General features: G+C 73.4%; 106 protein-coding genes and 1 riboswitch. Of the genes, 42 read left to right on the top strand and 64 right to left on the bottom strand.

Annotated elements, in window-relative coordinates; genetic code table 11:
* Positions 1–137 precede the first annotated feature (137 nt).
* A complete protein-coding gene (locus AB0N76_RS10520; RefSeq protein WP_363555333.1) occupies positions 138–455 on the top strand; it encodes a cupin in 318 nt (105 codons plus the stop codon).
* A 21-nt stretch (positions 456–476) separates the two neighbouring features.
* Here AB0N76_RS10520 and AB0N76_RS10525 read toward each other — a convergent pair whose 3' ends face one another.
* Complete coding sequence (locus AB0N76_RS10525) at positions 477–1,091, bottom strand: TetR/AcrR family transcriptional regulator (protein ID WP_363555335.1); 615 nt, start codon at positions 1,089–1,091, stop codon at positions 477–479.
* 109 nt (positions 1,092–1,200) lie between these two features.
* Here AB0N76_RS10525 and AB0N76_RS10530 point away from each other — a divergent pair, with 109 nt between their 5' ends.
* The 6 genes from AB0N76_RS10530 to AB0N76_RS10555 all read left to right on the top strand — a co-directional run bounded on the left by AB0N76_RS10530 (position 1,201) and on the right by AB0N76_RS10555 (position 7,399).
* Positions 1,201–2,757, top strand: coding sequence for an MFS transporter (locus AB0N76_RS10530; RefSeq protein WP_363555337.1), 1,557 nt, complete (start codon positions 1,201–1,203; stop codon positions 2,755–2,757).
* Positions 2,758–2,981: 224 nt separating this feature from the next.
* Positions 2,982–3,620, top strand: a complete 639-nt coding sequence (locus AB0N76_RS10535; RefSeq protein WP_363555339.1) for a methyltransferase domain-containing protein — start codon at positions 2,982–2,984, stop codon at positions 3,618–3,620.
* 276 nt (positions 3,621–3,896) lie between these two features.
* Complete coding sequence (gene tatA / locus AB0N76_RS10540; protein ID WP_363555341.1) at positions 3,897–4,208, top strand: Sec-independent protein translocase subunit TatA; 312 nt, start codon at positions 3,897–3,899, stop codon at positions 4,206–4,208.
* Positions 4,209–4,357: 149 nt separating this feature from the next.
* Positions 4,358–5,710 carry a hypothetical protein gene (locus tag AB0N76_RS10545; protein WP_363555342.1) on the top strand — a complete coding sequence of 451 codons (1,353 nt, stop codon included), beginning with the start codon at positions 4,358–4,360 and terminating at the stop codon, positions 5,708–5,710.
* Entirely contained in the window at positions 5,707–6,273 is a 567-nt protein-coding gene (locus AB0N76_RS10550; protein ID WP_363555343.1) for a potassium channel family protein, read from the top strand. The genes AB0N76_RS10545 and AB0N76_RS10550 overlap by 4 nt, the downstream gene beginning before the upstream one ends.
* Before the next feature lie 142 nt (positions 6,274–6,415).
* On the top strand, positions 6,416–7,399 hold the full coding sequence (locus tag AB0N76_RS10555) for a helix-turn-helix transcriptional regulator (protein ID WP_363555344.1): 984 nt from the start codon (positions 6,416–6,418) through the stop codon (positions 7,397–7,399).
* A gap of 30 nt (positions 7,400–7,429) precedes the next feature.
* Here AB0N76_RS10555 and AB0N76_RS10560 read toward each other — a convergent pair whose 3' ends face one another.
* Entirely contained in the window at positions 7,430–8,584 is a 1,155-nt protein-coding gene (locus tag AB0N76_RS10560; RefSeq protein ID WP_363555346.1) for an alpha/beta hydrolase, read from the bottom strand.
* A gap of 261 nt (positions 8,585–8,845) precedes the next feature.
* Between AB0N76_RS10560 and AB0N76_RS10565 the strand changes: the two genes are divergently transcribed.
* Positions 8,846–9,301, top strand: coding sequence for a MarR family transcriptional regulator (locus AB0N76_RS10565; protein ID WP_363555347.1), 456 nt, complete (start codon positions 8,846–8,848; stop codon positions 9,299–9,301).
* A gap of 39 nt (positions 9,302–9,340) precedes the next feature.
* On the opposite strand, the gene AB0N76_RS10570 is transcribed toward AB0N76_RS10565, so the two are convergent.
* Entirely contained in the window at positions 9,341–10,057 is a 717-nt protein-coding gene (locus AB0N76_RS10570; RefSeq protein ID WP_363555349.1) for a hypothetical protein, read from the bottom strand.
* 574 nt (positions 10,058–10,631) lie between these two features.
* Here AB0N76_RS10570 and AB0N76_RS10575 point away from each other — a divergent pair.
* On the top strand, positions 10,632–13,136 hold the full coding sequence (locus AB0N76_RS10575) for a helicase-associated domain-containing protein (protein ID WP_363555351.1): 2,505 nt from the start codon (positions 10,632–10,634) through the stop codon (positions 13,134–13,136).
* 30 nt (positions 13,137–13,166) lie between these two features.
* Here the strand turns inward: AB0N76_RS10575 and AB0N76_RS10580 are convergent, their stop codons facing one another.
* Positions 13,167–13,436, bottom strand: a complete 270-nt coding sequence (locus AB0N76_RS10580; RefSeq protein ID WP_363555352.1) for a hypothetical protein — start codon at positions 13,434–13,436, stop codon at positions 13,167–13,169.
* A gap of 113 nt (positions 13,437–13,549) precedes the next feature.
* Between AB0N76_RS10580 and AB0N76_RS10585 the strand changes: the two genes are divergently transcribed.
* Positions 13,550–13,954, top strand: a complete 405-nt coding sequence (locus AB0N76_RS10585; RefSeq protein WP_363555354.1) for a hypothetical protein — start codon at positions 13,550–13,552, stop codon at positions 13,952–13,954.
* Between the two features lie 93 nt (positions 13,955–14,047).
* Positions 14,048–15,685 carry a DNA repair helicase XPB gene (locus AB0N76_RS10590; protein WP_363555356.1) on the top strand — a complete coding sequence of 546 codons (1,638 nt, stop codon included), beginning with the start codon at positions 14,048–14,050 and terminating at the stop codon, positions 15,683–15,685.
* 6 nt (positions 15,686–15,691) lie between these two features.
* On the opposite strand, the gene AB0N76_RS10595 is transcribed toward AB0N76_RS10590, so the two are convergent.
* The gene (locus AB0N76_RS10595; RefSeq protein WP_363555358.1) at positions 15,692–15,856 is read right to left on the bottom strand and encodes a hypothetical protein; all 165 of its coding nucleotides are present in this window, start codon (positions 15,854–15,856) and stop codon (positions 15,692–15,694) included.
* A 291-nt stretch (positions 15,857–16,147) separates the two neighbouring features.
* Here AB0N76_RS10595 and AB0N76_RS10600 point away from each other — a divergent pair, with 291 nt between their 5' ends.
* Complete coding sequence (locus AB0N76_RS10600; RefSeq protein ID WP_363555360.1) at positions 16,148–18,199, top strand: AAA family ATPase; 2,052 nt, start codon at positions 16,148–16,150, stop codon at positions 18,197–18,199.
* Positions 18,200–18,246: 47 nt separating this feature from the next.
* Here AB0N76_RS10600 and AB0N76_RS10605 read toward each other — a convergent pair whose 3' ends face one another.
* The 3 genes from AB0N76_RS10605 to AB0N76_RS10615 form a co-directional block, all read right to left on the bottom strand.
* Positions 18,247–18,933 carry a copper homeostasis protein CutC gene (locus AB0N76_RS10605; RefSeq protein ID WP_363555362.1) on the bottom strand — a complete coding sequence of 229 codons (687 nt, stop codon included), beginning with the start codon at positions 18,931–18,933 and terminating at the stop codon, positions 18,247–18,249.
* A gap of 174 nt (positions 18,934–19,107) precedes the next feature.
* Positions 19,108–20,082, bottom strand: coding sequence for a hypothetical protein (locus AB0N76_RS10610; RefSeq protein WP_363555364.1), 975 nt, complete (start codon positions 20,080–20,082; stop codon positions 19,108–19,110).
* Entirely contained in the window at positions 20,079–20,471 is a 393-nt protein-coding gene (locus AB0N76_RS10615) for a PadR family transcriptional regulator (RefSeq protein WP_363555366.1), read from the bottom strand. Before AB0N76_RS10615 ends, AB0N76_RS10610 begins: the two co-directional genes overlap by 4 nt.
* An 81-nt stretch (positions 20,472–20,552) precedes the next feature.
* Between AB0N76_RS10615 and AB0N76_RS10620 the strand changes: the two genes are divergently transcribed.
* The gene (locus AB0N76_RS10620; protein ID WP_363555368.1) at positions 20,553–21,194 is read left to right on the top strand and encodes a hypothetical protein; all 642 of its coding nucleotides are present in this window, start codon (positions 20,553–20,555) and stop codon (positions 21,192–21,194) included.
* Positions 21,195–21,219: 25 nt separating this feature from the next.
* On the opposite strand, the gene AB0N76_RS10625 is transcribed toward AB0N76_RS10620, so the two are convergent.
* The 5 genes from AB0N76_RS10625 to thrC all read right to left on the bottom strand — a co-directional run bounded on the left by AB0N76_RS10625 (position 21,220) and on the right by thrC (position 26,096).
* Positions 21,220–21,579: a hypothetical protein gene (locus AB0N76_RS10625; RefSeq protein WP_363555370.1), complete on the bottom strand. Its 360-nt coding sequence runs from the start codon at positions 21,577–21,579 to the stop codon at positions 21,220–21,222.
* A 90-nt stretch (positions 21,580–21,669) separates the two neighbouring features.
* Positions 21,670–23,292 (bottom strand): chaperonin GroEL, encoded by a 1,623-nt coding sequence (groL, locus tag AB0N76_RS10630; RefSeq protein ID WP_363555372.1) that lies wholly within the window; start codon positions 23,290–23,292, stop codon positions 21,670–21,672.
* Between the two features lie 358 nt (positions 23,293–23,650).
* Positions 23,651–23,854 carry a cold-shock protein gene (locus AB0N76_RS10635; RefSeq protein WP_030289665.1) on the bottom strand — a complete coding sequence of 68 codons (204 nt, stop codon included), beginning with the start codon at positions 23,852–23,854 and terminating at the stop codon, positions 23,651–23,653.
* A 618-nt stretch (positions 23,855–24,472) separates the two neighbouring features.
* Positions 24,473–24,751: a MoaD/ThiS family protein gene (locus AB0N76_RS10640; RefSeq protein WP_363555374.1), complete on the bottom strand. Its 279-nt coding sequence runs from the start codon at positions 24,749–24,751 to the stop codon at positions 24,473–24,475.
* A gap of 64 nt (positions 24,752–24,815) precedes the next feature.
* Positions 24,816–26,096 carry a threonine synthase gene (thrC, locus tag AB0N76_RS10645; RefSeq protein WP_363555376.1) on the bottom strand — a complete coding sequence of 427 codons (1,281 nt, stop codon included), beginning with the start codon at positions 26,094–26,096 and terminating at the stop codon, positions 24,816–24,818.
* A gap of 18 nt (positions 26,097–26,114) precedes the next feature.
* Positions 26,115–26,250: riboswitch (SAM riboswitch) on the bottom strand.
* A 148-nt stretch (positions 26,251–26,398) separates the two neighbouring features.
* Here thrC and AB0N76_RS10650 point away from each other — a divergent pair.
* Entirely contained in the window at positions 26,399–27,406 is a 1,008-nt protein-coding gene (locus AB0N76_RS10650) for a glucosyl-3-phosphoglycerate synthase (protein WP_363555378.1), read from the top strand.
* 38 nt (positions 27,407–27,444) lie between these two features.
* Positions 27,445–28,914, top strand: a complete 1,470-nt coding sequence (locus tag AB0N76_RS10655; protein ID WP_363555380.1) for a trehalose-6-phosphate synthase — start codon at positions 27,445–27,447, stop codon at positions 28,912–28,914.
* Between the two features lie 20 nt (positions 28,915–28,934).
* On the opposite strand, the gene otsB is transcribed toward AB0N76_RS10655, so the two are convergent.
* A complete protein-coding gene (gene otsB / locus AB0N76_RS10660) occupies positions 28,935–29,789 on the bottom strand; it encodes a trehalose-phosphatase (protein ID WP_363555382.1) in 855 nt (284 codons plus the stop codon).
* Between the two features lie 37 nt (positions 29,790–29,826).
* Positions 29,827–30,114: a DUF3263 domain-containing protein gene (locus tag AB0N76_RS10665; protein ID WP_363555384.1), complete on the bottom strand. Its 288-nt coding sequence runs from the start codon at positions 30,112–30,114 to the stop codon at positions 29,827–29,829.
* Between the two features lie 103 nt (positions 30,115–30,217).
* Between AB0N76_RS10665 and AB0N76_RS10670 the strand changes: the two genes are divergently transcribed.
* Positions 30,218–30,556 carry a cupin domain-containing protein gene (locus tag AB0N76_RS10670; RefSeq protein WP_363555386.1) on the top strand — a complete coding sequence of 113 codons (339 nt, stop codon included), beginning with the start codon at positions 30,218–30,220 and terminating at the stop codon, positions 30,554–30,556.
* A 25-nt stretch (positions 30,557–30,581) separates the two neighbouring features.
* Here AB0N76_RS10670 and AB0N76_RS10675 read toward each other — a convergent pair whose 3' ends face one another.
* The gene (locus AB0N76_RS10675) at positions 30,582–31,910 is read right to left on the bottom strand and encodes an extracellular solute-binding protein (protein ID WP_363555388.1); all 1,329 of its coding nucleotides are present in this window, start codon (positions 31,908–31,910) and stop codon (positions 30,582–30,584) included.
* A gap of 293 nt (positions 31,911–32,203) precedes the next feature.
* Here AB0N76_RS10675 and AB0N76_RS10680 point away from each other — a divergent pair, with 293 nt between their 5' ends.
* Positions 32,204–33,151 carry an ROK family protein gene (locus AB0N76_RS10680; RefSeq protein WP_363555390.1) on the top strand — a complete coding sequence of 316 codons (948 nt, stop codon included), beginning with the start codon at positions 32,204–32,206 and terminating at the stop codon, positions 33,149–33,151.
* Complete coding sequence (gene nagA, locus AB0N76_RS10685; RefSeq protein ID WP_363555392.1) at positions 33,148–34,332, top strand: N-acetylglucosamine-6-phosphate deacetylase; 1,185 nt, start codon at positions 33,148–33,150, stop codon at positions 34,330–34,332. The genes AB0N76_RS10680 and nagA overlap by 4 nt, the downstream gene beginning before the upstream one ends.
* A 70-nt stretch (positions 34,333–34,402) precedes the next feature.
* On the opposite strand, the gene AB0N76_RS10690 is transcribed toward nagA, so the two are convergent.
* Complete coding sequence (locus AB0N76_RS10690; protein ID WP_363555516.1) at positions 34,403–35,377, bottom strand: putative Ig domain-containing protein; 975 nt, start codon at positions 35,375–35,377, stop codon at positions 34,403–34,405.
* Positions 35,378–35,633: 256 nt separating this feature from the next.
* Positions 35,634–37,583: a diguanylate cyclase gene (locus AB0N76_RS10695; protein ID WP_363555394.1), complete on the bottom strand. Its 1,950-nt coding sequence runs from the start codon at positions 37,581–37,583 to the stop codon at positions 35,634–35,636.
* Between the two features lie 304 nt (positions 37,584–37,887).
* Between AB0N76_RS10695 and AB0N76_RS10700 the strand changes: the two genes are divergently transcribed.
* Positions 37,888–38,415 carry a flavin reductase family protein gene (locus AB0N76_RS10700; RefSeq protein WP_363555396.1) on the top strand — a complete coding sequence of 176 codons (528 nt, stop codon included), beginning with the start codon at positions 37,888–37,890 and terminating at the stop codon, positions 38,413–38,415.
* Positions 38,416–38,443: 28 nt separating this feature from the next.
* Here the strand turns inward: AB0N76_RS10700 and arfB are convergent, their stop codons facing one another.
* Entirely contained in the window at positions 38,444–38,878 is a 435-nt protein-coding gene (arfB, locus tag AB0N76_RS10705; RefSeq protein WP_363555398.1) for an alternative ribosome rescue aminoacyl-tRNA hydrolase ArfB, read from the bottom strand.
* 99 nt (positions 38,879–38,977) lie between these two features.
* Between arfB and AB0N76_RS10710 the strand changes: the two genes are divergently transcribed.
* A complete protein-coding gene (locus AB0N76_RS10710; protein ID WP_363555400.1) occupies positions 38,978–39,466 on the top strand; it encodes a hypothetical protein in 489 nt (162 codons plus the stop codon).
* 97 nt (positions 39,467–39,563) lie between these two features.
* Entirely contained in the window at positions 39,564–40,139 is a 576-nt protein-coding gene (locus AB0N76_RS10715; RefSeq protein ID WP_363555402.1) for a TerD family protein, read from the top strand.
* Positions 40,140–40,236: 97 nt separating this feature from the next.
* Here the strand turns inward: AB0N76_RS10715 and AB0N76_RS10720 are convergent, their stop codons facing one another.
* The 7 genes from AB0N76_RS10720 to AB0N76_RS10750 all read right to left on the bottom strand — a co-directional run bounded on the left by AB0N76_RS10720 (position 40,237) and on the right by AB0N76_RS10750 (position 46,984).
* Complete coding sequence (locus AB0N76_RS10720) at positions 40,237–41,487, bottom strand: hypothetical protein (RefSeq protein ID WP_363555404.1); 1,251 nt, start codon at positions 41,485–41,487, stop codon at positions 40,237–40,239.
* A 205-nt stretch (positions 41,488–41,692) separates the two neighbouring features.
* The gene (locus AB0N76_RS10725; protein WP_363555406.1) at positions 41,693–42,187 is read right to left on the bottom strand and encodes a DUF3180 domain-containing protein; all 495 of its coding nucleotides are present in this window, start codon (positions 42,185–42,187) and stop codon (positions 41,693–41,695) included.
* Positions 42,188–42,401: 214 nt separating this feature from the next.
* The gene (gene folK, locus AB0N76_RS10730; RefSeq protein ID WP_363555408.1) at positions 42,402–43,001 is read right to left on the bottom strand and encodes a 2-amino-4-hydroxy-6-hydroxymethyldihydropteridine diphosphokinase; all 600 of its coding nucleotides are present in this window, start codon (positions 42,999–43,001) and stop codon (positions 42,402–42,404) included.
* A 40-nt stretch (positions 43,002–43,041) separates the two neighbouring features.
* Entirely contained in the window at positions 43,042–43,401 is a 360-nt protein-coding gene (gene folB, locus AB0N76_RS10735) for a dihydroneopterin aldolase (RefSeq protein ID WP_363555518.1), read from the bottom strand.
* 257 nt (positions 43,402–43,658) lie between these two features.
* A complete protein-coding gene (locus AB0N76_RS10740) occupies positions 43,659–44,141 on the bottom strand; it encodes a nuclear transport factor 2 family protein (RefSeq protein WP_363555410.1) in 483 nt (160 codons plus the stop codon).
* A gap of 42 nt (positions 44,142–44,183) precedes the next feature.
* The gene (gene folP, locus AB0N76_RS10745) at positions 44,184–45,056 is read right to left on the bottom strand and encodes a dihydropteroate synthase (protein ID WP_363555412.1); all 873 of its coding nucleotides are present in this window, start codon (positions 45,054–45,056) and stop codon (positions 44,184–44,186) included.
* Between the two features lie 89 nt (positions 45,057–45,145).
* Complete coding sequence (locus tag AB0N76_RS10750; RefSeq protein WP_363555414.1) at positions 45,146–46,984, bottom strand: phosphatidylglycerol lysyltransferase domain-containing protein; 1,839 nt, start codon at positions 46,982–46,984, stop codon at positions 45,146–45,148.
* 376 nt (positions 46,985–47,360) lie between these two features.
* On the opposite strand from AB0N76_RS10750, the gene AB0N76_RS10755 reads away from it, so the two are divergent.
* Positions 47,361–48,515: an alpha/beta hydrolase-fold protein gene (locus tag AB0N76_RS10755; protein ID WP_363555416.1), complete on the top strand. Its 1,155-nt coding sequence runs from the start codon at positions 47,361–47,363 to the stop codon at positions 48,513–48,515.
* 126 nt (positions 48,516–48,641) lie between these two features.
* Positions 48,642–49,430 carry a ferritin-like domain-containing protein gene (locus tag AB0N76_RS10760; RefSeq protein ID WP_363555418.1) on the top strand — a complete coding sequence of 263 codons (789 nt, stop codon included), beginning with the start codon at positions 48,642–48,644 and terminating at the stop codon, positions 49,428–49,430.
* Positions 49,431–49,434: 4 nt separating this feature from the next.
* On the opposite strand, the gene folE is transcribed toward AB0N76_RS10760, so the two are convergent.
* From folE to dacB, 6 genes are all read right to left on the bottom strand, one after another.
* Entirely contained in the window at positions 49,435–50,040 is a 606-nt protein-coding gene (gene folE / locus AB0N76_RS10765) for a GTP cyclohydrolase I FolE (protein WP_030309924.1), read from the bottom strand.
* Between the two features lie 113 nt (positions 50,041–50,153).
* The gene (gene ftsH / locus AB0N76_RS10770) at positions 50,154–52,205 is read right to left on the bottom strand and encodes an ATP-dependent zinc metalloprotease FtsH (protein ID WP_363555420.1); all 2,052 of its coding nucleotides are present in this window, start codon (positions 52,203–52,205) and stop codon (positions 50,154–50,156) included.
* 226 nt (positions 52,206–52,431) lie between these two features.
* On the bottom strand, positions 52,432–52,986 hold the full coding sequence (gene hpt / locus AB0N76_RS10775) for a hypoxanthine phosphoribosyltransferase (protein ID WP_363555422.1): 555 nt from the start codon (positions 52,984–52,986) through the stop codon (positions 52,432–52,434).
* A gap of 72 nt (positions 52,987–53,058) precedes the next feature.
* Positions 53,059–54,201: a tRNA lysidine(34) synthetase TilS gene (tilS, locus tag AB0N76_RS10780; protein ID WP_363555424.1), complete on the bottom strand. Its 1,143-nt coding sequence runs from the start codon at positions 54,199–54,201 to the stop codon at positions 53,059–53,061.
* A gap of 278 nt (positions 54,202–54,479) precedes the next feature.
* Positions 54,480–55,658, bottom strand: a complete 1,179-nt coding sequence (locus tag AB0N76_RS10785; protein WP_363555426.1) for a zinc-dependent metalloprotease — start codon at positions 55,656–55,658, stop codon at positions 54,480–54,482.
* 142 nt (positions 55,659–55,800) lie between these two features.
* Positions 55,801–57,465, bottom strand: coding sequence for a D-alanyl-D-alanine carboxypeptidase/D-alanyl-D-alanine-endopeptidase (gene dacB, locus AB0N76_RS10790; RefSeq protein WP_363555428.1), 1,665 nt, complete (start codon positions 57,463–57,465; stop codon positions 55,801–55,803).
* 77 nt (positions 57,466–57,542) lie between these two features.
* Here dacB and AB0N76_RS10795 point away from each other — a divergent pair, with 77 nt between their 5' ends.
* The 3 genes from AB0N76_RS10795 (at position 57,543) to AB0N76_RS10805 (ending at position 59,668) form a co-directional block, all read left to right on the top strand.
* Positions 57,543–58,034: an inorganic diphosphatase gene (locus AB0N76_RS10795; RefSeq protein WP_350553205.1), complete on the top strand. Its 492-nt coding sequence runs from the start codon at positions 57,543–57,545 to the stop codon at positions 58,032–58,034.
* A gap of 219 nt (positions 58,035–58,253) precedes the next feature.
* Positions 58,254–58,928, top strand: a complete 675-nt coding sequence (locus AB0N76_RS10800) for a biliverdin-producing heme oxygenase (protein ID WP_363555430.1) — start codon at positions 58,254–58,256, stop codon at positions 58,926–58,928.
* Between the two features lie 206 nt (positions 58,929–59,134).
* Complete coding sequence (locus AB0N76_RS10805) at positions 59,135–59,668, top strand: hypothetical protein (protein WP_363555432.1); 534 nt, start codon at positions 59,135–59,137, stop codon at positions 59,666–59,668.
* Positions 59,669–59,721: 53 nt separating this feature from the next.
* Here the strand turns inward: AB0N76_RS10805 and AB0N76_RS10810 are convergent, their stop codons facing one another.
* The 3 genes from AB0N76_RS10810 to AB0N76_RS10820 all read right to left on the bottom strand — a co-directional run bounded on the left by AB0N76_RS10810 (position 59,722) and on the right by AB0N76_RS10820 (position 64,186).
* Positions 59,722–60,660, bottom strand: coding sequence for a hypothetical protein (locus tag AB0N76_RS10810; RefSeq protein ID WP_363555434.1), 939 nt, complete (start codon positions 60,658–60,660; stop codon positions 59,722–59,724).
* A 289-nt stretch (positions 60,661–60,949) separates the two neighbouring features.
* Entirely contained in the window at positions 60,950–62,596 is a 1,647-nt protein-coding gene (locus AB0N76_RS10815; protein ID WP_363555436.1) for an HtaA domain-containing protein, read from the bottom strand.
* A 42-nt stretch (positions 62,597–62,638) separates the two neighbouring features.
* Complete coding sequence (locus tag AB0N76_RS10820) at positions 62,639–64,186, bottom strand: HtaA domain-containing protein (protein WP_363555438.1); 1,548 nt, start codon at positions 64,184–64,186, stop codon at positions 62,639–62,641.
* 274 nt (positions 64,187–64,460) lie between these two features.
* Here AB0N76_RS10820 and AB0N76_RS10825 point away from each other — a divergent pair, with 274 nt between their 5' ends.
* The 3 genes from AB0N76_RS10825 to AB0N76_RS10835 are packed head-to-tail and all read left to right on the top strand — an operon-like array spanning position 64,461 to position 67,332.
* Positions 64,461–65,414: an ABC transporter substrate-binding protein gene (locus AB0N76_RS10825; RefSeq protein ID WP_363555521.1), complete on the top strand. Its 954-nt coding sequence runs from the start codon at positions 64,461–64,463 to the stop codon at positions 65,412–65,414.
* Positions 65,411–66,505, top strand: coding sequence for an iron ABC transporter permease (locus AB0N76_RS10830; protein ID WP_363555440.1), 1,095 nt, complete (start codon positions 65,411–65,413; stop codon positions 66,503–66,505). Before AB0N76_RS10825 ends, AB0N76_RS10830 begins: the two co-directional genes overlap by 4 nt.
* A complete protein-coding gene (locus tag AB0N76_RS10835) occupies positions 66,502–67,332 on the top strand; it encodes a heme ABC transporter ATP-binding protein (protein WP_363555442.1) in 831 nt (276 codons plus the stop codon). Before AB0N76_RS10830 ends, AB0N76_RS10835 begins: the two co-directional genes overlap by 4 nt.
* Positions 67,333–67,389: 57 nt before the next feature.
* On the opposite strand, the gene AB0N76_RS10840 is transcribed toward AB0N76_RS10835, so the two are convergent.
* From AB0N76_RS10840 to AB0N76_RS10850, 3 genes are all read right to left on the bottom strand, one after another.
* A complete protein-coding gene (locus AB0N76_RS10840) occupies positions 67,390–67,617 on the bottom strand; it encodes a dodecin (RefSeq protein ID WP_363555444.1) in 228 nt (75 codons plus the stop codon).
* A 98-nt stretch (positions 67,618–67,715) separates the two neighbouring features.
* A complete protein-coding gene (locus AB0N76_RS10845; RefSeq protein WP_363555446.1) occupies positions 67,716–68,675 on the bottom strand; it encodes an asparaginase in 960 nt (319 codons plus the stop codon).
* 74 nt (positions 68,676–68,749) lie between these two features.
* Entirely contained in the window at positions 68,750–69,352 is a 603-nt protein-coding gene (locus AB0N76_RS10850; RefSeq protein WP_363555448.1) for an ABC transporter substrate-binding protein, read from the bottom strand.
* A gap of 500 nt (positions 69,353–69,852) precedes the next feature.
* Between AB0N76_RS10850 and dtd the strand changes: the two genes are divergently transcribed.
* Positions 69,853–70,293, top strand: coding sequence for a D-aminoacyl-tRNA deacylase (gene dtd, locus AB0N76_RS10855; protein WP_363555450.1), 441 nt, complete (start codon positions 69,853–69,855; stop codon positions 70,291–70,293).
* Positions 70,294–70,309: 16 nt separating this feature from the next.
* Here the strand turns inward: dtd and AB0N76_RS10860 are convergent, their stop codons facing one another.
* From AB0N76_RS10860 to AB0N76_RS10870, 3 genes are all read right to left on the bottom strand, one after another.
* Complete coding sequence (locus AB0N76_RS10860; protein ID WP_363555523.1) at positions 70,310–71,272, bottom strand: folate-binding protein; 963 nt, start codon at positions 71,270–71,272, stop codon at positions 70,310–70,312.
* A 19-nt stretch (positions 71,273–71,291) separates the two neighbouring features.
* Positions 71,292–71,756: a transcriptional repressor gene (locus AB0N76_RS10865; RefSeq protein WP_363555452.1), complete on the bottom strand. Its 465-nt coding sequence runs from the start codon at positions 71,754–71,756 to the stop codon at positions 71,292–71,294.
* A gap of 99 nt (positions 71,757–71,855) precedes the next feature.
* A complete protein-coding gene (locus AB0N76_RS10870) occupies positions 71,856–72,440 on the bottom strand; it encodes an FABP family protein (RefSeq protein WP_363555454.1) in 585 nt (194 codons plus the stop codon).
* A gap of 279 nt (positions 72,441–72,719) precedes the next feature.
* On the opposite strand from AB0N76_RS10870, the gene AB0N76_RS10875 reads away from it, so the two are divergent.
* Entirely contained in the window at positions 72,720–73,082 is a 363-nt protein-coding gene (locus AB0N76_RS10875; protein WP_363555456.1) for a DsrE family protein, read from the top strand.
* Here the strand turns inward: AB0N76_RS10875 and AB0N76_RS10880 are convergent.
* The 7 genes from AB0N76_RS10880 to AB0N76_RS10910 form a co-directional block, all read right to left on the bottom strand.
* The gene (locus AB0N76_RS10880; protein WP_363555458.1) at positions 73,076–73,345 is read right to left on the bottom strand and encodes a DUF3099 domain-containing protein; all 270 of its coding nucleotides are present in this window, start codon (positions 73,343–73,345) and stop codon (positions 73,076–73,078) included. The two genes, AB0N76_RS10875 and AB0N76_RS10880, sit on opposite strands and share 7 nt — an antisense overlap.
* 70 nt (positions 73,346–73,415) lie before the next feature.
* Positions 73,416–73,706 (bottom strand): DUF1416 domain-containing protein, encoded by a 291-nt coding sequence (locus AB0N76_RS10885; RefSeq protein WP_030397542.1) that lies wholly within the window; start codon positions 73,704–73,706, stop codon positions 73,416–73,418.
* A 40-nt stretch (positions 73,707–73,746) separates the two neighbouring features.
* Complete coding sequence (locus AB0N76_RS10890; RefSeq protein ID WP_363555460.1) at positions 73,747–74,580, bottom strand: sulfurtransferase; 834 nt, start codon at positions 74,578–74,580, stop codon at positions 73,747–73,749.
* A 264-nt stretch (positions 74,581–74,844) separates the two neighbouring features.
* Positions 74,845–74,925 (bottom strand): Ms5788A family Cys-rich leader peptide, encoded by an 81-nt coding sequence (locus tag AB0N76_RS10895; protein WP_350517234.1) that lies wholly within the window; start codon positions 74,923–74,925, stop codon positions 74,845–74,847.
* A 224-nt stretch (positions 74,926–75,149) separates the two neighbouring features.
* Entirely contained in the window at positions 75,150–75,866 is a 717-nt protein-coding gene (locus AB0N76_RS10900) for a DUF2993 domain-containing protein (protein ID WP_363555462.1), read from the bottom strand.
* Between the two features lie 150 nt (positions 75,867–76,016).
* Positions 76,017–77,612: a hypothetical protein gene (locus AB0N76_RS10905; RefSeq protein WP_363555464.1), complete on the bottom strand. Its 1,596-nt coding sequence runs from the start codon at positions 77,610–77,612 to the stop codon at positions 76,017–76,019.
* Positions 77,613–77,617: 5 nt separating this feature from the next.
* Positions 77,618–77,917, bottom strand: coding sequence for a MoaD/ThiS family protein (locus AB0N76_RS10910; protein ID WP_363555466.1), 300 nt, complete (start codon positions 77,915–77,917; stop codon positions 77,618–77,620).
* A 695-nt stretch (positions 77,918–78,612) separates the two neighbouring features.
* Here AB0N76_RS10910 and AB0N76_RS10915 point away from each other — a divergent pair.
* From AB0N76_RS10915 to AB0N76_RS10935, 5 genes are all read left to right on the top strand, one after another.
* Positions 78,613–79,356: a response regulator transcription factor gene (locus tag AB0N76_RS10915; RefSeq protein ID WP_363555468.1), complete on the top strand. Its 744-nt coding sequence runs from the start codon at positions 78,613–78,615 to the stop codon at positions 79,354–79,356.
* Positions 79,357–79,506: 150 nt separating this feature from the next.
* Positions 79,507–80,553 (top strand): LacI family DNA-binding transcriptional regulator, encoded by a 1,047-nt coding sequence (locus AB0N76_RS10920; RefSeq protein WP_363555470.1) that lies wholly within the window; start codon positions 79,507–79,509, stop codon positions 80,551–80,553.
* Positions 80,554–80,648: 95 nt separating this feature from the next.
* Complete coding sequence (locus AB0N76_RS10925; protein WP_363555472.1) at positions 80,649–81,797, top strand: trypsin-like peptidase domain-containing protein; 1,149 nt, start codon at positions 80,649–80,651, stop codon at positions 81,795–81,797.
* Between the two features lie 57 nt (positions 81,798–81,854).
* Positions 81,855–82,619 carry a response regulator transcription factor gene (locus tag AB0N76_RS10930; RefSeq protein WP_363555474.1) on the top strand — a complete coding sequence of 255 codons (765 nt, stop codon included), beginning with the start codon at positions 81,855–81,857 and terminating at the stop codon, positions 82,617–82,619.
* Between the two features lie 35 nt (positions 82,620–82,654).
* Positions 82,655–84,112: a HAMP domain-containing sensor histidine kinase gene (locus AB0N76_RS10935; RefSeq protein ID WP_363555525.1), complete on the top strand. Its 1,458-nt coding sequence runs from the start codon at positions 82,655–82,657 to the stop codon at positions 84,110–84,112.
* A 75-nt stretch (positions 84,113–84,187) separates the two neighbouring features.
* Here the strand turns inward: AB0N76_RS10935 and AB0N76_RS10940 are convergent, their stop codons facing one another.
* From AB0N76_RS10940 to AB0N76_RS10965, 6 genes are all read right to left on the bottom strand, one after another.
* Positions 84,188–85,981 (bottom strand): bifunctional metallophosphatase/5'-nucleotidase, encoded by a 1,794-nt coding sequence (locus AB0N76_RS10940; RefSeq protein WP_363555476.1) that lies wholly within the window; start codon positions 85,979–85,981, stop codon positions 84,188–84,190.
* A gap of 285 nt (positions 85,982–86,266) precedes the next feature.
* Positions 86,267–87,616 (bottom strand): ATP-binding protein, encoded by a 1,350-nt coding sequence (locus AB0N76_RS10945; protein WP_363555478.1) that lies wholly within the window; start codon positions 87,614–87,616, stop codon positions 86,267–86,269.
* Between the two features lie 38 nt (positions 87,617–87,654).
* Complete coding sequence (locus AB0N76_RS10950; protein ID WP_363555480.1) at positions 87,655–89,244, bottom strand: SCO6880 family protein; 1,590 nt, start codon at positions 89,242–89,244, stop codon at positions 87,655–87,657.
* A 7-nt stretch (positions 89,245–89,251) separates the two neighbouring features.
* Complete coding sequence (locus AB0N76_RS10955) at positions 89,252–90,586, bottom strand: hypothetical protein (protein WP_363555482.1); 1,335 nt, start codon at positions 90,584–90,586, stop codon at positions 89,252–89,254.
* Positions 90,576–91,376, bottom strand: a complete 801-nt coding sequence (locus tag AB0N76_RS10960) for a hypothetical protein (RefSeq protein ID WP_363555484.1) — start codon at positions 91,374–91,376, stop codon at positions 90,576–90,578. Before AB0N76_RS10960 ends, AB0N76_RS10955 begins: the two co-directional genes overlap by 11 nt.
* Before the next feature lie 272 nt (positions 91,377–91,648).
* A complete protein-coding gene (locus AB0N76_RS10965) occupies positions 91,649–91,999 on the bottom strand; it encodes a hypothetical protein (protein WP_363555486.1) in 351 nt (116 codons plus the stop codon).
* A 248-nt stretch (positions 92,000–92,247) separates the two neighbouring features.
* Here AB0N76_RS10965 and AB0N76_RS10970 point away from each other — a divergent pair, with 248 nt between their 5' ends.
* Both AB0N76_RS10970 and AB0N76_RS10975 read left to right on the top strand, forming a co-directional pair.
* The gene (locus AB0N76_RS10970) at positions 92,248–93,504 is read left to right on the top strand and encodes a bifunctional lytic transglycosylase/C40 family peptidase (protein ID WP_363555488.1); all 1,257 of its coding nucleotides are present in this window, start codon (positions 92,248–92,250) and stop codon (positions 93,502–93,504) included.
* 204 nt (positions 93,505–93,708) lie between these two features.
* Positions 93,709–94,440 (top strand): phosphatase PAP2 family protein, encoded by a 732-nt coding sequence (locus AB0N76_RS10975; RefSeq protein WP_363555490.1) that lies wholly within the window; start codon positions 93,709–93,711, stop codon positions 94,438–94,440.
* A gap of 41 nt (positions 94,441–94,481) precedes the next feature.
* On the opposite strand, the gene AB0N76_RS10980 is transcribed toward AB0N76_RS10975, so the two are convergent.
* A complete protein-coding gene (locus AB0N76_RS10980) occupies positions 94,482–94,673 on the bottom strand; it encodes a hypothetical protein (protein ID WP_363555492.1) in 192 nt (63 codons plus the stop codon).
* A 166-nt stretch (positions 94,674–94,839) separates the two neighbouring features.
* On the opposite strand from AB0N76_RS10980, the gene AB0N76_RS10985 reads away from it, so the two are divergent.
* Positions 94,840–95,817 carry a hypothetical protein gene (locus AB0N76_RS10985; RefSeq protein WP_363555494.1) on the top strand — a complete coding sequence of 326 codons (978 nt, stop codon included), beginning with the start codon at positions 94,840–94,842 and terminating at the stop codon, positions 95,815–95,817.
* 193 nt (positions 95,818–96,010) lie between these two features.
* Complete coding sequence (locus AB0N76_RS10990; RefSeq protein WP_363555496.1) at positions 96,011–96,205, top strand: hypothetical protein; 195 nt, start codon at positions 96,011–96,013, stop codon at positions 96,203–96,205.
* On the opposite strand, the gene AB0N76_RS10995 is transcribed toward AB0N76_RS10990, so the two are convergent.
* Positions 96,202–96,648, bottom strand: coding sequence for a metal-sensitive transcriptional regulator (locus AB0N76_RS10995; protein WP_363555498.1), 447 nt, complete (start codon positions 96,646–96,648; stop codon positions 96,202–96,204). The two genes, AB0N76_RS10990 and AB0N76_RS10995, sit on opposite strands and share 4 nt — an antisense overlap.
* A 430-nt stretch (positions 96,649–97,078) precedes the next feature.
* Here AB0N76_RS10995 and AB0N76_RS11000 point away from each other — a divergent pair, with 430 nt between their 5' ends.
* Entirely contained in the window at positions 97,079–97,699 is a 621-nt protein-coding gene (locus tag AB0N76_RS11000; RefSeq protein WP_030312623.1) for a DUF47 family protein, read from the top strand.
* Positions 97,700–97,704: 5 nt separating this feature from the next.
* A complete protein-coding gene (locus tag AB0N76_RS11005; protein ID WP_363555500.1) occupies positions 97,705–98,700 on the top strand; it encodes an inorganic phosphate transporter in 996 nt (331 codons plus the stop codon).
* A 184-nt stretch (positions 98,701–98,884) separates the two neighbouring features.
* On the opposite strand, the gene pstB is transcribed toward AB0N76_RS11005, so the two are convergent.
* The 8 genes from pstB to mshD all read right to left on the bottom strand — a co-directional run bounded on the left by pstB (position 98,885) and on the right by mshD (position 108,570).
* Positions 98,885–99,661: a phosphate ABC transporter ATP-binding protein PstB gene (gene pstB / locus AB0N76_RS11010; protein ID WP_363555502.1), complete on the bottom strand. Its 777-nt coding sequence runs from the start codon at positions 99,659–99,661 to the stop codon at positions 98,885–98,887.
* A gap of 45 nt (positions 99,662–99,706) precedes the next feature.
* Positions 99,707–100,780 (bottom strand): phosphate ABC transporter permease PstA, encoded by a 1,074-nt coding sequence (pstA, locus tag AB0N76_RS11015; protein WP_363555504.1) that lies wholly within the window; start codon positions 100,778–100,780, stop codon positions 99,707–99,709.
* Complete coding sequence (gene pstC, locus AB0N76_RS11020) at positions 100,777–101,754, bottom strand: phosphate ABC transporter permease subunit PstC (RefSeq protein WP_363555506.1); 978 nt, start codon at positions 101,752–101,754, stop codon at positions 100,777–100,779. Before pstC ends, pstA begins: the two co-directional genes overlap by 4 nt.
* Positions 101,755–101,902: 148 nt before the next feature.
* Positions 101,903–103,039, bottom strand: a complete 1,137-nt coding sequence (gene pstS / locus AB0N76_RS11025; protein WP_363555508.1) for a phosphate ABC transporter substrate-binding protein PstS — start codon at positions 103,037–103,039, stop codon at positions 101,903–101,905.
* A gap of 241 nt (positions 103,040–103,280) precedes the next feature.
* Positions 103,281–103,703, bottom strand: a complete 423-nt coding sequence (locus AB0N76_RS11030) for an NUDIX hydrolase (protein WP_363555527.1) — start codon at positions 103,701–103,703, stop codon at positions 103,281–103,283.
* A 94-nt stretch (positions 103,704–103,797) separates the two neighbouring features.
* Positions 103,798–104,883, bottom strand: a complete 1,086-nt coding sequence (locus AB0N76_RS11035; protein WP_363555510.1) for a CHAD domain-containing protein — start codon at positions 104,881–104,883, stop codon at positions 103,798–103,800.
* Positions 104,884–105,074: 191 nt separating this feature from the next.
* Complete coding sequence (locus AB0N76_RS11040) at positions 105,075–107,252, bottom strand: RNA degradosome polyphosphate kinase (protein ID WP_363555512.1); 2,178 nt, start codon at positions 107,250–107,252, stop codon at positions 105,075–105,077.
* Positions 107,253–107,583: 331 nt separating this feature from the next.
* Positions 107,584–108,570, bottom strand: a complete 987-nt coding sequence (gene mshD / locus AB0N76_RS11045) for a mycothiol synthase (RefSeq protein ID WP_363555514.1) — start codon at positions 108,568–108,570, stop codon at positions 107,584–107,586.
* Between the last annotated feature and the right edge of the window lie 115 nt (positions 108,571–108,685).

A 108,685-nucleotide genomic window follows, 5' to 3' on the forward strand; every position in this document is an offset into this window, starting at 1 on the left:
CGGCCCCGCGCCGACCCGCGACCGCCGCTCGGCGTGCGGGCCGGGGGCCGGTCCGCGACGCTGGGCCGCAGGGGCCCCGCCCCGGCCGGGCCCGGCACACCGTCGCACCCCGGCCCGCCCGCGCAGGAGGACGCGCGATGGTCGATCTCGAACAGCTCGTCACGGAGCAGGCCGCCCGGGCCGCCGAGAGCCCGCACGGCCGCAGCGCCCACCTGGTGCTGCACGACGGCGTCCTGCGGCAGACCGTGATCGCGCTGACCGCGGGCACCTCGCTCGACGAGCACAACGCGCCGGCCGCCGCCAGCCTCCAGGTGCTCCGCGGCCGGGTCTCGCTCACCATCGCCGGACGGCACGAGGAACTGTCGGCGGGCCAGTTGCAGCCCGTCCCGCAGGAGCGGCACGGGCTGCTCGCGCACGTCGACTCGGTGGTGCTGCTGACCGCGGTCACCACCTGAGCGGCGGGCTCCGGCCCGGCGTCAGTCAGCCGGCCCGTGCCAGGCCGGGTCGCCCTTCGGCTTCAGCACCGAGGCGCCGACCAGCTCCAGGCCGCGCAGGAAGTCCCGCCCGGTGGGGGCCAGTTCGGGCGCGGCCATCCACTGCCCGGCCATCCCCAGCAACAGCGCCTGGTAGAAGATGCCGCGGGACAGCTCCTCCTCGGTGTCCGGCACCTCGGGCAACCCCTGGAACAGGGCGGACAGCCCGAGCCGCCCGTGCTTCTGCACGTCGGCGAGCGCCGCCCGCAGCTCCGGCATCTTCTCCACCTGGACCATCGCCTCGAACTGCGCGGCCCAGAGGCCGCGGTGCTCGGCGATGGTCTCCCGTACGCCGTCCCAGACCGCGACGAACCGCTCCGCCGGATCGTCCGACGCCGCGTCGGCCCGGGCCACCACCTCGCCCACGACCGCCCCCCACTCCCCGGTCGCCTCGATCAGCGCCGCGTTGAGCAGCGCCTCCTTGGAACCGAAGTGGTAGCCGATGGCCGCCAGGCTGACCCCGGAGGCGGTGGCGATGTCCCGGGCGGTGGTGCGCCCGTAGCCCTTCTCAAGCAGACAGCGCTTGGCGCCGGCCATGAGGTCCTCACGATTTCCCATGCCCCGATGCTACGTCCGATCAAGACGAATGTCTTGCACGCACGTCTCGCACGATCGATTGAGACGAACGTACTAGACAAGCGTCTGACACGCCCGTACTGTCTTCCCCATGACCGCAACCACCGGCCGCGCCGGCCGCCGCGAATGGATCGGCCTGGCCGTCCTCCTGCTCCCGACCCTCGTCCTCGCCATGGACATGGGCGTGCTCTTCTTCGCCGTCCCCTACATCTCCACCACGCTGGCGCCGAGCGGCACCGAACAGCTGTGGATCATGGACATGTACTCGTTCCTGCTCGCCGGACTGCTCATCACCATGGGCTCGCTGGGCGACCGGATCGGCCGCCGCCGGCTGCTGATGCTCGGCGCCGCCGGGTTCATCGGCGCCTCGCTGTTCGCCGCCCAGGCGGACAGCGCCGGTGAGCTGATCGCCGCCCGCGCCCTGCTGGGCGCCGCCGGGGCCACCGTGATGCCCTCGACCCTCGCGCTGATCCGCACGCTGTTCCACGACGCCAAGCAGCGCCAGATCGCCCTCGGCGCCTGGGGCGGCGTCCTCACCGCCGGCGCCACCCTCGGCCCGGTCGCCGGCGGACTGCTGCTCGACCACTTCTGGTGGGGGTCGGCCTTCCTGCCCGCCGTCCCGGTGATGGTCCTGGTCCTGCTCGCCGCCCCGGTCCTGCTCCCCGAGTACCGCTCTCCGCGGCGCGGCGGCTTCGACCTGCTCGGCGCCGTCCTCTCGCTGGCCGCGATCCTGCCGCTGGTCTACGGCGTCAAGACGCTCGCCGTCGACGGCTGGAGCCTCCTGCCCGCCCTCGCCGTCCCGACCGGCCTCGCCTTCGCCTTCGCCTTCTACCGGCGCCAGCGCACCGCCGCCGACCCGCTGCTCGACCTGGACCTGTTCCGGATCCGCGCGTTCAGCGGGGCGATCAGCGTCAACACCGTGGCGATGTTCGCGATGATGGGCTTCGCCCTCTTCACCTCGCAGTACCTGCAGCTGGTCAAGGGCATGAGCCCGCTCACCGCCTCGCTCTGGTCGCTCGTCCCCAGCGTGGGCGTCGGCGCGTCGGTCGGCCTGAGCTCGGCACTGGCCGGGAAGGTCCGCCCGGCGGTGCTGATGGCCGGCGGCTTCCTGATCGGCGCGACCGGCTTCGCGATGATGACCCTGGTCGGCGCGGACTCCCCGCTGGCGCTCATCCTCACTGCGGCGGGCGTGCTGGCCGCCGGCACCGTCGGCACCATGACCCTCACCGCCGAGATGGTCGTCTCCGCCGCCCCCGTCGAACGGGCCGGCGCCGCCTCCGCCACCTCGGAGACCGCCGTCGAGCTCGGCAGCTCCCTCGGCATCGCGCTGCTCGGCGCGGCCGGCGCGGCGGTCTACCGCTCCCGGCTGGACGGCGCCCTCCCGGCGGGCCTGGACGGCGAGGCCGCCCACGCCGCCCAGGACACCCTCGGCGGCGCGGTCACCGTCGCCGCCCAGCTGCCCGCCCGACTCGGCACCGACCTCCTCGACACCGCCCGCACCGCCTTTGTGCAGGGCCTGCATGTCGCCGCCGTGGTCGGCCTGCTCTGCGCGGCCGGCGCCGCCCTCCTCGCCTACCGCCTGCTCCGCCACCTCCCGGCCACCCCGGCCCCGACGCCGGCCCCGGAAGCGGTCCCGACGGCCGCCTGAGCCGACCCCCCACCCGATCCCCCACCGCGCGTCATCGCAGCCCCCGCCCCCACCCGGGCCGGGGGCTGCCGCGTTCTCCGCGCCCGGGGACTACCCGCGCCGGCCGTCGAGCCGGGTCAGCCGCCGGTACTCCGCGATGCCGACCACCGTGGCCGACCGCTTGCCGGGGCCGCTCCGGGGTTATCCGGGTGCGGGGAGGGGGGTGGGGGTGGCAGGGTGCCGGGATGACCAACGACGGGAAGCACGGGCGGGTGCGGGCCAGTTACGACGCGGTCGCGGAGGAGTACCGGGAGCGGATCGGGGGCGAGCTCGCGTACAAGGTGGTGGACCGGGCGCTGCTGGGGGTGGTGGTCGAGGAGGCCGGCGGCGGGGTGGTGGCGGACCTCGGGTGCGGGCCGGGGCACGTCGCCGGATGGCTGGCGGAGCGCGGGGCGACGGCGGTCGGGGTGGACCTGTCGCCCGCCATGGTCGCGGTGGCCCGGCGGGACCACCCCGGGGTGGAGTTCCGGGTCGGGGACCTGCTGGGGCTGCCCGCCGCGGACGGCGAGTTCGCCGCGGCGGTGGCGCTCTACTCGGTGATCCACCTCGAACCGGAGGAGCTGCGGCCCGCCTTCGCGGAGATCCGGCGGGTGCTGCGGCCGTCCGGGGTGCTGCTGGTGGCGTTCCACCTGGGCACCGAGGTGCGGCGGCTGGACGAGTGGTGGGGGCACCCGGTGGACGTGGACTTCCACTTCCTGGAGGTCGGGGCGGTGGCCGGACTGCTGGCCGAGGCCGGGTTCACCGTGACGGCCCGGCTGGAGCGCGGCCCGTACCCGGAGGAGGCGGAGACCCGCCGCGGCTATCTGATCGCCCGCCGGGACTGACCACCCGGCCGACCCCGCCACCAACGGCGCGAGCGACGGCGGGATCCGGCCATTCCGTGGACGCACGACCGGCCGGTTCCAACCCCCCGGACCGGCCGTCCGCCAACGGCCCTCCGGCGGCGGGCACCTTCGTCCGTCCCCGCAACATCTGGTTTTTGACCAGCGTTTCCCGACCGGTGTATACGTTCGCCGTCATGGGCAGGCATACTGGCCGGGTCGGGCGGTTTGCCCAACTGTGACGTGTGACTCTAGACGAGAAAGGACCGGTGGCCAGGGATGCTGCGTAACGGTCTTGAGCCTTGGCACGTGCTCGTGGTGCTGGCTGTCGTGATCCTGCTGTTCGGGTCGAAGAAGCTGCCGGAGATGGCCCGCGGCCTCGGCAAGTCGATGCGGATCCTCAAGGCGGAGACGAAGGCGATGCGCGAGGACGACACTCCCGCCGCCGACGCCGCCCAGGGTACGGCGCAGAGCACCGCGCAGAGCGCCGCCGCTCCGGCCCAGCCGGCCGCCGAGCAGGCCCGCCCGGCCGTCAACCCGACCACGGTGACCAAGGCCACCGAGCAGCCGAAGTCCACCACGACCGCCTGAGTCCCGGCGGCCCGCAGTCGGCCGAAGCCCCCGCCCCCGTGGCGGGGGCTTCGTCGTGTCCGGCCCTACTCCAGGGCTACGGCTCGACTGGCCGTCCCTTTTGATCCGTTATCTCCTGGTATGCACCGACCGGAGGAACGGAGTCAGTCATGGCGCCCAACGAGCCGTCCGACCGGGCCGCCGACCAACCCGGCCGCCCCGGCCGCCCCGGAGGGCCCGACGAGCTCGCCGAGCTGCGCGCCCGCCTCAGCGCCGTCGAGGCCCATGAGGCGCAGCTGACGGCCCGCCTGCACGCCCGGGCGCCCCGGCACCACCGGGTCCGCTCCTCCTTCGCCGTCCTGCTGGTGCTGATCGCCTGCGTGCTGACGCCGTTGAGCGTCGCCGCCGTCTGGACCAAGTCCCAGATCACCGACACCGACCGCTACGTCGCCACGATGGCTCCGCTCGCCCGGGACCCGGCCGTCCAGGCGGCGGTCACCGACCGGGTGACCGACGAGGTGATGAAGTACCTGCCGGTCGACTCGCTGCTGGACTCCGTCGCCCCGGACGACCGGCCCCGGCTGAGCGCGCTGCTCGGCGGCATCGGCCAGGCGCTGACCAGCGGGCTCACCGGCTTCGTGCACGGCCAGGTCCAGCGGCTGGTGCGGAGCGACGCGTTCGACACCATCTGGACGGACGTCAACCGGGACGCCCACGCGGCCGTCGAGAAGATGCTGACCGGGCACGGCGGCGGGGCCGTCGAGATCAAGGACGACACCGTCGTACTCGACCTCGCACCGCTGATCGACCGGGTGAAGACCCGGCTGGTGGACGACGGCCTGTCGGTCGCCGCGAAGATCCCCGAGGTGCACACCCAGTACACCCTGGTCCAGTCGGACGCGATCCCCAAGGTCCGCACCGGCTTCCGGCTGCTGGACCTGGCCGGCTTCTGGCTGCCGGTGCTGACGGTGGCCTGCGCGGTCGGCGGCGTGCTGCTGGCGGTCCGCCGGCGCCGGGCCGCCGTCACGGCCGCCCTGGGCATGGCCGGCGGGGCGCTGCTGCTGGGCATCGGGCTGTCCGTGTTCCGCACCGTCTACCTGGACAAGCTGCCGGCCGGGGTGGACCAGGCGGCCGCGCAGGCGGTGTACGACACGCTGGTGCGGTACCTGCGCTCGGCGGTCCGGGTGGTGGTCGCGCTCGGCCTGCTGGTGGCGCTGGGCGCCTGGATCGGCGGCGCCGGGCGGTGGGCCGGGACGGTCCGGGGCATGTGGGGGTCCGGGCTGGGCGCGGTGCGCAACGCCGCCGAGCGGGCCGGCCTGCGGCTCGGGCCGGTCGGCCGCTTCGTGCACCGGTGGAAGGCCTGGCTGGGCTGGGCGGCGGTGGCCGGCGCGGCGCTGGCGTTCCTGCTCTGGAGCTACCCGACCGCGCTGGTGACGCTCTGCCTGGCCCTCGGGCTGGTGGCGGTGCTGGCGGTGCTGGAGTTCCTGGACGAGCCGGGCGGCGGTGCGGGGCACCCGGCGTGACGGGCGACCGGCCGGAGCGGCACCCCGCGCCGTCGGAGCACCCCGCGCCGTCGGACCGCGTCGACCTGCGGGCCTGGGGCCTGCTGCTCGGCTCGTTCGCGCTGCTGATGCTCGGCTACTTCACGCTGCCGCTGCGCGCCCTGGGCGACCACCGGCCGGTGCTGAGCTGGCTGCTCTTCGGCGCGGTGCTGACCGTGCTGACCCTGCTGCTGCTGTCCCGGATCGTCGACAGCATCCGCGGCACCGGCCGGCGGCCAGGGGTCTGGCTGGCCTTCCTGATCTGCCTCTCGCTGACCGTCTTCGCCGCCACCTACTACGTCCTGGCCGACCACCCGGGCGAGTTCGCCGGGCTGGAGACCCGGCTGGACGCGCTGTACTTCACGGTGGTCACCATGGCGACCATCGGCTACGGGGACATCACCCCGGCCGGCCAGGGGCCCCGGCTGGTGGTGATCCTGCAGATCGCCTACAACTTCGTCTTCCTGGCGGCCGCCGCCGGCGCCCTGAACCGGACCGTCCGCAACGGCATGGAGACCCGCGCCCACCGCCACGACCGGGGCTGATCACGCGGGCCGGCCGGCACGCCCGCCACCGGGCCGCCGACTGGCCTGAAGTGTCCACCCGTCCCCTCTGGCCCCGGCTGCCCGCCTGTGGAACGATCGCATGCGCACATCGAACGAGAGTTCACACCGGGGGGTGATTGAGGTGCTCACGACGCTCGGCCTGGACGGCTCCTCGGAGTCGGTCTACCGGGAGATGCTCGCCCGTCCGCAGGACGGCGTCGCCGAACTGGCCCGCAGCCTGTCGATGACCGAGGAGCAGATCCGCGCGGCCCTCGACACGCTGAGCGAGCTGGCCCTGCTCCGCCCCTCCGCCGAACGCGCGGGCGAACTGCGGGCCGTCTCGCCGGACATCGGGATGGAGATCCTGATGGCCCGGCAGCAGGCCGAGCTGGCCGCCCAGCAGCAGCGCGTCGAGGCCTCCCGGGTGGCCGCCGCCCAGCTGATCGCCGACTACGCGGACCTGCGCCCGACGGTCGGCCACCCCGACGTCGAGCACCTCGTCGGCCTGGACGAGATCCGCGACCGGCTGGCCTCCCTCACCCGGGAGCTGCGCACCGAGGCCATGACCTTCGCCCCCGGCGGCGCGCAGCGGCCGCAGGCCATCGAGGCCGCCAAGCCGCTCAACCAGGACCTGCTGGAACGCGGCGTCCGGATGCGCACGGTCTACCTGGACAGCGTCCGCAACAGCGCGCACACCGTCGAGTACGTCACCTGGCTGGCCGGGCTCGGCGGCCAGGTCCGGACCGTGGCCGAACTGCCCACCCGCATGATCATCTTCGACCGCACCACGGCGGTCATCCCGGTCCGCAGCGACGACTCCGCCGCCGGCGCCGTCGTCCTCACCGGCCAGGGCATGCTCACCGCGCTCTGCGCGCTGTTCGAGACCGTCTGGGCCACCGGCCGGCCGCTCGGCGCCGCCACCCCGACCGACGAGCACGGGCTGACGCCGCAGGAGCAGGCCACCCTCACCATGCTCGCCGAGGGGCACACCGACGACGCCATCGCCAAGCGCCTCGGCGTCTCCCCGCGCACCGCCCGCCGGATCGCCACCGACCTCATGGAGCGCCTCGACGCCCGCAGCCGCTTCCAGGCGGGCGTCCGGGCCGCCAAGGCGGGGTGGCTGTAGCGGCCACCCCGCCCCGGGGCCGCGCCGGCGTCAGCGGGTGGCGGCCGGAACCGGGTCGGTGCCGAGCCACCAGTCGGGGTGGGCGGTGCCGTCGGTGGTGCCGCCGTCGGCCCGGACGTAGTGGCGGACGTCGCGGCCCGGCTCGGCCAGCTCGCCGGCCAGGGCGCGCTCCAGCCACTCCGCGCCGAACCGGAACACTTCGGCGGCGACCCCGCCCAGCGGGTGGAACTCATCCTCGTAGACGCGCAGTTCCTTCGGCGCGCGGATCGACTCGTAGTTGGCGATGGCCTGTTCGAGCCGGGTCAGCTCGTCGAACTCGCCGATGCCGACCAGCACCGGGCAGGCGATCCGGCCGACCAGGTCGCCGATCGGGAGGCGGTCGGCGAGCTCGCGGTCGAAGGCGGCCTCGTCCGTGTACCCGGCCATGAACATGAAGTTGCGCTTGAAGCTCGGCTGGGCCCGGCGGAAGATCGTGTCGAAGTCGCCGGTGACGCTCTCGAAGGCGGCCAGCGCGGCCAGCCGGGGCTCGGTGGCGGCCGCCCGCAGGCCCCAGTAGCCGCTCATGCTGATGCCGAACATGCCGATCCGGGCCGGGTCGACCTCCGGCAGCCCGGTCAGGTAGTCGATGTAACGGCCGATCGACCGTTCGAAGTTGGTGAGATCGACGGTCAGGCCCCGGGCCCGCGACTCGCCCTGGCCGGGGCCCTCGACGGAGAGCGCGACCATGCCCCGGGAGGTGTAGTAGCGCTCGGCGGCGTGGATGTAGTCCTCCTTGATCATGTCCATCCCCGGCCCGAGGATGACGGCGGAGGCCTGCTCGACCCGCCCGGACGGCAGGTGCAGCAGGGCGTGGATGTGCTCGCCCTCGAAGTCCAGCACCACCCGGCGGACCCGGTTGCCGCGCAGTTCGCCGAGCCGCGCCACGCAGTGGTTGGCCCGCTCGCGGAACGCCGTCTTGCGCGGGTCGGCCGCGTCGAGGATCGAGTACTGGGCGCGCCCCCACATCACCGCCGCCCGCTGGTAGAGGTCGGCGGCGGTGCGGCCGAAGCCTCCGCGCTCGTGGTGGGCGGCGCGGCGTTCGGCCTGCGCTGCGACGGTGGACCAGGCCTTGGGCAGCATCGCGCCGCTCCGCACCAGGGCGAAGACCTTGTCGAAGTCGGTGTGGTCGTGGCCGAGTTGTTCCATCGTGCCCTTGGCCTGCGGGTGCAGGGCGTCGAAGCCCCCTGTGCGAGGGCGATGTCGAGGACCCAGCTCTGCCCGTTCGCTCGCATGGTCATGGCGCGCTCCGTTCCGGGGCTTCCGACGCGTCCGCGTCGATTGATAAGTGCTTAATCATTAAGTACTTACATATATGGGGCTGTCAACCCGCGCCCGCCGGAAGAAGGGCACGAGACGGCCCGGGAAGCGCGCGAGGACGACGGGCGGAGGACGGGGGAAGATCGACCCATGACCGCCGACCCGCACGCCGACCGCACCGCCGCCCTCGACGCGCTCGCCCGCGCCGCGTACAGCCTCAGCGCCGCCGACTCCCGGCTGCGCGGCCGCGCCACCCGCAGCCCCCAGGCCCTCTCGCTGACCCACGCCCGCGCCCTGCGCGTCCTCGCCGACGAGGGGCCGCTCACCGTCAGCCGGCTCGCGGCCGGCACCGAGACCACCCCGGCGGCGGCGACCCAGCTGGTCAACGGCCTGGTCGACGCGGGCTACGTCACCCGCGAACGGACCGCCGACGACCGCCGCTCGGTGCTCGTCACCCTCACCCCGGCCGGCCGGGAACGCCACCTCCAGCGCCAACAGGCCCTCTACGCCGAGCTGGGCGCCCTGGTCGCCGACCTGGACGAGGCAACCGTCGAGGCCGTCACCGGAGTCCTGCGCGGGCTCGCCGGGATCTACGACGAGCTGTAACGGGCCGGGGGCAGGGCCGAGGCCGCGGCCGCGCGGCGGCTACTGGCCCGGCTCCGGGGGTGGGGCGGGGCGGCGGCGCAGGGACATGCCGAGCAGGAAGACCGCCGACAGCACCGCCGCCACCCGCAGCACCCCGGGCGCGGCGTTCCAGACCGCCTGGGTGGCCTGCTCGCCCGGCTGCAGCCCGGTGCCCCAGCGGCCCTGGGCGCGGCCCCAGAACCAGAGCGAACTGCCGGTGATCGTCATCATCGGGATCCCGAAGACCGCCAACTTGCGGGTGAAGTCGGTGAGATGGCGGGACAGGTAGGCGAGCGCCCAGCCGACCAGCATCGCGATCAGCTGGCCGGTGACGGTGCCGCCGATCAGCACGGCGGCGGCGAGCAGCAGCAACGGCGCGGGGCGGCGGCGACCGGCCGGCGCACCGGCCTTGGCCGGCTTCGCGGCGGCGTCGGCGGCGGCCCGGGCGGCCTCGGCCGCCTTGGCCGCCCTGGCCTTCCGCCCCCTGGCCTTCTTCTTCCCCTCCGGCGGGGCGACGGGCGGCCCGTCCGCCCCGTCCTTCGCGTCCGCCGCTGCCGCCGCGCCCTCCGCAGGCTCCGCCGCATCGTCAGGAGCGTTCCGCTGCCCGGGGATCGGCACATTGGACGTGACCGCGCCGTCCCCGAAGTCGATCGTCACGTAGTCCCAGACGCCCGTGCTCACCGCGCGGTACGCCGGGGGCAGCGCCTCCGGGTCCTGGGGAGCGTCCTCGACCGGCACCGTCGACCACGGCGAGGCCCCGTCACCCCCGTCCCGTCCGCCCGGAGCACCGGAGCGCTTCGGCCGCGGCAGGAACCCGGTCGACGAGGAATCCGACGACGACGGGGCGGGCAACGGAGCGGACTGCGGGGCGGACGGCGGAGCAGCGGGGCGCGGCGGTTCCGAGGGGCGCGGCGGCACGGCGGGCGCCGGCTGCTGGGCGTACACGCTGTCCCCGTCGCCACCCCCGCCCGGGCCCGTGGACCCCGAGGTGCCCGGTGGCTCGCTCCAGGGCCCCCGCTTGCGCCACCACTCGCCGTCCGACATCCCCACACACCCCGCCTTGCCCGAGCCGAACCGGACCCGACACGCGTCCGGACGCGGCGCCATCCTCGCCGATCGTGACGGTACCCACCCGCCGCCCCGCCGCGCGAGCCGAACCGCCCCATCGGCACACCCGTCGGAGCCGCCCCGGCAGTGCCCCCGTCAGCCCTCCCGCCGGTGCCCGCCTCAGCCGTCCCCGCCGGGACCCCGACGCCGGGACCCCGCCGCCGAGGCCCTCCCACCCCGCCGCCGCCCGACTAACCTAGGTCGAATGACCACACAGCAGGGCCCCCAACGCCAGGCCAAGTCCGCCGCCGGCCCCCGCACCCTCGCCGAGGAGCTGCGCACCCGGCCCGACGACGACCTCGCCGCCCTGCTCCGGTCCCGCCCCGACCTGCTCAACCCCGTGCCCGGCGACCTCACCCAGCTCGCCGCCCGGCTCTCCTCCCGCGCCTCGGCCCTGCGCGCGCTGGAGCGGCTGGACCGGTTCACCCTGCAGGTCGCCGAGGCGCTCGCCGCGCTCCCCGACGGCGCCACCCCGGCCGCCGTCCGCACCCTGCTCGCCGGGCCGGTCAAGGTCAAACCGCACCCCGCCGCGACCCCGCTGAGCGCCGCCGACCGGTCCGCCGTCGCCGCCGCCCTCCCCCGGGCGCTGGCCACCCTGCGCGACCGCGCGCTGCTCTGGGGCCCCGACAACGGTCTGCGACTGGTCATCGCCGCCCGCGAGGCGCTCGCCCCCACCGCCGCCAACCCCGGCCGCACCGGCCTCGGCCCCACCTTCGCCGAGGCCAGCACCGGCATGTCCCCGGCCCGCCTGCAGCAGCTGCTCGCCTCCGCCGGACAGCCCGCCACCCCCGACCCGGTCACCGCCGTCGCCGCGTTCGGCGCGCTGCTCGCCGACCGGGTCCGCTGCGCCGAACTGCTCGCCACCGCCCCCGAAGCCGCCCTGCGGCTGCTCGACCGGCTGGTCTGGGGCCCGCCCACCGGCACCGTCCCGGACGCCACCCGCCCGGTCACCGCCGAGGACGCGCAGAGCCCGGTCGAATGGCTGCTCGCCCGCGGCCTGCTGCTGCCGACCAGCCCGGGCAGCGTCGTGCTGCCCCGCGAACTCGCCCTGCACCTGCGCGGCGGCCGCTCGCACCGCACCGTCGAACCGGTCCAGCCCGAACCCGGCCCCGCCACCCCGCCGCGCGACCCGAAGGCGGTGGACGGCGCCGCCGCCGGGCAGGCGCACACCGCCGTCCGCACCGTCGAGGAGCTCCTCGACCTCTGGGGCCTCACCCCGCCGCCCACCCTGCGGGCCGGCGGCCTCGGCGTCCGCGACCTCAAGCGCACCGCGCAGGCCCTGGAGACCACCGAGCAGCTCGCCGCCTTCTGGATCGAACTCGCCTACACCGCGGGCCTGCTGGCCCCCGACGGCGAGGCCGACGAACGCTGGGCGCCGACCCCCGGATTCGACGAGTGGCTGCGCCTGGCCACCGCCGACCGCTGGGCCGTCCTCGCCCACGCCTGGCTCACCGCGACCCGGGTCGCCGCCCTCGCCGGCACCGCCGACAGCAAGGGCAAGCCGCGCGCCGTCCTCGGCCCGGAGCTGGACCGCACCCTCGCCCCGGCCGTCCGCCGCGCCGCCCTCGCTCTGCTCGCCGAACTCCCGCCCGGCACCCCGGCCACCGCCGAGGAGCTGCTGCCCACCCTGCGCTGGCAGCGCCCGCTGCGCGGCGGACCGGTCGCCCCCGACGGCCACGACCTGCGCGACCGGATCACCGCCTGGACCCTCGCCGAGGCCGAACTCCTCGGCGTCACCGGCCGCGGCGCCCTCGCCGCCCCCGCCCGCGCGCTGCTCACCGCCGAGGCCGACCCGGCCGCCGTCCTCGCCCCGCTGCTGCCGCAGCCGCTCGACCACGTCATCCTGCAGCCGGACCTCACCGCGATCGCCCCGGGCCCGCTGCTCACCCCGCTCGCCCAGGCGCTCGCGCTCTGCGCCGACATCGAGTCCAAGGGCGGCGCGACCGTCTACCGGTTCACCCCCGGGTCGGTCCGCCGCGCCCTCGACGCCGGCCGCACCGCCGCCGACCTGCGGGCCTTCCTGGAGCAGCACTCCCGCACGCCGGTCCCGCAGCCGCTCGGCTACCTGATCGACGACGTCGCCCGCCGGCACGGCATCCTGCGGGTCGGCGCCGCCTCCTCGTACCTGCGCTGCGACGACCCGGCCCTGCTGGGCGAGGTGCTCGCCGACCGCCGCGCCGCCGACCTGCGGCTGCGGCTGCTCGCCCCCACCGTGCTGGCCGCCCAGGCCGCGCCGGACGTCCTGCTCGCCACCCTGCGCACCATGGGGTACGCGCCGGCCGCCGAGTCCGCCGACGGGGACGTGCTGATCACCCGCCCGGACAGCCACCGCACCCCGCCCCGGACCGCCCCGACGCCGGTCCCGGACGGCCCGCCCACCCCGGACGACACCCTGCTCGCCGCCGCCATCAAGGCGATCCGGGCCGGCGACCGGGCCGCGACCGCCGTCCGCCGCGAGCCGGCCGTCCCTGCCGGGCGCCAACTGCCGCGCACGGCCGCCGCCGAGACCCTCGCCGCCCTGCAGACCGCGGTGCTGCTCGGGGAGCGGATGTGGATCGGCTACCTCAACGCCGAGGGCCTCGCCAGCCAGCGGATCATCGACCCGGTGAAGGTCGAAGGCGGCTTCGTCACCGCCTTCGACCACCACGACGGCGAGCTGCGCACCTTCGCGCTGCACCGGATCACCGGCGTCGCCGAACTCGACGAGTGACGGCCCGCCGCTCCCGGTGACCCCGCCGGGTCAGTGACCCTGCGGCTGGGCCGCCTGCTCGGCCTGCTTCTCCTTCATCGCCTTCTCCGCCATCGCCGCCAGGTCGCCCTGCCCGATCGGCATCCCGGCCCCGCCCCCGGTGGTCAGGTCGGCGAGCAGGAACCCGGGCGCGGCGAGCGGGCCGCCCGGCCCCTCCCCGATGCCCGCGATGGCGTGCGCGGAGGTGGCCGAGGAGGCGGTGGCGGCGAAGGCCGTACCGGCGAGGGCGAGAGCGGTGAGGACGCGCTTCGACTTGTTCATGCCCTGCTCTAACGACCGGCCCCCGCCCCGGTCACCGCCCACCCGTCCGCTCCGTTTGACTCCCCCCGCCCGGCGGCGTACTCCGGAAGCAGGGGGTGACGAAAGGAGTCATCATGCTCGGCGATCTGCTAGGCGAGACCCAGGGTCACGACACCGGCCGACGCGTCCTCGCCGCCGAGGACGGCCACGTCGTCGTCGAGGTCTCGTTCGAGGGCACCGGCAACTACTACGGCACCGCGGTCACCGGCTTCGGCACCTACGATTCCGAACTGGGCGCCGACGGCCTGCTCCACGGCGAGGGCCAGGGCGTCGACATGACGGCCGACGGCCAGACCGTCACCTGGCACGGCATCGGCCTGGGCCACTTCACCGAGGGCGGCGGCACCAGCTGGCGCGGCTCGCTCTTCTTCTCCACCTCCTCGGCCGTCTTCGACCGCCTCAACCACGTCGTCGGCCTCTTCGAGTACGAGGTCAGCGCGGACGGCAAGTCCACCGGCAAGTTCTACGAGTGGAAGTAGCCCTCCGCCCACCCGCCCGGATGCGCGACACTGGAGGGTCGGCGTCCTGACCGACGCCCGACAGACCTGTCAGCCAGTGGAGGGCTCCCCCGCGTGAACGACGGACCGCTCATCGTCCAGAGCGACAAAACTCTTCTCCTGGAGATCGACCACCCCAAAGCCGCCGACTGCCGCCGCGCCATCGCGCCGTTCGCCGAACTGGAACGCGCGCCGGAGCACGTGCACACGTACCGGGTGACGCCGCTCGGGCTGTGGAACGCGCGCGCCGCGGGCCACGACGCCGAGCAGGTCGTCGACGCCCTGGTGACGTACTCGCGCTACCCGGTGCCGCACGCGCTGCTGGTGGACGTCGCCGACACCATGGCCCGGTACGGGCGGCTCAAGCTCGTCAAGCACCCCACCCACGGCCTGGTGCTCACCAGCACCGACCGCCCGGTGCTGGAGGAGGTGCTGCGTTCCAAGAAGATCGTCCCGCTGGTCGGTGCCCGGCTCGACCCGGACACCGTGGTCGTGCACCCCTCCGAGCGCGGCCAGATCAAGCAGGTGCTGCTCAAACTCGGCTGGCCCGCCGAGGACTTCGCCGGCTACGTGGACGGCGAGGCGCACCCGATCGACCTGGAGGAGGACGGCTGGCAGCTGCGCCCGTACCAGGCGCAGGCCGTCGAGGGCTTCTGGCACGGCGGCTCGGGCGTCGTCGTGCTGCCCTGCGGCGCCGGCAAGACGCTGGTCGGCGCGGCCGCGATGGCGCACGCCAAGTCGACCACGCTGATCCTGGTCACCAACACCGTCTCGGCCCGCCAGTGGAAGCACGAACTGGTCAAGCGGACCTCGCTCACCGAGGACGAGATCGGCGAGTACAGCGGCACCAAGAAGGAGATCCGCCCGGTCACCATCGCCACCTACCAGGTGATGACCACCAAGCGGAAGGGCGTCTACGCCCACCTGGAACTCTTCGACGCGCGCAACTGGGGCCTGGTCGTCTACGACGAGGTCCACCTGCTGCCGGCCCCGGTGTTCAAGTTCACCGCCGACCTCCAGGCCCGCCGCCGGCTCGGCCTGACCGCCACCCTGGTCCGCGAGGACGGCCGCGAGGGCGACGTGTTCAGCCTGATCGGCCCGAAGCGCTTCGACGCGCCGTGGAAGGAGATCGAGGCGCAGGGCTACATCGCGCCCGCCGACTGCTGCGAGGTCCGGGTCACCCTGACCGACTCCGAGCGGCTCGCCTACGCCACCGCCGAACCCGAGGAGCGGTACCGCTTCTGCGCCACCACCGCGACCAAGCGCCGCGTGGTGGAGGCCCTGGTCAAGAAGCACGAGAAGGACCAGACCCTGATCATCGGCCAGTACATCGACCAGCTCGACGAGCTCGGCGAGGCCCTGGACGCCCCGGTGATCAAGGGCGAGACCAGCAACGCCCAGCGCGAGAAGCTGTTCGACGCCTTCCGCAACAAGGAGATCGGCGTCCTCGTCGTCTCCAAGGTCGCCAACTTCTCCATCGACCTGCCCGAGGCGACCGTCGCCATCCAGGTCTCCGGCACCTTCGGCTCCCGCCAGGAGGAGGCCCAGCGCCTCGGCCGCGTCCTGCGCCCCAAGGCCGACGGCCACGCCGCCCACTTCTACTCCGTGGTCGCCCGCGACACGGTCGACCAGGACTTCGCCGCCCACCGGCAGCGCTTCCTCGCCGAACAGGGCTACGCCTACCGCATCATCGACGCCGACGACGTGCTGTAGCGGGGGTCAGTACCGGACACCGTCGCGGCCGAGCAGGATGACGCGGGCGGCGGTGTCCAGGGCGATGCCGACGTTGCGGACGGCGGTGCCCAGGGGGTGGCGGCGGCGGGCCGAGGAGGCGGTGGCGCCGGCGGGGGTGGCGGTACGGGTGCGGTGCGGTCTGTCGTTCATGCCTCCAACCGTAGGAAACGGGTGCGGCGCGGGCGTCACTCCGAAGGCCGTATCCGACCGGGCGGGGATCGTCCTGCGGGTGTACGGGGGCCCCGGAGGACGTCGGGGGTGGAACCCGGGGGCGGGCGGCGGCTAAGATCGTCCGTCTGCCCCCTCCCGAACCGTGGTACCTGCTGTAGTCGCGCAGGCAGCCGGGGGAGGCGTCGGCCGTTCGGCAACCGGCTGACCGATTCCACCGTGAGCTCCTACGATCCGCTGCGCCCGGCTCCGGGGCAGCCGGAAAGGTTCGCTGTGCCCGCCACCCCCACCACCGACCCCCTGCAGCGCGAACGCGACCACCTGGCGGCCTCCCGGGCCGCCCTGCGCGCGATGCGCGAGGACGTCGAGTCGCTGGACATCCGCGACGTGACCGGCACCTGGGTCACCGCCGTCGTCCTGCAGAACCAGATCGAGGCCCGGATCGCCGCCCTGGCCGACCTCTCGCACACCCCGCTGTTCTTCGGCCGGCTCGACTACCTGCACGCGATCAGCGAGGAGTTGAGCGAGGGATCCGGCGGGGAGAGCTTCTACATCGGCCGCCGGCACGTGCACGACGCCGGCGGCGACCCGATGGTGATCGACTGGCGCGCGCCGGTCTCCCAGCCGTTCTACCGGGCCAGCCGCACCGAGCCGATGGACGTCGAGCGGCGCCGCCGGTTCGGCTACACCGGCGGCGAGCTGACCGCCTACGAGGACGAGCACCTCACCGACCCGGCCGAGCACGAGACCTCCTCCGCGCTGCTGGCGGCCGAGATCGAGAAGCCGCGCGTCGGCCCGATGCGCGACATCGTCGCCACCATCCAGCCGGAGCAGGACGAGATCGTCCGCGCCGACATCTCCGGGACGCTCTGCGTGCAGGGCGCCCCCGGCACCGGCAAGACCGCCGTCGGCCTGCACCGCGTCGCGTACCTGCTGTACGCGCACCGCGAGCGGCTGGCCCGCACCGGCACCCTGGTGATCGGCCCGAACAACGCCTTCCTCTCCTACATCGAGCAGGTGCTGCCCGCGCTCGGCGAGCTCGACGTCGCGCAGGCCACCGTGCAGCAGCTGGTCGGGCACGTCGAGGTGCGCGGCGAGGACTCGGCCCAGGCGGCCCGGCTGAAGGGCGATGCCCGGATGGCGGAGGTGCTGCGCCGGGCGGTCCGGTCCGGCATCACGGTGCCCACCGAGCCGTGCGTGGTGGTCCGCGGCTCCCGCCGCTGGCGCGTCCCGGCCTACGAACTGGCCGCGATCGTCGAGGAGTTGAAGGACCGCGAGATCCGCTACGGCGCCGCCCGGGACGCCCTGCCCCAGCGGATCGCGCACGCCGTGCTGCTGAAGATGGAGCAGGGCGGCGAGGCCCCGGACGACCGGGTGCAGGACGCGGTGGCCCGCAACGCCGCGGTGAAGGCGGTGGTCAAGGAGTGCTGGCCGGCGGTCGATCCGGCGAAGCTGGTGCTGCGGCTGCTGTCGGAGCCGGAGTTCCTGGCCGCCTGCGCGGACGGCGTGCTGACCGCCGAGGAGCAGGCGGCCGTGCGCTGGCCGAAGCCCGGGCGCTCGGTGAAGACCGCCAAGTGGACCGCCGCCGACGCCGTCCTGGTCGACGAGGCGACGGACCTGGTGCAGCGCACCGCCTCGCTCGGCCACGTGGTGCTGGACGAGGCGCAGGACCTCTCCCCGATGCAGTACCGGGCGGTCGGCCGGCGCTGCACCACCGGTTCGGCGACCGTGCTGGGCGACCTCGCCCAGGGCACCACCCCCTGGGCGACCGCGAGCTGGCCGGAGGCGCTGCACCACCTGGGCAAGCCGGCCGCCCACATCGAGGAGCTGACCAAGGGCTTCCGGGTGCCGGAGGAGGTCATCGCCTACGCCTCCCGGCTGCTGCCGTCGATCGCCCCGGGCCTGGCCCCGGCCGGTTCGGTGCGGACCGCGCCGGGTTCGCTGACGGTCAGCCAGGTGGCCGAGGAGGAGCGGACGGAGGCCGTCGTGGCGGCCTGCCGACGGGCGCTCGGGCACGAGGGCTCGACCGGCCTGATCGCGGCCGACGCGCGGATCCCGGTGCTGGCCGAGGCGCTGGCGGCGGCCGGTCTGCCGCACCTGTCACCCGGCGCCGAGACCAGTGCGCAGGCCCGGCTGACGCTGGTGCCCGCCTCGCTGGCCAAGGGGCTGGAGTACGACTACGTGGTGCTCGACGAGCCGGCCGCGGTGGTCGCGGGCGAGCCGGACGAGCGGACCGGTCTGCGGCGGCTGTACGTGGCGCTGACCCGCGCGGTCTCCGGCCTGGAGGTGCTGCACGCGGAGCCGCTGCCGGAGCAGCTGCGGTAACGCCGTGCCGGGGCCGGCCCGCTGCCGCGGGTCGGCCCCGGGCGGGTTCAGCCGTCGATCAGCGCCCGCCACTCGGCGACCTTGGCGGCGTCCACCGGCGAGCTCCAGCCGGCGGCCCGCACCGCGCCGCCGACGTGGAAGGCGTCGAAGCCGGCCGCCCGCAGCCCGGGCACGTGCTCGGCGCGCAGGCCGCCGCCGATCAGGATCCGCTGGCCGTAGCCGGACTCGCCGGCCCGGGCCAGTTCGGCCAGCAGGACGTCCTTGCCCGCGTCCACGCCGCCGGCCGCGCCGGAGGTGAGGAAGGTGTCCAGGCCGGGCAGCGCGCCGACGGCCGCGCGGACGGCGGCCCGGTCGGCGCTGTGGTCGATCGCCCGGTGGAAGGTCCAGCGGCAGCCGGCCACCGCCTCGGCGACGGCCTCGGTGGCGGCCAGGTCGACCTTGCCGTCGGCGCCGAGGAAGCCGAACACGAACTCGTCGGCGCCCTCGGCGCGCAGGGCGGCGGCGCGGGCACGCAGCTCGTCCAGGTCGCCGGGCGCGAAGCCGTCCCGGATCCGGAGCATGACGCGCAGCGGCAGCGCGACGGCGGCCCGGATCCGGGCGAAGTCCTCGACCGCGGGGGTGAGCCCGTCGGCGGCCATGTCCGTGACCAGTTCGAGCCGGTCGGCGCCGCCCGACTCGGCGGCCTGGGCGTCCTGGGGCGTCAGCGCGATGACTTCGAAAATTGGTCTAGACATATCAGATAGCCTGCCACATCGCACCGCCCCCGGCGACCCCCGTGCACCCACCCGGACGCACCGCCGACGGACCGCCTGGTGAAAAGCCGAACGGCCGGACGACCCGGTCCCACATCCGGGTCGTCCGGCCGTACGAGAGGAGGCGAGGCCCCGGTCGTCCCGGCCCGAGCAGGCTCAGGCCAGGCTCCGGTCACCTCCCGCCCCGGTCCGCGTGCGGTCCAGCACCATGCCGAGCAGCACCATCACCGTCGCCACGCCCAGCGCCCAGGGCAGCAGCTTCATCGTGCCGCCGGTCACCTGCCAGAGCCGGAACAGGCTGAACATCAGGGTCAGCGGCAGCACCGCCAGCCCGACCGCGGCCGGCAGCAGCAGTCGCCCGCGCACCGCGAAGAGCAGCGCGAACAGCGGCAGCAGCAGGAGCACCGCGGCCCCCGTACCGTCCATCAGCACGAAGGAGCTGTAGAAGTCCTCCGCCGCCAGGACGAGCGCGCCGCCGGCCAGTCCGGCCACCACCAGCGCCCACTCCCGCCGGCCCGGCCGCTCCAGCAGCTCCTGCGGCGCGAGCGCGAAGAGCAGGCCGGCGAACAGCGCCGGGGTCGCCTCGGCGGACTGCAGGAAGACCCCCCAGCCGCCGGACATGGCGACGGCCGCCCAGGCCACCCCGAGCGCCCCGACGGATGCCACGGCGAGCCCGGCGGTCCGGGCGAGCCGCCAGCGGCCGGCCAGGACGGCGGCGACCAGCAGCAGCGGCACGAACACCTGGCCGACGTACCAGAGGTAGCCGGGAATGTGGCCGAGCCGGTCCGGCGCGTCCCACATCGAGGTCCAGCCAGGGGTGACCGCGTCGTACACGCCGCGGGCCAGGCCGACGCCCGCGATCGCCCCGGCGATCAGCGGCGCGGCGAGCGCGAACAGCCGTCCGGTGGTCGAGGAGGAGGTCAGGCCGGTGCGCATGCGCAGTCCGTACGCCCCGAGGTCGAGGGCCTCGCGGGCGGTGGCGAGCTTGCCGGACTCGGCGGTGGAGTCGGCGAAGACGGCGGTCAGCTCGTCGCCGCGCTCACGGCGGTAGCGGGCCGGGTAGAGCTTGAGCGCGGCGCGCAGCGCCACCGGCTCCCCCAGCAGTCCGGGCATGGTCTGATCGGTGGTCATGCGAAGGCCCCCCTGACCTTGGTGAAAGCGAGCTTGGCGGAACCGGTCGCGGGTCGGACCGCGACCGGACGGACGGTCGCCAGCCGGCGCTGCGCCTCCTCGGCGACGGCGCGCAGCCGCTCCGCCTCGGTGGCCAGCGCGCCCCGGCCGCCCTCGGTGAGCGCGTAGGTGCGCCGGGCGCGGCCGTCGACGACCTCTTCGGCCGCGACCTCGATGAGGCCCTGCTGGAGCAGCCGGTCCAGCGCTCCGTACAGGGTGCCGGTGCGCATCTTGACCCGGCCGTCCGAGATCGCGGCGATCTCCTGGATGAGCGCGTAGCCGTGCCTGGGGGCATCGGCCAGCGCGGTGAGTAGGAGCAGCGTGGGCTCCTGCATGGCCCGTTCTGTCATGCCTCTATATATATCGGTCACCGGCATATCCAGTCCAGTGGAATCGCCGATCAGTTCGCCACGACCCACCAGAATGGCCCCATGCCCGCCGACGCCGACCCCGAGCTCCTCGCCGCCTGGACCGCCCTGCTCCGCCGCTGCGGCGCGAGCGCCGACCCCGAGCCGTCCGGCCGGGAGCTGCTGCGCCGCTGGGCCGAACCGCAGCGCCGCTACCACTCCACCGACCACCTGCGCGCGGTGCTGGCCCATGTGGACGCGCTCGCCGGGCACGCCGACGACCCGGACGCCGTCCGGCTGGCCGCCTGGTTCCACGACGCCGTCTACCGCCCGGACCGGAGCGAGAACGAGGAGCGCAGCGCCGCCCTCGCCGTCCGGGCGCTCACCGAGGCGGGACTGGCCGAAGCCCGGATCGCCGAGGTCGCCCGGCTGGTCCGGCTGACCGTCACCCACCGGCCCGAGCCGGGCGACCGCGACGGCGAGGTGCTGTGCGACGCCGACCTCGCCGTCCTCGGCGGGTCGCCGCAGGCCTACGCGGCGTACGCGGCCGCCGTCCGGGCGGAGTACGCCTTCGTCCCCGAGCCGGACTTCCGGGCCGGGCGCGCGGCCGTGCTGCGGCAGCTGCTCGCACTCCCCGCGCTGTACCACACGCCCGGCGCGCACGCCCGCTTCGACGCCCCGGCCCGCGCCAATCTGGCCGCCGAGCTCGACACGCTCGACGGCTGACGCACCACCGCGACGCCCGCCGGCCTCAGCCGAGCTGTCCGACGGGCGCGACGACCGTGCCCTCCTTGCCGCAGACCCAGTGCGGCTCCGGCCCCAGCTCGGGCTCCACGCCGAGCGCGTGCGGGTCGCCGTCCGCCGCGCAGGAGGTGCAGAGCGGCCAGCGGCCGTACGCCTCCAGCAGCGCGTCCTGGACGTCCTGGGCGACCAGGCCGAGCACGTACTCGGTGCCGTCCGGCCACTGCTCCAGCCACCAGCGGCGGTGCGTGACGGCGGTCTCGACCAGCGACACCACGGCGGCGTCCGCGACGTCCCGTGCGGTCAGGTCGGCCAGGATCAGCGCCCGTGCCTGGTGCAGGGCGGTCTCGATGTCATCTGCGGAAGCCATCCGCCCATTCTCCCAAACAACGCCGCACGGGCGGCTCCCCGAGGGGAACCGCCCGTGCGGACGAAAGACCAGCCGATCCGATCAGTCGGATCAGAAGTCCATGTCACCGCCCGGCATGCCGCCGCCGGCGGCCGCGGCGGCCTTCTCCGGCTTGTCGGCGATGACGGCCTCGGTGGTGAGGAACAGTGCCGCGATGGAGGCGGCGTTCTGCAGCGCGGAGCGGGTGACCTTGGCCGGGTCGATGATGCCCTCGGCGACCAGGTCGACGTACTCGTTGGTGGCGGCGTTCAGGCCGTGACCGGCGGGGAGGTTGCGCACCTTCTCCACCACGACGCCACCCTCCAGGCCGGCGTTGGTCGCGATCTGCTTGATCGGGGCCTCCAGCGCGACGCGGACGATGTTGGCACCGGTGGCCTCGTCGCCGTCCAGCTCCAGCTTGTCGAACGCGACACCGGCCTGCAGCAGGGCGACGCCACCACCGGCGACGATGCCCTCCTCGACGGCGGCCTTGGCGTTGCGGACGGCGTCCTCGATGCGGTGCTTGCGCTCCTTGAGCTCCACCTCGGTGGCCGCGCCGGCCTTGATGACGGCCACGCCGCCGGCCAGCTTGGCGAGGCGCTCCTGGAGCTTCTCGCGGTCGTAGTCCGAGTCGCTGTTCTCGATCTCGGCGCGGATCTGGCTCACGCGGCCCGCGACCTGCTCGCTGTCGCCGCCACCGTCGACGATGGTGGTCTCGTCCTTGGTGATGACCACCTTGCGGGCGGTGCCCAGCAGGTCGACGCCGGCGTTCTCCAGCTTCAGGCCGACCTCCTCGGAGATCACGGTGCCGCCGGTGAGGATGGCGATGTCCTGGAGCATGGCCTTGCGGCGGTCGCCGAAGCCCGGGGCCTTGACGGCGACGGACTTGAAGGTGCCGCGGATCTTGTTCACGACCAGGGTCGACAGGGCCTCGCCCTCGACGTCCTCGGCGATGATGACGAGCGGCTTGCCGCTCTGCATGACCTTCTCCAGCAGCGGCAGCAGGTCCTTGACCGAGCCGATCTTGGAGTTGGCGATCAGGATGTAGGGGTCCTCGAACGAGGTCTCCATACGCTCCAGGTCGGTGGCGAAGTAGGCCGAGATGTAGCCCTTGTCGAAGCGCATGCCCTCGGTGAGCTCAAGCTCCAGACCGAAGGTGTTGCTCTCCTCGACGGTGATGACGCCTTCCTTGCCGACCTTGTCCATGGCCTCGGCGATGAGCTCGCCGATCTGGGTGTCGGCGGCCGAGATGGAGGCGGTGGAGGCGATCTGCTCCTTGGTCTCCACGTCCTTGGCCTGGGCCAGCAGCTGGTCCGAGACGGCGGCGACGGCCTTCTCGATACCGCGCTTCAGGGCCATCGGGTTGGCGCCGGCGGCGACGTTGCGCAGACCCTCGCGGACGAGCGCCTGGGCCAGCACGGTGGCGGTGGTGGTGCCGTCACCCGCGACGTCGTCGGTCTTCTTGGCGACCTCCTTGACGAGCTCCGCGCCGATCTTCTCGTAGGGGTCCTCGAGCTCGATCTCCTTGGCGATGGAGACACCGTCGTTGGTGATCGTGGGGGCGCCCCACTTCTTCTCCAGCACGACGTTGCGGCCCTTGGGGCCGAGCGTGACCTTCACCGCGTCGGCGAGCTGGTTCATGCCACGCTCAAGGCCGCGGCGAGCTTCCTCATCAAAGGCGATGATCTTGGCCATCAGAAGTGGTCCTCCGGGACACGGTCGACTGCTCGGACCAAGGGGTGCCCGCGACGGACGGCCCTGGTGTGCGGGGGTCCTTTCCCCTACCGCTCCCGGGGGCCTCACCGACCCGGTCCGCTGTCACTCTCACGCTGTGAGTGCTAACGCCAATGATTAGCACTCTGGGTGGGTGAGTGCAAGCCCAATCGCCAACCCGCGAGCCGTGGATCAGGTGCTCGGCGGGCGTCCGCCGGGCACCGGCCGGCCCGCTCCGGACATGCCGACGGGCCCGGGCGACCGAGGTCGCACGGGCCCGTCGTGAAGCAAGAGGCGCACCAGCCGATGGGCCGAGCCGAACTCCTGGGTGTCGGAAAGGTCAGACCGCCGCGCGGACCATGTCCGCCTGCGGGCCCTTCTGCCCCTGAGAGATCTCGAACTCGACCCGCTGGCCCTCCTCAAGGGTGCGGTAGCCGTCCATCTGGATCGCGCTGTAGTGGACGAAGACGTCCGCACCACCGTCGACCGCGATGAAGCCGTAGCCCTTCTCCGCGTTGAACCACTTGACGGTGCCCTGAGCCATTCCGAACTCCCCTAGTGCTGTGCTGGCCCTTCACGCGCCCGCAGGTCTGCGGGCGTGGGTCTGGTTGGAGGCCGGCCCGGGGAACCCCCCCTGGGCGCAGCCGCGCACGCCACAATCCCCCCGATGCCGCCGAACGGCATCCGGCGAACGGGCGATTGCGTCGACCGCGGCTGAATGTATCCGGATCGACGCCCTCTGCAACAGGGTCAATGGCGGGGAATTCCCTCGGAAGGCCAAGGGACAGCACGGGAGCAATCGGAAGAAAAGCCGCGATTCCTGCCGGACATAGCGGACGTAATACCCAAAATCCCTGCCGGAATTCTGACACCGGCCTGACATGTTTCCCGGCCCGGGGCCCGCCACCGGTCTCGCCGGCCGGACGCCGGCCGCGGTGCCGGTGCGATGGATTCGTTCCCGGAGCGACCGATCCACAGGGGTGGGGCGCCCCTGTTCCCGGTAGAGCGACACTTTACTCCGACCAGGGCCGAGAATATTCCCGCCAAAATGCGCGCGGCCGCCCGCAGGACGGAATTCCGTACTGCGGGCGGCCGGGAACGGCGCGCGGCGGGCGGTTGGGACCAGCGGGACCGGCGAGCGGGACGGGCGCGCGGCAGCGGCTCAGCAGCCGCCGGCGACCGCCGGGATGATCGAGACGTTCGCGCCGTCCTTGATCTCGGTCGCCAGGCCCTCGGCGAACCGCACGTCGTCGTCGTTCACGTAGACGTTGACGAAGCGGCGCAGCTTGCCCGTGTCGTCCAGGATGCGGGCGGCGATCCCGGCGTGGTTCTTCTCCAGGTCGGCGATGACCTCGCCCAGGGTGGCGCCCTCGGCGGGCACCTCGCCGGCGCCGCCGGTGTAGGTGCGCAGGATGGTCGGGATACGGACGCTGGCGCTCATGGGGGTCTCCTCGGTGCGGGGGCTCAAACGCGGGGGTGCGGGGCGGGGCGGGGGTGGGGCGAGGTCAGTCGGACGCCAGGCCGGCGCCGCGGAAGGCCTCCAGGGTCGGCCGGATGACGGCGGTCATCCCGGCCTCGGAGACGGCGTCGAGGGTCTTCAGGCCGTCGCCGGTGTTGATCGCGACGGTCTCCTTCGCCGGGTCCAGCTGCCCGGTCTCGACCAGCTTCTTCAGCACGCCGACGGTCACCCCGCCGGCGGTCTCGGCGAAGATGCCCTCGGTCCGGGCCAGCAGCCGGATCGCCGCCACGACCTCCTCGTCCGTCACGTCCTCCACCGCGCCGCCGGTGCGCCGGGCGATGTCCAGCACGTACGGGCCGTCGGCCGGGTTGCCGATCGCCAGCGACTTGGCGATGGTGTCCGGCTTGACCGGGCGAATCACATCCTGGCCGGCCTTGAACGCCGCCGACACCGGCGAGCAGCCCGCCGCCTGGGCGCCGAAGATCCGGTACGGCCGGTCCTCGACCAGGCCGAGCTTGATCAGCTCCTGCAGCCCCTTGTCGATCTTGGTGAGCTGCGAGCCCGAGGCGATCGGGATGACGATCTGCTCCGGCAGCCGCCAGCCCAGCTGCTCGCAGATCTCGTACGCCAGCGTCTTGGAGCCCTCGCCGTAGTACGGCCGCAGGTTGACGTTGACGAAGCCCCAGCCCTCGCCGGCCGGGTCGCCGATCAGCTCCGAGCAGAACCGGTTCACGTCGTCGTAGTTGCCCTCGATGCCGACCAGCTCGCCGCCGTACACCCCGGCCATCACGACCTTGCCCTGCTCCAGGTCGTGCGGGATGAACACGCAGGACTTGAAACCCGCCCGGGCCGCCGCCGCGCCCACCGCGCCGGCCAGGTTGCCGGTCGACGAGCAGGACAGCGTGGTGTAGCCGAACGCCCGGGCCGCCTCGATCGCGCAGGCCACCACGCGGTCCTTGAAGGAGTGCGTCGGGTTGCCGGAGTCGTCCTTGACGTGCAGCCGGGCGGTGAACCCGAGCTCGCGGCCCAGGTTGTCGGCCTTCACCAGCGGGGTCCAGCCGGGGTTGAGGTTGGGCTTGGTCGCCACGTCGGCCGGGACCGGGAGCAGCGGCGCGTACCGCCAGATCGACGCCGGACCGGCCTCGATCCGCTTGCGCAGCTCCTCCGCGCCCGCGCTGCCGAACTCGTAGGCGATCTCCAGCGGGCCGAAGCACTCCACACAGGCGAAGCTGGGACCGAGCGGGAAGCGGGTGCCGCACTCGCGACAGGACAGCGCGGCGGCGGGGCCGAGGTCAACGGTGACAGGTGCAGCTGTGTCGATAGCCATGATGGGCGGAGGCCTCTCTCCTCATCTTCCCCGTGACGCGGTCGCGCCACAGGCCGGAATTGGCACCTGTCCCGCCGGGGCCTGTCGACGACAGCCGAGCGAGAAGGTTGCCGGGACGTCAACGGGCCGTTCCCTCAGTCCCTCTGGATGAGCTCTGTGAAGTTGTGGTCGTGCTCAGCGGTGACCCCGGCGTGCGAAGGTCCGACCGCTGTACGAAGACTGTATCCGAAGGCGTCAACCCCGAACGGGACCGTCCGCCACGCGAGATGACCCGTCCCACCCCACCTCGTCGAGGAGAGACCGTGCCCGCCGAACCGATCCCCGCGCTCCCCCCCGAGACGGCGTCCTGGCTGCGCCGACGCTCGTGGCGCGCGGCCGACCGCCCGGTGGACACCCTGCTGGCGGCCAAGCGCGCGCTCGGCCCGGCCGGCACCGTCAGCGTCGTCCTCCCCGCGCTGGACGAGGAGGCCACCGTCGGCGACATCGTCCGGGTCATCCGGCGCGAACTGATGGAGCGCCGGCCGCTGGTCGACGAGCTGGTCGTGGTCGACTCCGGCTCCACCGACGCCACCGCCGCGGTCGCCGCCGAGGCCGGCGCCACCGTGCACCACCGGGACGCGATCCTGCCCCGGCTGCCCGCCGCCCCCGGCAAGGGCGAGGTGCTCTGGCGCTCGCTGCTGGTCACCCGCGGCGAGATCGTCTGCTTCGTCGACGCCGACCTGCGCGCCTTCGACCCCGCCCTGGTCTCCGGCATCCTCGGCCCGCTGCTCACCGAACCGGGGATCCAGCTGGTCAAGGCCATGTACGACCGGCCCCTGGAGACCGACGGGGCGGTCGTCCCGGCCGGCGGCGGCCGGGTCACCGAACTGGTCGCCCGCCCGCTGCTCAACCTGCACTGGCCGGAACTCGCCGGTTTCGTCCAGCCGCTCGGCGGCGAGTACGCGGCCCGCCGCTCGCTGCTCGAACGACTGCCCTTCCCCACCGGGTACGGAGTCGAACTGGGCCTGTTGGTCGACGCCCTGGAGACGGCCGGCCTGGACGCGCTCGCCCAGGTGGACGTCGGCGTCCGCCACCACCGGCACCAGGACGGCCAGGCGCTCGGCCGGATGGCCGCCACCATCTACCGCACCGCGCTCGAACGGCTCGACCGCACCCACCGGCTGAAGGCCTCCGCCGACCTGGTCCACCCGCTGCTCACCCAGTTCACCCGCGACCCGGAGACCCGCGCGTTCACCGCCCACTCCCACCCCGTCACCGCCACCGAACGCCCGCCGATGCACACCCTCCCCGAGTACGCCACCCGACGGTGAAGGGTTTGCCGCCCGGAACCCCCGGCAACCAACCAACCATGGGCCCTCTCACGACCGAGCGTTCGAATCCGACCGGCGCCGCCCCCGTCCTGGTCGCGTCCAACCGGGGACCGGTGTCGTTCGGCACCGCCGAGGACGGCACGCTGACCCTCCGCAGAGGCGGCGGCGGCCTGGTCTCCGGGCTCTCCGCGATCGACGACCCGGACGGCCTCTGGGTCTGCGCCGCGCTCTCCGACGCCGACCGCCGGGCCGCCCGGGAGGCCCCCGACGGGCGGCTCGACCGGGCCGGCCACGACGTCGGCGGCCAGGCCGTCCGGATGCTCGACATCGACCCCGAGACCTTCGCCCGCGCCTACAACGGCATCGCCAACTCGACCCTCTGGTTCGCCCACCACCTGCTCTGGGACACCCCGACCGCCCCCGCCTTCGACGCCGCCTTCCGCACCGAGTGGCAGGCCTACACCGCGTACGACACCGCCTTCGCCGAGGCCCTCGCCGCCGAGGCCGCCCCCGGCGCCGCCGTCCTGGTGCAGGACTACCACCTCTCGCTGGTCCCGGCGCTGCTCCGGGCCGCCCGCCCCGACCTGCGGATCGGCCACTTCTCGCACACCCCCTGGGCGCCGCCCGAGTACCTGCGGCTGCTGCCCGACGACATCGCCGAGGCCGTCCTCACCGGCATCCTCGGCGCCGACCGGGCCGGCTTCCTGACCCGCCGCTGGGCGCTCGCCTTCGCCGACTGCTGCGAGCGCCTGCTCGGCGCCGCCGTCGACCGCGAGGCGCTCACCGTCACGCACGGGGGCCGCACCACCGCGCTCGGCGTGCACGGCCTCGGCGCCGACGCCGACTTCCTGCGCGAGCGCGCCCACCGGCCGGACGTGGACGAGCGGCTGGCCGCCCTGCGCGCGGCCGTCGGCGACCGCCGGACCGTGGTCCGGGTCGACCGCACCGAGCTGAGCAAGAACATCGTCCGCGGCTTCCTGGCCTACCGGCACCTGCTGCGCACCCGCCCCGAGTGGCGCGACCGGGTGGTGCACATCGCCTTCGCCTACCCCTCCCGCACCGACCTCGCCGAGTACCGCGCCTACACCGCGCGGGTGCGGGAGCTCGCCGAGGAGATCAACGCGGAGTTCGGCACGCCCGGCTGGCAGCCCGTGCTGCTGCACCTCGACGACGACTTCGCGCGCTCGCTGGCCGCCTACCGGCTGGCCGACGTGGCGCTGGTCAACCCGATCCGGGACGGCATGAACCTGGTCGCCAAGGAGGTCCCGGTGGTCTCCGACCGGGGCTGCGCGCTGGTCCTCTCCCGGGAGGCCGGCGCGCACGCCGAGCTGGGCGAGGACGCGCTGAGCGTCAACCCCTTCGACGTGGTGGCCACCGCCGACGCCCTGCACGCCGGGCTCACCATGCCGGCCGGCGAGCGCGCCGACCGGACCAAGCGGCTGGCCGCCGCCGCCACCGCGCTGCCGCCCCAGCAGTGGTTCCTCGACCAACTGAACGCGCTGCGCTGACCCGGCGGCGCGCCGCCGGCTCAACCCGCTCCGGCGACCGCCTCCCCCAGCGCGGACAGCAGCTCCACCACGCCGGCCGGGCCCGGGACCACCAGGTCCGCCCGGTCGGCGAGTTCGCGCACCGGCGCGTCCGCGGCCGCGCCCCCGGCCGGGCCGCTGCACACCAGCAGCCCGGCCAGCCCCCGCCCGCGCAGCTTCTCCACCGCCGCGAAGGCCGCGACGTCGCCCAGGTCGTCCCCCGCGTACAGCACCGAACGCGCGCCCCGCTCGCGCAGCAGGCCCTCCAGTGCCGCGCCCTTGTCCACCCCCGGCGGCCGCAGCTCCAGCACCAGCCGCCCCGGCTCCACCACCAGCCCGTGCCCGGCGGCCAGCTCGGCCACCGGCTCCCGCAGCAGCTCGAACGCAGCCACCGGCTCGGCCGTGCGCCGGGTGTGGACGGCCACCGAGCGGCCCTTGTCCTCGACCCAGGTCCCGTCCGGCGCGCCGGCCGCCGCCAGCACCGCGGGCAGCGCCGCCCGCGCCGCGGCCACCCCGGGGTGCGGGGGCGGGGCGGTCAGCTCGCCGTCCTCCCAGCGCTCCGCGCCGTAGTGGCCGAGCACCACCAGCCCGCCGAGCCCGGCGAGACCGCCGTACTCCACCGCCAGGGCGGCCGGGCGGCCGGTCACCACGGCGACGGCGCCGACGTGCGGGACCAGCCCGCGCAGGGCGGGCGCCACCCCGGGGTGGGCCCGGGCCCGGCTCGGGTCGGGGACGATCGGTGCCAGCGTCCCGTCGAAGTCGAGGGCGATCACGGCGTCCCGGGGTGCGGCGAGCAGTGCCGCCAGCCCCTCCCGCCCGGCGTCCGTCAGCGGTCGTGCGATCTCAGCGAGCCCCATGCCCGGCACCGTACCCAGCCCGGCCGGGCCGCATGTCTCAGCGCGCCGCCCGCCGGGCGTCCCGGACCCGGCGCAGCCGGTTGACCAGCACCGGCGCGTGCGCGAGCGCCTCCGGCCGGTCCAGCAGCGCGTTCAGCAGCTGGTAGTACCGGGTGCTGGAGAGGCCCAGCTCCTCGCGGACCGCGCGCTCCTTGGCGCCGGCCGTCCGCCAGGAGCGGCCCTCCAGCGCGAGCACCGCCCGGTCCCGCTCGTCCAGCCCGCCCGCCGCCGCGGACGGGTCCGTCCCGCTCGTCCCGTCCGTCCGGTCCGTTTCGTCCGCGTCCATCCCGGAGCACCTCCGCCCATCACTACGGAGTGTCATTCTCCCCCGCGGACCCGACACACCCTGCGTCCTGCGCCGCCCCGGCCCGCCGACTAGCGTCGCCCCCATGACCGATGCCTTCGCCCTGCACGTCCCGACCGCGGAACTCGAACCCGACCCGCTCGACCCGGCCCAGATCGTCTCCGGCAGCCCGGAGGTGTCCGGCCTGGTGCTCGACGAGTCGGCCGGCCAGGTCCGCGGCATCTGGCAGATCACCCCGGGGGTGGTCACCGACGTCGAGGCGGACGAGGTGTTCACGGTGCTCAGCGGACGGGCCACCGTCGTGGTCGACGGCGGCCCGACGCTGGAGCTCGGCCCGGGCGACTGCGGGGTGCTGCGGGCGGGCGACCGCACCACATGGACCGTCCACGAGACGCTCCGCAAGGTCTACGCGATCACCCTCTGACCCCTCGGTACGCCCCGGCCCGGGTTCACTTGCGGACCCGGGCCGCCTCCTTCACCGCCGCCTGCTGGAGGTCCTCCAGCACCGGCTTGGCGTCGCCGGTCACGGCCGCCCCGATGCCGGCCTTGATCCGGTTGGAGACCTCCGCCCAGGCCGGGTCGCCGAACGGGTAGAAGCTCGCGTTGCCCAGCCCGGCCGCGAACTGCTTGAGGTCCTCGTGCTTCGGGTCCTTGGAGATCGCCTCCATGGCGTCCTGGGTGACCGGGAGCAGGTTGTAGGTCTCGTCGAACTTGAGCTGGTTCTCCTTCGCGTACACGAAGGTCAGGAACTTGCGGATCTCGTTCCTGTGCCCGTTGGCCTTGAACGCCATCATCCAGTCGGCCACGCCGAGGCTGCCGGTCCGCGCCAGGCCGTCCTTCTTCGGGATCGGCGCCGTGCCGAAGTCGATCTTGGCTTTGCCCGCCATCCGCAGCAGCGTCGGGTGCCCGTTGAGCATCGCGACCTTGCCCGCCGCGAAGTCGCTGAACACCGGGGTGCGGTTCATCTTGCCCGGCTCGGGGTAAGTCAGGCCGGTGGCGACCAGGTTGGTCTTCAGCCAGCCGAAGGTGGCCTGGTTCTGGGTGCTGTCGATGGTGTAGTTGCCGACGTCGTCGGAGAGGCTGCCGCCACCGCTCAGCGTCCAGAGCATCGACTCGGCCGGCGCCTCCTCGGGCCCGAGCGGCAGGCCGTACGGCGTGACGCCCGGGACCTTGGCCTTGATCTTCTCGGCGGCCTGCTTGAGCTCGTTCCAGGTGGTGGGCGGCTGCGCGATGCCGGCCTTCTGGAAGACCGCCTTGTTGTAGAAGAGCACCCGGGAGGAGGAGACGAACGGGATGCCGTACTGCGTGCCGAGCACCTGCCCCGCGTGCGAGAACGACTCCATGATGTTGGCCTGGGTCTCCAGGGAGAGCACGTCCGAGGCGTTGTACAGCCGGTCGGCGGCGGCCTGGTCGGCGAAGCCGCCGGTCTGCAGCAGGTCGGGCGACTTGCCGCTCTTGACCAGGTCGTCCACCCGCTTGCCGATGTCGGTCCAGCTCGCCACCTCGACGTCCACCCTGATGCCCGGGTTGGCGGTCTCGAAGCGGTGCGCGACGTCGTCCCAGTACTGCTTGGAGCTGGTCTCCGCGTTCTCGCCGTAGTCGGCGGCGACCAGCCGGAGGGTGACCGGGCCGTCGTCCTGGCCGCCGCAGCCGGAGAGCACCAGCGCGCCGGCCAGCGCGCCGGCCAGCGCGACGCCGAGCGGCCGGGTGCCGGACGACGGGATGCCGGACGGCCGGGTGCCGGACGACGGGGTGGGGGCCTGGGCGCGCCTGTCCAACGCGGGTACCGCCTTCGAGGGGGAGTCCTGAGGGTGAGACGGACCGGATCGGGGGGCCGATCCGGCCGGGGGGAGGCCGCAAGGGTGCCAAACCACGCCCGTAGTGGTCCATACCTCTGGCCGCGCCACGCCCGGTAGTTATCGAAGTGCGGGACTTGTTGCACAGCGCGCAACAAAATCCGCGAAAAGTGCCGCACACCACACGCTTCTGCGACAAAGCTCACCCGTTTGGACCAGACCAATCCGACAACTGGACTAGACCTCTTCTACTCGCCCAAGGGAAACTGTCCTCCGTGAAGCACGTCATCGCACTCGATGTAGGCGGCACCGGCATGAAGGCCGCGCTGCTCGCCCAGGACGGCTCCGTGCTGTTCGAAGCACGACGCCCGACCGGGCGGGAGCACGGAACGGACGCCGTGGTCGCCGCCATCCTCGACTTCGCCGCCGATCTGGCGGACGAGGGCCGCAGCCGCTTCGGCGTCGCGCCCCTGGCGGCGGGAGTCGCCGTCCCGGGGACGATCGACGAGAAGAACGGCATCGCGGTCTTCTCCGCCAACCTCGGCTGGCGCGACCTGCCGATGCGCAAGCTGCTCGGCGAGCGCCTGGCCGTACCCGGCGGCGCGGCGATGCCGGTCGCCCTCGGCCACGACGTGCGGTCCGGCGGCCTCGCCGAGGGCCGGATCGGGGCCGGCCGGGGGGTCGGGCGCTTCCTCTTCATCGCCCTCGGCACCGGCATCGCCGGCGCCATCGGCATCGACGGCCGGATCGAGGCCGGTGCCCACGGCTACGGCGGCGAGATCGGCCACGTGGTGGTCCGCCCCGGCGGTCCGCAGTGCGGCTGCGGCGCCCGCGGCTGCCTGGAGACCCTCGCCTCCGCCTCCGCCGTCTCCCGCGCCTGGGCCGAGGCCGTGGGCGACCCCGACGCCGACGCGGCATCCTGCGCCGTCGCGGTGGACGCCGGGGACCCGCGCGCGGTCGCGGTCTGGCAGCGGGCGGTGGAGGCGCTGGCCGACGGCATCGTCCTCGCCCAGAGCCTGCTGGACCCGACCCGGGTGATCGTCGGCGGCGGGCTCGCCGAGGCCGGCGACACCCTCTTCACCCCCCTGCGGGCGGCGGTCACCGAGCGGCTGACCTTCCAGATGCCCCCCGAGGTCGTACCCGCCATGCTCAAAGACACCGCCGCGTCGCTCGGCGCGGGCCTGCTCGCCTGGGACCTACTCTCCACGGAGGTGACCGCGTGACCGCGGACCGTTCCGCCGCCCGTACCGCCCTGGCCGGCGCCCGGCTGGTGCTCCCCGGCGGCGTCGTCGAGGGCGACCGCCTCGCCATCGAGGGCCCCCGGATCGCCGGTCTCGGCGGCGCGGCCGCCCCCGGCGACCTCGACCTCACCGGACACACCGTCGTCCCCGGCTTCGTCGACCTGCACGTGCACGGCGGCGGCGGCGCCTCGTACGCCTCCGGCGTCGCCGAGGAGGCCCTGCTCGCGGCCCGCACGCACCTGGAGCACGGCACCACCACCACCGTCGCCTCCACCGTCACCGGCGAGATCGACGACCTGATCCGCCAGGCCGCGGTGCTGTCCGAGCTGGTCGAGGACGGCGTGCTCGCCGGCATCCACTTCGAGGGCCCGTTCATCTCGCACAACCGGTGCGGCGCGCACCGCCCCGACCTGCTGCGCGAGCCCGACCCGGCGCTGGTGCGCAAGCTGGTCGACGCCGCCCGCGGCCACGCCAAGATGGTCACCCTCGCCCCCGAGCTGCCCGGCGGCCTGGACTCGGTGCGGATGCTCGCCGACCTCGGTGTGATCGCCGCCGTCGGCCACACCGACTCCGACTACGCCAAGACCCTCGAAGCCATCGAGGCCGGCGCGACCGTCGCCACCCACCTGTTCAACGCCATGCCCGGGATCGCCCACCGCGCCCCCGGCCCGATCGTGGCGCTGCTGGAGGACGAGCGGGTCACCGTCGAGCTGATCAACGACGGCGTGCACCTGCACCCCTCGGTCCTCGACCTCGCGTACGGCACCGCCGGCGCCTCCCGGGTCGCCCTGATCACCGACGCGATGGGCGCGGCCGGCATGGGCGACGGCCTCTACCCGCTCGGCCCGCTCCAGGTCGAGGTCAAGGACGGCGTGGCGCGGCTGGTCGAGGGCGGCTCGATCGCCGGCTCCACGCTCACCCTGGACGTGGCGTTCAAGCGCTCGGTCACGGTCAACGGCCTGACGCTCAACCAGGCCGTCGAGTCGCTCTCCACCGTCCCGGCCCGGCTGCTCGGCCTCGGCGACCAGGTCGGCACCCTGGAGACCGGCAAGCTCGCCGACCTCGCCGTGCTGGACTCCGCCACCCACGACCTGGTCGCCGTCATGCGGCGCGGCGAGTGGATCACCGGCGGAGACCGGTTCGCCCCGGTCCGCACCGCCTGACCGCACGCGCACACGCGACGGCCGTCCACCCCTTCGAAGGGATGGACGGCCGTCGGTGTGTCCGGGGCGGTCAGGCCGCCTCCAGCACCACCTGGTCGATCAGGATCGTGCCGGTGCCGGCCGGCAGCGAGAGCACGACGGTGTTCGTCCCCGCCTGCAGCGGCGGGGTTATGTAGCTGTTGAACCAGGAGTTGGCGGGCTCCTTGCCCGGCGACCAGTTCTTGAGGTTCAGCCCGCCCGGCCAGTCCTTGCCGTTCACCGTCGCGACGGCCCTGGCGTCGGCGCCCGGGTTGTTGAAGTGCACGGTGAACTTGTAGGTGCCGGCCGCCGCGACGTCCCCGGTCCAGGTGATCGTGCCGCCCGGGTTGAGCGTCAGGTAGCTGCCGTCGGTCGACTTGGCGCCCTTGACGGTGTTGCCGGAGGGCGCGTTCTGCCCCTGGAGCTGGCTCACGTCGAAGGTGCCCGGGACGCCGGCCGAGGCGCTCGCCGAGGGCGTGGCCGAGGCCGAACCGGTCGGGCTCGCACTGCCGGTCCCGGTGCCCGGCGAGGCCGGGGCGGTCGCCGGGGCGGTGCCGCCCTTGGCGTCCTTGGTGTCCTTGGCGTCCTTGTCCTTGTCGCCGGAGAGCGCTATCCCGGCGCCGATCGCGATGGCCGCGACCACCGCCACCGCGCCGATCACGGCGCCCTTGCCGCGGCCGCTGCTCGGCCGCTCCTCCCCCGGCTGCGGCCGGGAGTGCTCGGCGTAGCGGGGCTGCTGGGCCGGGGCGGCGTAGTCGCCCTGCGGCGGGTAGGGCTGCTGCGGCTGGGCCTGCGGGTAGCCCGACTGCGGCGGGTACGGCTGCTGGGGTCGGGGCTGCTGCCCGTACTGGGCGCGGCCGACCTCCATCGGACGGTTGTAGTTCGTCCGCGGCACGCCCTGCTGCGGCTCGGCCTGCTGGCCGGAGCCGCCGTCGGCCGGGCGGTACAGGTAGCCGAACGGATCGTCGTCCTGCGGGGCGCCGCCCTCCGGGCCCTGGGGCACTCCGCTGTTGCCGGCGGTGGTCACGGTGGTCAACTCCCCCATCGCGGTCGCGCCGCCTGGCTGCCGTGCCGCCGGCGCTGGTCGTGGTCGCTCGTACCCGGGAACCCTACCTGTCGTTCGTCACGCCCCGGAAAGACCCCTTGACAACCGGCGAGTAGCTTTCCGTCCGACCGGCCTCCCCGGCACCCCGCGGACGGCGTCCCGAGCGGTGCCCGACGGCCTCCGGACGGCGCTCGGCCGGCCCGGACGACGGGTGCCCGGCGGGCCGGACGACGGTGCTTCAGCCGGCCCGTCGGTGCGAGCGTTCGCCGCGCGCGCCGCGCACCGCGCCGCCCCGGGCCCGCTTCTCGTCGTACATCCGCTCGTCGGCGGTGTGCAGCACCTCTTCGATGCTCATCCCGCAGCCGGCCCAGCCGATCCCCAGGCTGACGCCGACCCGCATCGCCCGTCCGTCGATCCGCATCGGCGGGATGATCGCGTTGCGCAGCCGGTGGGCGAGGTCCTTCGCCTCGTCGCGGCCGATGCCGTCGGCCAGCACCACGAACTCGTCGCCGCCGAGCCGGGCCACCGTGTCGCCGTCGCGCACGGCGCCGCTGAGCCGGCGGGCGACCTCGACCAGGACGGCGTCACCGGCGTTGTGGCCGAACCGGTCGTTGATCGACTTGAAGCCGTCGAGGTCGCAGAAGATCACCGCGAGGCCCTTCTCGACGGCGGCCGGGCTGCCCGAGCGGAACGGGCCGGACCACACCTCGCCGCCGGGCCCGTGGTCGGCCGGGACCACCGCGTGGACGTGCTCGCCGTAGCCGCCCGGCCCGGTCGGCGCGCCGTCGGCGGGGGCCGGGTACCCCTCCGGGCTGCCGTAGCCGTGCGCCGGACCGGTCCGCGGCTCCGCGCCGTCCAGGCCCTCGTACGCGGTGTGCGCGCTGTAGGAGTCGCCGAACAGGTTCTCCGGGTAGCCGCCGAAACCGTTCTCCGGGTAGCCCGCGCCGACCGGCTGGCCACCGACCTGACCGCCGACCTGACCGCCGGCCTGGTAGCCGGCCGCCGGGTAGGCCACCCCCGGGTAGCCGGCGCCCCCGTACCCGGCACCTCCGTACCCGGCGTCGAGCGGCCCGGCCGGGTGCCCGGCGGCGACCGCGGCCTGCGGCTGGGCGCAGAGCCGCCGGCCGAGCCGGGACTTCAGCTCGGCGCCGTTCGGCAGGCCGGTGAGCGCGTCGTGGCTGGCCCGGTGGGCGAGCTGGAGCTCGTGCCGCTTCCGGTCCTCGATGTCCTCGACGTGGGTGAGCAGGAAGCTCGGGCCCTCGGCGGCGTCCGCGACGATCGAGTTCCGCAGACAGACCCACTGGTAGCCGCCGTCCCGGCGGGAGAGGCGCAGTTCCGCCCGGCCGCTCTCGGCGCTGGTGCGCTCCAGCAGCGCCCGGTCGTCCGGGTGGACGAGGTCGGCGAAGCTCTGCTGGCGCAGCACCGCCCGGGGGCGGCCGAGCAGGCGACAGAGCGCGTCGTTGACGCGGGTCAGCTGGCCGCGTCCGGCGCCGTGCAGCTCGGTGATGGCCATCCCGCTGGGCGCGTACTCGAAGGCCTGGCGGAAGCTCTCCTCGCTGGCCCGCAGCGCCTGCTGCTCCTTCTCCAGGCGGGCCAGCGCGCGTTGCATCTCGGCCCGCAGCCGGGCGTTGCCGATCGCGATGGAGGCCTGCAGGGAGAACATCTCCAGGGCCTCGCGGGTCCAGGCGCCGGGCCGTTTGCCGCTGCGCGGGCGGTCCACCGAGAGCACGCCGAGCAGGTCGCCGCCGGCGCTGTACATCGGGGCGAGCAGGCCGTCGGCGGGGTGCCAGTCGTTGGCGTAGACCGGCATCGGGCCGTCCCCGATCCAGCGCGGGATGTCGCTGGCGACGGCCCAGCCGCGGTCGTAGGGGAGGAAGCGCAGGGTGCCCCAGTGGTCGCTGACGCCGAGCAGCCGGTCCCAGGACTCGCGGGAGCCGACCTGGCCGAGCAGGACGGAGGGGCCGCCCATGGCGCTCTCCTCCAGCTCCCAGACGGCCGCCACCACGAGGTCCCCGTCCGGCCGGACCAGGCTGACCGCGGCGGCGTCGAAGCCGAGCCCGTGCACCGCGCCCTCGACCACGGCCTGCAGCGTGCCCGCCAGGCTGCGGGCAGCGTTGAGGTCCGCCACGACCCGGTGCAAGGTGCGGAGGGTCGCGAGACGGACGTACGGCTCCGACTCGGCTTCCATGCGGGGGCTCCCCGGCTGCTTCGGATAGGTCTTGATTGGTTATCGTCCGATTGCCAGAAGAACTGAATCACAGGGAGCACCGCGCTCGGCACGCTCGGTCAGCAATAGGTCATCACTTGTGACTTAAATCACACAGCGCTAATGCACCGTTAATCAGTTCATCTGTCCCATAAGGGGACATAGCGCCCCATCGGAACATTTCCCGTGGCCGGTCGCATGGCCCGCGCGCCGAGCGGACTGCGCCGCTGGTCCTACGACCAGGGCCCGATGCCGTTCCGCCCGGACCCGGGCTACCGTGCGGTACGTGTACCCGTCACCGCAGCCCGAAGCTGCCTCCCAAGCCAGCCCCGACGAGTTCCGGGCGGCGCTCTCCCAGCTCGCCGCCGGCGTGAGCCTGGTGACCGTCCACGACCCGGACGACGGCGAGGACGTCGGCATGACCGCCACGTCCTTCCTCTCCGTGTCCCTGGAACCGCCGCTGGTCCTGATCTCGGTCCGCGAGGACTCCCGGATGGACGAGGTGCTCTCCCGGGCCGACACCTGGGCGGTCTCCCTGCTGGCGGAGAACCAGAAGGCGCTCGGCTCGCGGTTCGCCATGAAGGGCCGGCTCAGTGACCGGCTGCTGTTCGCGGACGCCCCGCACCACCGCGGCCCGCACAGCGGCGCCCCGCTGATCGACGGCGCGCTCGCCACCGTCGAGTGCCGCACCGAGCAGCGGATAGCCGCCGGTGACCACACCCTGCTGCTCGGCCGCGTCCTGGAGGCGACCGTCCCCGACCCCGGCGGCCGCCCGCTGCTCTACTTCCGCGGCGGCTACCGCACCCTGGGCTGAGCCCCCGGCCGCGCCGCTGCCCGCCCCGCTACTCCCCGCCGCGCTGGGCGCGCCGCCCCTGCTTCAGCTCGGAGCGGTGCCGCTTGTTGAAGAGCCGCCGCTCGACCATGCCCTTGCTGGGCTTGGTCGCCCGGCGCGCCTTCGGCGGCGGCGCGGTCGCCTCGCCGAGCAGCGCGGCCAGCCGGGCCGCCGCCACCTCCCGGTTGCGCCACTGCGAACGGTGCTCGGAGGCCCGGACCACCAGCACCCGCCCGTCCACCAGCCGGCCGGCCAGCCGCTCCAGGGCGCGCTGCTTCCACACCTCGGGCAGCGCGGCGGAGGCGGCGAGGTCGTAGCGGAGCTCGACCTGGGTGTCGGAGGTGTTGACGTGCTGGCCACCGGGGCCGGAGGAACGCGAGAAGCGCCAGACGAGCTCGGCGTCGGGGACGACCACCGACCCCCGTACGCGGATGGGCTCGGGCATGCGCCCATCATCCCCCGCCCGCCCGCGCCGGGTCACCCGGTTATCCGGTCGTCCGGCGCCGGTTATCCGTCGCCGCCCGCACCCCCGACAATGGCGTACGTGATCGAGCTCGGCTACTCCCTCTCCAACCGCTTCCCCGACCCCCCGCAGACCGACTACCGGACCGCGAGCGTGCAGGCGCTGCGGTACGACCTGTTCTGCGGCGACGTCTACCTCGACGCCGAGGGCGCGGAGCTGTCCACAGCCTGGGGATGGGTCCCGGTGCTGGACTTCGCCTGGGCGCTCTGCGACATCGTCGAGGAGCTGGACCGCGACCCGGCCGGCGGCCGCGCCGCCCGGGTGCAGACCGCCGACCTCGACTTCACCCAGAACACCGAGCTGCTGCGGTTCGCCCGCCGGTTCAACTGGGTCGAGGTCAGCGCCACCTGGCTGCCCGACGAGCCGCCCGCCGTGATCCGCCACGCGGACCTGCGGCGCGAGGCCCGCGACTTCCTCCAGGACACCCTGGCCGACCTCTTCGACATGCACCCCGATCTCGCCGACAATCCGGCCATCTGGACACTCCAGGGCCGGTTCCGCCGGATCTGACGGGGAATACCCGGGACCGGACCGGAGCGCGTGGAACCAATACCGGCGGTTCCCGCGTTATCCCCGGCAAATAGCAATCGAAGGGACTGCACACACCATGCCAGTGAGCCTCTCCAAGGGTGGCAACGTCTCGCTGACCAAGGAGGCCCCCGGCCTGACCGCGGTCACCGTCGGCCTCGGCTGGGACGTCCGCACCACGACCGGTGCCGAGTTCGACCTGGACGCCAGCGCGATCGTGCTGAACGCGGACGGCAAGGTGCTGTCCAACAGCCACTTCGTCTTCTTCAACAACACCAGCACGCCGGACAACACCGTCGTCCACACCGGTGACAACCGCACCGGCGAGGGCGCCGGCGACGACGAGGCGATCAACGTCAACCTCGCCTCGCTGCCGGCCGAGGCCGCCCGGATCACCTTCCCGGTCTCGATCTACGACGCCGTGGCCCGGTCGCAGAACTTCGGCCAGGTCCGCAACGCCTACATCCGCGTGGTGAACGCCGCCGGTGGCACCGAGCTCGCCCGCTACGACCTCTCCGAGGACGCCGCCACCGAGACCGCCATGATCTTCGGCGAGCTCTACCGCAACGGCGCCGAGTGGAAGTTCCGCGCGGTCGGCCAGGGCTACGCCTCCGGCCTGTCCGGGATCGCCCAGGACTTCGGCGTCCAGATCTGACGCTCCGGCACCGCCGGCGAAACGCGAAGCGCCCGTCCCGCCCTCCGGCGGGGCGGGCGCTTCGCCGTTCCCCGGTCGACCGTCGCCCGGTCCCCGCTCAGCGCGAGGCGCGCAGCTCCGGGACCTCGATCTGCTCGGTGTCGTCGTGCGGGGTCAGGTCGACGACCTCCGGCTCGGCGCCGACCGCGACCTCGGCCTCGATCTGCGGCAGCAGCTGGGTCTCCGCCTCGGCCGCGTCCTCCCGCACCTGGGCCCGGCTCTCGGCCTGGGCCTGGCTCTCGACCTGGGCCTGCACCTGGGCCTGGGCCTGGGCCTGGGCGGCGACCGCCTCGTCCCCCACCACGTCCGCCAGGTCGGCGCGCTCGCCGAGCTCCGCGACGCTGCGCACGGCCGGCGCCGGAGCCGCCGCGCGGACCGCCGCACCGGCGTTCCGGCCGAAGAAGCTGAAGCCCTGGGGCCGGGACGTCCCGGACTGCGCCGGGCGCGGACGCTGACGCTCGGTCGACACCACCGGCGCGGCGGGCACCCCGCCGAGCTGCCCGACGGTCGCCGTCAGCGCCGGCCGGACCGGCGCGGCGGGGACCACCGGAGCGGCCGCGGCCACCGGGGCGGACGGCGCCTCCCCGGGCGCGGGCACCACCGGAGCGGCCGGCGCCGGCACCGCCGGGGCGATCGCCGCCGCGGGCGCCGTACGGACCGGCGGGGCGAGCTCCACAGCCGCCGCGCGCTCCCGCTCGGCGGCGCGCTCCGCCGCCCGCTCGGCCGCCCGCAGGGCCTCCTGCCTGGCCTCCTGCTCCCGCTGCGCCTCCTGCTGCGCCCCGCGCCGGGCCAGCAGCCGCAGCACGGCCCCGGCACGGACGTACGCGGCCGGGCTGGCCGGGTAGCGGGGCCGGCTCGCGGCGAGCGCCCGCTGGGTCGCCTCGGCCTCCTTGAGCGCCTGCTCGGCGACCAGCACGGCCCGTTCCTTGAGCAGCCGGGCGATCTCCGTCTCGGCCTTCGCCAGCCGGGACTTCTCGGCGGTCAGCCGGCGCCCGAACCGGGTGGCCCGCTCCTCGGCCACCTCGGCCGCGTACTCGGCCTCGGCGAGCTGCTCCTCGAACCGCTCCTCGGCCCGCAGCCGCTGCGCGACCGAGACCTCGGCGGCCGCCCGCGCGGCCCGGTCGCGCTGGCGCAGCAGGACCGCGAAGCCGAGCGTGGCGAGCACCGCGGCCACGCCCACCGAGCGGACCAGCACGGTGTCCTGACTGAAAAGCAGCGCCCCGAGCGCGGCGACGATGAGCACGCCGGCGGCGGTGGGGGGAAAGACCCGGCCGAGGACGGAGGAATGACGGTGGCGTCCGCGAGACATGCCAAGAAACTAGCGTGCGAATTGGGGCCGTGTCAGCCCAGGGTCCGGTTCGGCCCTTGACACCCCTCCGGATTTCCCGGAAGCCTCCGGGAAATCGCCCGGGATCGCCGGAACGTGCCTGGTCAGCGCCGTCCGGCCGGAAGCCGGGCGGCCCGGACGGCGGGCCCGGACCGGCTCGGCGCGGACCGGCTCAGCGCGGACCGGCTCAGCGCGGACTGGCCGCCGGCCCGTGCCCGCCCGGGTCGTCGTGGTTCTCCGGCAGCTTGCAGACGTGCTGCAGCCAGAGCGCCGCCGCGATCACGGCCACCCCGGCCAGCACCGCGAAGCCGGCGGTGATCGCCTGGTCCTTGCGGGCCGCCACGTCCAGCTCGCCCAGCAGGTGGATCCCGGCGCCCGCGTAGATCCCGGTGACCACCGCCGAGACCAGCGCGCTGGCCTGGCCGAGCACCAGGGCCCGGGCCGCGCCGAGCGGGTCCACCCGCTTCGCCCCGGGCTGCCGCTCGCGGGCCGCCTTCAGCCGCGACCGCAGCGAGAGCGCGGTGGCGAGCAGGATCACCGCCACCGCGGCCAGCACCACCGGTGCCGCGCCCGGCACGGCGGGCAGCGTGTCCAGGGAGGCCCAGAGCTCGGCACCGGCCCAGGACAGCGCCGTCGCAGCGGCGGTGATGCCGACCAGCAGACGGAGGCGAAGCAGCTTCACTCGGACGGGGTCCTTTCCCGGGCGACGGGCGGCAGGCGACGGACGGCGATGACGGACGGGCGCCGCCCCCGGCCCGGGTGCGGCGGCGCCAGGCCACCGTACCGGGCCCGGCCCGGGGGACACCCCCGGACCGGAGCGGACACCTATTCGTACGGCCGGGAGCCCCGCCCGAGTTCCCCGGCCCGCGCGAACGGCGGCCGGAGCGCCCCGGGGGCTACTCCGGCAGGGTCAGCCGGATGTCCTCGCGCCGCTTGACGCCCTGCGCGTCCGGGCCGCCGAGGGCCGCCAGCAGCTCGGCCACCGGCCCGTGCCCGGGCACCTCGGCCTCCGGCTGGGCGTCCAGCCACGGGGCGAGCACGAAGGCCCGCTCGTGCGAGCGCGGGTGCGGCAGCACCAGCTGCGGGTCCTCGCTGACGACGCCCTCGTAGGCCAGGATGTCGACGTCCAGGGTGCGCGGACCCCAGTGCACGGTGCGGACCCGGCCGAAGGCGTCCTCGATCGCGTTGCCGCGCTCCAGCAGGTCGCGCGGCGGCAGCGAGGTGCGCAGCAGCACCACCGCGTTGTAGTAGTTGGGCTGCTCCTCGGGGCCGCCCACGGCCGCCGTCTCGTACACCGCGGAGACGGCCTTGATCTTGAGCCCGGGCGTGTCGGCGAGGGCGTCCACGGCCCCCTGGAGGGTGTCCAGGCGGTTGCCGAGGTTGGAGCCGAGGGCGATCACGGCACAGCGCTGGCTGTGCAGGGTGGTGTCGACCGCGTCCACCCGGTGCTCCAGGTCGAACGCGCTCGCCGAGGTGGTCGGGTCGCTTGTGGTCATCGGACTACCCCTAGGGCGTGTCTGGTGGACGCGGCGAAGGTCACCCGCGGGTCCGGTGGATGGTCACGGTCACGTCGTCGAACGGCACGGTGATCGGGGCGTCCGGCTTGTGGACGGTCACCTCGACCTCCTCCACCGGCTCGTGCTTGAGGCACTGGTCGGCGATCCGCTGGGCGAGGGTCTCGATCAGCTCGACCGGCTCGCCGGCGATGATCGCGGTGACCTCCTCGGCCACGATGCCGTAGTGCGCCGTACGGGTCAGGTCGTCGCCGGACGCGGCGGGGCGGGTGTCCAGGAAGAGCACCAGGTCGACCACGAAGGTCTGGCCCTCGGCCCGCTCGCGCTCGAAGACGCCGTGGTGGCCCCGGGCGCGCAGGCCCCGCAGGGTGACGCGGTCCAGCAAACGAATCACTGCTCCCAGTCGGACGGGCCCCGCCCGGGGAACGCGGGCGGGCAGGGCGAGGACGGGCGTCGCGCCCGCCACTGACGTTTTCGAATCTACCCGCGCGCGCCGACAACACCCGACCGTCCTACCCGGCACGAACCGTCGTCACGCACGCCGGAATGGCGATTGACGTGAACGTTCGGTGACCGTCCGGGAATTCCCGGGCCACCGGCCGGCGACGTTTTCCCCCGGTTTTCCGCCCGTTCCCGGAATCAGTCCTCGTCGTCCTCGTCGGCGCTGGTCAGAACGGGTGAACCGTGGTGCGACCACAGTTTCCACCCGGCCGGGGTGCGCCGGAAGAGATTCGTCGACACGACCTTTCCGCCGACCAGCGGACCGAGCTCGCCCTCCTCCTCCGCCTCGCCGCCGGAAAGGATGTTCTCGGTGCACGTGACAAGGGCCACATCGCCGTGCACCTCCGCCTCCTCGTCGGTGAGGATGAACTGGATGTACTCGGTGTTCGCCATGATCAGCATGTACGAGCGGGTCACCTGGGCCCGTCCGCGCAGCACCGGCCAGCCTGGGTGGACGCAGACCACGCCCCCCTTGTCGTCGGCCTCGGCGGCGCCCAGCCAGGCGTCCTCGACCGCCGCGAGGTCGCCGTTCTCCAGCGCCTCGTAGAGCGCCCGGTTCGCCTCCAGGGCCGCTTCCCGGTCCGCCTCGCCGGCCCGTCGGCCCGCCGTCTCCCCGCTCAACCTGCCGTCACCCGCCATGACCCTCCCGTCCTCGTCCCACGCTCACCCCTGCCGGGCCGCGCGCTGCCAGGCCGCGACCACCCGGACGGCGTCCGCCGTGCCGGCCACGTCGTGCACCCGCACCGCCCAGGCGCCGGCCCGCGCCGACAGCACCGACACCGCGGCGGTCGCGTCGTCGCGCTCCCGGGCCGGGCGCGGTTCCCCGGTTTCCGGGTCGGCGAGCAGCGTACCCAGGAACCGCTTGCGCGATGCGGCCACCAGCACGGGCCGGCCGAGCGCGGTGAGGGCGTCGAGCCGGCCGAGCAGCGCCCAGTTGTGCTCGGCGGTCTTGGCGAAGCCGAGGCCCGGGTCGAGGATCAGCTGCTCCGCCTTGACGCCGGCGGCGGTCAGCGCGTCCACCCGGGCGGTGAGCTCGCCGACCACGTCGGCGACCACGTCCTGGTAGACGGCCAGCCGGTCCATGTCGGCGGACTGCCCGCGCCAGTGCATCACCACGAACGGGGCGCCGGTCTCGGCCACCACCCGGGCCATCGCCGGGTCGGCCAGCCCGCCGGAGACGTCGTTGACGATCAGCGCGCCGGCCGCGACCGCCTGCTCGGCGACCGAGGCCCGCATGGTGTCGACGGAGACCGCCACCCCGGCGTCGGCCAGTTCGCGCACCACCGGCAGGACCCGGCGCAGCTCCTCCTCCTCGGGCACCCGCCGGGAGCCGGGGCGGGTGGACTCGCCGCCGACGTCGACCAGGTCGGCGCCCCGGGCGCGGAGCGCCAGCCCGTGCGCGATCGCCCGGGCGGGGTCGTGCCACAGCCCGCCGTCGGAGAAGGAGTCGGGGGTCACGTTGACCACGCCCATGACGGCGCAACGGTCGAGCCGCGGCAGTCCGGCCGGCAGGGAGGAGGGCACCGAATCGCTCATAACCCCATTATCTGGCCGCCCCGCCCTGGAAACGCCTCCGGCCCCCGCCGCGCGTGCGCGGCGGGGGCCGGAGGCGACCGGACGGAACCTCAGGCGGCCTCGGTGACCTCCGGCCGGACGCCCGCCGGCATCAGGCCCTGCCGCTGCGGCTTGCGGCCGAACCGCGGCATGCCGAGCGTGATGAAGGCCTCCGCCTGCATCGCGGCGAAACCGATCCGGGGCAGGTCGCGGGTGTTCGGGAAGACCAGGAAGCGCGGCTCCCACTCCGGCTGGAACTTCGCGTTGAACTTGTACAGCGACTCGATCTGGAACCAGCGCGAGAGGAACACCAGCAGCCCGCGCCAGGCCCGCAGCACCGGCCCGGCGCCGATCCGCTCGCCGCGCGCCAGCGCCGAGCGGAACATCGCGAAGTTGAGCGACACCCGGCGCACCCCCAGCGCCGGGACCGCCTGCAGCGCCGCGACGATCAGCAGCTCGTTCAGGCCCGGGTCGGCCGCCCGGTCGCGGCGCATCAGCTCCAGCGAGATGCCGTCCGGCCCCCAGGGCACGAAGTGCAGCACCGCCTTGAGGTCGTCGCCGGCCTCGCCCTCCTCCGGGGCCTTGTGGGCGGTGACCACCACGCAGGCGTCGTCGCCCGGGTCGCCGAAGCGGCCGAGCGCCATCGAGAAGCCGCGCTCGGTGTCGGTGCCGCGCCAGCGGGCGGCGGCGTCGGCGATCCGCTGCTTCTCCTCGAAGGACAGCTCGGAGACCCGGCGGACCTGGCAGGAGTAGCCGTTGCGCTCGATCCGCTTCACCATCTGGCGGACGTTGCGCATGGCCCGCCCGGCGAGCGAGAAGGAGGCGGTGTCGACGATCGCCTCGTCGCCCAGCTCCAGCGCGTCCAGGCCCGCCTCGCGGGTCCAGACCTCGCCGCCGACCTCGCTGCAGCCCATCACGGCCGGCACCCAGGCGTGCTCGCGGGCCTCGGCCATGAACACCTTGATCGCGCCCGGCCAGGCCTCCACGTCGCCGACCGGGTCGCCCGAGGCCATCATCACCCCGGAGACCACCCGGTAGGAGATCGCCGCCTTGCCGCTGGGCGAGAACAGCACGCTCTTGTCGCGGCGCAGCGCGAAGTAGCCGAGCGAGTCCCGCTCGCCGTGCCGCTCCAGCAGGGCGCGGACCTTCACCTCGTCCTCGGCGGTCAGCTCCGGCTTCGGCTTCTCCGGCCGCAGCGCCAGGTAGGCGGTGGTGAAGGCGGTGATCAGGCCCATCCCGCCGAGCAGGTAGGCGACCAGGTCGGAGACCCGGTCCGAGGTGTAGTGCACGGGTCCTTCGAAGCCGAACAACCCGTAGACGACGTGCTCCAGCCGCTGGTACAGGCCGGGGTGCCCGATCTCGTACTTGGTCCGGGCGGAGACCACCAGCAGGCCGAGCAGCACGCTCACGGCGCCCATCACGACCAGGTTGACCACCGCGCGCCAGCGGGTCCGCGGGTCCGCCTTGGCGTAGAACTCGCGCCGGTGCACCAGCATGACCGCGAACAGCACCAGCGAGACGACCGCCGGGCCGAGCTGGTGCCAGCGCAGCAGGTGCAGCGCCGCGCCGGCCGGCAGCAGCACGCAGACCGCGCGCCAGGCGCGCCGCTTGCGCCGCCGCAGGGCGTGCGCGAGCAGCACCAGCAGCAGGCCGATCATCAGGGTGCCGGCCGCCGCCAGCGTGGTGGTGCCGCCGGGCAGCTGTCCGGCGAAGGTGTGCACCTTGGTGTGCCGGAGCTTGGGGAACACCGCGCTGGCGATGTCGACCAGCCCGATCAGCAGACAGGCGTAGCCGACCGCACCGGGGAGCCAGGCCCTCGGTACGGCGGCCGCTTGGGTACGAAGCGTCTGCAGGCCCCGACGGCGCGGGGACTGCTCGGGGCTCGGCTCAACGGACACGGGAACGCTCATGGAGGTTCAGCGTAGAGGCTGTCGAGGGGTGTCCGGTCACTCCGGGGGCGGAGCCGTGATGGACCTTCATGCCAATTCCTTCATCAGGCAATACGCACACCAAGGAACCGGCAACGAAGCGTAAACCGGCGGCCTGGGGGCACTGCGATTGAGCCGAGGGGTGGGTGCCGGAGCCCCTCGCCGCGTGGCGCGACGGGCCCCCGCGTACGTGGTACGTACGGTGGACGCCGCATTCTAGGGCGCCGGTTGCGCCCCGGCGCCGTCGGCCTCCCCGGCCCGTCCCGGCGTCCGGACAGCCTAGCCGCGGTGGCCCGGACTGACGCACCGCCAGACGATGAAGCCTGCACCGACAGCGTCCCACCGGAAGGCCGACGGCATGGAACTGACCAGCGACGCCCTGATGAACTCGCTGCTCGCCCTGGGTTCGGCGGCGGTCGTCGGCACGCTCTGGCTCTGGCCCCGGCTCGCCCGCCAGCGTCCGCTCCCGGTGCTGGGCCGGGTCGGTCTGTTGACGGTCACTCAGGCCTCGGCGCTGGCCGTGCTCGCCCTCTCCGTCAACAATTCCTTCGGCTTCTACACCTCATGGGACGACCTGCTCAGCCCGGGCGGCACCAAGCTCGCCCTCACCAGCAACGAGAACCACAAGGGCGGCGCGCCGGCCTCCGACGCGCTGCTCCAGCCGACCACCGAGGGCGGTCTGGAGACGATCGGCGACCTGCCCAAAGGTCCGCCCGAAGAGGCCGGGAAGGTCGAGTCGGTCCGGATCACCGGAAAGGAGACCGGACTCTCCGACCAGCTGTTCGTCTACCTGCCGCCGGAGTACTTCGATCCGAAGTTCAGCCTGGTCCGCTTCCCGGTGCTGCTCACCATCGCCGGCTTCCCCGGCACCACACTCAATCTGATGAAGGAGCTGCCGGTCATCCAGACCGCCGCCGAGCTCCAGCGCTCCGGCAAGATGGCGCCGGCCATCGTGGTGCTGGCCCGCCCGACCGTCGCCCCGCCGCGCAACACCGAGTGCGTGGACGTCCCCGGCGGGCCGAAGACCGAGTCCTGGTTCACCAAGGACGTCCCGGAGGCGCTGCACTCGGCCTACCGGATCGGCCGCTCCCCCGCCTCCTGGGGCGTCTTCGGCTACTCGACCGGCGGCAGCTGCGCGCTGCGGCTGGCGATGCGCTTCCCGAACGTGTTCGGCGCCTCGGGCGGCCTGCACGCCGACTTCAAGGTCAACGAGGACCAGTTCACCGGCGGCAGCCTGTTCGGCGGGGACAAGGCGCTGGCCGAGCAGAGCGACCTCACCTGGCGGCTGCAGAACCTGCCCGCCCCGGCCCTGTCGATGCTGGTGGTCTCCACCCGCAAGGAGGCCGACTACCCGCAGACCGTCCAGTTCGTCGAGCTGGCCCAGCAGGTCGGCGCCGCCAATCCGCAGTTCAAGACCGAGTCGCTGTACCTGGACGACGGCGGCCACAACTTCGAGAGCTGGGTCCGCGAGCTGCCGGCCTCGCTGGAGTGGATGGGCAACCACCTGGGCTGACCGGGTCCTGTGGCACCCGGGTGATTACCGGCCGGTCGGGCACAGCGCCCGCCGCCGCGGGGGGACGCATCTCGACCGCCCGGCCGATCGACGGCCGGCGCCGCCCCGATCCGGGCAGGAGGCCCCATGCTCAGCACCCGATCGCTGTTCGACGAGATCTACCGGAACGACGAGGCCTATCAGCTGTTCTGCAGCATCGCCGCGGGCGGCGAGGACCAGGGCGGCTGGGAGAACGAGCGGATCACCGAGCTCACCCGGGACCCGGTGCTCGCCCCGAAGATCGCCCGGCACGGCGCCGACGAGCGCAAGCACGGCCGGATCTTCACCCAGCTGCTCAACAAGCGCGGCCTGCCGAAGGTCGACGTCCCCGCCGAGGCCGACTACTGCATGCTGCTGGAGCGCCAGGGCGTCGGCCTCGCCCACGAGCGGCTGACCAGCGGCGTCCCGCTGACCGACCGCGAGATCATCACCTACCTGGCGCACAGCCGGGTCACCGAGCAGCGCGCGGCCGAGCAGATGCGCCAACTGGTCAAGGTGTACGGGGACAACCCGGACCTCGGCCGGGCGATGCGGATGATCTCGGCCGACGAGGACAACCACCTCGCCTACTGCCACGAGGAGCTGCTCCGGCTGTCCGAGGAGGGCCACGGCCCGTACATCCGGCACGTCCTGGAGACCAGCGCCCGCGGCGAGATCCGCACCCACCGGGACGTCGGGCTGGCGGTGACGTCCCGGATGGCGCGGATCCTGCGCTGGCCGCGCTGGCAGCTGGCCGTGGTCACGGCCGGCGTCCACGCGCTCTACCTGTACGACCTGCTCTACGGGTGGCGGCGGATGACGCGGCTGCGGATGCCGCGGCGCCGCAACGCGCTGGGCACCCCGGCCCCGCCGCACGCCGAGCAGGAGCTCGGCTGAGCGGTCAGCGCCCGATGATGAGGCTCATCGCCTCGGCCCGGGTGGCGGGGTCGCGCAGCTGGCCGCGCACGCAGGAGGTGATGGTCTTGGCGCCGGGCTTGCGGATGCCGCGCATCGACATGCACATGTGCTCGCACTCGACCACGACGATCGCCCCGCGCGGCTCCAGGATCCGCATCAGCGCGTCGGCGACCTGGCTGGTGAGCCGCTCCTGCACCTGGGGCCGGCGGGCGTAGACGTCGACCAGCCGGGCCAGCTTGGACAGGCCGGTGATCTTGCCGCTGGTGGACGGGATGTACCCGACGTGCGCGACGCCGCGGAACGGCACCAGGTGGTGCTCGCAGACCGAGGTCAGCTCGATGTCCTTGACCAGCACCATCTCGTCGTGGCCGAGGTCGAAGGTGGTGGTCAGGACGTCCTCGGGCTCCTGCCAGAGGCCCGCGAATATCTCCTTGTAGGCCCGCGCGACCCGGGCCGGCGTCTCCAGCAGGCCCTCGCGGTCCGGGTCCTCACCGACGGCCAGCAGCAGCTCACGGATCGCGTTCTCGGCCCGCTTCTGGTCGAAGGTGCCGACGGCGGGCGGACCGTCGAGCGTCACCGGGTCGATCATGCGGGGCCTCGCTTCTGAGTGGGACTGAGTGGCTGAACAGCACGGATGCCGCGCCTCCAGGGTACAAACCCCGGTGGCGCGGCATCCATTCCGTCGGGCGCCGAAGCGCTCGGTCAGCCCTCGGTGGGCGGCTCGACCGGCAGCGGCGGCAGCTTGACCACGTCGGCCGGGGCGGCCTCGGGGGCGGCGGCGGCGCCGTTGGTCAGCGACAGCTCCTTCGGGGACTGCACCGGCGGGCGGGTGGACGGCGTCCGGCGGGCGGAGCCGGTCCAGGCCGGACGGTGCGGGCGCTTGACGATCGGCGCGAAGATCTCGGCGATCTGCTCCTTGTTGAGGGTCTCCTTCTCCAGGAGCTCCAGGACCAGGTTGTCGAGCACGTCGCGGTTCTCGACCAGGATCTCCCAGGCCTCGTTGTGCGCCGACTCGATGAGCTTCTTGACCTCCTCGTCGACCAGCCCGGCGACCTCTTCCGAGTAGTCGCGCTGGTGACCCATCTCGCGGCCCAGGAACGGCTCCGAGTTGTCCGAGCCGAACTTGATCGCGCCCAGCCGCTCGGTCATGCCGTACTGGGTGACCATGGCCCGCGCGGTGGCGGTGGCCTTCTCGATGTCGTTCGAGGCGCCGGTGGTCGGGTCGTGGAAGACCAGCTCCTCCGCCGCGCGCCCGCCCAGCATGTACGCCAGCTGGTCGAGCATCTCGTTGCGGGTGGTCGAGTACTTGTCCTCGTCCGGCAGCACCATGGTGTAGCCGAGGGCCCGACCGCGGGACAGGATGGTGATCTTGTGCACCGGGTCGCTGTACTGGCAGGCCGCCGCGACCAGGGCGTGGCCGCCCTCGTGGTACGCGGTGATCTTCTTCTCCTTGTCGGACATGATCCGCGTGCGCTTCTGCGGACCCGCCACGACGCGGTCGATCGCCTCGTCCAGGATGTTGTTGTCGATCAGCTTCTTGTCCGAGCGGGCGGTCAGCAGCGCCGCCTCGTTCAGGACGTTCGACAGATCGGCACCGGTGAAGCCGGGGGTGCGCTTGGCGACGGCCGAGAGGTCGACGTCGGGCGCGATCGGCTTGCCCTTCTGGTGCACCTTGAGGATGTCCAGACGGCCCTGGAGGTCGGGGCGCTCGACGGCGATCTGCCGGTCGAAGCGGCCCGGGCGCAGCAGCGCCGGGTCCAGGATGTCCGGGCGGTTGGTGGCGGCGATCAGGATGACGCCGCCCTTGACGTCGAAGCCGTCCATCTCGACCAGCAGCTGGTTGAGGGTCTGCTCGCGCTCGTCGTGGCCGCCGCCGAGGCCCGCGCCGCGGTGCCGGCCGACGGCGTCGATCTCGTCGACGAAGACGATCGCCGGGGCGTTCGCCTTGGCCTGCTCGAAGAGGTCGCGGACGCGGCTGGCGCCGACACCGACGAACATCTCGACGAAGTCCGAACCGGAGATCGAGTAGAACGGCACGCCGGCCTCGCCCGCGACGGCGCGCGCCAGCAGGGTCTTGCCGGTGCCGGGCGGGCCGTAGAGCAGCACGCCCTTGGGGATCTTGGCGCCGACGGCCTGGAACTTGGCCGGCTCCTGCAGGAACTCCTTGATCTCGTGGAGCTCCTCGACCGCCTCGTCCGCGCCGGCGACGTCGGCGAAGGTGGTCTTCGGGGTGTCCTTGGTCAGCAGCTTGGCCTTGGACTTGCCGAACTGCATGACGCGCGAGCCGCCACCCTGCATCTGGTTCATCAGGAAGAGGAAGACCAGCACGATGATGACGATGGGCAGCATCGACAGCAGCAGGCTGACGAGGGTGCTCTGCTTCTCCGGGCTGATGGTGTAGCCCTCGGAGAGCGTGCTCTGGTCGTTGTCGTTGATCTGCGCCTGCAGCTTGTCGGCGATGCCGACGCCCTGGTCCCCGATGTACGAGGCCTGGAACTTGCTGCCGGACTGCTGCTTGCCGCCCACGTTGGGCAGCTTGGCGCCGTCCTTCAGCTGGATCTTGATCGTGTTCGAGTCACCCGTGGTGATCTGCGCCGACTTGACCTGCTTCGCGTCGATCGCTGCGACGACCTGCCCGGTGTCCACCGTCTTGTAGCCGTTCGAATCCGAAACGACCTGCATCAGCACGATGACGGCGAGGACGGCCAGCACGATCCACATGATCGGCGCACGGAAGTATCGCTTGACGTCCATCCATGCGGGGCGTTGCCGCCCCGTCCCTCCTGCCACTCAACGGCGCCGCGGGGCTGTGGGCCGCCGGCGCATTCGGTCAGTGCTCATGTGAAGAGCGGTTTTATTGGACCGTACCGCAGTACGACCCGCGCGTGGCGGGAGCACGGCGGTACGACGTATTTCTCTGTCTCCCCGACCCAACGGGCGGGAACGGCCTGCTGTTCCCGCCCGTCGTCCGAACGGGTACTCAGCCGCCGTAGACGTGCGGGGCGAGAGTGCCGATGAACGGCAGGTTGCGCAGCTTCTCCGCGTAGTCGAGGCCGTAGCCGACCACGAACTCGTTGGGGATGTCGAAGCCGACGTACTTGACGTCGATCTCGACCTTGGCGGCGTCCGGCTTGCGCAGCAGGGTACAGACCTCCAGCGAGGCCGGACCGCGCGAGCCCAGGTTGCCGAGCAGCCAGGACAGCGTCAGACCGGAGTCGATGATGTCCTCGACGATCAGCACGTCGCGGCCGGCGATGTCGGTGTCGAGGTCCTTGAGGATCCGCACCACGCCGGAGGACTTGGTGCCCATCCCGTAGGAGGAGACGGCCATCCAGTCCATGGTGACCCGCGAGTGCAGGGTGCGGGCCAGGTCCGCCATGACCATCACGGCCCCCTTGAGGACGCCGACGATCAGCAGGTCCTTGCCTGCGTAGTCCCGGTCGATGCGCTCGGCCAGCTCCAGGAGCTTCGCGTCGATCTCGTCCTTGCTGATGAGCACCTTCGCGAGGTCAGCGCCCATGTCGTTCTGGTCCACCGGGGATACGTCCTCAAACGTGTCGGGGTTCTGGATGGCCGGCGGCCGGCTCCCCCGGGGCATGCCAGCCCGTCAGTCGCCCTGTCGCCGAAAGACCAGCGTGCCACACCGCCGGGTGGCCTCGACGCCCCCGGGTAGGTGCAAGGGTCCCTGGCCGCGCCATCCGGTGACCAGCAGGTCGATCGTTTCGAGGTGCCGGGCGAACAGGTCGCCGGCCGGACAGCCCGCGCGCAGCGCGGCCCGGCGCAGCACCCGGCGGCGCACCGCGGGGGGCAGTTCGGCGAGTTTCGCGGCGTCCAGGGCGCCCTCACCCGTCCGGAGGTCGCGCTCGGCCAGCGCGGCCCACTGGTCGAGCGCGTCGGCGTCGTCCCGGAACAGCCGGGCGGTGCGGGCGAGCGCCTCGACCACGCCGCCGCCCAGGTGCTTCTCCAGCACCGGCAGCACCTCGTGGCGGACCCGGGAGCGGGTGTAGGCCGGGTCGCAGTTGTGCGGGTCGTCCCAGACCGGGATGGCCTGGGCGGAGCAGGCCTGCCGGGTGGCGGCCCGGTCCAGCTCCAGCAGCGGGCGGCGGTAGCGGCCCTTCTGGGCGGGCATGCCGGCCAGCGAGCGGGAGCCGGAGCCGCGGGCCAGGCCCAGCAGGACGGTCTCGGCCTGGTCGTCGCGGGTGTGGCCGAGCAGGACGGCGAGCGCGCGGTGCCGCTCGGCGGCCTCGTCCAGCGCGGCGTAGCGGGCGTCCCGGGCGGCGGCCTCGGGACCGCCGTCGCGGCCGACCTGGACCGGGATCGCCTCGACCGGGTCGAGGCCGAGCTCGCGCAGCCGCTCGGCGACCTGGGCGGCCCGGTCGCCGGAGCCGGCCTGGAGGCCGTGGTCGACGGTGACGGCGCCGACCCGCAGACCGATCTTGGGGGCCTCGAAGGCGGCCGCGATGGCGAGCGCCATGGAGTCCGCGCCGCCGCTGACGGCGACCAGGACCAGCGGCGAGCCGGGCGCGGCCGGGGTGCGGGGCAGGCCGGAGGGGTGGCGGTGGGCGTTGCCGATCAGCGTGGTGCCGACGGCGGCGACGGGCAGCGCGACGGCGGCGAGCGGCGCGCCGCCGGTGCGTTCGCGCGGCTCGCGGGCCGGCGCGGTGAAGGTGGAGCCGGCCTCGGCGGCGAGGTCGGTGAGGGTGCGGCGTACGGCCAGGCGTATCGCGGCGACGGCGGGGTGTGGGCCCACGGCGGACGACTCCTCGACGGAGGGGGGACAGGGCGGCGGTGGGCGCGGCGGGGACCGCGCATCCATGAGCACCGTGTTACCGGGCGCTCACAGATGGTGGCAGAAAGGAGGCGCCCACTACGCCACCCGCGCCACCGGTACGACCACCGTCCCACGTTCGGGTGAATGAAGAAACGTATCTTCACCCGCCATGTGCACGACTGGACCACTCGTACGAACGGTCCCGGCCGTTTTCCGGCCGCGTCGGCGCGCCCTCGCGCCGGCCGGCCACCCGGGCGTCAGCGGGCCACCCGGGCCACCCAGGCCGCCGGGTCGTGGATCTCCTCCTTGGTGGGCAGCGTGTTCGGCGAGGTCCAGACCCGGTTGAAGCCGTCCATCCCGACCCGCTCCACCACGCCCCGGACGAAGACCGCGCCGTCCTGGTACTGGCGGAGCTTGGCGTCCATGCCGAGCAGCCGGCGCAGCACCAGGTCGAGCCGGTTGGCGCCGCGGTCCCGGCGCTGCTGGAACTTCTCCCGGATCTCCGCGACGCTCGGCACCACGGCCGGGCCGACGCCGTCCATCACCACGTCCGCGTGGCCCTCCAGGAGCGACATCACGGCGGTCAGCCGGCCCAGGATCTCCCGCTGGGCGGGCGACTGGACGATCTCCAGCAGCCCGGCCGACGGGGTGTTCTCGGCCCGGCCGCCGAGGCCCGGCAGGCCCGCGCCGAGGGTGCCGGCCGCGTCCCGCAGCCGGTCCAGCAGCGCGCCCGGGTCGACGTCCGTCTCGGCCAGGAAGGACTGCACCTCGGACTGGATGTGGTCGCGCAGCCAGGGCACCGCGGTGAACTGGGTGCGGTGGGTCTCCTCGTGCAGGCAGACCCAGAGCCGGAAGTCCGCCGGGTCGACGTCCAGCTCCCGCTCGACGTGCACGATGTTCGGCGCCACCAGCAGCAGCCGGCCCGGGCCGGGGCCCTCGGGGCCGAGCCGCGGCTTGTCGAACAGCGCGGCCGGGCTGTCCGGCGCCTCCAGCGAGGGCTCCGCCGGGGCGAAGGTCTCGTACTGGCCGAGCACCTTAGTGGACAGGAACGCCAGCAGCGCGCCGACCTCGATACCGGTGGCCTTCTCCCCCACGGTGCCGAAGACCGCGGCGGCGGAACCGTTCGTCCGGCGTGCCTGCAGCTTGTCCACCAGCGGCTGGACGATGGTGCGGAAGCCCGCGACGTTGGCCCGCACCCAGCCCGGGCGGTCCACGATCAGCACCGGGGTCGCGGCCGCCTCGGTCAGGCTGGTGGAGCGCATGCCGGTGAACTCCCGGACGTGCTCCTCGGCGGCCAGCGCGTGCCGGCGCAGTTCCCCGACCACCGCGGCCGCCTCGGCCCGGCTCACCTCCGGCCCCGGCCGCACCAGCCTGGTCGCGGTTGCGACCGCGAGATTCCAGTCGACCATGTCGGCACCGCCACTCGCGCTCGTCATGCCCTCACCGTACGTGCTCTCGTCCGCCGGGGGGAGCCACAATGGCCGGTCGATGACCGGCGGATGGCGGTCGGCGGCCGACGGGCGGCTTCCGGACGGTGGTCGGGCGGCTTCCGGACGGGCCCCTCGGCCGCCGCCGCGGTCAGTGGCAGCCGCAGGCCGCCAGCCGGGCCACCACCCGGTCCATCGCGGCGCGGGCGGTGTCGGCGGCGGCGGAGGTCCGGGTCATCACGGCGAACGAGAGCAGCCGGCCGTCGGCGTCCACCACCGTGCCCGCCAGGGTATTGACGCCGCTGAGGCTGCCGGTCTTGGCCCGGACCAGCCCGGCCGCCTCGGCCGCGCCGGAGCCGGAGCCGAACCGCTTGCCGAGGGTGCCGGTGAAGCCGGCGATCGGCAGACCGCTCAACACCGGTCGCAGCACCGGGTGCTGGTCGGAGGCGGCCAGCACGAGCAGCTTCACCAGGACCAGCGGCGGGATCGCGTTGCCGGTGTGCAGGCCGCTGCCGTCGTTCAGCGTCACCCCCGTCATCGGCACGCCCAGCCGGGCGAGTTCCTGGGTGACGGCGGTGGCGGCGCCCTCGAAGCTGGCCGGCTGGTGGGCGGCGATCGCGGCCTGCCGGGCCATCGCCTCGGCGAGGGTGTTGTCGGAGGTGGTGAGCAGCCGCTCGACCAGCCGGGCCACCGTCGGCGAGTCCACCCGGCCGAGCACCGGGGCGTCGGCGGCGGCCGGGGCGGCGGCGGGCTTGGACTTGCCCTGGACGGTGATGCCCTGGGCCTTGAGCAGTCCGGCGAAGGCCTCGGCGGCCTGGCCGGCCGGGTCGGCGACGCGGGCCGGGGCGTCCTCCCGGCTCTTCGGGTCGACCTTGCCCTCGTCCACCATCAGCGACTGGACGAGGGCGATGTTCTCGCCGTCGTGGTTCTTGTGCTGCGGGCTGCCGGCGTACAGCGAGAGGTCGTAGTCGAGGGTGACGGTGGTGGTGCCGGCGGTCTTCAGGGCGGCCGCGGTCTGCCGGGCCAGCGCGTCCAGCGAGGCGGGGGCGGTGTCCGGGTCGGCGGGCAGCCCGGCGATCTGCACCTGGTCGGCGGGGAGCGCGGTCAGCGTGGGGTCGCCACCACCCACGAGGGTGATCCCGCCGGGGGCCGCGCCCTTGACGACCCGGGTGGTCAGCCGGGTGTCCCCCGGGATCAGCGACAGGGCCGCCACCGAGGTGGCCAGCTTGGTGGTGGAGGCGGGCGTGGCGGCGGCGTTCTCGCCGCTGCCGTAGAGCAGCCGGCCGTCGGCGGCGTCCGCGACCGCGAGGCCGACGGTGCCGAGGCTGCGGTCGGCGAGCACGGTGGCGAGCGCCTGCTGGAGGCCCTGGGCGGTGGGCAGTCCGGAGCCGGCCCCGGCCTCGGCGGCGGCCAGCACGGGGGCGGCGGGGGCCGGGCGGGCGGGCGGCGCGGTGGGCGTTCCGGCGGTGGTGCTGCTCGCGGACGGGTGGGGGGACTCGCTCGCGCCCTTGTTCTTGGGCTTGGGGCCGGCGGTCTTCTCGTTCTTCTCGCTCTTCTTTCCGTTGCCCTCGTCCTGGTCGCCCTCCCGGTCGTGGCCGTGGCCCGCACCGCGGCTCGGGCTCGCCGATCCGGTCGCGCTCGCCGATCCGTTCGGGCTCGCCGTTCCGCCGGGGGTGGCCGTTCCGCTCGGGGGCGCGGACGGCTGCGCGTACGCGCCGCCCGAGGTCAGCACCGTCCCGGCGACCAGCACCGCCGCCCCGAACAGCCCCGCGGCCGTCCCCCCGCGGCGGCGCCCCGCCCCAGCCCCAGCTCGCACCGACCCGGCCCCTTTCCTGAGCACTCACTCCCGTAGGAGACACTTGGATTCTGTCAGTCCCTACCTTGGAGGAACCGTTGGAGTTCGACGTCCTTATCGAAATCCCGAAGGGCTCTCGTAACAAGTACGAGGTCGACCACGAGACCGGCCGTCTGCGGCTCGACCGGATGCTCTTCACCTCGACCCGCTACCCGGCCGACTACGGCTACGTCGAGGGCACCCTGGCGGACGACGGTGACCCGCTGGACGCCCTGGTCATCCTGGACGAGCCGACCTTCCCCGGTTGCCTGATCAAGTGCCGCGTCATCGGCATGTTCAAGATGACGGACGAGGCCGGCGGCGACGACAAGCTGCTCTGCGTCCCGGCGACGGACCCGCGCTGGGAGCACCTGCAGGACATCCACCACGTGTCGGAGTTCGACCGCCTGGAGATCCAGCACTTCTTCGAGGTCTACAAGGACCTGGAGCCCGGCAAGTCCGTCGAGGGTGCCAACTGGGTCGGCCGCACCGAGGCCGAGGCCGAGGTCACCGCGTCGATCAAGCGCCTGGCGGACCAGGGCGGTCACTGAGCCGTCGTGCCCATCTCGTCCGCCCGGCGGTTCTGACCGCCGGAGCGGGTCCGGGGTAGGTCGAGGCAGTCGAAGGCCGGGGTTCGCGGATTCGTTTCCGCGAGCCCCGGCCTTCGCCGTTTCCTGGCAGGCTTCTTCCCGACACCCTGTCGGCAACCCTCCAACTTAGGTTAGGCTAACCAAATCCGTCGGAGGCGTCATCGACCCCTGGAGACCCGCATGCCCATCACCGAGCAGCCCGTCGCTCCGTTCTCCACCGTGCTGCGCACCGCGAGCGCCGCCGAACACGAGGCCGCGGAGCACTCCACCTTCATGAGCCGCCTGCTCGGCGGTCACCTGGGCGTCGAGGCGTACGCCGACCTCACCGGCCAACTCTGGTACGTCTACCAGGCGCTGGAGTCGCGCTCCGCCGCACTGGCGGAGCACCCGGCAGCCGGCCCCTTCATCGACCCGGCCCTGTTCCGCACCGCCGCCATCGAACGCGACCTGGCCCACCTGAACGGCCCCGACTGGCGCGCGACGCTCACCCCGCTCCCCGCCACCGCCGCGTACGCCGCCCGAGTGGAGGAACTCACCACCGAATGGCCGACCGGCTACATCGCCCACCACTACACCCGCTACCTGGGCGACCTGTCGGGCGGTCAGATCATCCGAGGGATAGCGGAGAAGACCTGGGGCTTCGAACGCAAGGGCGACGGCGTCCGCTTCTACGTCTTCGACGAGATCGACAACCCCGCCGCCTTCAAGCGCGACTACCGCGCCAAGCTCGACGCCGCCGGCCTCACCCTCACCGACGCCGACCGCCACCGCGTCGTCGAGGAGTGCAAGCGCGCCTTCCAGCTCAACGGCGCCATCTTCCGCGACCTCGACGCCCGCTACCCGCAGACCGCCTGAGCATCCGAACGATCGAACGCCTCGGAGCAGGAAGCCGGCCGATCCGGCTTCCTGCTCCGAGGCGCTTCACCGGGCCCTCCCGGGAGCGGTGCAGCGGGATCCCCCGGGCTCCGATGGTGTGCGTCGAGCACGGTTCCTGGTACTGATGGGGTGTGCGCTTTGACAGTGTCCCGATACCGCCGTCCGTCGATGCCCGGCCCCGCGACGTGCGTGGCTACCCCGTTCCGGCGATCACGCCGTGGGAGGGCGAGCAACCCCAGTTCGCGCTCACCGACTACGGCCGCAGTGCCGACTGCGCGCGAGGGCGGCTCTGTTCGGTCTGCAACCTGCTGATGCCCAAGGGTCCGGTGTGGCGGGTGGTGGGTGAGACGGAGAGCGCCGCGATCGCCGAGGCGCTGGCGGCCGGACGCCCCTACCGCAATCTCTCCCCGACCCTGGAGGGCCCCGGCCACCGCGCGTGCATGCTCTACGCCTCGATGGTCTGCCCGTACCTCGCCCGGCCCAACGCGCGGCGCAGGACGTCGGCCGAGCAGCCGGACGACCTGACCGGACACGTGGTCCGGGGCGCGGTCCGGGGCACGACGGGCGCCGTGGTGGGGTTCGGCGACTACGAGTACGGGATCACCGAGACCCGGGTGCTGTTCCGCTTCCTCGACGTGGTGGAGTTCCTGCCCCACGACAACGCGGACGAGCATCTCGCGGACCTGAGAACGGAGTTGGACCGCCTGGCCGGTCGCTGACCCGGCCGGGCGGTCCCTCGGTCCTCGCGCGGGCGGCCCGCCGCCCGTCGGGATCAGCCGCGGTAGGCCGGCAGGCCGACGCGGCTGGTGACCACGGTGGGCTTGGCGGCACCGCTCGCCGGGAGGGTGACGACGCCCTTCGGCGTCCGGGCGGCGATGGTCCTGCCGTCCGGCGAGAAGGTCGGCTGGGTGTAGTCGGTGGTGGCCTTGGGGGTGAGGTCCTTGGCGACCTTGTCGTGCACGCCCTGCACGAAGAGGTGGTCGTGGCCCTGCACCGAGCGGACGAAGACGACGTCCTCGCCGTCGGGCGAGAGCGCGGGCTGGGAGCCCTTGGTCAGCACGTCGCTCTGCGAACGCAGGTAGTCGTCGTGGATGTAGACGGTGCCGGTACCGGGGTTGGCGTAGACGGCGGTGCCCGCCTTGCTGCTCGCGTTCGGCCAGATGTTGCCCGTCTGCGGCACGGAGGGGCCGTCGATCCCACCCGAGACGGACAGCTCGGCCGGCTGGCCCTGGACGGCCGTGGCGGGAATGGTCTCCAGGCGGGAGACCCCGTCCTTCCTGGCGACGAAGAGGATGTTGTTCCTGGCGGGCAGCCCCGCCGCCGCGTAGGCCGGAACCGTCTGCCAGGTGGGGTGGTTCCAGTTCTGTCCGCCGGGGTTCTTGGCCACGGTGACCTGGTGGCCGCCGTCCGGGTCGGAGATGACGAGGTTGCTCGCACCGTCGATGAAGACGGCCTTGCTGCCGTCCGGGGACCAGGCGAGGTCCCGCACGACGGTGCGGAAGTCGACCGTCTTGCCGTCGATCTGCACATACCGGGTGCCGTTGCTGACGGTCAGCACGTTGTGCTTCAGCCCCTTCGAACCCGCGGCACCGAGCGAGGCGGCCTGGGCGGCCGGACTGACGGTGGCCACGAGGCCGAGCGTCAGGGCGGCGACGGCGGCGAACTTCGCGGCGCGGGACGAGGACTTGCGGAACGAAAGGGCCTTGCTCATGATCGGTTCCCCCTGGAACGACGTGATGGTCCGGTGCGGCACCAGAGCCGCGTCCGCCACCCCCGGCGGACTGTCGTCCGCTTGTTCGGCCCCTCGCTGCTCCGTGCGATGAGAGAAGCCTGTCAGCCGTCCTTCGCTGATCAGTACGCCAACCGTCACAGACGTGAAACAGCGTCACGCGATCCACACAACGCGACGGAGCAGGACGTCGGACCGGCCGACTTCCTGCGCCGAGCACCGTGGCCCTCGCTCGGATCGGGCGAGGGCCACAGGCATTCATCCACGGGTATCAGGCGCCGAGGGACGCACGGTGGCGGGCGAGGGCGGTGGCGCCGCCGCCGAGGAGGAGCAGGCCGCCGGCGGTGGCCAGGATCGGTACGACCGGGGTGTCGGAGCCGGTGGCGGCCAGGGTGCCGGAGCCGCCGATCGTGGTGCCGGTCCCGGTGCCGGTGGTGGTCAGGGAGGCGCCGGTGAGCGTTCCGGTGCCGGTGCCCGTACCGGTGCCTCCGGTGGTGCCGACGGCGCCGGGGGCGGCGGGCGGCGGGGTGGTGGCGGGCGGGAGCTGGGCGGCCTTGTCGAAGGCCAGCGAGACGGTGACCGGGTCGAGGGCCTCGCCCGCCTTGTAGTTGGCGAAGGCGGGCACGCCCTCGGCGGTCAGCGTGGCCGGGACGGCGTTGAGCGTCACCACGCCGTTCACCGGGGCGAGGTTCGCCTTGGAGAGGTCCAGCTTGGCGATCCGGGCAGCGGACAGGGAGGTCATCTTCCCGTCCATGGACTTGGCATTGACGTCGGCGGTCAGGTACGCGCCGTCCTTGTCGATGCTCAGGCCCAGCTTGGAGACGGTGGTGTCCAGCTGGTAGCCGCCGCCCGCGACCGGGTGGCCGAGGAAGCGGACCGAGCCGGCGAAGCCCGCCGACAGGGTGTGGCTCTTGGTGTTGTAGCTGCCCTTCGCGCCGCCGAAGCGGTAGTCGGCCGCGCCGCCGCCGAACTCCACCTTGCCGTTGGCCACCGGGCTCTGCAGGTACTTGCGGAAGCTCTCCTTGACCTGCCAGTCCAGGGTGCCGTTGACGACGGCGAGTTCACCGCCGGCCGGCGGGGTGCTGGTGGCCGGGGCGGACGGGGTGGGGCTCTTGGCGGGGGTGGTGGTCGCCGACGGTGAGGCGGTCGTGGTGGGGGAAGCGGTGGCCGTGGCGGTGGTGGAGGGAGTCACGGACGGCGTGGCGGACGGGGTGGGCGAGGTGGTGGCGGTGGGTGAGGACGTGGGCGTCACGGTCGGGGTGGCGGTCGGGGTGACGGTGGGCGTCGCCGTCGCCGTGGGGGTCGGGGTGACCGGGCTCTGCTTGAGCAGCAGCGCCAGCGGGTCCATGTCCGTCCCGGCCTGGTAGAAGCCCGCGAACGCCTTGGCCCCCTGCTCGGTGAGCTTCGCCGCCGTCGGGACGCCGGTGGTGGTGTCGCGGCCGACGGTGAACGTCACCAGCGGCACGTCGTCCCGCCGGGTGATCTCGGTGGCGCCCATCGACTCCTTGGACGCGGTGTCGGCGGTCAGCGTCCCGGTCGTCCCCGCCGTGGTGATCTTCAGGTCGCTGAGCGCGATGTCCAGCGCGCCGTGGTGCGCGGTGAACCGCACCCCGCCGGTGAAGGAGGAGCTGAGCGCGTGGGTGCCCAGGTCGTAACTGGCGCTCGCCAGACCGAAGTGGAAGGTCCCGTCGGCGTTGGTGGTCGCGCCGCCGGTCAGCTCCACCGCGCCCTGGCCGACCGGCCCGGTGACGTAGTTGCGGAAGCTCGCCTTCACCCCCCAGTCCAGCGCGCCGGTGTCGTACGTGACGCTGCCCGGCGCGCCGGCGCCGAAGGCGAGTGCCGGGGCGCCGACGGCGGTCAGGCCGAGGCCGGCGGTGACGGCGGCCAGGGCGGCCAGCCGGATGCGGTTGCGGGACATGGGGGTACTCCGTTCGGTGGACGGGTGAAGGTGGGGCGGCGGTCAGGCCGCGTCGGTGGGGGTGCCGCGGCGGCGGCGGAAGGTGAACAGGACGGCGGCCACGGCCAGGACGGCCGCGAGCACGCCACCGGCCACCACGGCCGCCGTCGGGACGCCGTCCGAGCCCTCCGCGGCCGCCGCCACCGGGGTGGCGGACGGGCTCGGGGTGGCGGTGGGGGGCGCGCTCGCCGGGGCGCTGCCGATGTCCGGCAGCGGCGGGAGCGCGGCGGCCGGGTCGAGGGCGACGGCGAAGCTCAGCGGGTCCAGCTCGGTGCCCGCCGGGTAGAGGCCGCCGAAGGCCTGGACGCCCGACTCGGCGAGCCGGAGCGGGAGTTCGACGGCCTTGAGCAGACCGCCCTCGGTCTTCAGTCCGGCCGGGTCGAAGGTGGCCAGCTCGACGCCGGTGAGCCGGCGGGTGGTGCCGTCCGGCGTGCGGCCGGAGACGTCGGCGCGCAGCGTCCCCTTGCCGTCGGCGACGGTGACGCCGGGGTCGGCCAGGGTGAGGTCCAGGCCGTAGCCGTCGCCGTTCTTCAGGCCGGTGAAGCGGACGCTGCCGGTGAAGGCGGCGGTGAGCGCCCCGGTGGCCGGGTCGTGCTCGCCCTTGGCGGGGGTCCAGCGGAAGAACGCGCCGCCGTCCGCCGCGCCGCCGGCGACCTCCCAGCGGCCCTGGGCGATCGCGCCGGTGACGTAGTCGCGGAAGGTGCGGCGGACGCCCCAGTCGAGCGCGCCGTTGCCGAACGAGGTCGGCGCGGCGGACGGCGCGGTGGACGGGCCGGCGGGCGGAGCGGTGGCCGGGGCGCCGGTCGGAGTCGCGCTCGGGGCGTCGGACGGCGCGGCGCTCGGAGTCGCACTCGGAGTCGCGCTCGGAGTGGCGGACGGCGGGGCCGCCGCAGTCGGCGCCGCCGTCGCCGCGGCCGCCGGGAGGTTGACCGACAGGTTGACCGGGTCCAGCGCCGTCCCGGCCGGGTAGAAGCCGCCGAAGGCCTTGGCCCCGGCCTCGGTCAGCGTGGCCGGCACACCACTGAGCGTCAGCGTCCCCGCCGCCCCGCGCAGGTCGACGCCGGCCAGCGAGAGCTCGGCGAGCTTGGCCTGGCTCGCACTGCTGACTTGCCCGGTCTCCCGGGACTTGCTGCTGACGTCCGCGTACAGCCCGGCCGCCGCGCCACCCCCGGCGGCGCGGAAGGTGAGCCGGCCGATGCTCAGGTCGAGCGCGTTGACGCCGTTCTCCTGGTGCCCGGTGAACCGGACCCCGCCGGAGAACGCGGCGGTCAGCGCGCCGCTCGCCGGGTCGTAGCTCCCGGTGGCGGAGTGGAACCGGAACCCGCTGCCGGCGACCGTGGCCGCGCCGCCGGTGAGCGCCCAACTCCCCTTGGCGATCGGCCCGGTGAGGTACGTCAGGAAGGACTGCTTGATCCCCCAGTCGAGCCGCCCGCCGGAGACCCTGCCCTCCGCGGCCACCGCCTGCCCGGGCAGCACGGCGACCGTCAACAGGGCCGCGAGGGCGGCCACCAGGGTGGCGGCCAGGCGACGGAGCCGACTGGACAGAGGCAACGCGGATCACTCCTCGGCACGGCGGGGGGAAGCAGCGGGAAGCGCAGCAGGGACGAAGGGTCGGTACACCACCGACCCCTTGCGGAACTGAGGTAAGGCTAACCTAATATATGAGTCAAGAGCCCCGCCGGGAACCGCCCGCACCGGGCACCGGAGGCGGCGACAACTGCCAGCGAAGGGGCCGACGTTGAGCCGCAGCACCACCCGAACCCGGCGGACCCGCGGGCCCGCCCTCCTGCTGCTCGCCCTCGGCCTGCTGCTCTCCCTGACCGCGCTGACCGCCTGCGGCGCGGCCACCGGCACCGCCGGCGCGGCCGCGCGGCAGGCCGCCGCCACCCGCGCCCCGGACACCGTCGAACCGCTGCCCGGCGAGCCCGCCCCGCGGCTCCCGGCCACCACCGCCTCCGCCGACGGCCGGCCGACCACCGTCACCAGCGCCGAGCGGATCATCCCGCTCAACGGCAGCCTGGCCGAGATCGTCTTCAGCCTCGGCCTCGGCCCCAAGGTCGTCGCCCGGGACGTCTCCACCACCTTCGAGCAGGCCGCCGCCCTGCCCGTGATCACCCAGGCCCACGAGGTCTCCGCCGAGGGCGTGCTCTCGCTGCACCCCACCGTCGTCCTCGCCGACCGCTCCACCGGCCCCGCCGAGGCCGTCGAGCAGATCCGCGCGGCCGGCGTCCCGCTGCTCGTCCTGGACGACGCCAAGCGGCTCGCCGACGTCGGACCGCGCATCGACGCCGTCGCCGCCGCCCTCGGAGTCCCGGACGCCGGGCGGCAGTTGAAGGAACGCACCGAACAGCGGACGACCGAGGTCCGGGCCGCCCTGCCCGCCGTCGACCGCCACCCCAAGGTCGCCTTCCTCTACCTGCGCGGCAGCGCCTCGGTCTTCCTGCTCGGCGGCCCGGCCTCCGGCGCCGGCTCGCTGATCGAGGCGGTCGGCGGCGTCGACGCCGGCACCGCCGCCGGACTCACCGGCGACTTCACCCCGCTCACCAGCGAGGCCCTGGTCAAGGCCGCCCCGGACGCGATCCTGGTGATGGACAAGGGACTCGACTCGGTCGGCGGCGTCGACGGCCTGCTCAAGCTGCCCGGCGTCGCCCAGACCCCGGCCGGCCTCGACCGCCGGATCGTCTCCATCCCGGACGGCCAGCTGCTCGGCTACGGCCCGCGCACCCCGCAGGTGATCCGCGAGCTCGCCCGCCAGCTCTACCCGGAGACCGCCAAGTGACCACCGCCGCACGGGAGACCGGGCAGACCCGCGAGACGAGCGCCGCCCGCACCCGGCGCCGCCCCCGCGCCCGGACCACCCTGATCACCCTCGGCCTGGCCGCCGCCCTGCTGCTCTGCGCCCTGCTCGCGGCCGGCATCGGCGCCTACCGCATCCCGCTCGGCGACATCCTCGCCTCCGCCGCCCACCGGCTCGGCCTCGGCGGCCACCCGCTCGACCGCGTCCCCGAATCGGTGCTCTGGAACGTCCGGCTCCCCCGGGTGGTGCTGGCCCTGCTGGTCGGCGCCTCGCTCGGCTGCGCCGGCGCCCTGATGCAGGGCGTCTTCGGCAACCCGCTCGCCGAACCGGCCGTGATCGGCGTCTCCTCCGGCGGTGCGGTCGGCGCGGTCGGCTGCATCGTGCTCGGCCTGGACGTCTTCGGCACCTGGACGGTCACCGTCTTCGCCTTCGCCACCGGCCTGCTGACCGTCTTCGCGGTCTACGCGATGTCCCGCTCCGGCGGCCGCAGCGAGGTGGTCACGCTGCTCCTCACCGGGGTCGCCGTGAACGCCTTCTGCGGCGCGCTGATCGGCCTCTTCCTGTTCACCGCCGACACCGCCGCGATCAGCCAGGTCACCTTCTGGCAGCTCGGCTCGCTCTCCCAGGCCACCTGGGGCAAGGTGCTCGCCGTTCTCCCGTTCGCCCTCGTCGGCCTGGCCCTCGCCCCGCGCCACGCCCGGCGGCTGGACCTGCTGGCGCTCGGCGAACGCTCCGCCCGCCACCTCGGCGTGGACGTCGAACGGATGCGGCTGACCCTGATCACCGTGGTCGCCCTGCTCACCGCCGCCGCCGTCGCGGTCAGCGGCATCATCGGCTTCGTCGGCCTGATCGTCCCGCACCTGCTGCGGATGGCCGCCGGACCCGGCCACCGCTTCCTGCTGCCCGCCTCCGCGCTCGGCGGCGCGTTCGTCCTGGTCGCCGCCGACCTCGCCGCCCGCACCCTCGCCGAACCGGCCGAACTCCCGCTCGGCGTGCTCACCGGGCTGATCGGCAGCCCGTTCTTCTTCTGGCTGCTGCGCCGCACCCGGACCAAGCAGGGAGGCTGGGCATGAGACTCGGCATGAGGCCGCGCAACCGATCCGACGCCCCCGAACGCCCCGCCCCCGGCACCGAACTGCTCACCGCCGAGGCCGTCCGGCTCACCGTCGGCGGACGCGAACCGCTCACCGGCGCCGACGTCCGGGTCACCGCCGGCGAGGTGGTCGCGCTGCTCGGACCGAACGGCGCCGGCAAGTCCACCCTGCTCTCCGTGCTGGCCGGCGACCTCCCGCCGACCGCCGGCGAGGTCCGGCTGGCGGGCCGCCCACTGGCCGGCTACCGGCCCGCCGAACTCGCCCGGCGGCGCGCGCTGCTGCCGCAGGCCGCCGCCCTCTCCTTCCCGTTCCCGGCGGACGAGGTGGTCCGGATGGGCCGCGCCCCCTGGGCCGGCACGGCGGCCGCCGCCGAGGACGACGCGGTGGTGGCCGAGGCGATGGCCGCCACCGAGTCCACCGCCTTCACCGGACGGCCGTTCACCGCGCTCTCCGGCGGCGAACGGGCCCGGGTCGCGCTGGCCCGGGTGCTCGCCCAGCGGACGCCGCTGCTGCTGCTCGACGAACCGACCGCCGCGCTCGACCTGCGCCACCAGGAGCTGGTACTGCGCCTCGCCCGGGCCCGGGCCGCCGCCGGGGACGGCGTGGTCGTGGTGCTGCACGACCTCACGCTGGCGGCGGCCTACGCGGACCGCGTCGTCCTGCTGACCGGCGGCGCGACGGTCGCCGCCGGGCCGGTGGCCGAGGTGCTGCGCGCGCCGCTGCTCAGCGAGGTGTACGGGCACCCGGTCGAGGTGCTGCCGCACCCGCGCACCGGGGTCCCGCTGGTCCTGCCCGAGCGCGGGTGACGGGGCGCGGGTGACGGGACGCGGGTGACGGCCGGCCCGCGCCGTCAGCCCGCGCCGTCAGCCCTCGCCGTCGGCCTCGTCGTCCAGCCGGAAGCCGATCTTCAGGCCGACCTGGATGTGCTTGATCCCGCCGTCCGCGAGGTGGCCCCGGATCTGCGTCACCTCGAACCAGTCGAGGTTGCGCAGCGTCCGGGAGGCCCGCTCGACGCCGTTGCGGATCGCGGCGTCGATGCTCTCGGTCGAGGACCCGACGATCTCGGTCACCCGGTACACGTGCTCGCTCATGACGGACTCCCTCAGCTGTGCGACGGCCCCCGTCCACCGTGCACCGGAGCCCGCCCGCCCGCACTCCGGCGACCGCCGGACAGGGCCCGCGGGTGTCCCTAAAAGGCCGCCCGGATCTCTCCCACCGGGACGCCGCCGCCGAACAGCGGGGCGGCGGCGATCCGGTCGAGGGTGCCGTCCTCGGTGGTGACGCCGAGCCGGCGCAGGGCGGCCGCCAGGACCGGCCCGCGGGCCCGCTCCGCGCCGTCGTCGATCTTGAAGGCGAGCGCCCGCCCGTCCGGCAGCGCCACCACCTGGACCGCCTCGGCGCCCATCTTGGAGAGCGCGCCCGGGACCGCCCGCATCAGCCAGGTGTCGGCGCGGCGGGTGCCGGCCACGTACTCGGGGTGCGCGCGCATCGCGTCGGCCACCCGGCGCTGCGGGGTGCCGGGCTCGGCCAGCAGCAGGGCCCGGTAGCCGCGGGCCAGGCCGGTCAGGCCGACCGCCAGCAGCGGCGCGCCGCAGCCGTCGACGCCGAGGTGCGCGGCGGGCTCGCCGACGGCCTCCTCCAGGGCCTCGCGGGCCAGCAGCTGGATCGGGTGGGCGGGGTCGAGGTAGCTGTCGACGGGCCAGTCGTTGGCCACGCAGGCGGCCAGCCAGCCGGCGTGCTTGCCGGAGCAGTCCATCAGGATCGGGGCGCGGTCGCCGCCGGACTTCAGGAGCAGCTCGGCCTCGGTGTCGTCGAGCGGGAGGTCGGCCGGGGTCCGCAGGGCGGTCTCGTCCAGGCCGGCCTCGGCGAGTATCCGCCGCACGCCGTCAAGGTGAAACGATTCCGCAGAGTGGCTGGAGGCCGCCAGCGCCAGCAGCTCGCCCTCGATCGCCAGCCCGGCCCGCAGCGTGGCCACCGCCTGGAACGGCTTGGCGCAGGAGCGCGGGAAGACCGGCGCGTCCGGCGTGCCCAGCGCGAACTCGACCGAGCCGTCGGCGGCCAGCAGCACCAGCGAGCCGTGGTGCCGGCCCTCGGTGAAACCCGAGCGGACGACCTCGGCGAGCACGGGCAGGGCGGCGGAGTGGGACATGGCGGAAGCCTTCCGGAGGGTGAGGGTGGGCCGGGGGCGAGCCGGGCCCGACCCCGCCCCCGGCGCCGCACCCGTCAGAGCGGGCCGCCCGCGAGCAGGTCGTCGACCCGCGCTTCCCCATCACGGTACCTGCGGGTGATCTCCGCGTTGCAGCCGTCCGCCGTCCGCAGCAGCCGCTGCCGCCGCCCGGACACCTCGCGCTCGTGCGCGCGCAGCCGTTCCAGCGCCGCCAGCAGGTCCTCGGCGGGGTGCGCGGGCAGGTCCGCCAGCTGGACGTCGCCCATCAGCGCGTCCGCCTCCAACTGGGACTGCTCGCCGCGCGGCGGCCCCAGCGTGACGTGCCGGGCCGAGCGGCGGACGGTGGACGGCGCGTCCGTCAGGATCGCCGCCAGCCGCGCCAGCAGGGCGCCGGCCGGCTCCCCCGGGTCCGCCTCGCCGTCCGCCTCCGCCGGGCGGGCCGCGCCGCCGGGGCGGCGGTCCAGCTCGGCGAGCAGGATGTCCATCCGCCCGTGCAGCAGCCGCCGCAGGTAGGAGAGGTCGGCCTCCTGTTCCAGGGTCTCCCGGCGCAGGGTCCGCAGCTGGTCCAGGCCCAGTCGGCCCAGGTCCGGCCCGGGGCCGGACCCGGGGTCCTCGGACACCCGCCCGTACCGGTCCTGCGCCGCGCTGATCGCGTCCATCACCCAACCACCTGCCGTCGTCCGATCCCGCCCGCTCGCGGCACCCCGTCGTCTGCCGCCGGTCCGGCCCGTTCCCGTCGCGCACGCCCGGTGGCGCGCACCCGTGACGTTCCCGGGCGTCCCGGAACACGCCCGGACGCCCGGCGGAGGTTCCCGCCCCCGGCCGGGGCCACCCGTGGGGGCGACCCGGCCGGAACGCCTGACCTACCGGCTCGACCGCCCGGCCGAACCGGGCCCGGCGCGGCGGACCTTGCGCCCCGGACCCCTCGTACGGTCCACCAGCGTGCCACTCCGCCCCACGCCGCCGCACCGCCCGTGCACCCGAACGGCCCCCTGGCGAAGAGGGGTGGCTGATACGACCGAAGCTTTCCGCTGGGAGAGCGGCGCCAAGGAGCGCGCAGGCGTACGCTACCCGGCGCGCGCCAGGCCTCAGAGCGCCCCCAGGAGGCCTGCGGGCGCCCCCTCCCGGAAGCCCCCACCGGCTCCGGCAGAATGGCCGCATGCGAGCAGTGGTGCAGCGAGTGACCGAGGCCCGGGTGACGGTGGCCGGCGAGACCGTGGGCGCGATCGAGGAGCCGGGCCTGTGCGTCCTGGTCGGCGTCACCCACGACGACACCCCCGCCAAGGCCGCCCAGCTGGCCCGCAAGCTCTGGACCCTGCGGCTGCTGCCGGCGAACGACGAGGGCGTCGAGCAGTCCTGCTCGGACATCGGCGCCCCGCTGCTGGTCATCAGCCAGTTCACGCTCTACGGCGACGCCCGCAAGGGCCGCCGCCCCACCTGGAACGCGGCCGCGCCCGGCCCGGTCGCCGAGCCGCTGGTGGACGAGGTGGTCGCCCAGCTGCGCGCGCTCGGCGCCAAGGTCGAGACCGGCCGGTTCGGCGCGGACATGAAGGTCGCCCTGGTGAACGACGGCCCGTTCACCGTCCTCGTCGAGATCTAGCCGGGCGGCCGGGCGGCTACTGCGGGACGATCACGTCCTGCGTCCCCGGCACCGTGCCGGCCAGCAGCACCGCGTCCACCGGCACGTTCCGCTTCACCACGGCCAGCGCGATCGGCCCCAGCTCGTGGTGGCGCGCCGAGGAGGTGACGACGCCGAGCGCCCGCCCCTGCGGGTCCGAGGCGAGCCGCACCTCCGTCCCGTGCGGGGGCAGCACCTCCTCGGTGCCGTCCAGGTGCAGGAAGACCAGCCGGCGCGGCGGACGGCCCAGGTTGTGCACCCGGGCGACCGTCTCCTGCCCCCGGTAGCAGCCCTTCTGCAGGTGGACCGCGGTGGCCAGCCAGTCCACCTCGTGCGGGATGGTCCGGTGGTCGGTCTCGAAGCCGAGCCGAGGCCGGTGGCCCTCGATCCGCAGCGCCTCGTACGCCCAGACGCCGGCCGCCGGGCCGTACCCCTTCGTCAGCGTCGCCAGCTCGGCGCGCGGCAGGAACAGGTCCCGCCCGTACGGCAGCTCGCGGACGGCCGCCGCGCCGTCGGTGGGGGCGGTGGAGCCGGCCGGCAGGTGGACCACCGCGTAGTCGGCGGTCGCGTCCGCCACCTCGACCCGGTAGAAGAACTTCATGCTCTCCAGGTAGCCGATCAGCGCCTGCTGGGTGCCCGGCTCGACGTGCGCCCAGGTGGTGGTGCCGTCGTCGACCAGGTAGAGGGCGTGCTCGACGTGCCCGTTCGGGGAGAGCACCAGCGCCTCGGTGGCCTGCTGCGCCGGCAGCGCGCTGACGTGCTGGGTCAGCAGCAGGTGCAGCCAGCTCAGCCGGTCCTCGCCGGTGACGGTGAGCACGCCGCGGTGCGAGAGGTCCACGAACCCGGTGCCCCGGGCCAGGTTGCGTTGCTCGCGGAACAGGTCACCGTAGTGGGCGGCCACGCCCTCGTCGGTCCCCTCGGCGGGGACGGCTCCGGGCAGCGCAAGCAGCGGACTCTTCAGACCGGTCATACCGGCAAGCTTACGGCTGCTCCCCGGCGCGCTTGGCGGTGCAGTCGGCGCAGCGGCCGAAGATGGCGAAATGCTTGAGGTCGGTGTCGAAGCCGTGCCGCGCGCGCAGGCTGTCGATCAGCGGCTGGGCGATCTCGGTGCCGGTCTCGGTGACCTGGTCGCAGTCCCGGCAGACCAGGTGCAGGTGGTGGTGCCGGCCGGCCAGGTGGTAGGTCGGGGCGCCGTGGCCGAGGTGGGCGTGCGAGACCAGGCCGAGCTCCTCCAGCAGCTCCAGGGTCCGGTAGACGGTGGAGATGTTGACGCCGCTGGCGGTCTGCCGGACGTGGCAGAGGATGTCGTCCGGGGTGGCGTGGTCGAGCGCGCCGACCGCCTCCAGGACGAGCTGTCGCTGCGGGGTGAGCCGGTAGCCGCGCTCGCGCAGGTCGGCCTTCCAGTCGCCGGAGAGCTGCCAGTCGGTGGTGCCGGTGTCCGCCACGGGTCCTGTCCCTGCCAAACGTCGGGGGTCCTGGAAACAAGTGTAGGGACCGGCCCGGGGCCGGTCCCTACACGAATGCGCCGCGGTGGGCTGTCACGCCTACTTGAAGAACGCGATGCCGTCGTCCGGCAGGTCGTTGATGTCCTTGATCAGCTGCGCCGGGCTGAGCACCTTCTTCAGCTGCGCGGACATGTACGGCCGCAGCGACACGTTCGGGGCCGCCTTCTCGCCCACCCAGAGCAGCTCCTCGTTGACGAAGCCGTACAGGCGCTTGCCGCCCGAGTACTCCGGGGAGCCCTCGATCCGGGCCACCGCGTCGGTGGAGACGTCGATCTGCGGCTTGCCGTCGGCCAGCTCGCCGTACCAGATCTCCACCGTGCCGTCGTCGCGGACCGAGGAGATCTCGATGCCGCGGACGCCGCTGGTGCCCTGGTGGTTGCTGGTGATGCGCCAGAACGCGTGCTCGTTCTCCAGCGGGCGGACCTTCTCGCCCTCGTTGTCCAGCACCCAGGTGCGGGAGCGGAACTCCAGGAAGGGCCGTCCGTCGTGGCGGATGACGATCTCCTGGCCGAAGTTGCACTTCTCGGTGCCGGGGAAGTCATAGACGCCCGCGCCCTCCCAAGTGCCGAGGAGGAAGGCGAGCGGGACCACGTCCCGGTGGAGGTCTGAGGGGATCTCGATCATGTTCCTGGTCGCTGTCGTCGGTGCGGGGCTACTCCAACCGTACGGCAGCCGCTCAGCGCTGGCCCTGGTACAGCTTCATCACCGAGAAGATGGCGAACCAGGTGATCAGCACGGCCATCAGGGCCAGCAGACCGTCGAAGAAGATTTCCAGACCGGACACGGGTGGCTCCCAGGCGGCGACAGTGTGGTGGATTTTGCTGGCGCTCACTCTATCGGGAGGGTGCCGACGGGTCGCGGTGAGCCCCACCACGTCGGCGATCCCGTGGCTAGGGTGGCGGTATGTCGAAGAAGCTTGTCATCAAGGTGACCGCCGGGGCGGACGCGCCGGAGCGGTGCTCGCAGGCGTTCACGGTGGCGGCGGTGGCCGCCGCCAGCGGGGTCGAGATCTCGCTCTGGCTGACCGGGGAGTCGTCCTGGTTCGCGCTGCCGGGGCGCGCGGCGGAGTTCGAGCTGCCGCACGCGGCGCCGCTGCCGGACCTGCTGGAGTCGATCCTGGCCGCCGGCACGGTCACGCTGTGCACCCAGTGCGCGGTGCGGCGCGGGATCGAGCCGAAGGACACCGTCGAGGGTGTCCGGATCGCGGGCGCCCAGGTCTTCGTCAGCGAGATCATGGCCGACGGCGTGCAGGCGCTCGTCTACTGATCCCGGTGATCGGGGCGGTCCCGGTCGTGGCCGGGCTCGTCCCACTTCGGGTCCTCCCAGCGCGGGTCGTTCCACCAGTCGTCCTCGGGGTCGCGCTTGTTGGCGAACACCGCGGCGGCGGGCGGGATGACCATCGCGACCACGCACATGCCGATCGCCGCCGGGACGGAGAAGAACCGCACCACTCCCCAGGCCAGGACGAAGAGGCCCAGGCAGACGCCCATCATGGCGAAGTAGTAGCGGCGGCGCCGACGGGACTGCACCCTTCCACGGTATGACCGAGGGCCCCTGCGTGGCAGGGGCCCTCGGTCATACATTCCGCCGATCCGCCGATCAGACCGCGATCGCGACCTCGGTCAGGTTGCCCTGGGAGGCGACCACCTGGCGGTCCACGGTCTGGCCCGGGATGAGCGCCCGCAGGGTCCACTTGCCCGGGCGGGCGAAGAACCGGAACTGGCCGGTCGCCGAGGTGGGCACCTCGGCCGTGAACTCGCCGCCCTCGTCGAGCAGTCGGACGTAGCCGTTGACCGGCTCACCGTCGCGGGTCACCGAACCCTGGATGATCGTCTCGTTCGCCACGTCAACTCCTGCCAGGTCCGGGCCGCCGGCCTTCGCACCGCACATTGTCTTGTTTCCCTTCTGCCTTACGGGTGGAGCCGGTGGCTCAGTTGCCGAGCTCGATCGGCACGCCGACGAGGCTGCCGTACTCGGTCCAGGAGCCGTCGTAGTTCTTCACGTTCTCCTGGCCGAGCAGCTCGTGCAGCACGAACCAGGTGAGCGCGGAGCGCTCGCCGATGCGGCAGTAGGCGATGGTGTCCGTCGCCAGGTCGACGCCCTCGGCCTCGTACAGGGCCTTGAGCTCGTCGTCGCTCTTGAAGGTGCCGTCGTCGTTGGCGTTCTTGGCCCACGGGATGTTGCGGGCGCTCGGCACGTGGCCGGGGCGCTGCGACTGCTCCTGCGGGAGGTGCGCCGGGGCGAGCAGCTTGCCGGAGAACTCGTCGGGCGAGCGGACGTCGACCAGGTTCAGGGTGCCGATGGCGGCGAGCACGTCGTCGCGGAAGGCGCGGATCGAGGAGTCGGCGGCCTGCGCCGTGTACTCGGTCGCGGTGCGCTGCGGCACCTCGGAGACCAGGTCTCGGGAGTCCAGCTCCCACTTCTTGCGGCCGCCGTCGAGCAGTCGGACGTCACCGTGGCCGTACAGCTTGAAGTACCAGTAGGCGTACGAGGCGAACCAGTTGTTGTTGCCGCCGTACAGGACGACGGTGTCGTCGTTGGCGATGCCCTTGGCGCTGAGCAGCGCCTCGAAGCCGGCCTGGTCGATGAAGTCGCGGCGGACCGGGTCCTGGAGGTCCTTCTTCCAGTCGATCCGGACCGCGTTGCGGATGTGGTTCTTGTCGTAGGCGGAGGTGTCCTCGTCGACCTCGACGATGACGACCTTCGGGTCGTCCAGGCGGGCCTGGACCCAGTCGGCGTCGACCAGGACGTCGCTGCGGCTCATGGTGATGTTCTCCATCCGGGGGCGGTTGGCGGAAGGTGTCTGCGGCTGCTGCTTTGCTGCTTCGGGGGCTGCGGCTCAGCGGTGGTGCGGGTCGCCCGTCGACGGCCGGTCCGAATCCCTGTCCGAATCGTGGGACGGGAGGCGGTGTGCGGCACGGCCGGGCGCTGCTCTGCGGGGTACGGCGACGAGGCCCGGCCGGAAGGGCCGGCGCAGGTCACCGGAGAAATCGGCGGCGGGCGGCAAATGCCCTGCCAGGACGCCGAGTTAACGCATTCGACACAGACAGGCGGCCACGCGGCACAGGTCTACCGCCCGCCGCTTCGTGAGGTCCGTCTGTCGCTTCATGCGGACGATGCTAGGGACACCCGATGCCCGCTGTCATCAGCGTATCGAATGCTGAGACCATATGGCTCGCATACTGGGATTTGACCCTTCCATGGGCATCGGGAACCAGCCGTGGCCTGCACGGCAGCCGCCCGGGGAGCCGCCAGGAGGCGGGAACGACACCGCTCCGCGGCCGGCGCTGGACAGCGCGTCTCGCGGAGCGGAACAGGAGGAGGGGGCGAGGCTCAGCCGATGAGCTTGACGCCCTTGCCGTCGAAGCTCAGCCGGAGGCCCTCCTCCAGCGGCGTGACCGCGGCCAGGTTCAGCCCGGCGGGCAGCGAGGAGAGGGTGAAGCTCATCGGGTCGAGGGTCGGATTGCTCAGCCCGGCCAGCACGGCGGCCATCGAGGTCAGCCGGAACCCCTCCACCGTCACGGTGTTGCCCTGGCTGCGCACCGAGCCCTCACCGACCGGGAACGGCCCCAGCGAGGCCTTGATCTTGCCCGGGCCGCCGTAGGAGAGGGTCAGCCGGCTGCCGCCGCCGAGCGAGAGCCGGGACGCGTTCGGCACCAGCTCCGAGGCTGGCGGCAGCAACTGGGACAGGTCCGCGTAGGAGATCAGACCGCTGCCCGTCCCGCTGTCCACGGTGGCGCTGGTCATGCCGTCGCTCACCGCGACACCCGCCAGCTCGGCCTTGAACGAGCGCAGCGCCACCTGGTGGCTGCCGTCCCCGACGGTCAGCCCGTCCGCCGAGATCCGGACCTCGTCCAGCTTCATCGACACGACCTGGGTGAGGAAGGGGAAACCCTCGATCGACACGTCCGGGCGCTGGCTCATCCGGCCGGTCTTCAGCAGCTGCTCGGCCGCCTCGTCCTCGGCCACGCCCACGGCGATCCGGTCGGCGCCCACCAGCACGCCCGAGAGCACCACCAAGCCGATCGTCGCCTTCAGCCAGCCGCGCATCGCTCTCCCCCGTCGTCGCCGGTCGCCGTCGCGTCCACCGGACCCGGCCGCTCCGGTGCGGCCGCTCCCGCACGACCGTACGACGTCCCGCCCCGGAGCATGGTTCCGGGGCGGGACGTCGTGGAGAGGGCCGGGGACACCCGGCGCGGGTCAGCCCAGCAGTGCGGTGGCCATCCAGACCAGCGGCGAGGCCACCGCGAGCGGCAGCGCCACGCCCGCCGTCATGTGCACGAACCGGGACGGGAAGTCGTACCCGGCCACCCGGCGGCCGATCAGCGCGCCGAGGCCCGCCGCCACGCCCAGGAACGGCGGGGCGCCGACCGCGAAGCCCAGGCCGACCGCCGCCAGCAGACCGAGCAGCGGGCCCAGCCACTTCGGACCGGGCAGCGGCGCCGCCGCGAGCAGGGTCGCCAGCGCGACCGCCCCGACCGCCGCCGGCACCCAGTCCGCCAGCAGCAGCGCGGTGCAGAGCACCGTCACCACGGTCGCCGAACCGAGCACCGTCAGCGCGTAGAACCGCTCCTTCGGATCGGCCGGCCGGAACGTCTGCAGCACCAGGACCAGCAGGAAGAACCCGCCCAGGGTGCCGACCACCGCCCCCGTGCCGTTCTCCGTGTCGGACAGCAGCACCGCCACGTCGGCCACCAGACCGGCCAGCGCGGCCAGTGCGATGCCCTGCCGGGCCGGCCACATGCCGTTCAGCCGGAACCAGCCGGCCGCCGTCAGGCCCTGGAGCAGCGCGACCACCAGGGCCAGCGCGAACTGCCCGAGCGCGGCGCCACCGGCCAGCAGGGCGGCCGCGCCGGCGGTGATCAGGGCCGGCTGGAGGCCCGGGTCGATGATCGGCGAACCGGTCCGGACGACGGGGGCCGCCGGGGCGGCCGCGGACGCCGGGGCCGGCTGCGCGGGCACCGCGGTCGGGCCGGGGAACGGTGCGGCGGGGGCCGCCTGCGGGTTCCTCGGCTGCTGCGCGTTCTGCGCGGCCCGAGCGGCGCGCGCGGCCCGGGCGGCGGCCGGGTCGGTCGTCAGCGGCTCCGGCTCCGGGGCCACCGGGCGCTTCAGCGTCATGGTGGGCTGGTCCAGCCCCTGCCCCGGCGCCGGAACCGGCGCCTGCGGGTAGCCGGGGGCCTGCGCGTGGCCGGGGGCCGGAGCCTGGGCGTAGCCCGGCGCCTGCGGCTGGGCGGGCGCCTGGAGGTGAGCCTGCGGGTAGCCCGGGGCCTGCGCCTGCGCCTGCGGGTAACCCGGGGCCTGTCCGTGCCGGGGTGCCCGGGCCTGCGGCTGTCCCGGAGCGCCCGTCGGCATCGCGCCCGACACCACCACCGGCGGGAGCAGCGCGGTGGCCGCCGCGTCCTCCATCGGCGGCACCGGGGGAAGCAGAGTGGTCGCCGCCGCGTCGTCCAGCGGCGGTACCGGCGGAAGCAGCGCGGTCGCGGCGTCGTCCACGCCCGGCCCCGCGCCGTACGCCGGCTGCCCGTACGGCTGCTGTCCGTACCCCGTCGGCGGCTGCCCCGGGTACCCGCTGTACGGCGCCTGACCGGCGCCGGGGGCGTGCGGCTGCGCCGCGAGCCCCTGCTGTGCATAGGGATCCGGCGCGTACGCCTGCTGCGGGGCGTACCCGTGCGGCGCCTGCTGGTCCTGGTACCCCTGCGGCGCCTGCGGCACCTGCCCGTACGGATACTGCTGCTGCGGATGCGGCTGGTAGGGCGGCTGCGGCCGGCCCTCGGGAGTCCCGTTCGTCTCGGTCACGCCGCTCACCCGCCCGCGAACGGCGGGAGGACCTCGACCGTGCCGCCCTCGGTGAGGGCCACGGTCGCGTGGTCACGGCCGCCCACCGGCGAGCCGTCCACCAGGTAGGAGCAGTGTCCCAGCAGCCGGACGAGCTTCGGCCGGTCCGCGTGCCGCTGCCTGGCGTCCGCCAGCGCCTCGGCGAGGGTCGCCGCCAGGTACGGCTCCTCGGCCACCCCGGCCTCCGACTTCGCCGCCGCCCAGTAGCGGATCGTGCCGCCCACCCGAACGGCGGCCGCCGGGTCGTGCCCGGTGGTCGCGCCCATGGCAACCCCTTCTCGTCGTCCTCGACCCGGGCCCGGTACCCCGGCCGGGTGCATCACCGGGGCGGCCGCGCCTCGCCCGGAAGGTGTACGCGCACGGTGCCGCCGATGTGCGTCCCCATGATGGCGTGTGCGCCCGCGCGAGCGGCAATCGCCCTGGCCGGCGCTCGGTCCGGCGCCCGCCGCGGGCGCCGTGAAGCTGTGGCCAGGCTCACCCGGGGCGCGTCCGAAAAGGCCGAACCGCCGGTTTCGGGCCCTCCCGGCGCGGGGGCCGGTCGGCTATCCTCGACCCCTGAGGGATCCGGGCAGAGTCGCCCCCGGATCCTTTTGTGCTTTCAGGACGCCAGTACGGACGTCCTTGCGAATCGTCGGCCCACCCCCGGCGCCACGCAGGGACCGCCCCGCCCGACTCGCGGCACAACGACGTGCCGGGACCAGGCCGGGGTGTCGGACGATCCCGGCTCCGGGCCGCCGCCCGGGACGGGACAGGACCGGAAGGTTCGCGGGATGAGCAGGGCAGGAACGGTGCACCGAGGGTTGCGGGACCTCCGGCGCGCGCCCCGTTCCGCCGTGCGCGCCGGCGAATCCTCCGGATCCCCCCGCGCGTCCGCCTCCTCCCCCTCATCAGCACCTGCGCCATCCGGCTGTGGCGGCAGCCGGGGTGCGACCGCGACGACCCGGAAAGGGGACTACCGGGTATGAGTTCTCTGCTCCTCCTCACCAACGCGCTGCAACCCTCCGCTGAGGTCCTGCCCGCGCTGGGACTGCTGCTGCACAACGTCCGGGTGGCCCCGGCCGAGGGGTCGGCCCTGGTCGACACCCCCAGCGCCGACGTCATCCTGGTCGACGGCCGGCGCGACCTGCCGCAGATCCGCAGCCTCTGCCAGCTGCTGCGCTCCACCGGCATCGGCAGTCCGCTGATCCTGGTGGTGACCGAGGGCGGCCTGGCCGCCGTCACCGCCGAGTGGGGCATCGACGACGTCCTGCTCGACACCGCCGGCCCCGCCGAGGTCGAGGCCCGGCTCCGGCTGGCGATGGGCCGGCTCCAGGTGACGGCCGACGACAGCCCGATGGAGATCCGCAGCGGCGACCTCTCGGTCGACGAGGCCACCTACTCGGCCAAGCTCAAGGGCCGGGTGCTCGACCTCACCTTCAAGGAGTTCGAGCTGCTCAAGTACCTCGCCCAGCACCCCGGCCGGGTCTTCACCCGGGCGCAGCTGCTGCAGGAGGTGTGGGGCTACGACTACTTCGGCGGCACCCGGACGGTGGACGTGCACGTGCGGCGGCTGCGGGCCAAGCTCGGCGTCGAGCACGAGGGCCTGATCGGCACCGTCCGCAACGTCGGCTACCGCTTCGTCGTCCCGGAGAAGCCGGAGAAGGGCGACCGGACCGACCGGCCCGAACCGGCCGCCCGACGCGCCCCCGCCCCCCTGGAGAGCTGACCCGCCGGCCGGGCGGGGCACGGTCCGCCCGGCCCGCCCGCCCGGCCTGTCCGCATTCGCCCCGCCCTGTCCCGGGCCGGCCCGCGCCCACCCCCGCACGGGCCGAAGTCCCCACTGCCCCACCACACGCCACACGCGTAGACTCCACCCGTGGCCAAAGTGACGCGCGACGATGTAGCCCGGCTGGCTGGTACCTCGACCGCGGTCGTCAGCTACGTCATCAACAACGGGCCGCGCCCCGTCGCGCCCGCCACCCGCGAGAAGGTGCTCGCCGCGATCGAGCAGCTCGGCTACCGGCCGAACAGCGTCGCGCAGGCGATGGCCTCCCGCCGCACCAACCTGATCGGCATGGTCGTCCCCGACGCCCGCCAGCCGTTCTTCGCCGAGATGGCGCACGCCGTGGAACGCGCCGCCTCCGAGCGCGGCAAGCTCGTGCTGATCGGCAACTCCGACTACGTCGACGACCGCGAGGTCCACTACGTCCGCGCCTTCCTCGGCATGCGGGTCTCCGGCCTGATCCTGGTCAGCCAGGGCCCCTCGCAGCGGGCCGCCGAGGAGTTCGCCGCCATGGAGGGCGCGAAGGTGGTGCTGCTGCACCGCCGCCCCGAGGCGATCGACGACGTCGCGGTGGTCACCGACGACGTGGGCGGCGCCGAGGCCGTCGTCCGCCACCTGCTGGAGGCGCACGGGCACCCGTACGTGGCCTGCTTCGGCGGCCCGGTCGAGTCCCCCGCCCCCGGAGACCCGGTCATCGACCACGTCGAGGGCTGGCAGCGCGCCATGGACGCGCACGGCCTGCCCACCGAACCGCACCTGATCGACGCGCCCTTCCACCGCTACGGCGCGTACGACGTCGCGCTGGAGGTGCTGCGCTCCCCGAACCGGCCGCCGGCGATCTTCTGCTCCACCGACGACCAGGCGATCGGCGTGCTGCGCGCGGCCCGCGAGCTCGGCCTGAAGGTGCCGCAGGACCTCGCGGTGGCCGGCTTCGACGACGTGCCGGAGGCCGCGCTGGCCGACCCGCCGCTCACCACCGTCGCCTCCGACCGCGACGCGATGGCCCGGGCTGCGGTCGACCTGGTGCTGGACGACTCGCTGATGGTGCCCGGATCGGACACCGAGCGGGTCCGCAAGTTCCCGTCGCGCCTGGTCATCCGGCGTTCCTGCGGCTGCACCCCGGAGCAGCCGGCCGAATAGCGCTGACCAGGCTTTATGAGAAGTCAACGGGCTTCTCGGAGGCTTCTGAGCGCACTCTCACCGGATTCTCATCCGGCGGGCCGACGTTGGTCGCCATGAGCGATCACCAGCAGTGGCCCCGCCCCGACGAGCAGGACCCGGCCGCGCCGTACGACGGCCCGGCCCCGTACGGGCAGCCTCAGGTCATCCCGGGCACCGTCCTCGGCAGCACCGTCCACCCGGCCGTCGGCACGCCTCCCCCGCCCCCGCCCGCCGCACCGCCGATGCCGCCCGCCCCGCCGTACCCGCCCGAGGCCGACGGACCGGCCGCCACCCCCGACGGGCCCGCCGCCCCCGGCCACCGGGCCCGGCGCGGCCTGCTGCGCGGCCGGCTCGCCCTGGTCACCGCCGTCGCGGCGATCGCCGCCGTGCTCGGCGGGGTGACCGGCGGCGTCATCGCCACCCAGGGCCACGAATCCGCCCGCCGCACCGGCACCCTCGCCAGCCCGGTCGCCGCCCGCGCCGACGGCGGCGCCGACGTCGCCGCCATCGCGGCCGCCGTCTCGCCCAGCGTCGTCCAGATCACCGTCAAGACCGCGAACGGCACCGCCACCGGCACCGGCGTGGTGCTCACCACCGGCGGCCAGATCCTCACCAACTACCACGTGGTCTCCGGCGCGGCCGCCGGCGGCCAGATCACCGTCACCTTCCACGACGGCTCCACCGCCCGGGCCACCCTCACCGGCACCGACAAGTCCCTCGACGCCGCCGTGATCACCGCCACCGGGGCGAAGAACCCCACCCCCGCCACCCTCGGCGACTCCTCCGCCGTCTCGGTCGGCGACCCGGTCGTCGCCATCGGCAACCCCGAGGGCCTCACCGGCACCGTCACCTCCGGCATCATCAGCGCCGAACACCGCGAGGTCACCGTCCGGCTCGACGAGGGCTCCACCACCGGCAACGGCGGCTTCGGCTACCCCGACCTGCCCGGACTGCGCGGCACCGCCCCGCAGCCGAGCGGCGGCGAGACCGCCACCTACCAGGCCTTCCAGACCGACGCCGCGCTCAACCCCGGCAACTCCGGCGGCCCGCTGATCGGCGCCGACGGCCGGGTCATCGGCATCAACTCGGCCATGTACTCGCCCAGCGGGTCGAGCGCCACCGCCGGCGGCAGCGGCGCCGGCAGCGTCGGCCTCGGCTTCGCCATCCCGATCGACGACATCAAGCGGGTGCTGCCGCAGCTGCAGTCCGGCCGGAACGTCTGAGCACGCCCGACAATTGACCGAGCAGGGCCTCCGACCCACCAGAAAGGGCAACCGCCGATGACCCCGTCCGCCGACGACCGCACCCCCGCCGAGCCCGGGCAGCCCACCGCCGCCCGGCTCCTCGTGGTCGACGACGAACCCGCTCTCCGGGACGCCCTGGAGAACAGCCTCGCCTTCGAGGGCTACGAGGTCAGCACCGCCACCGACGGCTACGAGGCCCTCGAATCCGTCGAACGCGACCGGCCGGACCTCGTCCTGCTCGACATCATGATGCCCCGGATGGACGGCCTCACCGCCGTCCGCCGGATGCGCTCGCGCGGCGACACCGTCCCGGTGCTGATGCTCACCGCCCGCGACGCCGTCGGCGACCGGGTCACCGGCCTCGACGTCGGCGCCGACGACTACCTCGCCAAGCCCTTCGAACTCGACGAGCTGCTCGCCCGGGTGCGCGCCCTGCTCCGCCGCAACGCGCTCGCCACCGAGGCCGCCGCCCGGGCGGCCGCCGTCGAGGAGCGGACCGACGTCCTCGCCTTCGGCGACCTGCGGATGAACACCGCCACCCGCGAGGTCACCCGGGCCGGCCGCCCGGTGGAACTGACCCGCACCGAGTTCATGCTGCTGGAGATGTTCCTCGCCCACCCCCGCCAGGTCCTCACCCGCGAGCAGATCCTCAAGGCGGTCTGGGGCTTCGACTTCGAACCCTCCTCCAACTCGCTGGACGTGTACGTGATGTACCTGCGCCGCAAGACCGAGCAGGGCGGGATGCCCCGGCTCATCCAGACCGTCCGCGGAGTCGGCTACGCCCTCCGTCCGGCCTCGTGAACACCGTCCCCCCGCCCCCGCTCGCGCCGCCCCGGGTGCCGCGCCGCCCCGGCGGCCCCGCCGCCTGGTACCGCGCCCGCTCGCTGCGCACCCGCCTCACCTTCCTCACCGCGGCGGCCGTGGCGGTGGCGATCGCGCTCTCGGCACTGGCGTGCTGGTTCATCGTGGAGGAGCGGATGTACGGCGTGGTCCGCAGCGACCTGCAGAGCGTCCGGGGCAGGGGCCCGCTGCCCAACTCCAAGGACTGCGCCACGACTCCGCAGGCCGCGCTCAAGAACGTCCAGAACTCGAACCTGCAACCGACCGCCGGCGCACCGGCCCCGCGGGACACCCAGTTCGTCTTCGGCGGCCAGGTGACCGTCGTCTGTCTGCCGCCCGCGGCCACCCGGGCCATCGTGGTCGAGGCCGGCGACGCCAAGGCCATGGGCCTGAAGCCGGGCCAGTCCCTCATCCGCGACGGGCACTACACCAACGGCGATCCCGCCATGGTCCGGATCACCCTCGTCCAGGACCCGGGGTACCCCCCTGCGCTCATCATGATCGCCAGCCCCACCGAGGCCATCGACGAATCCCTCCGCCAGCTCGCCCTCGTCCTCGGCGGGGTCGCGCTCGGCGGGGTGATCCTCGCCGGGGTCGCCGGGCGGCTGGTGGCCCGGTCCGCGCTCAAGCCGGTCGACCAGCTCACCGACGCCGTCGAGCACATCGCCCGCACCGAGGAGGTCGGCACCACCATCCCGGTGCACGGCGAGGACGAGATCGCCCGGCTCTCCACCTCGTTCAACTCGATGAGCACCGCGCTCGCCAACTCCCGCGAGCGGCAGACCCGGCTGATCGCCGACGCCGGGCACGAGCTGCGCACCCCGCTCACCTCCCTGCGCACCAACGTCGACCTGCTGATCCGCAGCGACGAGACCGGCCGCCCGCTCCCGCCCGCCACCCGCAGCAAGCTCCTCGGCAGCCTGAAGGCGCAGATGCAGGAGCTCACCGTGCTGATCGGCGACCTGCTCCAGCTCTCCCGCCCGGACTCCCCCCGCCCGGTCCGCACGCTCGCCGTGGTCGCCGTGCACGAGCTCGCCGCACGGGCCGTCGAGCGCGCCGAGCTGCGCGGCCCGGGGCTGGTCTTCGAGACCTCGGTGGCGCCTTGGTACGTGCACGCCGACGCCGCCGCGCTGGAGCGCGCGGTGATCAACCTGCTGGACAACGCGGTCAAGTACAGCCCGCCCGGCGGCAGCATCGAGGTCCGGCTGGACCGCGGCGTGCTGACCGTCCGCGACCACGGGCCGGGCATTCCGCCGGACGAGCTCCCGTACGTCTTCGACCGGTTCTGGCGCTCCCCGTCCTCGCGCCAGCTGCCGGGCTCCGGGCTGGGGCTGTCGATCGTCGCGCAGTCGGTCCGGGAGGCGGGCGGCGAGGTGTCGCTGGGCCCGGCCCCGGACGGCGGCCCGGGCGCGCTGGCCACCGTCCGCCTGCCGGGCGGGCCCTCACCCACCTGAACGGGCGCACGAAAAAGGGGCGGGGCGCCCCGACAGCGCCCCGCCCCGGCCGGCTCACGGCCGACGTCCTTCGACTCAGTCGAGGTCGCCGCCCGGGCCGATGATCTTGATCCGGTCCTGCGCCGGAGCCTTCAGCGGCGCGGCGGCCGAGCTGTTGGCGCCGAGGTAGGCGGCGAACACGTCCAGGTCGGAGGCGCCGACGAGCTTGTCGGTGCCGGCCGCGAAGGCGGGGAAGCCGTCGCCGCCACCGGCCAGGAACTCGTTGGCCGCGACCCGGTACTTGGCGGCCGGGTCGACCGGCGCGCCGTTGAGGCGGATCGAGTCGACGAGGACCCGCTCGGCGCCCTTCTTCCGCATGTCCAGGGTGTAGGCGAGGCCCTTGGACGGCTGCAGGATCTTCGGCGCGGCCTCGTTGGAGCCGCTGACCTGCTGCTGGAGCAGCTGGATCAGCTGGGCGCCGGTGAGCGTCTTGATCTGCATCATGTTGGTGAACGGCTGGACGGTGAACGCCTCGCCGTAGGTCACCACGCCGTCGCCCTCGCCGCCGGTCGCCTTGTAGACGAGGTCGGAGCGGATGCCGCCGGGGTTCATGAAGGCGACCTGCGCGCCGCCCTTGTCGGCGGCCGCGAGGCCGGCCTGCTGGGCGTCGGCGATCAGGTCACCGAGCGGCTTCTCCGGGTCGCTGTTGCCGCGGCCGTTGATGTCCGAGGCGATGTAGCCGATCGGACGGTTGGCGATCGGGGCGGCCAGCTTCGAGTAGCGGTCGATCAGCTGGGTCATGTCCGGGGCCTTCTCGACCGTCCGGCGCACGACGTGGTTCTCGGCCTTGACGGACGGGCGGACGATGCTGCCGTCGGTCTTGTCGAGCTTCAGGTTGATCTCGGTGTAGAGCCGGCCGAAGGAGGCGGCGCTGGTCACCGAGCGCGGCACGCCCTTGGGGTCCGGGATGGTGCAGGCGTAGGCGTTGTGGGTGTGGCCGGTGACGATGGCGCCGACCGCCGGGTCGATGTTCTTGGCGATGTCGACGATCGGGCCGGAGATGCCCTGGCCGGCCGCGCCGCAGTCGTAGTTGTACGTGCTGCTGGCCGGCAGGCCGCCCTCGTGGATCAGCGCGACGATCGAGTTGACGCCCTTGGCCTTCAGCTCGGCGGCGTACTTGTTGATCGTGGCGACCTCGTTGCCGAACTTCAGGCCCTTGACGCCCTCGGCGGTCACGACGTTCGGCGTGCCCTCCAGGGTGACGCCGATGAAGCCGACCTTCACGCCCTGGGACTTGGTCACCCAGTACGGGGCCAGCAGCGGCTTGCCGGTCTTCTCGTTGGTGACGTTGGCCGACAGGTAGTTGAAGTTGGCGCCCTTGAACTTGCGCCCCTCCTCGTAGCAGCCGTCGACCGGGTGGCAGCCGCCCTCCTGGAGGCGGAGCAGCTCGGCGGAGCCCTCGTCGAACTCGTGGTTGCCGACCGAGGTGACGTCCAGGCCGAGCTTGTCGAGCGCCTCGATGGTGGGCTCGTCGTGGAAGAGCGCCGAGGTCAGCGGGGAGGCGCCGACCAGGTCGCCGGCGGCGACGGTGATCGAGTCGTCGGCGGGGATGCGGGCCTGGCGCAGCGCGGTGGCCAGGTACTCGATGCCGCCGGCCGGGGTGGAGACGACCTGGCCGGTGGCGGGGTCGACCTCCTTGATGGTGCCGGCCGAGCCGGCCGGGGGCTCCAGGTTGCCGTGCAGGTCGTTGATGGCCAGCAACTGGAGGTTGACGGTCTTGGGCCGCTTGGCGTCCGCGGCCTGGGCCGCGGTGGGCACGGCCAGCGTGCCGACGAGGCCGGCCGCGGCGACGACGGCCAGCGCCGCGCGTCGGGAACTGACGGAGAGCATGTAGGGGGTCCCCTGCACCTGTGAGAGCGCCCAGCTGTGGGACAGGTCCGGGCGCGCGAAGCCGAATCGCGAAGACGGATCACGAATGACGAGTGTCGTTGCGCGAGTGCAGCCTAGAGTCAACGCGCGTAGCTGTCAGGCCCCTGGACGTAACGACAGGGTTACCTACTGACGAATCGTCGCCGGACTTTCCCCACGCACCGGCAGCCGCGGCGCCGCACCGTGGCCGCCGGCCGGGCCCGCCGCCGGTCGCCGGCACCCAGCCCGCGCACCGTCCGGCGGCGCTCAGACGCCCGGCTCGGCCGCCAACTGCCGGTCGGCGCGGTCCCGTTCGGCCACCGCGTCCTCGGTCATCGCGCGGTCGGTGTAGACCAATGGGCGCTCCGCCTCGGTGATGATGTGCTTCACTACCTGGACGTTGCCGTTGACGTCCCAGACCGCGATGCCCGGCGAAAGTGTGGGGATGATCTCCACCGCCCAGCGCGGCAGGCCCAGCACCCGGCCGGTGGCCCGGGCCTCCTCGGCCTTCTGCATGTAGATGGTCCGGGTGGAGGCCATCTTGAGGATCGCCGAGGCCTCCTTGGCCGCCGCGCCGTCCACCACGTCCGACAGGTGGTGCACCACGGCGACGAAGGACAGGCCCAGCCGGCGGCCGAACTTCAGCAGCCGCTGGAACAGTTGGGCCACGAACGGACTGTTGATGATGTGCCAGGCCTCCTCGACCAGGAAGATCCGCTTCTTCCGGTCCGGCCTGATCCAGGTGTGCTCCAGCCAGACCCCGACGATCGCCATCAGGATCGGCATCGCGATCGAGTTCCGGTCGATGTGCGACAGGTCGAAGACGATCAGCGGCGCGTCCAGGTCGATGCCCTCGGTGGTCGAGCCGTCGAACATGCCCCGCAGGTCACCGTCGACCAGCCGGTCCAGCACCAGCGCCACGTCCAGGCCCCAGGACTGCACCTCGTCCACCGCCACGCCCAGCGACTCCACCGAGGACAGCTCGGGGTTGCGCAGGGTGTCGATGATGTCGTCCAGCACCGGCTGCCGGTCGGTGACCGTGGCCACCACGTGCGCGTGCGCGGCCTTCAGCGCGAAGCCGGCCCGCTCCTCCAGCCCGCGCCCCATCGCCACCTCGATGATGGTGCGCAGCAGCGACAGCTGGCCGGTCTGGGTGATCGCCGGGTCCAGCGGGTTGAGCTTCACCCCGCCGTCCCGGGCCGCCATCGGGTCCAGCCGGATCGACTTTATGCCCAGCGCGTTGGCGATCAGGTTCCACTCGCCGACCCCGTCCTCGCCCTGCGCGTCCAGCACCACCACCTGGCGGTCCCGGAACCGCAGCTGGCGCAGCACGTAGGTCTTCTCCAGCGCCGACTTGCCGTTGCCGGACTCCCCCAGCACCAGCCAGTGCGGCGCCGGCAGCTGCTGCCCGTACAGCTGGAACGGGTCGTACACGTACCCCTTGCCGCTGTACACCTCGCGCCCGATGATCACCCCCGAGTCGCCCAGCCCCGGCGCGGCGGTCGGCAGGTAGACCGCCTGCGCCTGACCGGTCGAGGTGCGCACCGGCAGACGGGTGGTCTCCACCTTGCCGAACATCAGGCTGGTGAACGCGTCGGTGAGGTTGCCGATCGCCATGTGGGGGCCTCCAGGTCAGTCGCTCGTCCGGTGCCCGCTCAGCGGCGGATGCCGGTGGCGAACGGCAGGGTGTTCACGAACGCGCGGTGGTGCTCGCGGTCGCACCACTCCAGCTTCAGGTAGCTCTTGCCCGCCGACGCCCGGATCGTCCGCTTGTCCCGGGCCAGCGCGTCCGGGTTGCGCGAGGAGACCGTGATGTAGCCGACCAGGTTCACCCCGGCCGCGCCGGACGCCAGGTCGTCACCGCGCTGGTCCACCCGGCCGGTGTGGGCCAGGTCGCGCGGGTCGACCGTGCGGTTCATCTTGGCGGCGCGACTGGCCTCCGCCTCGTCGTTGGTCTTCTCGGTCAGCATCCGCTCGATCGCGACGTCGGTGGGCTCCAGGTCCATCGTCACCGCCACCGTCCGGATCACGTCCGGCGTGTGCACCAGCAGCGGCGCCAGGAAGTTCACGCCCACCGGCGTCAGCGGCCACTCCTTCACCCACGCGGTGGCGTGGCACCACGGCGCCCGGGTCGCCGACTCGCGGGTCTTCGCCTGCAGGAACTGCGGGTGCGTGGCGTCCAGCTCGGCCGGCCAGGCGTTGCGCCTCGACATCGCCTGGATGTGGTCGATCGGGTGGTCCGGGTCGTACATCGAGTGCAGCAGCGAGGAGAGCCGGGCCTGCCCCAGCGGCTGCCGCACCCGGATGTCCGCCTCCGCCAGCCGCGCGCAGATGTCGGTCAGCTCGCGCGCCATCACCGCGGCCAGCCCCTCGTCGTCCCGGGCCCGCCGGCCGCCCGCACCCGCCCCGTCGGCGGTGCGGCCCATCGCGTGCGCCTCGGCCGCCAGGTCCCGGGTGTAGTGCATGCACGCCACCAGGTACGCCCGGTGCTGCTCCGAGGAGGTCGACACCATCGACTGCAACTGGTCGTACGAGTCCTTCAGCCAGCGCGGCGACCCCGGGTCGCCGCGCCGCTCCACGTCCTTCGCGTGCGCGTCCGGGTCGGCCGGCAGGGTGCGGGCGAGGATCTGCAGCCGGGTCACGAAGCCGTCCCCGTTCGCGACGTGCTTCAGCAGCGTCCCGAACCGGTCGACCAGCGCCTCCTGGTCCTCCGAGTCCCGCAGCCCGACGCCCGGACCCTCGATCTCGATCGCCGCCGTCACCGTCCGCCGCTCCAGGTGCATCAGCACCCCGACCTCGTCCGGCCCGAACGGCGCCGACAGCCAGCGCAGCCGCCCGACCCCGGGCGGCGGCCCGACCTCCACCTCCCGGCCGTCCAGCCGCGTCCCGGCGTCCATCGCGTCCGACTTCCACACCGCCCGGCCGCTGCGGACCGTCCGGCGGTAGGTGCGGTTGATCTCCACCCACTTGTAGAACGTCCGGCGCCGGTACGGCACGTACACCGCCGCGATCGCCAGCGCGGGCAGGCCGACCAGGCCACCGATGCGCAACGGCAGGACCGGCATCATCAGGCCCCAGATCATGCCCAGGAAGGCCCCGAAGATGATCAGCACGATCTCGCCGGACTCCCGGTTCCGGCCGATCGGCGCGTTCGGGCGGGCCTTGCCGATCAGGTAGGTGCGGCGCTGGTGCACGTACGGCTGGGCGTACTGGGCCCCGTACTGGCCGAGCGGTTCGCTGCTCACTTACCCGTCACCCTCCCTTCGCTGGATTGCTGTCGCGGACCGGAATCGAGGCCTGGGCCGGCGGCCCGGCCTGCGGCGGCGGCGAGGTCGGCCGCGCCGCGTGGGCGGCGATGCCCGGCGCGACCGAACCGCCGCCGGCGCCGCCCGAACCACCCCCGCCACCCGGCTGCGCACCGCGCTCGCCGTGCGTGCTGATGCCCTGCCGCATGAAGTTCGCGGTCCCGTTGATCATCGCCGATCCGGCCGACACCGCGTTCGCCCGGGCGTTGCGCATGCTCATGATCTCGTCGCCGAAGCCCGGCACGAAGCGGTACACCGCGGCGCTCGCGAAGATCGACAGGAAGAGGATCGCCAGCCCCGACAGCACCCGCGCGAAGTCGTCGCTCGCCCCCGCCCCGGCCGACACCGCGCCGGCCAGCCCGAGGACGATCACGATGATCGGCTTCGCCAGGTCCACCGCCACCATCACCCCCGCCCAGCGGCGCACGTGCTTCCACAGCTGCTTGTCCACCAGCCCCGCGTACACCGCCGTCCCCAGCAGCGCGCCCACGTACAGCATCGCCGCCCGGATCAGCAGCTCGATCCAGAGCACCGCCGCCGCCAGCACCGCCACCAGCGAGGTGAGGATCAGGATCAGCGGCCCGCCGCCCAGGTCCCCCTTCTCCAGCGTGTCCGCGAACCCGCCCAGGTACGTCCCGGTGTCCGACTTCGTCCCCACCGCGATCGCCTTGGTCAACCCGTCGGTCGCGCTCACCACCGTGTACAGGATCAACGGCGTGAACGCCGACGCCACCACGGTCAGCCAGAGGAACCCGATCGCCTCCGAGATCGCCGTCGTCAACGGCGCCCCGCGCACCGCCCGCTTGGTCACCGCGAGCAGCCAGAGCACCAGCGTGACGATCGTCGACGCGGCGAACACCACCGCGTACTGCTGCAGGAACGACGCGTTGGTGAAGTCCACCTCCGTCGTCCCGTCGATCGCCCCCGACAACTTCCGCACCACCCAGGCCGCCGCCTGCGCACACCCCTTCGCCAACGACCCCAACGGATCCGCCACCCCCCCAACCGCCCCCGACCCGGGGATGACCACGGCCCCGTTGGGGGCACAGCCCGCGTCACTGCCGGGAATCGGGAGGTCCACCTTCTGGCACGTCGCGCTCGGTGTCGGCGACGGCGTCGGCTCGGCGAAGACCCGCTGCGCCGTCAGCAGCGCCGCGAGCTGGACGGCCGCCACGGCGCCGGCCACCGTTCCGGCGCGGCGGGCCGCGGGCCGGGCGGTGCGGCCGCCGGGGGCCGCGCCCCGACGCTCGCCACGACGGTCGGTCCTCTGGTCAACGGGCATAGCGGAAACCCCCGAACTGCTGGACGGCGCCGGTGATCTCCTCGGCGGTGGCGGCCTGTTGGTCGCCCGGCATGGGGGCGGGGCCCTGCCGGCTTGCGTAGTCGGTGAGCTTCCAGTCGCTGCCCGTCCAGCGGAGGGTGAGCGTGAGCGTGAACCAGTTCGCCACGACCGGCTGGACGGAGCGCTCGCCGGCGAGGCCGGCGAGGCCGGTGCACCACACCTCGACCTTGCTCTCGGCGTCCGTGTAGCCGACCGCCTTGGCGCCGACCGGGACGGTGCGGCTGACGAAGGTGAGGCCCTTGGGCGCGCGGCCCTGGGCGTCCAGGCCGTAGCGGGTCACGGTGTCGCCGCCGAACCCCTGGTCCAGGCGGGCCTGGAGGGTGGGGGCGGCGGCGGGGTCGGCGATGGTGGTGACGATGGCGTGGCGGCTGTCGGTGCGGAACATGTCGGCGGAGCCGATGGCCACCGCGTAGTTGGCGGCGGCGGACTGGGCGCCCTGGTCGGTGTGCGGGTAGCCGGTGCCGATGCCGTTGGCGGTGGTGGTGACGGGCTGCTCGCCGGAGGCGGCGGTCGCGGCGGCCCGCTCGGCGGAGCGGCCGGCGTTGGCGCTGGTGGGGTCGGGCTTGCCCCGGTTCGCGATGGAGATCGCCAGCACGAGCAGGCTGACGACCAGCAGGACGGTCAGCAGGGTGCGCAGCGGGCGGGCTTGACGGCCGTTCGGCTGGGAGGAGGGCTGTTCGCCGACCGGCAGCCGCGTACGGGTGTGCGGCTGGTCGTCGGACAACGGCACGGCGGCCCTCCTGGTGCGGGGAGCCGGGTGGCGGCTCCGGGGGCCCCTCCGCCCGTGGGCGGGCGCGGAGGGAAGGGGTGGTGGATGGATTCCCGGCGGGACTCCGACGGACCACGGCCGGACGGACCGACCAATCGAGCCGAGCGTCCCGACCGAGCCGGCAGGACGGTCAGACCATCAGACAAATGAACGGCGACGGGTGGGGTCCCGCCTGCCGGTCCGGTTCGCCCGATTCGCCCTGCTCGCCCAAGCCCGACCGATCTGCCGGATCGTCAGATGGCCATGCCGTACACAATGGTGAACAGAGTCCCAAGTGATCCAATGATGAACACGCCGGTCAGCCCGGCGATGATCAGTCCCTTGCCCTGTTCGGCGCCGAAGCTGTCGCGCATCGCGGTGGCGCCGATCCGCTGTTTGGCGGCACCCCAGACGGCGATGCCGAGGCAGGCCAGGATCGCCACGGCCATGACGACCTCGACCATCACCCGGGCCTCCGACCCGAGGCTCGCGAACGGGCCCCAGTCCGGGGCGATCCCGCCGATGATGGTGTCGATATTCGGCTTCTTTGGAGGGTCCTCGGCCAGGTGGCCGATCGCGATGCTGTGCACGCTGCTCTGGTTCATTTCCATCTCACCGCCCGATCAGGCAAATTCAAGGGCCCAGACCCCGCCCGCGCGAAGGGTCGGTACCTATTCTTGGCCAGATCTGATGTCGACTTGGCTACTTCTCGCGGATTGGTCGTGAGGCATCGGACACGTACGCGAGGATGTCCACCGTACGAAGGATAGCGCTCACTCTTTGTATCTCTGATGATTGCGGTGAGCAACGCCTTCCGGGACACTTCGACTGACGATTCGTCGGGATGGTGCTGATGGTACTCCGGAAGGGCGGTACGGCCGCCGCTGCTGCGGGAGTTGTGCTGACGGGACTCGTCGGCCTGGTGACGCTCGGGACGTTTGCGGCGAGTGGGGCGCCGCAACAGTCGGGCAATCGCGTCGGCCTCTCCGCGGGAACCGTTCCGGCCGCGTACCAAGGGCCGATCGAACAGTGGGGGCGGCTCTGCCCGGATCTCTCCCCGCCGTTGCTCGCGGCGCAGCTGTACCAGGAAAGCGGTTTCGACCCGAAGGCCCGTTCCGGAGTCGGCGCGGAGGGTTTGGCGCAGTTCATGCCCGGCACCTGGGCGTCGTACGGGACGGACGGCAACAACGACGGCCGGAAGGACCCCTGGGACCCGCTGGACGCGATCGCCTCGGCGGCGACCTTCGACTGCGCGCTCGCCACCTACGTGGCCAAGGTGCCGGGTGACCGGCAGTCCAACATGCTGGCCGCGTACAACGCCGGGCCGGGCGCGGTGACGAAGTACCAGGGCGTGCCGCCATACCGGGAGACCCAGGGCTACGTGCGGAACATCCTGGCGACGGCCCGCAGCTTCGCCGCGCCGGCCACCCCGAACGCCCCGGTGGAGGTCTCCGCGCAGTCGGCGGGGGCGATCTACTTCGCCCAGACCAAGCTCGGCACCCCGTACCTGTGGGGCGGCGACGGGCTGGCCTCGCAGAACGGGCGGTTCGACTGCTCCGGGCTCACCAAGGCCGCGTTCGAGAGCGTGGGCATCGAGCTGCCCCGGGTGGCCAACGACCAGTGGTACGCCGGGCCGCACCCCTCGCGGGACCAGCTGCGCCCGGGGGATCTGGTGTTCTGGGCGACCGACCTGACCGATCCGCGCAGCATCCACCACGTCGGGATCTACGTCGGCGGCGGGTACATGATCAACGCCCCGCACACCAACGCGGTGATCCGCTACGACAAGATCGACACCCGGGAGTACATCGGCGCCACCCGGGTCACCTCGGACGGCGCCCAGGCGCTGCCGACGCGCACCCCGGAGGGCAACGTGATCGCCCCGAGCCGCCCCGCCGACCCGGCGGACGCCACCCCGGCGCCGGCCGCGCCCACCGTCGCCCCCGCGGCCGCCCCGGCACCCGCCGCGCCCACCACCCCGGCTCCGGGCGCGCCGCCCGCCCAGGCGGCGCCGGCGGCCCAGGCGACCCCGCCCGGCCGGGGCGGCGCCGTCGCCGCCGGCGGAGCCGCCACCCCGACAGGTGCAGGTCAACCCCCCGCAAAGAACTGAGCCACCACCGCCCGCCGGGTGTGCGCGTGCTGTGGACGCTGAGTCAAGTTTCCATAACCGCGTGTTTCCGTGGAACGCTGTACACCGGTTATGACGTTGTGTCCGTTGGCCCCGTGTCAACCGCCCTGAGCTGGGCGGCACCGCGCGGACCACGGCCGGAACGACCCGAACGACCAGGTGCTGCGGACCAGAAGGAGGTGCGGCGTGTCGACGCCGCTTGCCGACACGACCAACCCCGATCTCGGCCTGCTCTACGCCGTCAACGGCCTGGCCAAGCACGCCCCGGCCTGGCTGGACCAGCTGATCTCCTGGATCGGCGAGTACGGCATCCTGCTCGGCCTGGCGCTGCTGGGCCTGGTCGGCTGGCTCCAGGCCAGACGGCGCCCGGACGCCCCGGTGGCGGTCGCCGGACTGCTCTGGGCCCCGCTCTCGGTCGCCATCGCCGAGCTGGCCAACCTGCCGATCTCGGCGATCGTGGACCGTCCCCGCCCCTTCGTGGACCATCCCGACCTGGAGGTGCTGGTCGAGGGCAAGGCCGGCACCTACTCCTTCGTCAGCGACCACTCCGCGATGTCGATGGGCATCGCGGTCGCGCTGTTCCTGGTGAACCGACGGCTCGGCTGGATCGCCGGCGGTCTGGCGCTGTTGCAGGGCTTCTGCCGGATGTACGTGGGCGTCCACTACCCCACCGACGTGATCGGCGGCTTCGCACTCGCCACCGCCGTGGTGCTGCTGCTGGCGCCGATCGCGATGGCCGTGCTCGTCCCGCTCTGCCACGCGGTCGGCCGGACGGCGCTGGCCCCGCTGGTCCGCGCCGAACAGGGCGGCGGGCAGGGCGGCGGCAGGCGTCCGGGCGGACGGCGACGCGGCGCGGCCGGCCCGCGCGGCACCGTCCGGGCCGACGAACAACCGCCCGAGTCCGACCTGGCCGCCTAGGGCCTGTCACGCCCCGGCCCGGCGGGCACGCCGTCCGGGTGCTACCCCGACTCCCCGCCGTTGGCGGCGACGTGGTCCGCCGCCTCCCGGCGGGCGAGGTCGCGGGAGCGGCGGGCCGGGGCGAACCAGCCGCAGCTGCAGGTCGCGAAGGAGAAGGAACCGCGTTCGCTGATCGCGACACGGTGCTCGGGCATCCGGGCGGTGCCGGTCACGGCCGGCAGCTCACTGTGCACGTGCTTCACCGTAACGCGCCGGACCCCCGGCGCGCGACGCCCGGTACGCGCCGGGTATCGCGTAACCGTTCACGCCTCAACTCGTTTGCCCGGAAAGAGCTCTGCCCACCCGCTGGTGGTGGCCGGCGGGGCAGTCGGGCCCGAGGGGGTTGTCGCGAGGATGAAGATGACCGACCAGCAGCGCACCGGTCGGCGGAGCGGTCGGACGGGGCGTCGCCCGGGTCCGGCGGCCGGTGCCGCCCTGCTCGCCGCCGTCCTGGCCGGGGCGGCCGGACTGGCCGGCTGCTCGCCGTCCGGCACCGACGGCGTCGGCGGCGACTCGGCCGACCAGCAGGCCGGCGGCGCGCCCGACCGGCTCGCCGCCGACCCGCTGACGGCGGTCCGCAGCGCCGCCGACATCACCGGGCGGACGGGTTCGGCGCACGCCGCCACCGAGCTGGTGACCGAGTCCGCCGAGAAGAAGGCCGTCTTCACCGGCACCGGCGGCTACGACTACGTGAAGCGGATCGGCCGGCTGGAGGTGCAGGTCCCGCCGGGCGCGGCGACCACCGGCAAGATCGTCGAGGTGCTCCTGCCCGGCACCGTCTACCTGCAGAACAGCGGCGCCAAGGTGCCCGAGGGCAAGTGGGTCAAGCTGGACGTCCGCCAGCTGCCGGACGGCAACCTGGTCAGCGGCGGGGCCACCGACCCGGCCGCCGCCGCGGGGGCGCTGCGCGGCGCCCAGAAGGCCGAGCTGGTGGGCCCCGAGACGGTCGGCGGGGTGGCCCTGAAGCACTTCCGCGGCACCCTGGACCTCGCCAAGGCGGCCGACGCCACCGGCGGCCGGGGCGGGGACGGACTGCGGATGGGGGCGCAGACCTTCACGGTCAAGGAGATCCCGTACGACGTCTGGCTGGACGAGCAGGGCCGGCTGCACAAGGTGGTCGAGGTCTTCACCTTCGCCGGGGTGGCCGGTTCCAAGGAGGCGAAGGACCAGGTCAAGGTGGTGTCGACCACCTCGCTGACCGACTTCGGCAAGCCGGTGGAGGCGGCCGAGCCGCCGGCCGCCGACATCTTCGCGATGAAGCCCACGGACGCCCCGAAGGATGCTCCGAAGGACGCTCCGAAGGATGCCAAGGAGAGCCCGAAGGAGAGCCCGAAGTAGGACGCCCGCGCGGCCGGCGCGGAGGCAGGGGGACGCCGCCGATCCGGGTGGGCCCGGGAGCCGCCGGGCCCACCCGTTTCGGCGGCGCCGAGATGGCCCGTCCGTGCCATGTGGGCGGGCTCCGAAGTGCCTAGGCTGGACGTCGGGTGGCTGCCGCCCGGGCTGGCGAGGCGCTGAAGGGGTGGTGCAGGTGATGTCGTCCACGGACGGCCGCAGCGGCGGCCACGACGACGCGGCCCTCGACGAGATCGAGCTGGCCGGTGAGCTGATGATCGCCGCCACGGCCAGCAGCGGGGACCGGTTGCCGACCGAGCGGATCGACGAGGTGCTGCTCGACCGGCCCGACGGCGGTTCCTCCGCCGGACCGGCCCGGGAAGGGGACGGCTAGCTGCGCAGCAGCCGGGCGATCGCCGCGGTGGCCTCGGCGACCTTGGCGTCCAGCTCGGCCCCGCCCTCCTCGGCGGCCGCGGCGACGCAGTGCCGCAGGTGCTCCTCCAGCAGCGAGAGCGCGAAGGACTGCAGGGCCTTGGTGCCGGCCGAGACCTGGGTGAGCACGTCGATGCAGTAGACGTCCTCGTCGACCATCCGCTGGAGACCGCGGATCTGCCCCTCGATCCGGCGCAGCCGCTTGAGGTGGGCGTCCTTCTGCGCGCTGTACCCGGGCGCCCCGTGCCCGCCGTGGTGCCCGCCCTTGGTGGCCTGGGCGGCCTCGGTGCCCTGGGCCCCGGAGCCCGCGGCGGTGTCGTGGGCGTCCTGGTGGCCCGCCTGCTCGCCGTGCGGTTCCGCCCCGGGCGCCTGCTCCGGCTCGGTGCGCGCTTGCGTGGTGGTCATCGGCCCGCCTTCGTCTGAGTGCCTGGGTGGCTGCGTCGGCCTCCAGTGTCCAACACCGGGGCCGGTCGTGGTGTTCCTCCGCCGTTCCTCCGGCGTTCCTCCGCCGCGGTGTGCCGGGCACCGGGCCGGCGGCGGCCGACCGTCGGCCGAACGTCGGCCGGGCGGCGGCGCGGGCGGCGGGTGCGCACCGGCCGCGGTTCCCCCGTCCGGGGAACACCCCGCCGTTCCCTCCGCACGGCAGGGGCAATCCGGGCGAGGTTCCGTCAGACTGGGGGCTCACACCCGCACCTGGAGTGCGGCCCGGGTCCGCTGTTGCGGCGGCCGAACGGAAGGGGAGGTTCCGGCTCCTCTTCGAGCACCCCGTTTGCGCGATCGCGCTTGGTTGCACCTAGCATCGTTCAGTCCCCTACCCCGCACATCGGAGATTTCCGTGCGTTTTAGCCTGACCCCGAAGGAGACGAGTTTCTACGACATGTTCGCCGCCGCCGCGGAGAACCTGGTCGTGGGCTCGAAGCTCCTGCTGGAACTGCTGGGATCAGACGTGTCGGCCCGCGCGGAGATCGTCGAGCGCATGCGCGCCGCCGAGCACGCCGGAGACGACACCACCCATGCGATCTTCCACCAGCTGAACTCGTCCTTCATCACGCCCTTCGACCGCGAGGACATCTACAACCTCGCGTCGTCGCTGGACGACATCATGGACTTCATGGAGGAGGCCGTCGACCTGGTCGTCCTCTACGACATCCAGACCCTCCCCAAGGGCATCGAGCAGCAGATCGAGGTGCTCGCCCGGGCCGCCGAGCTCACCGCCGAGGCGATGCCGAACCTGCGCAGCATGTCCAACCTCACCGAGTACTGGATCGAGGTCAACCGGCTGGAGAACCAGGCCGACCAGATCCACCGCAAGCTGCTCGCCCACCTGTTCTCCGGCCAGTACGAGGCCATCGAGGTGCTCAAGCTCAAGCAGGTCGTGGACGTCCTCGAGCAGGCCGCGGACGCCTTCGAGCACGTGGCCAACACGGTGGAGACCATCGCGGTCAAGGAGTCCTGACCCTCGTGGACATGGCAGCACTCATCGCCGTCGTCGGCGTTGCGTTCTTCTTCACCTACACCAACGGCTTCCACGACTCGGCGAACGCGATCGCCACCTCGGTCTCCACCCGGGCGCTGACGCCCCGGGCGGCGCTGGCGATGGCCGCGGTGATGAACCTGGCGGGCGCCTTCCTGGGCAGCGGGGTGGCACACACCGTCTCCAAGGGCATCATCGAGACCCCGACCGGCAACCAGGGCATGGCGATCCTGTTCGCCGCCCTGGTCGGCGCGATCGCCTGGAACCTGATCACCTGGTACTTCGGCCTGCCGTCCTCCTCCTCGCACGCCCTGTTCGGCGGCATGGTGGGCGCGGCGCTGGCCGGCGGCACCGAGGTGATCTGGAGCGGCGTCATCGAGAAGATCGTCATTCCGATGATCGTCTCGCCGGTGGTCGGCCTGTTCGGCGGCTTCCTGGTGATGCTGGCGATCCTCTGGCTCTTCCGGCGGGCCAACCCGCACCGCGCCAAGCGCAACTTCCGGGTCGCGCAGACCGCCTCGGCCGCCGCCATGGCCCTCGCGCACGGTCTGCAGGACGCCCAGAAGACCATGGGCATCGTGGTGATGGCACTCACCATCTCGGGCCACCAGACCACCGAGGCCATCCCGGTCTGGGTGAAGATCTCCTGCGCCACCATGCTCTCGCTGGGCACCTACGCGGGCGGCTGGCGGATCATGCGGACCCTCGGCCGCAAGATCATCGAGCTGGACCCGCCGCAGGGCTTCGCCGCCGAGGCCACCGCCGCGACCGTCATGTACATCACGTCGTTCGTCTTCAAGGCGCCGATCTCCACCACCCACGTGATCACCTCGGCGATCATGGGCGCGGGGGCCACCAAGCGGATCCGCGCGGTCCGCTGGGGCGTCGCGAAGAACATCGTGCTCGGCTGGTTCATCACGATGCCGGCGGCCGCCCTCGTCGCGGCGCTGGTGTACTGGTTCGTCCACCTGTTCTGGGGCTGACCGCCCGGATCGTCCGGACGTGACAGGGCCCGCCCCCCACATCTCGGGGGGCGGGCCCTTTTTCATGCTCCGCGGCGGCACCGCCATGCAGCACCACGGAGCAGTCTGTGACTCGTCACTCGCCTCCGGGCGCTCTCACCCGGTACCGGCGCGCCCTTCGGCTCGTGACGGAGGACCTGGCGGTCTAGCCGAAGCGGCCGGAGATGTAGTCCTCGGTCGCCTGCACGGACGGGTTGGAGAAGATCCGCTGGGTGTCGTCGAGCTCGATCAGCTTGCCCGGCTGGCCGACGCCGGCCAGGTTGAAGAAGGCGGTGCGGTCGCTGACGCGGGCCGCCTGCTGCATGTTGTGCGTCACGATGACGATGGTGAACTGGGACTTCAGCTCGCCGATCAGGTCCTCGATGGCGAGGGTGGAGATCGGGTCGAGGGCGGAGCAGGGCTCGTCCATCAGCAGGACCTGCGGCTCGACCGCGATGGCGCGGGCGATGCAGAGGCGCTGCTGCTGACCGCCGGAGAGGCCGGCGCCCGGCTTGTTCAGCCGGTCCTTGACCTCGTTCCAGAGGTTGGCGCCCTGGAGCGACTTCTCCACCACGCCGTCCAGCACGGACTTCTTGCGGACGCCCGAGAGCTTCAGCCCGGCGACCACGTTGTCGTAGATCGACATGGTCGGGAACGGGTTCGGCCGCTGGAAGACCATGCCGACCGAGCGGCGGACGGCGACCGGGTCGACGTTGGAGGCGTACAGGTTCTCGTCGTCCAGGAGCACCTTGCCCTCGACGCGGGCGCCGGGGATCACCTCGTGCATCCGGTTGAGGGTGCGCAGGAAGGTGGACTTGCCGCAGCCGGAGGGGCCGATGAAGGCGGTCACCGAGCGGGGTTCGATCGCCATCGAGATGTCCTCGATGGCCTTGGTGGAGCCGTAGTAGGCGGACAGTCCGCTGACGTCGATGCGCTTGGCCATGATCGTTCGTCTTCTCTCAGTCTTCGTCGTACGTCAGTCGGTCGCTCAGTGCCCGGCCTTGGGCGAACGCCAGCGGGCGATGCCCCGGGCGATGAGGTTGAGCCCCATCACGAAGGCGATCAGCACGAGCGCGGCACCCCAGGCCCGGGCGTAGCCGTACTGGTTGGCCACCTGGTTGTACTGCTGCCAGATGTACATCGGCAGCGACTGCTGCGGCCCGTCGAACGGACTGCTGTTGATGTAGTCCGCGCCGAAGACCAGCAGCATCACCGGGGCGGTCTCACCCGTGATGCGGGCGACCGCGAGCATCACACCGGTGGTGATGCCGCCGATGGCGGTGGGCACGACGATCCGCAGGATCGTCTTCCACTTCGGCACGCCGAGCGCGTACGACGCCTCGCGCAGCTCGTTCGGGACCAGCTTGAGCATCTCCTCGGTGGAGCGGACCACGACCGGCAGCATCAGGATGGCCAGCGCGAGGCTGCCCGAGAAGCCGGAGTAGTTGAAGCCGAGGGCGAGGTTCCAGACGGACAGGACGAACAGACCGGCGACGATCGACGGGACGCCCGTCATGACGTCGACGAAGAAGGTGACCGCCTTGGCGAGCTTGCCGCGGCCGTACTCGACCAGGTAGACGGCGGTCAGCAGACCGATCGGGGCGGCCATCAGGGTGGCCAGTCCGACCTGCTGCAGGGTGCCGATCAGCGCGTGGTAGATGCCACCGCCGGGGCCCGACTGCCGGACGCCGCGCATGGAGTGCGACAGGAAGTTGCCGTCCACCACCTTGATGCCCTGCTGGACGGTGTAGACGGTGAGCGAGAGCAGCGGGATGACGGCCAGGATGAAGGCGACCCAGACCACCGAGGTGGCGAGCCGGTCCTTGGCCTGCCGGCGGCCCTCGACCTGGGCCGAGAGCACGTAGCTGATGACCACGAAGAGGACCGCGGAGATCAGGCCCCACTGGAGCTTGCTCTCCAGGCCGCCGACCGCGCCGATGCCGCAGCCGAGGACGACGGCGCCGGCGGCCACCGCGGGCGGGGTCCACTTGGGCAGCCGGTTCGCGGTCAGCGGGCGGCCGACCGGACGGGCGTCCGCGGGGGCCGAAGTGAGCGAGCTCATGCGTTGGCCCCCGAGTACTCCTTGCGGCGGGCGACGATCAGCCGCGCGGCACCGTTCACCAGCAGGGTGATCACGAACAGGACGAGGCCGGAGGCCATCAGCGCGTCCCGGCCGAAGGGCTGGGCCTCGCTGAACTTCAGCGCGATGTTCTGCGCGAAGGTGCCGCCCACCGGGTCGAGCAGGTGCAGCGAGAGGACGTTGCTGGAGGAGAGCACCACGGCGACCGCGATGGTCTCGCCGAGCGCGCGGCCGAGGCCGAGCATCGAGGCCGAGATGATGCCGGGGCGGCCGAACGGCAGCACCGCGGTGCGGATCATCTCCCAGCGGGTCGCGCCGAGCGCCAGCGCGGCCTCCTCGTGCATCCGCGGCACCTGCCGGAAGACCTCACGGCTGACCGCGGTGATGATCGGGAGGATCATGATCGCCAGCAGGATGCCGACGGTGAACAGGTTGCGCGGCGTGGCGGTCCGGGACTGGTCGAAGACGTACGTCCAGCCCAGGTAGGTGTCCATCCAGCTGGTCAGGCCCTCCAGGTGCGGCACCAGGAAGAGCGCCCCCCACAGGCCGTAGATGATGCTGGGCACGGCCGCCAGCAGGTCCACCAGGTAGGCGAAGGTCTGGGCGATCCGGCGCGGCGCGTAGTGCGAGATGAACAGCGCGATCCCGATCGCCACCGGGACGGCGATCACCATCGCGATCGTCGCGCTGACGATGGTGCCGAACACCAGGACCGCGATGCCGAAGACCGGCTTCGGGTCGTCCGGCTTCCACTCGAAGGTGGTGAGGAAGTTGCCCTCGTTCTTGCTCAGGGCGATGCCCGAGCGCCAGGCCAGGAAGCCCGCGATGGCGGCCATGACCACCAGCAGCAGGATGCCCGACCCGCGGGACAGGTTCATGAAGATCTTGTCGCCGACCCGGCTGTCACGCCGGCGGCGTTCCCTGCCGGGCGGGGCGGCAGGGGTGTGTGAAGTCATTGGTCTACTCCGGTCTGGTGGCGCTGCCCCGAGGGGGCGGCACCATGGCGGCGGTGCCCCGGACGTGGTGCGTTCGTCGGAACGAACCGCTGGGGACGGCCCCGGCCCCCCTCGTTCACGGGGCCGCCCCAGCGGAGGTACTACCGGATCAGGCGAGGGCCTTGACCGCGTCGGTGACCTTGCCGGTCAGCTCCTTCGGCAGCGGGACGTAGCCCGCGTCGCCGATCGCCTTCTGGCCGGCGTCGCTGATGGCGTAGGTCAGGAAGGCCTTGAGCGAGTCGAGCGTCTCGGCCTTGTTGCCCTTGTCGCAGACGATCTCGTAGGTGACCAGGACCAGCGGGTAGGAGCCCTCGTCCTTGGTCGCGTAGTCGAGGGTCAGCGCCAGGTCGCTGCCGGTGCCCGCGATCTTCGCCTTGGCGAAGGTGTTGGCGGCGTTGACGGCGGTGGCCTCGACCGGCTTGGCGGCACCGGTGTTGATCGCGGCGCTCTTCAGGTTGTTGGTCTGGGCGAACGACAGCTCGGCGTAGCTGACCGAGTTCTTGACCTGCTTCACCTGGGCCGAGACACCGGCCGAGCCGCTGGCGCCCTGGCCGCCCTTGCCCGCCCAGGCCTTGCCGGCCGGGTAGGACCAGGCGCCGCCCGAGGTCTTGGCGAGGTACTTGGTGAGGTTCTCGGTGGTGCCGGAGTCGTCCGTGCGGTGGAAGGCCTGGATGTCGGCGTCCGGCAGCTTCGCACCCGGGTTCAGCTGGGCGATCGCCGGGTCGTTCCACTTGGTGATCTGCGAGTCGAAGATCTTCGCGATGGTCGGGCCGTCCAGGACCAGGTTGTCGACGCCCTCGACGTTGTAGACGATCGAGATCAGGCCCGCGACGACCGGCAGGTTGATGCCCTGGCCACCGGTGCAGACGGCCTTGCTGGCGTCGACCTCGGCCGGCTTCAGGGCCGAGTCCGAGCCGGCGAACTGGATCTTGCCCTGGTTGAACTGCTGGACACCGGCACCCGAGCCGCCGCCACCGTAGTTGATGGTGGCTTCCTTGCACGCCGCGCCGAAGTTGTTCTTCAGGATGTCGATCGCGTTGCCCTGGGCCGTGGAGCCCGCGGCAACCAGGGGGGCCGGCTTCGGGCCGCAGTCGATCGCCGGGGCGGCGGAGGCGGAGCCGCTGGTGCCGGACGCGCTGGTGGTGTTGTTCTCGTCCGAACCGCAGGCGGCGAGCGACAGCGAGCTGACGAGCGCCATGGCACCGATGGCGAGGGCCTTGGAGCGGCCGTTCCGCTGGAGCTTCACTGGGTGTCCCTTTCTGTGGCATTGCCCGGCGCGGCCGTGCGGGACACGGCGGAACGCGGGCTTTGCTGGGGTCCGGGGCCCGTTCGGCCCTCCGGTGGTACCGAAGTTAAGCCGGGTAGGTGACGCGTCAGCCGGTCGGAAGTGAACGGCGAGTGAACCTCGAACGGATGGCAGGAAACTACGTCAGGTAGTAACGGTTGCGTCACGGCACGGGCGCGGGGAGATCACTTCCACTGTTCCTTCACGAGCCCGCACCCGGCAACCGGACCGGCCGCGCCCCCAGCTGCTCCAGCAGCGCGTCCACCAGCCGCCGGTCCTGCTCGTGGGAGAGCCGCGCCCGCGCCTTGCCGGCCGGCAGCCACTCCAACCGGTCCACCTCCCGGTTCGGCCGGAACTCCCCCGCCGCCGGCACCGCCGCCCAGTACCGGACCTCCTTCGGCCGGCCCTGCGCCAGGTAGTGCTGGGTCGGCAGCTCCGCCCCCAGCACGCAGGAGAACCCGGTCTCCTCGCGCACCTCGCGCAGCGCCGCCTCGACCAGGCCCTCGCCCGGGTGCAGCTTCCCCTTCGGCAGGCTCCAGTCGTCGTACTTCGGCCGGTGGATCACCGCGATCCGCGGCCGCCCCAGCCGGCCGCTCTTCTTCACCCGGCCGGGCAGCCAGAGCACCGCCCCGGCCGCCAGCACCACCGGCCGGCGGCCCACGGACGAGCGGTGCACCGCGGCCGCCGCCCGATCCGGGGTCCGCGGTCTGCCGCCCACCTCAGGCCGTCCGCGATTCCGCCGCCGGCCCCCAGCCCTCGGCCGACGGCAGCTCCAGCCAGGCCTCCACCCCCGAGGGCAGCTCCGGCCACCGGTGCCCGAAGGCGTACCGCGCCGCCTCCACCTCCAGCCGCTGGTCGGCGTGCACCACCCCCAGCACGTACGCCGTCGCCGGCGTGATCCGCGGCGTGCGCGCCGCCGTCGCCGCCGTCACCGCCGCCTCCGAGGCCTCCTGGTGCCGCAGCAGCACCCGGTCCAGCTCGTCCAGCGCCGCCGACGGCCGCCCGCACACCTCCAGCGCGTACCGGGCCCGCTTCACCAGCACCCGGGTCCGGTGCCACGGCGCGTCGTCCGCCGCCAGCGCCGCGTCCGCGTCCAGCGCGCCCCGCGCACTCGGCACCGCCCCCAGCCGGCGCAGCCCGTCCCCGCCGTACGGCGTCGCCGCCCGCTGCAACGGCAACTGCTGGGCGCTCGCCACCAGCGCCGCGAACGCCGCCGAGGCCTGCGGCACCAGCACCGCCGCCGCCCGGCCGTCCGCCTCCGCCGCCAGCGGCGCCTCCGCCACCAGCAGCGTCATCCGGTCCGCCAGCGCGTGCAGCCGCGCCGACCGCAACTCCTGCAGCACCGTCGAGTGTGCCCTGGTCCGGGCCAGGGTCAGCTGCCGGTCCAGCAGTGCCCGCGCCTTCGGCGCCCCCGCGTGACCGGCCAGCATGCCCGGCCCGTCCGCCTCGCTGCCGCTCAGCCCGTCCAGGGCGCCCAGCAGCCGGGCCGACCGCCGCACGTACCCCGGCTCCAGCGCCAGCAGGTTCAGCAGCCAGCCCAGCTCCGTGCGCGACTCCTGCGTCCAGCCCGGTTCGAACACCGCCCCGAAGGTGTGCAGCAGCCCGCTGACCCGCCGCACCGCCCGCAGCAGGTCCGCCGTCCCCCCGCTCGGCGCCACCGACGCACCCGGTCTCGCGCCGACCTCGCCCACCGCCAGCGGCAGGGCGCGCAGGAACGCACCCGCCAGGGCGGTGAGCTGGCTGGAGAGGATGTCCCCGGCGGTCGCGGTGGAGGCCGCCTGGGCCGTCATCGGCGCATCGGTCATGGCTAGGTAGATCCCCGTTCCCCCGGGGCCGTCCCCGGGGCTGGTGGCCGACCGCTCAGCGGGTCCCTACCGCTCAGCGGCTCGCGTCGGTGGGTCGCGCGGTCGCGTCTGGCAACGTCACGTCGTCGTTCTCCGGCGGCGGCGTCCGGCCCGGCTTCCGGCGTCAGCGGGGTCGTGGCGGCGACCGGCGGTCATCGGGCGGTGGCGGCCCGACGACGCTGACGCGAGTCGATGAGCAGGTCCTGGACGTGCCGCAGCTGCCGGCCGTCGGCGTCCTGGGCGTGCCGGGTCCAGGCCCCGTCCGCCCCCAGGTGCCAGGACTCCGTCTCGTCCGACACCCCGAGGTCGATCAGCCCGGACAGCTCGGCCCGGTGCGCCGGATCGGTGATCCGCAGCAGCGCCTCGATCCGGCGGTCCAGATTGCGGTGCATCATGTCGGCGCTGCCGATCCACACCTCCGGATCCCCGTTGTTGCCGAAGACGAAGATCCGCGAGTGCTCCAGGAAGCGCCCCAGGATGCTGCGCACCCGGATGTTCTCGCTCAGCCCCGCCACCCCCGGGCGGATCGCGCAGATCCCGCGCACCCAGACGTCCACCGGCACCCCGGCCTGCGAGGCCCGGTACAGCGCGTCGATCACGGCCTCGTCGACGATCGAGTTGACCTTGAGCTTCACGTACGCCGGACGGCCGGCCCGGTGGTTGGCGATCTCGTTGTGGATCCGCGACACCAACCCGTCCCGCAGCCCGCGCGGCGCGGTCAGCAGTCTCCGGTACGACTCGCGGCGCGAGTAGCCGGACAGCCGGTTGAAGAGGTCCGAGAGGTCCGCGCCGACCTGCGGGTCCGAGGTCAGCAGACCCAGGTCCTCGTACAGCCGGGCCGTCTTCGGGTGGTAGTTGCCGGTGCCGACGTGCGAGTACCGGCGCAGGGTGTCACCCTCCTGCCGGACCACCAGCGACAGCTTGCAGTGCGTCTTCAGCCCGACCAGGCCGTAGACCACGTGGCAGCCGGCCTCCTCCAGCTTGCGGGCCCACTTGATGTTGGCCTGCTCGTCGAAGCGCGCCTTGATCTCCACCAGGACCAGCACCTGCTTGCCGGACTCCGCCGCGTCGATCAGCGCGTCGACGATCGGCGAGTCCCCGGAGGTCCGGTACAGCGTCTGCTTGATCGCCAGCACGTCCGGATCGGCCGCGGCCTGCTCCAGGAAGGCCTGCACCGAGGTCGAGAAGCTGTCGTACGGGTGGTGCAGCAGCACGTCCCGCTCGCGCATCGCGGCGAAGATGTCCGGCTGGGAGGCCGACTCGACGTCGGTCAGCCCGCGCGCGGTGCCCGCCACGAACTTCGGGTACTTCAGCTCCGGCCGGTCCAGCTCGGCGATCCCGAACAGCCCGGTCAGGTCGAGCGGACCGGGCAGCGGGAAGACCTCCGCCTCGGTGATGTTCAGCTCCCGCACCAGCAGGTCCAGGATGTAGGGGTCGATCGACTCCTCGACCTCCAGCCGCACCGGCGGGCCGAAGCGCCGCCGCATGAGCTCCTTCTCCAGGGCCTTGAGGATGTTCTCGGTGTCGTCCTCCTCCACCTCCAGGTCCTCGTTGCGGGTGACCCGGAAGGCGTGGTGGGCGAGCACCTCCATCCCCGGGAAGAGCTCCTCCAGGTGCGCCCCCATGACGTCCTCCAGCGGCACGTACCGCTGCGGCGAGGCCTCCAGGAAGCGGGCGAGCGACTGCGGCACCTTCACCCGGGCGAAGTGCTTGTGCCCGGAGACCGGGTTGCGCACGACGACCGCCAGGTTCAGCGAGAGCCCCGATATGTAGGGGAAGGGGTGCGCCGGGTCCACCGCCAGCGGCGTGAGGACCGGGAAGATCTTCTGCCGGAACAGGGTGTGCAGGCGGGCCTGCTCCTTCTCGGCCAGCTCCGACCAGCGCACCACCTCGATGCCCTCGGTCGCGAGGTCCGGCAGCACCTCCTGCTGGAAGGCGGCGGCATGGCGGGCCATCAGCTCGCGCGACCGGGTCCAGATCAGGTCCAGCACCTCGCGCGGCTGCAGGCCGGACGCGCTGCGCTGGGCGACCCCGGTGGCGATCCGGCGCTTGAGACCGGCCACCCGCACCATGAAGAACTCGTCCAGGTTGCTCGCGAAGATCGCCAGGAACTTGGCCCGCTCCAGCAACGGGATGCCCGGATCCTCCGCCAGCTCCAGTACCCGCTCGTTGAACGCGAGCCAGCTGCGCTCACGGTCCAGGAAGCGGCCCTGCGGCAGTTCCTCGAAATCCTGCTCGTCCGTGGCCGGCAGCTCGGGCGGTATTCCCAGCGCACTGGACATCCGGGCGGGCGGGGACAGCGGGGCAGGGACGGGGCGGGGGATGCTCATGGGCTCCAGCTCCTCCAGCAGGACGGCGTCCGGGCACGAAATGCTCTTCGGGCCGTCGCCCTCGCCCAGCGCCAACGCCCACCCACCCGGCGCGGTCGTCACAGAACCGGCCGGCAGGTGTCGGCCGACGCTGCACGAGCGAGACACTACGGACTTCATCCTGTGATCTTCGCGGCATCAATTGAATCCACGGTAAACACCGCATGGCCAGGAGGAAAGCTGAGTCGGTCGGGGCCGGGGCGGTGGTGCGCGCCCGTTGCCCCTGCCCCGACTTCTCCGCTATGCCGACCCGACCACCGCCGGCCTACGGCCTTACGGCCCTCTTCCGGCCCTACGGCTTGCCGGCGTAGGGGGTCCGGTACATCAGGTCCACCTCGTGCACGGTGAATCCCAGTCGTTCATATACCCGCACCGCGGCCGGATTGTCCGCGTCCACGTACAGCAGTACCGTGTCCAGCCCGCGCTCGCCGGCCGCCGCGTCCGCCCCCGTCAGATGACGCAGACCGGCCGCCGTCAGCGCCCGGCCGAGCCCGCTCCCCTGCTCCGCCGGGTCCACCCCCACCACGTACACCTCGCCGAGCGCGGGCTCGGTCGCGGTCGCCGGGTGCGTCTTCGTCCAGTGGAAGCCCACCACCTTGCCGTCCCGGACGGCGAGGAAGAAGCCGGCCGGGTCGAACCACGGCTCGGCCAGCCGGTCGGCCAGGTCCTGCTCCGTCCAGGAACCCTGCTCCGGGTGGTGCGCGAAGGCGAGCGCGTTCAGCCGCAGCCACTCCGCGTCGTCCTCCCCCGGCCGGAAGGTCCGCAGCTCGACACCGGCCGGGAACGCGACGGCCTCGGTCTGCGGCCCGGTCCGACGCATCTGCCGCAGCTCACGGACCAGCTCGGCGCCGTACCCGTCAGCCAGGTGCCGGGCCGCCGGATGACCGCCGTGCACCCAGAAGTCGACGTACTCCCGGCCGGCCCGGTGCGCCTCGGCGAGCACGGCGTCCACCAGCGGCCGCCCGAACCCGCGGCCGCGGGCCTCCGGGGCCACGACCAGCTCGGCGGCGGGGTTGGCGCCGTCGCCCTCGGGGACCTCCAGCTGACCGTAGCCGACGGTGGCGCCCCCATCCTCCGCCACCTCCAGGAAGTGGGTCACCCCCGGCCGGCCCGCCTCCGCGGAGCGCAGTCGCAGACGCCCCTGCTCGGAGACGGCGGCCCGACCGTCCACCTCCTGGGCCTCCGCCAGGACCCGCAGAGCCGCGTCCCGCTGCGTCGGCTCCAGTACCGCACTCGCGACGACCGTGGCGCCGCCCGTTGTTGCCGTTCCATCGTCCATGCCCTGACGATACGTCAACGGGAAATGCAAAGAACCCCCATCCGGATCCCGGATGGGGGTTCTTTGTGAATGATTGTTCGGCGGCGTCCTACTCTCCCACAGGGTCCCCCCTGCA

Origin of the sequence: Kitasatospora sp. NPDC093806 (genome assembly GCF_040683335.1) — a bacterium.
GTDB lineage: Bacteria > Actinomycetota > Actinomycetes > Streptomycetales > Streptomycetaceae > Kitasatospora.

Bases quoted from the DNA above. Each gene is read 5' to 3' on its own strand.
- AB0N76_RS10520 (WP_363555333.1), top strand. From the start codon at position 138: ATGGTCGATCTCGAACAGCTCGTCACGGAGCAGGCCGCCCGGGCCGCC.
- AB0N76_RS10525 (WP_363555335.1), bottom strand. From the start codon at position 1,091: ATGGGAAATCGTGAGGACCTCATGGCCGGCGCCAAGCGCTGTCTGCTT.
- AB0N76_RS10530 (WP_363555337.1), top strand. From the start codon at position 1,201: ATGACCGCAACCACCGGCCGCGCCGGCCGCCGCGAATGGATCGGCCTG.
- AB0N76_RS10535 (WP_363555339.1), top strand. From the start codon at position 2,982: ATGACCAACGACGGGAAGCACGGGCGGGTGCGGGCCAGTTACGACGCG.
- tatA (WP_363555341.1), top strand. From the start codon at position 3,897: ATGCTGCGTAACGGTCTTGAGCCTTGGCACGTGCTCGTGGTGCTGGCT.
- AB0N76_RS10545 (WP_363555342.1), top strand. From the start codon at position 4,358: ATGGCGCCCAACGAGCCGTCCGACCGGGCCGCCGACCAACCCGGCCGC.
- AB0N76_RS10560 (WP_363555346.1), bottom strand. From the start codon at position 8,584: ATGGAACAACTCGGCCACGACCACACCGACTTCGACAAGGTCTTCGCC.
- AB0N76_RS10565 (WP_363555347.1), top strand. From the start codon at position 8,846: ATGACCGCCGACCCGCACGCCGACCGCACCGCCGCCCTCGACGCGCTC.
- AB0N76_RS10575 (WP_363555351.1), top strand. From the start codon at position 10,632: ATGACCACACAGCAGGGCCCCCAACGCCAGGCCAAGTCCGCCGCCGGC.
- AB0N76_RS10580 (WP_363555352.1), bottom strand. From the start codon at position 13,436: ATGAACAAGTCGAAGCGCGTCCTCACCGCTCTCGCCCTCGCCGGTACG.
- AB0N76_RS10585 (WP_363555354.1), top strand. From the start codon at position 13,550: ATGCTCGGCGATCTGCTAGGCGAGACCCAGGGTCACGACACCGGCCGA.
- AB0N76_RS10595 (WP_363555358.1), bottom strand. From the start codon at position 15,856: ATGAACGACAGACCGCACCGCACCCGTACCGCCACCCCCGCCGGCGCC.
- AB0N76_RS10605 (WP_363555362.1), bottom strand. From the start codon at position 18,933: ATGTCTAGACCAATTTTCGAAGTCATCGCGCTGACGCCCCAGGACGCC.
- AB0N76_RS10610 (WP_363555364.1), bottom strand. From the start codon at position 20,082: ATGACCACCGATCAGACCATGCCCGGACTGCTGGGGGAGCCGGTGGCG.
- AB0N76_RS10615 (WP_363555366.1), bottom strand. From the start codon at position 20,471: ATGACAGAACGGGCCATGCAGGAGCCCACGCTGCTCCTACTCACCGCG.
- AB0N76_RS10620 (WP_363555368.1), top strand. From the start codon at position 20,553: ATGCCCGCCGACGCCGACCCCGAGCTCCTCGCCGCCTGGACCGCCCTG.
- AB0N76_RS10625 (WP_363555370.1), bottom strand. From the start codon at position 21,579: ATGGCTTCCGCAGATGACATCGAGACCGCCCTGCACCAGGCACGGGCG.
- groL (WP_363555372.1), bottom strand. From the start codon at position 23,292: ATGGCCAAGATCATCGCCTTTGATGAGGAAGCTCGCCGCGGCCTTGAG.
- AB0N76_RS10635 (WP_030289665.1), bottom strand. From the start codon at position 23,854: ATGGCTCAGGGCACCGTCAAGTGGTTCAACGCGGAGAAGGGCTACGGC.
- AB0N76_RS10640 (WP_363555374.1), bottom strand. From the start codon at position 24,751: ATGAGCGCCAGCGTCCGTATCCCGACCATCCTGCGCACCTACACCGGC.
- thrC (WP_363555376.1), bottom strand. From the start codon at position 26,096: ATGGCTATCGACACAGCTGCACCTGTCACCGTTGACCTCGGCCCCGCC.
- AB0N76_RS10655 (WP_363555380.1), top strand. From the start codon at position 27,445: ATGGGCCCTCTCACGACCGAGCGTTCGAATCCGACCGGCGCCGCCCCC.
- otsB (WP_363555382.1), bottom strand. From the start codon at position 29,789: ATGGGGCTCGCTGAGATCGCACGACCGCTGACGGACGCCGGGCGGGAG.
- AB0N76_RS10665 (WP_363555384.1), bottom strand. From the start codon at position 30,114: ATGGACGCGGACGAAACGGACCGGACGGACGGGACGAGCGGGACGGAC.
- AB0N76_RS10670 (WP_363555386.1), top strand. From the start codon at position 30,218: ATGACCGATGCCTTCGCCCTGCACGTCCCGACCGCGGAACTCGAACCC.
- AB0N76_RS10695 (WP_363555394.1), bottom strand. From the start codon at position 37,583: ATGGAAGCCGAGTCGGAGCCGTACGTCCGTCTCGCGACCCTCCGCACC.
- arfB (WP_363555398.1), bottom strand. From the start codon at position 38,878: ATGCCCGAGCCCATCCGCGTACGGGGGTCGGTGGTCGTCCCCGACGCC.
- AB0N76_RS10715 (WP_363555402.1), top strand. From the start codon at position 39,564: ATGCCAGTGAGCCTCTCCAAGGGTGGCAACGTCTCGCTGACCAAGGAG.
- AB0N76_RS10720 (WP_363555404.1), bottom strand. From the start codon at position 41,487: ATGTCTCGCGGACGCCACCGTCATTCCTCCGTCCTCGGCCGGGTCTTT.
- folK (WP_363555408.1), bottom strand. From the start codon at position 43,001: ATGACCACAAGCGACCCGACCACCTCGGCGAGCGCGTTCGACCTGGAG.
- folP (WP_363555412.1), bottom strand. From the start codon at position 45,056: ATGAGCGATTCGGTGCCCTCCTCCCTGCCGGCCGGACTGCCGCGGCTC.
- AB0N76_RS10750 (WP_363555414.1), bottom strand. From the start codon at position 46,984: ATGAGCGTTCCCGTGTCCGTTGAGCCGAGCCCCGAGCAGTCCCCGCGC.
- AB0N76_RS10755 (WP_363555416.1), top strand. From the start codon at position 47,361: ATGGAACTGACCAGCGACGCCCTGATGAACTCGCTGCTCGCCCTGGGT.
- AB0N76_RS10760 (WP_363555418.1), top strand. From the start codon at position 48,642: ATGCTCAGCACCCGATCGCTGTTCGACGAGATCTACCGGAACGACGAG.
- folE (WP_030309924.1), bottom strand. From the start codon at position 50,040: ATGATCGACCCGGTGACGCTCGACGGTCCGCCCGCCGTCGGCACCTTC.
- ftsH (WP_363555420.1), bottom strand. From the start codon at position 52,205: ATGGACGTCAAGCGATACTTCCGTGCGCCGATCATGTGGATCGTGCTG.
- AB0N76_RS10785 (WP_363555426.1), bottom strand. From the start codon at position 55,658: ATGACGAGCGCGAGTGGCGGTGCCGACATGGTCGACTGGAATCTCGCG.
- AB0N76_RS10800 (WP_363555430.1), top strand. From the start codon at position 58,254: ATGCCCATCACCGAGCAGCCCGTCGCTCCGTTCTCCACCGTGCTGCGC.
- AB0N76_RS10810 (WP_363555434.1), bottom strand. From the start codon at position 60,660: ATGAGCAAGGCCCTTTCGTTCCGCAAGTCCTCGTCCCGCGCCGCGAAG.
- AB0N76_RS10815 (WP_363555436.1), bottom strand. From the start codon at position 62,596: ATGTCCCGCAACCGCATCCGGCTGGCCGCCCTGGCCGCCGTCACCGCC.
- AB0N76_RS10835 (WP_363555442.1), top strand. From the start codon at position 66,502: ATGAGACTCGGCATGAGGCCGCGCAACCGATCCGACGCCCCCGAACGC.
- AB0N76_RS10840 (WP_363555444.1), bottom strand. From the start codon at position 67,617: ATGAGCGAGCACGTGTACCGGGTGACCGAGATCGTCGGGTCCTCGACC.
- AB0N76_RS10845 (WP_363555446.1), bottom strand. From the start codon at position 68,675: ATGTCCCACTCCGCCGCCCTGCCCGTGCTCGCCGAGGTCGTCCGCTCG.
- AB0N76_RS10850 (WP_363555448.1), bottom strand. From the start codon at position 69,352: ATGGACGCGATCAGCGCGGCGCAGGACCGGTACGGGCGGGTGTCCGAG.
- dtd (WP_363555450.1), top strand. From the start codon at position 69,853: ATGCGAGCAGTGGTGCAGCGAGTGACCGAGGCCCGGGTGACGGTGGCC.
- AB0N76_RS10870 (WP_363555454.1), bottom strand. From the start codon at position 72,440: ATGATCGAGATCCCCTCAGACCTCCACCGGGACGTGGTCCCGCTCGCC.
- AB0N76_RS10875 (WP_363555456.1), top strand. From the start codon at position 72,720: ATGTCGAAGAAGCTTGTCATCAAGGTGACCGCCGGGGCGGACGCGCCG.
- AB0N76_RS10885 (WP_030397542.1), bottom strand. From the start codon at position 73,706: ATGTGCGGTGCGAAGGCCGGCGGCCCGGACCTGGCAGGAGTTGACGTG.
- AB0N76_RS10890 (WP_363555460.1), bottom strand. From the start codon at position 74,580: ATGAGCCGCAGCGACGTCCTGGTCGACGCCGACTGGGTCCAGGCCCGC.
- AB0N76_RS10895 (WP_350517234.1), bottom strand. From the start codon at position 74,925: ATGAAGCGACAGACGGACCTCACGAAGCGGCGGGCGGTAGACCTGTGC.
- AB0N76_RS10900 (WP_363555462.1), bottom strand. From the start codon at position 75,866: ATGCGCGGCTGGCTGAAGGCGACGATCGGCTTGGTGGTGCTCTCGGGC.
- AB0N76_RS10910 (WP_363555466.1), bottom strand. From the start codon at position 77,917: ATGGGCGCGACCACCGGGCACGACCCGGCGGCCGCCGTTCGGGTGGGC.
- AB0N76_RS10915 (WP_363555468.1), top strand. From the start codon at position 78,613: ATGAGTTCTCTGCTCCTCCTCACCAACGCGCTGCAACCCTCCGCTGAG.
- AB0N76_RS10925 (WP_363555472.1), top strand. From the start codon at position 80,649: ATGAGCGATCACCAGCAGTGGCCCCGCCCCGACGAGCAGGACCCGGCC.
- AB0N76_RS10930 (WP_363555474.1), top strand. From the start codon at position 81,855: ATGACCCCGTCCGCCGACGACCGCACCCCCGCCGAGCCCGGGCAGCCC.
- AB0N76_RS10940 (WP_363555476.1), bottom strand. From the start codon at position 85,981: ATGCTCTCCGTCAGTTCCCGACGCGCGGCGCTGGCCGTCGTCGCCGCG.
- AB0N76_RS10945 (WP_363555478.1), bottom strand. From the start codon at position 87,616: ATGGCGATCGGCAACCTCACCGACGCGTTCACCAGCCTGATGTTCGGC.
- AB0N76_RS10955 (WP_363555482.1), bottom strand. From the start codon at position 90,586: ATGCCCGTTGACCAGAGGACCGACCGTCGTGGCGAGCGTCGGGGCGCG.
- AB0N76_RS10965 (WP_363555486.1), bottom strand. From the start codon at position 91,999: ATGAACCAGAGCAGCGTGCACAGCATCGCGATCGGCCACCTGGCCGAG.
- AB0N76_RS10970 (WP_363555488.1), top strand. From the start codon at position 92,248: ATGGTACTCCGGAAGGGCGGTACGGCCGCCGCTGCTGCGGGAGTTGTG.
- AB0N76_RS10985 (WP_363555494.1), top strand. From the start codon at position 94,840: ATGACCGACCAGCAGCGCACCGGTCGGCGGAGCGGTCGGACGGGGCGT.
- AB0N76_RS10990 (WP_363555496.1), top strand. From the start codon at position 96,011: ATGTCGTCCACGGACGGCCGCAGCGGCGGCCACGACGACGCGGCCCTC.
- AB0N76_RS10995 (WP_363555498.1), bottom strand. From the start codon at position 96,648: ATGACCACCACGCAAGCGCGCACCGAGCCGGAGCAGGCGCCCGGGGCG.
- pstB (WP_363555502.1), bottom strand. From the start codon at position 99,661: ATGGCCAAGCGCATCGACGTCAGCGGACTGTCCGCCTACTACGGCTCC.
- pstA (WP_363555504.1), bottom strand. From the start codon at position 100,780: ATGAGCTCGCTCACTTCGGCCCCCGCGGACGCCCGTCCGGTCGGCCGC.
- pstC (WP_363555506.1), bottom strand. From the start codon at position 101,754: ATGACTTCACACACCCCTGCCGCCCCGCCCGGCAGGGAACGCCGCCGG.
- AB0N76_RS11035 (WP_363555510.1), bottom strand. From the start codon at position 104,883: ATGACCGATGCGCCGATGACGGCCCAGGCGGCCTCCACCGCGACCGCC.
- AB0N76_RS11040 (WP_363555512.1), bottom strand. From the start codon at position 107,252: ATGAGCATCCCCCGCCCCGTCCCTGCCCCGCTGTCCCCGCCCGCCCGG.
- mshD (WP_363555514.1), bottom strand. From the start codon at position 108,570: ATGGACGATGGAACGGCAACAACGGGCGGCGCCACGGTCGTCGCGAGT.